At 62.2% G+C, this 115343-nt stretch carries 97 protein-coding genes and 1 tRNA gene (2 of these 98 running past the window's edge); 49 read left to right on the top strand and 49 right to left on the bottom strand.

Going from position 1 to position 115343, the window contains the following annotated elements; translation table 11 throughout:
- From Q5H92_RS10180 to asnB, 4 genes are all read right to left on the bottom strand, one after another.
- On the bottom strand, nucleotides 1-571 hold the 5' portion of the coding sequence (locus tag Q5H92_RS10180; RefSeq protein ID WP_305011409.1) for a UDP-glucuronic acid decarboxylase family protein. Its footprint begins 386 nt before the window's first position; only the first 571 of its 957 coding nucleotides appear in the window; the start codon lies at nucleotides 569-571; the stop codon falls past the left edge of the window.
- Between the two features lie 132 nt (nucleotides 572-703).
- Nucleotides 704-2047, bottom strand: a complete 1344-nt coding sequence (locus Q5H92_RS10175; RefSeq protein WP_305011408.1) for a UDP-glucose dehydrogenase family protein — start codon at nucleotides 2045-2047, stop codon at nucleotides 704-706.
- 173 nt (nucleotides 2048-2220) lie between these two features.
- The gene (locus Q5H92_RS10170) at nucleotides 2221-3789 is read right to left on the bottom strand and encodes a glycosyltransferase family protein (RefSeq protein WP_305011407.1); all 1569 of its coding nucleotides are present in this window, start codon (nucleotides 3787-3789) and stop codon (nucleotides 2221-2223) included.
- Between the two features lie 4 nt (nucleotides 3790-3793).
- Nucleotides 3794-5698: an asparagine synthase (glutamine-hydrolyzing) gene (gene asnB, locus Q5H92_RS10165; RefSeq protein WP_305011406.1), complete on the bottom strand. Its 1905-nt coding sequence runs from the start codon at nucleotides 5696-5698 to the stop codon at nucleotides 3794-3796.
- Between the two features lie 163 nt (nucleotides 5699-5861).
- Between asnB and Q5H92_RS10160 the strand changes: the two genes are divergently transcribed.
- Both Q5H92_RS10160 and Q5H92_RS10155 read left to right on the top strand, forming a co-directional pair.
- A complete protein-coding gene (locus tag Q5H92_RS10160; protein ID WP_305011405.1) occupies nucleotides 5862-6296 on the top strand; it encodes an acyl-CoA-binding protein in 435 nt (144 codons plus the stop codon).
- Between the two features lie 181 nt (nucleotides 6297-6477).
- The gene (locus Q5H92_RS10155; protein WP_305011404.1) at nucleotides 6478-8127 is read left to right on the top strand and encodes an amidase; all 1650 of its coding nucleotides are present in this window, start codon (nucleotides 6478-6480) and stop codon (nucleotides 8125-8127) included.
- A 196-nt stretch (nucleotides 8128-8323) separates the two neighbouring features.
- On the opposite strand, the gene Q5H92_RS10150 is transcribed toward Q5H92_RS10155, so the two are convergent.
- Complete coding sequence (locus Q5H92_RS10150; protein ID WP_305011403.1) at nucleotides 8324-9745, bottom strand: FAD-binding oxidoreductase; 1422 nt, start codon at nucleotides 9743-9745, stop codon at nucleotides 8324-8326.
- Between the two features lie 53 nt (nucleotides 9746-9798).
- Here Q5H92_RS10150 and Q5H92_RS10145 point away from each other — a divergent pair, with 53 nt between their 5' ends.
- From Q5H92_RS10145 to Q5H92_RS10135, 3 genes are all read left to right on the top strand, one after another.
- Complete coding sequence (locus tag Q5H92_RS10145; RefSeq protein ID WP_305011402.1) at nucleotides 9799-10425, top strand: C40 family peptidase; 627 nt, start codon at nucleotides 9799-9801, stop codon at nucleotides 10423-10425.
- A gap of 163 nt (nucleotides 10426-10588) precedes the next feature.
- Nucleotides 10589-14023, top strand: coding sequence for a TonB-dependent receptor (locus Q5H92_RS10140; protein WP_305011401.1), 3435 nt, complete (start codon nucleotides 10589-10591; stop codon nucleotides 14021-14023).
- Nucleotides 14024-14058: 35 nt separating this feature from the next.
- Complete coding sequence (locus Q5H92_RS10135) at nucleotides 14059-14601, top strand: hypothetical protein (RefSeq protein WP_305011400.1); 543 nt, start codon at nucleotides 14059-14061, stop codon at nucleotides 14599-14601.
- Between the two features lie 10 nt (nucleotides 14602-14611).
- Here Q5H92_RS10135 and Q5H92_RS10130 read toward each other — a convergent pair whose 3' ends face one another.
- The gene (locus tag Q5H92_RS10130) at nucleotides 14612-14842 is read right to left on the bottom strand and encodes a hypothetical protein (protein WP_305011399.1); all 231 of its coding nucleotides are present in this window, start codon (nucleotides 14840-14842) and stop codon (nucleotides 14612-14614) included.
- Nucleotides 14843-14868: 26 nt separating this feature from the next.
- Here Q5H92_RS10130 and Q5H92_RS10125 point away from each other — a divergent pair.
- Both Q5H92_RS10125 and Q5H92_RS10120 read left to right on the top strand, forming a co-directional pair.
- Nucleotides 14869-14942, top strand: a tRNA-Ala gene (locus Q5H92_RS10125).
- Between the two features lie 316 nt (nucleotides 14943-15258).
- Nucleotides 15259-17196, top strand: coding sequence for a peptide-N-glycosidase F-related protein (locus tag Q5H92_RS10120; RefSeq protein WP_305011398.1), 1938 nt, complete (start codon nucleotides 15259-15261; stop codon nucleotides 17194-17196).
- Between the two features lie 222 nt (nucleotides 17197-17418).
- On the opposite strand, the gene Q5H92_RS10115 is transcribed toward Q5H92_RS10120, so the two are convergent.
- The 3 genes from Q5H92_RS10115 to Q5H92_RS10105 all read right to left on the bottom strand — a co-directional run bounded on the left by Q5H92_RS10115 (nucleotide 17419) and on the right by Q5H92_RS10105 (nucleotide 22132).
- Nucleotides 17419-19920 carry a GEVED domain-containing protein gene (locus Q5H92_RS10115; protein WP_305011397.1) on the bottom strand — a complete coding sequence of 834 codons (2502 nt, stop codon included), beginning with the start codon at nucleotides 19918-19920 and terminating at the stop codon, nucleotides 17419-17421.
- 353 nt (nucleotides 19921-20273) lie between these two features.
- Entirely contained in the window at nucleotides 20274-21197 is a 924-nt protein-coding gene (gene cysK, locus Q5H92_RS10110; protein ID WP_305011396.1) for a cysteine synthase A, read from the bottom strand.
- A 101-nt stretch (nucleotides 21198-21298) separates the two neighbouring features.
- Nucleotides 21299-22132, bottom strand: coding sequence for a serine O-acetyltransferase (locus tag Q5H92_RS10105; RefSeq protein WP_305011395.1), 834 nt, complete (start codon nucleotides 22130-22132; stop codon nucleotides 21299-21301).
- Between the two features lie 172 nt (nucleotides 22133-22304).
- Here Q5H92_RS10105 and Q5H92_RS10100 point away from each other — a divergent pair, with 172 nt between their 5' ends.
- Nucleotides 22305-22646 carry a cupin domain-containing protein gene (locus tag Q5H92_RS10100; RefSeq protein ID WP_305011394.1) on the top strand — a complete coding sequence of 114 codons (342 nt, stop codon included), beginning with the start codon at nucleotides 22305-22307 and terminating at the stop codon, nucleotides 22644-22646.
- 157 nt (nucleotides 22647-22803) lie between these two features.
- Here Q5H92_RS10100 and Q5H92_RS10095 read toward each other — a convergent pair whose 3' ends face one another.
- From Q5H92_RS10095 to Q5H92_RS10070, 6 genes are all read right to left on the bottom strand, one after another.
- Complete coding sequence (locus tag Q5H92_RS10095) at nucleotides 22804-26022, bottom strand: PAS domain S-box protein (protein ID WP_305011393.1); 3219 nt, start codon at nucleotides 26020-26022, stop codon at nucleotides 22804-22806.
- Nucleotides 26023-26236: 214 nt separating this feature from the next.
- Nucleotides 26237-27052, bottom strand: a complete 816-nt coding sequence (locus Q5H92_RS10090) for a mechanosensitive ion channel family protein (RefSeq protein ID WP_305011392.1) — start codon at nucleotides 27050-27052, stop codon at nucleotides 26237-26239.
- 156 nt (nucleotides 27053-27208) lie between these two features.
- Nucleotides 27209-29251, bottom strand: a complete 2043-nt coding sequence (locus tag Q5H92_RS10085; RefSeq protein WP_305011391.1) for a peptidylprolyl isomerase — start codon at nucleotides 29249-29251, stop codon at nucleotides 27209-27211.
- A 177-nt stretch (nucleotides 29252-29428) separates the two neighbouring features.
- Nucleotides 29429-30538 (bottom strand): MJ1255/VC2487 family glycosyltransferase, encoded by a 1110-nt coding sequence (locus Q5H92_RS10080; protein ID WP_305011390.1) that lies wholly within the window; start codon nucleotides 30536-30538, stop codon nucleotides 29429-29431.
- Nucleotides 30539-30711: 173 nt separating this feature from the next.
- Nucleotides 30712-32283, bottom strand: a complete 1572-nt coding sequence (locus tag Q5H92_RS10075; RefSeq protein ID WP_305011389.1) for a T9SS type A sorting domain-containing protein — start codon at nucleotides 32281-32283, stop codon at nucleotides 30712-30714.
- Between the two features lie 128 nt (nucleotides 32284-32411).
- Nucleotides 32412-32900, bottom strand: coding sequence for a redoxin domain-containing protein (locus Q5H92_RS10070; RefSeq protein WP_305011388.1), 489 nt, complete (start codon nucleotides 32898-32900; stop codon nucleotides 32412-32414).
- 123 nt (nucleotides 32901-33023) lie between these two features.
- Here Q5H92_RS10070 and Q5H92_RS10065 point away from each other — a divergent pair, with 123 nt between their 5' ends.
- The 8 genes from Q5H92_RS10065 to Q5H92_RS10030 all read left to right on the top strand — a co-directional run bounded on the left by Q5H92_RS10065 (nucleotide 33024) and on the right by Q5H92_RS10030 (nucleotide 42747).
- The gene (locus Q5H92_RS10065) at nucleotides 33024-33947 is read left to right on the top strand and encodes a hypothetical protein (RefSeq protein WP_305011387.1); all 924 of its coding nucleotides are present in this window, start codon (nucleotides 33024-33026) and stop codon (nucleotides 33945-33947) included.
- A gap of 205 nt (nucleotides 33948-34152) precedes the next feature.
- Nucleotides 34153-34629 (top strand): nucleoside deaminase, encoded by a 477-nt coding sequence (locus Q5H92_RS10060; RefSeq protein WP_305011386.1) that lies wholly within the window; start codon nucleotides 34153-34155, stop codon nucleotides 34627-34629.
- A 156-nt stretch (nucleotides 34630-34785) separates the two neighbouring features.
- Entirely contained in the window at nucleotides 34786-36330 is a 1545-nt protein-coding gene (locus Q5H92_RS10055; protein WP_305011385.1) for an FAD binding domain-containing protein, read from the top strand.
- 47 nt (nucleotides 36331-36377) lie between these two features.
- Nucleotides 36378-36830 (top strand): DUF433 domain-containing protein, encoded by a 453-nt coding sequence (locus Q5H92_RS10050; RefSeq protein ID WP_305011384.1) that lies wholly within the window; start codon nucleotides 36378-36380, stop codon nucleotides 36828-36830.
- A 421-nt stretch (nucleotides 36831-37251) separates the two neighbouring features.
- Entirely contained in the window at nucleotides 37252-39570 is a 2319-nt protein-coding gene (locus Q5H92_RS10045; protein ID WP_305011383.1) for a xanthine dehydrogenase molybdopterin binding subunit, read from the top strand.
- Between the two features lie 22 nt (nucleotides 39571-39592).
- On the top strand, nucleotides 39593-39955 hold the full coding sequence (locus Q5H92_RS10040) for a hypothetical protein (RefSeq protein WP_305011382.1): 363 nt from the start codon (nucleotides 39593-39595) through the stop codon (nucleotides 39953-39955).
- 87 nt (nucleotides 39956-40042) lie between these two features.
- Nucleotides 40043-40525 (top strand): DUF3805 domain-containing protein, encoded by a 483-nt coding sequence (locus tag Q5H92_RS10035; protein WP_305011381.1) that lies wholly within the window; start codon nucleotides 40043-40045, stop codon nucleotides 40523-40525.
- Nucleotides 40526-40851: 326 nt separating this feature from the next.
- Nucleotides 40852-42747 (top strand): hypothetical protein, encoded by a 1896-nt coding sequence (locus Q5H92_RS10030; protein ID WP_305011380.1) that lies wholly within the window; start codon nucleotides 40852-40854, stop codon nucleotides 42745-42747.
- A 126-nt stretch (nucleotides 42748-42873) separates the two neighbouring features.
- Here the strand turns inward: Q5H92_RS10030 and Q5H92_RS10025 are convergent, their stop codons facing one another.
- Entirely contained in the window at nucleotides 42874-44502 is a 1629-nt protein-coding gene (locus tag Q5H92_RS10025; protein ID WP_305011379.1) for an amidohydrolase, read from the bottom strand.
- 223 nt (nucleotides 44503-44725) lie between these two features.
- Between Q5H92_RS10025 and Q5H92_RS10020 the strand changes: the two genes are divergently transcribed.
- The gene (locus Q5H92_RS10020; protein WP_305011378.1) at nucleotides 44726-45295 is read left to right on the top strand and encodes a hypothetical protein; all 570 of its coding nucleotides are present in this window, start codon (nucleotides 44726-44728) and stop codon (nucleotides 45293-45295) included.
- Nucleotides 45296-45520: 225 nt separating this feature from the next.
- Here the strand turns inward: Q5H92_RS10020 and Q5H92_RS10015 are convergent, their stop codons facing one another.
- From Q5H92_RS10015 to allB, 6 genes are all read right to left on the bottom strand, one after another.
- On the bottom strand, nucleotides 45521-46963 hold the full coding sequence (locus Q5H92_RS10015) for a DUF6986 family protein (RefSeq protein WP_305011377.1): 1443 nt from the start codon (nucleotides 46961-46963) through the stop codon (nucleotides 45521-45523).
- Nucleotides 46964-47073: 110 nt separating this feature from the next.
- On the bottom strand, nucleotides 47074-47412 hold the full coding sequence (gene uraH, locus Q5H92_RS10010; RefSeq protein WP_305011376.1) for a hydroxyisourate hydrolase: 339 nt from the start codon (nucleotides 47410-47412) through the stop codon (nucleotides 47074-47076).
- The gene (uraD, locus tag Q5H92_RS10005) at nucleotides 47409-47918 is read right to left on the bottom strand and encodes a 2-oxo-4-hydroxy-4-carboxy-5-ureidoimidazoline decarboxylase (RefSeq protein WP_305011375.1); all 510 of its coding nucleotides are present in this window, start codon (nucleotides 47916-47918) and stop codon (nucleotides 47409-47411) included. The genes uraH and uraD overlap by 4 nt, the downstream gene beginning before the upstream one ends.
- A 142-nt stretch (nucleotides 47919-48060) precedes the next feature.
- Nucleotides 48061-48807 (bottom strand): (S)-ureidoglycine aminohydrolase, encoded by a 747-nt coding sequence (gene allE, locus Q5H92_RS10000; RefSeq protein ID WP_305011374.1) that lies wholly within the window; start codon nucleotides 48805-48807, stop codon nucleotides 48061-48063.
- Between the two features lie 5 nt (nucleotides 48808-48812).
- Entirely contained in the window at nucleotides 48813-50066 is a 1254-nt protein-coding gene (locus tag Q5H92_RS09995) for an allantoate amidohydrolase (protein ID WP_305011373.1), read from the bottom strand.
- A gap of 4 nt (nucleotides 50067-50070) precedes the next feature.
- Nucleotides 50071-51408 (bottom strand): allantoinase AllB, encoded by a 1338-nt coding sequence (gene allB / locus Q5H92_RS09990; protein WP_305011372.1) that lies wholly within the window; start codon nucleotides 51406-51408, stop codon nucleotides 50071-50073.
- Nucleotides 51409-51641: 233 nt separating this feature from the next.
- Between allB and Q5H92_RS09985 the strand changes: the two genes are divergently transcribed.
- Both Q5H92_RS09985 and Q5H92_RS09980 read left to right on the top strand, forming a co-directional pair.
- Nucleotides 51642-53063, top strand: a complete 1422-nt coding sequence (locus tag Q5H92_RS09985) for a urate hydroxylase PuuD (protein ID WP_305011371.1) — start codon at nucleotides 51642-51644, stop codon at nucleotides 53061-53063.
- Between the two features lie 152 nt (nucleotides 53064-53215).
- Nucleotides 53216-54211, top strand: coding sequence for an XdhC family protein (locus tag Q5H92_RS09980; protein WP_305011370.1), 996 nt, complete (start codon nucleotides 53216-53218; stop codon nucleotides 54209-54211).
- Nucleotides 54212-54347: 136 nt separating this feature from the next.
- Here the strand turns inward: Q5H92_RS09980 and Q5H92_RS09975 are convergent, their stop codons facing one another.
- Entirely contained in the window at nucleotides 54348-54962 is a 615-nt protein-coding gene (locus Q5H92_RS09975; RefSeq protein WP_305011369.1) for a DUF4136 domain-containing protein, read from the bottom strand.
- Between the two features lie 214 nt (nucleotides 54963-55176).
- Here Q5H92_RS09975 and Q5H92_RS09970 point away from each other — a divergent pair, with 214 nt between their 5' ends.
- Nucleotides 55177-55773: a Uma2 family endonuclease gene (locus tag Q5H92_RS09970; RefSeq protein WP_305011368.1), complete on the top strand. Its 597-nt coding sequence runs from the start codon at nucleotides 55177-55179 to the stop codon at nucleotides 55771-55773.
- A gap of 167 nt (nucleotides 55774-55940) precedes the next feature.
- Here the strand turns inward: Q5H92_RS09970 and Q5H92_RS09965 are convergent, their stop codons facing one another.
- Both Q5H92_RS09965 and Q5H92_RS09960 read right to left on the bottom strand, forming a co-directional pair.
- A complete protein-coding gene (locus tag Q5H92_RS09965) occupies nucleotides 55941-57824 on the bottom strand; it encodes an ABC transporter ATP-binding protein (protein ID WP_305011367.1) in 1884 nt (627 codons plus the stop codon).
- Between the two features lie 399 nt (nucleotides 57825-58223).
- Nucleotides 58224-59165, bottom strand: a complete 942-nt coding sequence (locus Q5H92_RS09960) for an NmrA family NAD(P)-binding protein (protein ID WP_305011366.1) — start codon at nucleotides 59163-59165, stop codon at nucleotides 58224-58226.
- A gap of 69 nt (nucleotides 59166-59234) precedes the next feature.
- Here Q5H92_RS09960 and Q5H92_RS09955 point away from each other — a divergent pair, with 69 nt between their 5' ends.
- The 3 genes from Q5H92_RS09955 to Q5H92_RS09945 all read left to right on the top strand — a co-directional run bounded on the left by Q5H92_RS09955 (nucleotide 59235) and on the right by Q5H92_RS09945 (nucleotide 60951).
- Nucleotides 59235-59585 carry a winged helix-turn-helix transcriptional regulator gene (locus Q5H92_RS09955; RefSeq protein ID WP_305011365.1) on the top strand — a complete coding sequence of 117 codons (351 nt, stop codon included), beginning with the start codon at nucleotides 59235-59237 and terminating at the stop codon, nucleotides 59583-59585.
- A 472-nt stretch (nucleotides 59586-60057) separates the two neighbouring features.
- Complete coding sequence (locus Q5H92_RS09950) at nucleotides 60058-60423, top strand: hypothetical protein (RefSeq protein ID WP_305011364.1); 366 nt, start codon at nucleotides 60058-60060, stop codon at nucleotides 60421-60423.
- Nucleotides 60424-60720: 297 nt separating this feature from the next.
- Nucleotides 60721-60951, top strand: coding sequence for a hypothetical protein (locus Q5H92_RS09945; protein ID WP_305011363.1), 231 nt, complete (start codon nucleotides 60721-60723; stop codon nucleotides 60949-60951).
- A gap of 378 nt (nucleotides 60952-61329) precedes the next feature.
- Here Q5H92_RS09945 and Q5H92_RS09940 read toward each other — a convergent pair whose 3' ends face one another.
- Both Q5H92_RS09940 and Q5H92_RS09935 read right to left on the bottom strand, forming a co-directional pair.
- Entirely contained in the window at nucleotides 61330-61608 is a 279-nt protein-coding gene (locus Q5H92_RS09940; protein WP_305011362.1) for a DUF1294 domain-containing protein, read from the bottom strand.
- Nucleotides 61609-62042: 434 nt separating this feature from the next.
- Nucleotides 62043-62486 carry a BLUF domain-containing protein gene (locus Q5H92_RS09935; protein WP_305011361.1) on the bottom strand — a complete coding sequence of 148 codons (444 nt, stop codon included), beginning with the start codon at nucleotides 62484-62486 and terminating at the stop codon, nucleotides 62043-62045.
- Nucleotides 62487-62687: 201 nt separating this feature from the next.
- Between Q5H92_RS09935 and Q5H92_RS09930 the strand changes: the two genes are divergently transcribed.
- From Q5H92_RS09930 to Q5H92_RS09875, 12 genes are all read left to right on the top strand, one after another.
- Entirely contained in the window at nucleotides 62688-63008 is a 321-nt protein-coding gene (locus Q5H92_RS09930; RefSeq protein ID WP_305011360.1) for a hypothetical protein, read from the top strand.
- Nucleotides 63009-63231: 223 nt separating this feature from the next.
- Entirely contained in the window at nucleotides 63232-63549 is a 318-nt protein-coding gene (locus Q5H92_RS09925) for a hypothetical protein (protein ID WP_305011359.1), read from the top strand.
- Nucleotides 63550-63674: 125 nt separating this feature from the next.
- A complete protein-coding gene (locus Q5H92_RS09920; RefSeq protein WP_305011358.1) occupies nucleotides 63675-64076 on the top strand; it encodes a hypothetical protein in 402 nt (133 codons plus the stop codon).
- Nucleotides 64077-64096: 20 nt separating this feature from the next.
- Nucleotides 64097-64501, top strand: a complete 405-nt coding sequence (locus Q5H92_RS09915) for a hypothetical protein (protein ID WP_305011357.1) — start codon at nucleotides 64097-64099, stop codon at nucleotides 64499-64501.
- A 373-nt stretch (nucleotides 64502-64874) separates the two neighbouring features.
- Nucleotides 64875-65033 carry a DUF3606 domain-containing protein gene (locus tag Q5H92_RS09910; RefSeq protein WP_305011356.1) on the top strand — a complete coding sequence of 53 codons (159 nt, stop codon included), beginning with the start codon at nucleotides 64875-64877 and terminating at the stop codon, nucleotides 65031-65033.
- A gap of 310 nt (nucleotides 65034-65343) precedes the next feature.
- The gene (locus tag Q5H92_RS09905; protein WP_305011355.1) at nucleotides 65344-66066 is read left to right on the top strand and encodes a porin family protein; all 723 of its coding nucleotides are present in this window, start codon (nucleotides 65344-65346) and stop codon (nucleotides 66064-66066) included.
- A 60-nt stretch (nucleotides 66067-66126) separates the two neighbouring features.
- Complete coding sequence (locus Q5H92_RS09900; protein ID WP_305011354.1) at nucleotides 66127-67125, top strand: hypothetical protein; 999 nt, start codon at nucleotides 66127-66129, stop codon at nucleotides 67123-67125.
- Between the two features lie 170 nt (nucleotides 67126-67295).
- The gene (locus Q5H92_RS09895) at nucleotides 67296-68528 is read left to right on the top strand and encodes an MFS transporter (protein ID WP_305011353.1); all 1233 of its coding nucleotides are present in this window, start codon (nucleotides 67296-67298) and stop codon (nucleotides 68526-68528) included.
- A gap of 107 nt (nucleotides 68529-68635) precedes the next feature.
- Complete coding sequence (locus Q5H92_RS09890; protein WP_305011352.1) at nucleotides 68636-70696, top strand: DUF3858 domain-containing protein; 2061 nt, start codon at nucleotides 68636-68638, stop codon at nucleotides 70694-70696.
- 181 nt (nucleotides 70697-70877) lie between these two features.
- Nucleotides 70878-72929: a DUF3857 domain-containing protein gene (locus Q5H92_RS09885; RefSeq protein WP_305011351.1), complete on the top strand. Its 2052-nt coding sequence runs from the start codon at nucleotides 70878-70880 to the stop codon at nucleotides 72927-72929.
- A 160-nt stretch (nucleotides 72930-73089) separates the two neighbouring features.
- On the top strand, nucleotides 73090-75036 hold the full coding sequence (locus tag Q5H92_RS09880; protein ID WP_305011350.1) for a DUF3857 domain-containing transglutaminase family protein: 1947 nt from the start codon (nucleotides 73090-73092) through the stop codon (nucleotides 75034-75036).
- 38 nt (nucleotides 75037-75074) lie between these two features.
- Nucleotides 75075-75548, top strand: coding sequence for a hypothetical protein (locus Q5H92_RS09875; protein WP_305011349.1), 474 nt, complete (start codon nucleotides 75075-75077; stop codon nucleotides 75546-75548).
- A 201-nt stretch (nucleotides 75549-75749) separates the two neighbouring features.
- On the opposite strand, the gene Q5H92_RS09870 is transcribed toward Q5H92_RS09875, so the two are convergent.
- Both Q5H92_RS09870 and Q5H92_RS09865 read right to left on the bottom strand, forming a co-directional pair.
- A complete protein-coding gene (locus tag Q5H92_RS09870; RefSeq protein WP_305011348.1) occupies nucleotides 75750-77882 on the bottom strand; it encodes a ComEA family DNA-binding protein in 2133 nt (710 codons plus the stop codon).
- Nucleotides 77883-77914: 32 nt separating this feature from the next.
- A complete protein-coding gene (locus Q5H92_RS09865) occupies nucleotides 77915-78805 on the bottom strand; it encodes a hypothetical protein (RefSeq protein ID WP_305011347.1) in 891 nt (296 codons plus the stop codon).
- A gap of 145 nt (nucleotides 78806-78950) precedes the next feature.
- Between Q5H92_RS09865 and Q5H92_RS09860 the strand changes: the two genes are divergently transcribed.
- Nucleotides 78951-79685 carry a M48 family metallopeptidase gene (locus tag Q5H92_RS09860; RefSeq protein WP_305011346.1) on the top strand — a complete coding sequence of 245 codons (735 nt, stop codon included), beginning with the start codon at nucleotides 78951-78953 and terminating at the stop codon, nucleotides 79683-79685.
- A gap of 36 nt (nucleotides 79686-79721) precedes the next feature.
- Here Q5H92_RS09860 and Q5H92_RS09855 read toward each other — a convergent pair whose 3' ends face one another.
- Nucleotides 79722-80918: a DUF4357 domain-containing protein gene (locus Q5H92_RS09855; RefSeq protein WP_305011345.1), complete on the bottom strand. Its 1197-nt coding sequence runs from the start codon at nucleotides 80916-80918 to the stop codon at nucleotides 79722-79724.
- Between the two features lie 116 nt (nucleotides 80919-81034).
- Between Q5H92_RS09855 and yidD the strand changes: the two genes are divergently transcribed.
- From yidD to Q5H92_RS09840, 3 genes are all read left to right on the top strand, one after another.
- Nucleotides 81035-81256, top strand: coding sequence for a membrane protein insertion efficiency factor YidD (gene yidD, locus Q5H92_RS09850; protein WP_305011344.1), 222 nt, complete (start codon nucleotides 81035-81037; stop codon nucleotides 81254-81256).
- A gap of 46 nt (nucleotides 81257-81302) precedes the next feature.
- Nucleotides 81303-82217: a hypothetical protein gene (locus Q5H92_RS09845; protein ID WP_305011343.1), complete on the top strand. Its 915-nt coding sequence runs from the start codon at nucleotides 81303-81305 to the stop codon at nucleotides 82215-82217.
- A gap of 266 nt (nucleotides 82218-82483) precedes the next feature.
- Entirely contained in the window at nucleotides 82484-85825 is a 3342-nt protein-coding gene (locus Q5H92_RS09840) for a PAS domain-containing protein (RefSeq protein WP_305011342.1), read from the top strand.
- On the opposite strand, the gene Q5H92_RS09835 is transcribed toward Q5H92_RS09840, so the two are convergent.
- The 8 genes from Q5H92_RS09835 to Q5H92_RS09800 form a co-directional block, all read right to left on the bottom strand.
- Complete coding sequence (locus Q5H92_RS09835; protein ID WP_305011341.1) at nucleotides 85822-86574, bottom strand: LytR/AlgR family response regulator transcription factor; 753 nt, start codon at nucleotides 86572-86574, stop codon at nucleotides 85822-85824. The genes Q5H92_RS09840 and Q5H92_RS09835 overlap by 4 nt on opposite strands.
- A 294-nt stretch (nucleotides 86575-86868) precedes the next feature.
- The gene (lgt, locus tag Q5H92_RS09830; RefSeq protein WP_305011340.1) at nucleotides 86869-87861 is read right to left on the bottom strand and encodes a prolipoprotein diacylglyceryl transferase; all 993 of its coding nucleotides are present in this window, start codon (nucleotides 87859-87861) and stop codon (nucleotides 86869-86871) included.
- Between the two features lie 118 nt (nucleotides 87862-87979).
- Nucleotides 87980-88276 carry a hypothetical protein gene (locus Q5H92_RS09825; RefSeq protein WP_305011339.1) on the bottom strand — a complete coding sequence of 99 codons (297 nt, stop codon included), beginning with the start codon at nucleotides 88274-88276 and terminating at the stop codon, nucleotides 87980-87982.
- The gene (locus tag Q5H92_RS09820; RefSeq protein WP_305011338.1) at nucleotides 88269-88910 is read right to left on the bottom strand and encodes an RNA polymerase sigma factor; all 642 of its coding nucleotides are present in this window, start codon (nucleotides 88908-88910) and stop codon (nucleotides 88269-88271) included. Before Q5H92_RS09820 ends, Q5H92_RS09825 begins: the two co-directional genes overlap by 8 nt.
- A gap of 219 nt (nucleotides 88911-89129) precedes the next feature.
- The gene (gene nadE / locus Q5H92_RS09815; protein ID WP_305011337.1) at nucleotides 89130-91046 is read right to left on the bottom strand and encodes an NAD(+) synthase; all 1917 of its coding nucleotides are present in this window, start codon (nucleotides 91044-91046) and stop codon (nucleotides 89130-89132) included.
- Between the two features lie 163 nt (nucleotides 91047-91209).
- Nucleotides 91210-91935: a ribonuclease III gene (rnc, locus tag Q5H92_RS09810; protein WP_305011336.1), complete on the bottom strand. Its 726-nt coding sequence runs from the start codon at nucleotides 91933-91935 to the stop codon at nucleotides 91210-91212.
- Between the two features lie 181 nt (nucleotides 91936-92116).
- Nucleotides 92117-93367, bottom strand: coding sequence for a beta-ketoacyl-ACP synthase II (fabF, locus tag Q5H92_RS09805; protein WP_305011335.1), 1251 nt, complete (start codon nucleotides 93365-93367; stop codon nucleotides 92117-92119).
- 166 nt (nucleotides 93368-93533) lie between these two features.
- Nucleotides 93534-93770 (bottom strand): acyl carrier protein, encoded by a 237-nt coding sequence (locus Q5H92_RS09800; RefSeq protein WP_019948606.1) that lies wholly within the window; start codon nucleotides 93768-93770, stop codon nucleotides 93534-93536.
- 175 nt (nucleotides 93771-93945) lie between these two features.
- Here Q5H92_RS09800 and Q5H92_RS09795 point away from each other — a divergent pair, with 175 nt between their 5' ends.
- Nucleotides 93946-94374 carry an IPExxxVDY family protein gene (locus tag Q5H92_RS09795; RefSeq protein WP_305011334.1) on the top strand — a complete coding sequence of 143 codons (429 nt, stop codon included), beginning with the start codon at nucleotides 93946-93948 and terminating at the stop codon, nucleotides 94372-94374.
- 334 nt (nucleotides 94375-94708) lie between these two features.
- Nucleotides 94709-96148, top strand: coding sequence for a pyruvate kinase (pyk, locus tag Q5H92_RS09790; protein WP_305011333.1), 1440 nt, complete (start codon nucleotides 94709-94711; stop codon nucleotides 96146-96148).
- A gap of 73 nt (nucleotides 96149-96221) precedes the next feature.
- Here pyk and Q5H92_RS09785 read toward each other — a convergent pair whose 3' ends face one another.
- Together Q5H92_RS09785 and rpsT are read right to left on the bottom strand one after the other, a co-directional pair.
- Nucleotides 96222-97769 (bottom strand): T9SS type A sorting domain-containing protein, encoded by a 1548-nt coding sequence (locus Q5H92_RS09785; RefSeq protein ID WP_305011332.1) that lies wholly within the window; start codon nucleotides 97767-97769, stop codon nucleotides 96222-96224.
- A 172-nt stretch (nucleotides 97770-97941) separates the two neighbouring features.
- The gene (gene rpsT / locus Q5H92_RS09780) at nucleotides 97942-98193 is read right to left on the bottom strand and encodes a 30S ribosomal protein S20 (protein WP_198066977.1); all 252 of its coding nucleotides are present in this window, start codon (nucleotides 98191-98193) and stop codon (nucleotides 97942-97944) included.
- Between the two features lie 277 nt (nucleotides 98194-98470).
- Here rpsT and Q5H92_RS09775 point away from each other — a divergent pair, with 277 nt between their 5' ends.
- Nucleotides 98471-99451 carry a YheT family hydrolase gene (locus tag Q5H92_RS09775; protein ID WP_305011331.1) on the top strand — a complete coding sequence of 327 codons (981 nt, stop codon included), beginning with the start codon at nucleotides 98471-98473 and terminating at the stop codon, nucleotides 99449-99451.
- 216 nt (nucleotides 99452-99667) lie between these two features.
- On the opposite strand, the gene rsmG is transcribed toward Q5H92_RS09775, so the two are convergent.
- From rsmG to Q5H92_RS09760, 3 genes are all read right to left on the bottom strand, one after another.
- A complete protein-coding gene (rsmG, locus tag Q5H92_RS09770) occupies nucleotides 99668-100285 on the bottom strand; it encodes a 16S rRNA (guanine(527)-N(7))-methyltransferase RsmG (protein WP_305011330.1) in 618 nt (205 codons plus the stop codon).
- Between the two features lie 217 nt (nucleotides 100286-100502).
- Nucleotides 100503-101126 carry an RNA polymerase sigma factor gene (locus Q5H92_RS09765; RefSeq protein ID WP_070728736.1) on the bottom strand — a complete coding sequence of 208 codons (624 nt, stop codon included), beginning with the start codon at nucleotides 101124-101126 and terminating at the stop codon, nucleotides 100503-100505.
- The gene (locus Q5H92_RS09760; protein ID WP_305011329.1) at nucleotides 101117-102262 is read right to left on the bottom strand and encodes a glycosyltransferase; all 1146 of its coding nucleotides are present in this window, start codon (nucleotides 102260-102262) and stop codon (nucleotides 101117-101119) included. The genes Q5H92_RS09765 and Q5H92_RS09760 overlap by 10 nt, the downstream gene beginning before the upstream one ends.
- A 233-nt stretch (nucleotides 102263-102495) precedes the next feature.
- On the opposite strand from Q5H92_RS09760, the gene tgt reads away from it, so the two are divergent.
- The 3 genes from tgt (at nucleotide 102496) to Q5H92_RS09745 (ending at nucleotide 105916) form a co-directional block, all read left to right on the top strand.
- A complete protein-coding gene (tgt, locus tag Q5H92_RS09755; RefSeq protein ID WP_305011328.1) occupies nucleotides 102496-103626 on the top strand; it encodes a tRNA guanosine(34) transglycosylase Tgt in 1131 nt (376 codons plus the stop codon).
- A 125-nt stretch (nucleotides 103627-103751) separates the two neighbouring features.
- Nucleotides 103752-104831, top strand: a complete 1080-nt coding sequence (locus tag Q5H92_RS09750; RefSeq protein WP_305011327.1) for an LptF/LptG family permease — start codon at nucleotides 103752-103754, stop codon at nucleotides 104829-104831.
- 137 nt (nucleotides 104832-104968) lie between these two features.
- Nucleotides 104969-105916, top strand: coding sequence for a DMT family transporter (locus Q5H92_RS09745; protein ID WP_305011326.1), 948 nt, complete (start codon nucleotides 104969-104971; stop codon nucleotides 105914-105916).
- Here Q5H92_RS09745 and ispE read toward each other — a convergent pair.
- Entirely contained in the window at nucleotides 105913-106734 is an 822-nt protein-coding gene (ispE, locus tag Q5H92_RS09740) for a 4-(cytidine 5'-diphospho)-2-C-methyl-D-erythritol kinase (protein WP_305011325.1), read from the bottom strand. The two genes, Q5H92_RS09745 and ispE, sit on opposite strands and share 4 nt — an antisense overlap.
- Before the next feature lie 151 nt (nucleotides 106735-106885).
- On the opposite strand from ispE, the gene Q5H92_RS09735 reads away from it, so the two are divergent.
- From Q5H92_RS09735 to Q5H92_RS09720, 4 genes are all read left to right on the top strand, one after another.
- Nucleotides 106886-107527 (top strand): sugar transferase, encoded by a 642-nt coding sequence (locus Q5H92_RS09735; protein ID WP_305011324.1) that lies wholly within the window; start codon nucleotides 106886-106888, stop codon nucleotides 107525-107527.
- 9 nt (nucleotides 107528-107536) lie between these two features.
- Entirely contained in the window at nucleotides 107537-108226 is a 690-nt protein-coding gene (locus Q5H92_RS09730; protein ID WP_305011323.1) for an acetyltransferase, read from the top strand.
- Between the two features lie 135 nt (nucleotides 108227-108361).
- Nucleotides 108362-109534 carry a DegT/DnrJ/EryC1/StrS family aminotransferase gene (locus Q5H92_RS09725; protein WP_305011322.1) on the top strand — a complete coding sequence of 391 codons (1173 nt, stop codon included), beginning with the start codon at nucleotides 108362-108364 and terminating at the stop codon, nucleotides 109532-109534.
- Between the two features lie 119 nt (nucleotides 109535-109653).
- Nucleotides 109654-110241 (top strand): hypothetical protein, encoded by a 588-nt coding sequence (locus Q5H92_RS09720; RefSeq protein WP_305011321.1) that lies wholly within the window; start codon nucleotides 109654-109656, stop codon nucleotides 110239-110241.
- Between the two features lie 158 nt (nucleotides 110242-110399).
- Here the strand turns inward: Q5H92_RS09720 and Q5H92_RS09715 are convergent, their stop codons facing one another.
- From Q5H92_RS09715 to Q5H92_RS09695, 5 genes are all read right to left on the bottom strand, one after another.
- Entirely contained in the window at nucleotides 110400-111092 is a 693-nt protein-coding gene (locus tag Q5H92_RS09715; RefSeq protein ID WP_305011320.1) for a membrane-associated protein, read from the bottom strand.
- Between the two features lie 450 nt (nucleotides 111093-111542).
- Entirely contained in the window at nucleotides 111543-112292 is a 750-nt protein-coding gene (locus Q5H92_RS09710; RefSeq protein WP_305011319.1) for a fatty acid desaturase, read from the bottom strand.
- Nucleotides 112293-112446: 154 nt separating this feature from the next.
- Nucleotides 112447-113127 carry a DUF4166 domain-containing protein gene (locus tag Q5H92_RS09705; protein ID WP_305011318.1) on the bottom strand — a complete coding sequence of 227 codons (681 nt, stop codon included), beginning with the start codon at nucleotides 113125-113127 and terminating at the stop codon, nucleotides 112447-112449.
- A 15-nt stretch (nucleotides 113128-113142) separates the two neighbouring features.
- Nucleotides 113143-114108, bottom strand: coding sequence for a DoxX-like family protein (locus tag Q5H92_RS09700; RefSeq protein WP_305011317.1), 966 nt, complete (start codon nucleotides 114106-114108; stop codon nucleotides 113143-113145).
- A gap of 161 nt (nucleotides 114109-114269) precedes the next feature.
- On the bottom strand, nucleotides 114270-115343 hold the 3' portion of the coding sequence (locus Q5H92_RS09695; RefSeq protein WP_305011316.1) for a trans-sulfuration enzyme family protein. Its footprint extends 51 nt past the window's final position; the window shows 1074 of its 1125 coding nt (coding positions 52-1125); the start codon falls outside the window, past its right edge; it ends in the stop codon at nucleotides 114270-114272.

The following is a 115343-nucleotide window of genomic DNA, read 5'->3' as shown; positions in this document are numbered from 1 at the left end:
CGAGGCGCATGCGCGGGCCGTAGGTGTTGAAGATGCGGATGATGCGGGTTTCCAGGCCGTGGTGATTGTGGTAGGCCATGGTGATGGCCTCCTGGAAGCGCTTGGCCTCGTCGTAGCAGCCACGCGGGCCCACGGGGTTCACGTTGCCAAAATACTCCTCCACCTGCGGGTGAATTTCCGGGTCGCCGTACACCTCCGAGGTGCTGGCAATGAGCATGCGGGCGCCTTTCACGCGGGCCAGGCCCAGCAGGTTGTGCGTGCCGAGCGAGCCTACTTTCAGGGTTTGAATCGGAATCTTGAGGTAGTCGATGGGCGAGGCCGGCGAGGCGAAGTGCAGGATGTAGTCCAGCTTGCCGGGCACGAACACGAACTTGCTCACATCGGCTTGGTGGAACTCGAAATCGGGGCGGCCAAACAGGTGCTCAATGTTCTGGATGGAGCCTGTAATCAGGTTGTCCATGGCCACCACGTGGTAGCCTTCCTTCAGGAACCGGTCGCAGAGGTGCGAGCCCAGGAAACCAGCTCCGCCGGTGATGAGGACGCGTTTTTTTTCGGTGGTGGTATCGGTCATAAGTATGGAATTAGGCCGTCATGCTGAGCGCAGTCGAAGCATCTCTGCCGCGAAAGTAACTAGTTGCGTTGCGCGGTAGAGATGCTTCGACTGCGCTCAGCATGACGGCCTGTTATTTATGAAGTGCTGTGGTTACGCCTGAGTCGGCTCCTTGTGGTCGGTTCGCACGCCGATGCAGTGGTAGGCGAAGCCCAGGGCTTTCAACTCGCTGGCCTCGTAGATGTTGCGGCCGTCGAAAATGACTTTCTGCTTCATCAGACGGGCCACCACTTCAAAGTTTGGCGAACGGAAATCGGGCCATTCCGTCACCACCAGTAGCGCATCGGCGTCGATGAGAGCGGCAAACTCGTCCTTGGCGTAGACGATGCTGGTGCCCAGCGTGTGCTCGGCTTCCTTCATAGCCACGGGGTCGTAGGCCGTCACGGTGCAGCCGGCGGCCAGCAGCTTCTCGATGATAACCAGCGAGGGCGCCTCGCGCATGTCGTCGGTTTTGGGCTTGAAGGACAGGCCCCAAATGGCAATTTTCAGGCCCCGTAGGTCGCCGCCGAAATGGCGGCTGACCTTGTTGAAGAGTACCGATTTCTGGTCTTCGTTCACGCTTTCCACGGCTTTGAGCACCTGCATCTGATAACCGTTTTCCTCGGCCGTTTTGATGAGGGCTTTCACATCTTTGGGAAAGCAGGAGCCACCGTAACCAATGCCAGGGTAAATGAACTTGGTTCCAATGCGGGCGTCGGAGCCGATGCCCTGGCGCACTTTATTCACGTCGGCGCCCATGATTTCGCACAGGTTGGCCACGTCGTTCATGAAGCTGATTTTGGTGGCTAGCATGGAGTTAGCCGCGTACTTCGTCATCTCCGCCGACGGTATGTCCATGAAGATGATGGGGTGGCCGTTCAGTAGGAAAGGCTTGTAGAGGCGACGCATCACCTCCTCGGCGCGCTCCGACGACACGCCCACCACAATGCGGTCGGGCTTGAGGAAGTCGTCGATGGCAGCGCCTTCTTTCAGGAATTCGGGGTTGGAAGCCACATCGAACTCGATGTTGGCGCCGCGCTTTTCAAGGGCCTTTTCAATCTCGGCGCGCACCTTGGCAGCCGTGCCCACGGGCACCGTGCTTTTAGTCACGATAACGCCGTAGCTGTTCATGTTCTCGCCAATGCCGCGAGCCACGGCCAGCACGTATTTCAGGTCGGCCGAGCCGTCTTCGCCGGGAGGCGTGCCCACGGCGATAAAGGCCACATCGCAGTCCTTGATGGCTTCGCCAATGTTGGTGGAGAAGTGCAGGCGGCCTTTTTCCACGTTACGGGTCACCATCTCTTCCAGGCCCGGCTCATAAATCGGCAAAATGCCTTGGTGCAGATTGTCGATTTTCTTCTGGTCGATGTCGATGCACGTCACTTCTATGCCGACTTCGGCAAAGCACGTCCCCGTCACCAAGCCAACGTAGCCAGTGCCTACAATTGCGATTTTCATATTTTTTGGAAATGTTAACCTGCGGTCCCAGCCTGTTCGCTGCAAAATGAATTGGAGACAAATTTAGGTAATCATCAGTGACCGACTGGTAGCGGCCTGGCAAACTGTGCGCCGGCCATTGCCCCGCCCCTGCCAGCCCGCCCCGTTAAAGCACACAGGCTCTACCCCCAAAATCACTCCGCAACAACCTTAAAATCAAATTTATGGCTTTGCAATATGACCCGCTCCGCAGGGCTGTGCCCTTCGAATTGGTAGGGCATATACTTCATAAAATAGGGCGCAGAGGCAACCACCCGCACAGAATCCAAAGCCAAGGGCCGGTAACAGGCTATTGGGTAGAGGTAAGCAAAGTTCACCAGTCGGAAGCGGGGCGTGAGGCGGATGGGCTGGTTGCGAATGGCCGGGCCGAAAAGTCGATAGGTTAGCACATTGCTCTCGCACACATTGGTTTGGCTGGCAACAAGCTGGCGGCTATCCAGGATGCCGAGCTGGTAGACCACGTCGCAGGGATACTCCACGCGGCGGTAATCCCGCACAAAATGGGCAAAGCTCCCGGCCGCCACTACCAGGCCCACCGCGACCAGCCACCGGGCCCGCCGCCGCTGGCTGGCCGCCTGCAACGCCACCAAGGCCCCCAGCACGACGAAAGGGGCAAAAAAATGCAGAATACGCCCATAAAAAACCAGCTTATGCCCCACCGCTACCAGGCAAGCATAGGTCAGCCAAGCCGCAAAGGCACCCACCACCATGCTCAGTAGCTCTACTGAGATAATAGAAGAACGGGTATTCGGCTTGAAAAATGTTGGCAATGTCCACAGGCACATTACAAGCCCCGCCGTGAATAAGAGCAGTAGCCCCACGCCCAGCCAGCTTTCAACCAACCAATAATAGTGGCCGATAAAGCTGAAGCCCTCCGCGAAGCTACCCTGCGTGATGGTGCCGGCGATGTAGCGGCTGCTGGCGAAGTAAGAAGTATTGGAAACCCGGGCCGATAACTCAAAGAGCACCAGCACAGCCAGGAAGGAGCCCAATTGCACCACCAGCGGCCAAATCCGGCCCGCCCGCCCGGCTCCGGCCCGGGCGGCTAGCTGCTGCGCGGTGCCCACCAGCAACAGCAGCGCCGGCCCCATAAAGTAGCCGGGGTATACTGCGTAGCTGATGCCGCCCAGCAAGCCGACCAGCACATAGCGAAGCAGCCGGCCGCTTTCGGGTGCCGACAGCAGCACCCACAGCGCCCACAGAAAAAAGAACAGGGCGTGGTCGTAAGGCAGCAGGTGCCGCAAATACACGTTGGTATTGACCAAGCTGGAATACAGCGCCACGCCCATCAGCGCCAGCCCTACGCTAAAAAACCGACGGTAAATCTTATAGAGCAACAGGGCATTCAGGCTGATGACCAGCACATTAAATACCTGTGGGACCTGGAGCGAAGGCGGCGAATTGGGATTCAGGCCGAAGCCCAGCAGCAGCACGGCCTGCCCCAGCCCGGGAATGACGCGCCAGAGGCCATCGCCGGGCCGGGCGCCCATCGAATGGATGGCCTGTAAAAACGCCAGCCCGTGCCCGGCGCACAGTTCGCGCAAGCCCAGCATGGCCGTGATGTAGCGGCGCTCATCAATAAAGGCCATCGTGCCTTTGCCCACCAGGCTCAGCCGAACGATGGTGGCAACAAAGCCCGCAAGCAGGGCCCACCGCTGCGACCGGCTCAGCCGCTGCCACCAGTGCCGCAGGCGCGCTAGCACCGCCTTAGGCCATGTACTGCTTCCACCAGGTCTGGAACACGATGAGGCCCCAGATGCGGGCGTGCACATCGCCGGGGCTACGCGAGAAGAGCTGCGTTTTCAGGGCCCGAATGGCGTCCACGTCGAAAATTCCCTGGGCTTCGATGAAATCGTCGCGCAGCAAGTCGTTTTCGATGAGGTTGCGCAGTTCGCCGCGCATCCACTTCAGCAGGGGCACTTCGAAGCCGTGCTTGGGCCGGTCGTAGAGCTCGGCGGGCAGCTCAGAGCGGAAGGCGTCCTGCACGATGCGCTTTTTCATATTCGCATCCACTTTGCTGCTCACGGGGAGCGAAAAAGCGAAGTTGACCACTTTGTAGTCGAGGAAAGGCGTGCGCACTTCCAGCGAATTGGCCATGCTCATCAGGTCTACCTTAGTGAGCATGTCGTAGGGCAGCACCAGCTTCATGTCCGTGAGCAGCACCTCGTTGAGGTCGCCGTCGGAATGCAGGTCTTCCAGAATGTCTTTACGGCGCTTGGCAGCGGCTTTCTTGCCCACCTTGCGGCGGCTGGCGGCGCTGAGCAGGTCGCGGGCATCGGCGGCCGAGGCGAAGCTGGCCCAGTCCAAGTATCGGTCTTTCACGCCGGCCGTCATGCCGCGCGAGAAGCGCTGCAGCTGCCGCACGCGGTTGCCAAAGAACGAGTTACGCGACTTGGGCAGGGCGTCCCACACGAAGCCCAGAGCCGTCACGGCCTCGGCCTTCACACCGCCCTGGCGCACCTTGAACTCGCCCATGTGCTTGTTATAGCCGCCGAACATCTCGTCGGCGCCGTCGCCGCTCAGGGCCACGGTCACCTTCTGGCGGGTGCGCTGGCTGAGGATGTACACGGCCAGGGCCGAGGAGTCGGCAAACGGCTCGTCGAGGTAGTCCAGCATGCTGTGGATGTGCTCGTAGAGGTCGTCGTTGGTGAGCGAGAAAACCGTGTGGTTGGTTTTGTGGCGCTCGGCCACGAGGTTGGCGTACTTGGTTTCGTCGAAGAAGGGTTCGTCTTTGAAACCGATGCTGAACGTGTTGAGGTGCGGGGTATGACGGGCGGCCAGCGCGGTGATGACGCTAGAGTCGATACCGCCGCTGAGGAAGGCGCCGAGGGGCACGTCGGCCACGAGGCGGCGCTGCACGGCGCCGTCCATCAATTCTACCAGTTTGTGCTGTTGCTGCTCGTAGCTGAGCTTGTTTTTGGCGACTTTCTTGGGGTCGTAGGGGATTTTATACCAGGCCTTGCCCACCACTTTCCCACCCTTGATGTAGAGGTAGTGGCCGGGCAGCAGCTTTTTCACGCCCTTGAAAATGCTGGCCGGGCCGGGGATGTAGTTGAACTGCAGATACTGGCTCAGGGCCACGTAGTCGAGCTTGCGGGGCACGCCCAGCGCCATCATCGACTTCATTTCCGAAGCGAAAAACAGCTTGTCTTCGTCGCGGTAAATGAGCAGGGGCTTTACGCCGAAACGGTCGCGGGCAATGAGCAGGGAATTTTCCTCCTTATCATAAATCGCGAAGCCGAAGAAGCCGTTGAGCTTCTTGATGAAGCTGCGGCCTTCGGTGATGTAGAGCTGGAGGATGACCTCGGTATCAGTCTGTGAGTGGAACTTACAGCCGCGCTTGAGAAGCTTTTCGCGCAGCTCGCGGTAGTTGAAGATTTCGCCGTTGAACACGATGGTGTAGCGGCCCGACTCGTCGGTCATCGGCTGGTTGCCGTCGGCCGAAAGGTCGAGGATGGCCAGGCGCCGGAAGCCCAGCCCGCACTGGTCGTACACGAAATGCCCCTCCGAATCGGGGCCGCGGCGAATGATGGCGTCGGTCGACGCCTGCAGGTTCGCCAGCGACTGGCGCCCCGTCTCAGTAAAGGCAAATACTCCGGTTATTCCACACATAGTCGGCCGCAAAAGTACGACCCCGCAACCTAAAGGTCCGCAGGGGGGTATTGTCTGAACCGCGGATTCGTCGGATTAATCGGATTTCGGGGACGATTTTCCCGGTCAGGTGCCCGGCCCGCAAGCATCTGCTACTGTACTTTTCTTTTCAACCCCAACTCCTATGGACCTTAATGCGCAATTTCAGGCCGCGGCCGATAAAATAAACAACCTGCCCGGCGACGAAGCCGCCAAGCACATGACGGAGTTCTACGGCCTCTATAAGCAGGCCACCGAGGGCGACGTGAACATGCAGCCCGGCGAAGTGGATGCCAACTCGGCCGACAAAGCCAGCGGCCCCGCTGGTCTCTCGCAGGCCCAGTGGGACTCGTGGAACCAGTTTAAAGGTGTGTCGGAAGAGGAAGCCAAACGCCGCTACGTGGCCAAAGCCAACGAGGTAACCGGCAGCGCAAACACGGCTACGGAGGCCAGTGAAGTCCCCACCGACCGCCAGACCGGCGCGCCCAGCACCACCGACCACGGTGGGCTGCGCGGCGACATCAAGGCCGGTGCGCCCTACGGTGGCGAGGACAAGCTGAAGGACCAGCAAGCGAAGTAATTCGCCGCTGCGATATGCAATACCTATATAAAAGGCCGGCTCCCGAAAGAGAGCCGGCCTTTTATATGCGGTGAGGCTTTGGCCAAGACTTATGAGAGGGCAGGCAGTTGGCGGGCCGTATCATTGCCTGGTTAACCAACCATCTTCCCTCCTACTGCTCCTTCGCTCACTATTTATATCCATGGACCGTCGTCTTTTTCTGAATCAGGGCACGCGGGTGGCCCTTACCACCGCCCTGCTGCCCGCCGTGGCCTGCCAGACGACCACCGATAAGCCTGCTGCTGCTACTGAGACACCGGCAACGGAACCAACGTCCGGCTCTGGTGGCATTGCGGCGTTTGAGTTGGATGAGCTGACCGTGGCTGACCTGTTGGACCGCATGGCCAAAGGCACCGAAACCGCCCGCAGTCTGAGCGAGAAATACCTGGCCCGCATCAAGTCCCTGAATGAGGCCGGCCCGATGCTGCGCGCCGTCATCGAAACCAACCCCGATGCCCTCAGCATTGCCGATGCCTTGGACAAGGAGCGCAAGGCGGGGAAGCTTCATGGGCCGCTGCACGGCATTCCGGTGCTGATAAAGGACAACATTGACAGCGGCGACCAGATGATGACTACGGCCGGGGCGTCGGCACTCATCGGGAACAAGGCGAAGCAGGATGCTTTTATCGTGCAAAAGCTGCGGGCCGCCGGGGCCGTGCTGCTGGGCAAAACAAACTTGAGCGAGTGGGCCAATTTCCGCTCCTCGCACTCGGTGAGCGGCTGGAGCAGCCGGGGCCGCCAAAGCCGCAACCCCTACGTGCTTGACCGCAGCACCAGCGGCAGCAGTTCCGGCTCGGGCGCGGCGGTGGCGGCCAATCTGTGCGCCGTGGCCATTGGAACCGAAACGGACGGCTCGGTGGTGTCGCCGGCTTCGTGCAACGGGCTGGTGGGCCTCAAGCCCACGGTGGGGCTGCTAAGCCGCAGCGGCATCATCCCCATTTCGAGCACGCAGGACACAGCCGGCCCCATGGCCCGCACCGTGCGCGACGCCGCCCTGCTGCTGGCCGCGCTGCAAGGCTCTGACCCAGCTGATGTGGCCAAGCTGCCCATTCCGGCCACGCAGCCCACCGACTACACGTCTTTCCTGAAAGCCGATGCGCTGAAAGGCCAGCGCCTGGGCGTGGAAAAGACGCACCTGAATGCGTCGCCCAAAGTGGCCGCGCTACTACGCGAAGCGGTAGCCGCGCTCAAAGCCCAGGGTGCTACAGTGGTTGAAATCGAACTGAATAAGCTGATAAACCCGCTGGGCGAGGCTGAATTCGACGTGCTGCTGTATGAATTCAAGAACGGCGTGAACAAGTACCTGGCCGGCGCGGGCGCAGCGGTGAAAAACCTAGCCGATGTCATTGCCTACAACAAAGCCCACGCCGCCGAGGCCATGCCCATTTTCGAGCAAGAAACCCTGATTCGGGCCGAAGCCACCGATGGGCTGGGCAATTCCAAATACAAGGCCGCCGTGCAGAAAACCGTAACAGGCGCCCGCCAGGCCATCGACTCGCTACTGAAAGCCAACCAGCTCACAGCCATCATTGGCGTGACGACCGGGCCGGCCTGGTGCATCGACTGGGCGAACGGTGACTACTCCACGGGCGTGGACTTTTCCTCTCCGGCGGCCATGGCGGGCTACCCGCACCTCACCGTGCCCATGGGGCAGGTACTAGGGCTGCCGGTGGGCTTGTCGTTTGTGGGCTCGGCGTATGAGGAAGGGCGCTTGCTGGGGCTGGGCTATGCGTACGAGCAGGCCACGCACAAGCGGGCAGCCCCGAAATTTTTACCCACGGTGCAGGTGTAAATAAGCTTTCATTGCGAGGACGAAGCCCGTAGCAACCGGAGGACAGCGTAGCTAATCTGTCCTGTCAAAACCAGACACGCCCTTCTACCAGAAAGCCCCGGCACTGCGCAGTGCCGGGGCTTTGTCACATTAGTAGGTTAGTCGCTGAGAACAGGACGGATTGCCACGGCCTGCGGCCTCACAATGACGGGCGGAGCTAGAAAATCTTGCCTGGATTCAGAATCCCATGCGGGTCGAACACGTTTTTGATGCCGCGCATCAGGTTCAGGTTGGCCTCTTTCAGGGCGATGCCGATATAGCCTTTCTGGACAAGCCCGATGCCGTGTTCGCCCGAGATGGTACCGCCCAGCTTCACGCACAACTCGAAGATTTCGGAAATGGGCTGGCGCAGGCCCACGTTCCACATTTCGTCGTCCAACTCGCCGCGAATGATGTTGACGTGCAGGTTGCCGTCGCCGGCGTGGCCGTAGCACACGCTCTTGAAGCCGTAGCGCGTCCCGATTTCCTTCACGCCTTTGAGCAGCGTGGGCAGCTCGGCGCGAGGCACTACGGTGTCTTCCTCTTTATATACGGAGTTGTAGCGCACCGAATTGCCGATGTTTCGGCGAATCTTCCACAGGTCATCTTTCTGCCCGGCAGTGTCGGCCAGCAGAATTTCGCCCACATCGTACTTCTCCAGCACACCATATACCTGCTCGGCTTCCTTATATAGCTCGTCCAGGTCCTGCCCATCGAGTTCGATGAGCAGGTGGGCTTTGATGTCTTCGGGCAGCGTGAGCGGAATTTTCAGGTAATCGGAGGACCAGGCAATGGCTTCGCGCTCCATAAACTCCATACCCGACGGGATGATACCGGCCCGGAACACGGCGGAAACCGCGTCGGCGGCCTCTTCTTCCTTGCGGAAGGGCACAAGCATCAAGATATTGTGCTTCGGGAACGGCAGCAGGCGGAACACCACTTTGGTAATGATGCCCAGCGTGCCCTCCGAGCCCACCATGAGCTGGGTGAGGTTGTAGCCGGTGGAGTTTTTGAGGGTGTTGGCGGCTGTCCAGATGATGTCGCCGTTGGGCAGCACCACCTGCAGGTTCAGCACGTAGTCCTTTGTGGTGCCGTATTTCACGGCTTTGGGGCCGCCGCTGCTGTGGGCCAGGTTGCCGCCCAGCGAGCAGCTGCCTTTGCTGGCCGGGTCGGGCGGGTAGAACAGGCCCACTTCCTTCACCGCGTTCTGAAACACCTCGTTCACCACGCCGGGCTCCACGGTGGCCTGCAGGTTGCGCTCGTCAATCTGCAGGATTTTGTTGAGCCGCTCGGTGCTCAGCACCACGCCGTGGTGGATGGGCAGCGCGCCGCCGCTCAGGCCGGTGCCGGCGCCGCGGGGCGTCACCGGCAGGCGGTGCTCGTGGCAGAGGCGCATGATGTCGCCGATTTCCTCGGCCGAGCCGGGGCGCAGCACCACGTCGGGCGCGAAGTGGAAGTCTTCGGTGTGGTCGCGGCCGTAGTCGGCGTAGGCGTCGGCGGTGGCGGCGGCTTCGGCGCGCTGGGCCGTGAGCACGTGCGCGGGCCCAACGATGGCCTCGAAGGCAACCAATAATTCGGGGGTCAAAACGTTAAATTCCATGAGCGGCAAAACGGTAAAGGCCGCGCAAACTATCTTTGCGGCCGATGGGGAGGGTGACAACGAAGATACTACCGCTACTGCTGCTGGCTTTGGTCTTGCTGGCCGGCTGCCACCGCAAGCTCAACTACCGCGACGGCCAGTACCGCTCGGCCCGCGAAATGGTGCGGCTGAAGAAAGGTGGGCGCGTGGCCCCCGCCCGCCCCGGCGGCAAAGTGAAAGCCGTGGGCGCCACGCCCAGCGGCGGCAAAACCAAGGTGGTGGTGAAGCGCGCGGCCCGCATGGGCAGCGCCACCGGTACCCTAGCCTCGGTCATCGACGTGGCCCGCTCCTACCAGGGTACCCCTTACCTCTACGGCGGCACCACGCGCCTGGGCCTCGACTGCTCGGGGCTGTTACAGCTCTCGTTCGGCGCGGCCGGCATCGTCATTCCCCGCTCATCCAACGAGCAGGCGGTATGGGGCGAGCCCGTGAAATCGACCGACCTGCAGCCGGGTGATTTGATTTTTTTTGGGGCCGCGCCCGGCAGCCGCACCATTACCCACGTGGGCATGGTGACGGTGGCCGACGACGAAGGGGTTGATTTTATTCACGCCTCGACGTCGCTGGGGGTCGTGGAAAACAGTTTGGAGTCTGATTATTACCTCAGCCGCTTTATTCGGGCCGTGCGGCCTCGTTTGTAATATTCCGCCGTTACCTTTGTGTTGTAACGGTTCGGCATGTCCTTTCTAAATAATGGTAAAACTCCCGTAATATTGGCTCTTTCAGCCCGGTTGTACCTTTGCCTTTGAATTCTGTTCTCACTTTCGTCTCACTAGTCCCACTGTTTCACCAACCCTTTTTTGTATGAATAATTTACGATTACGCCACTTTTTCCTGCTGGCGCTGATGCTCCTCGGCGCCCACGCCGGCTGGAGCCAAGGCGCCACCACGGCGGCCATGAGCGGCCTGATTAGCGACAAAACGGGTGCAGGCCTGCCCGGCGCCACGGTGATTGCCGTGCACACGCCCACCAACACCCAGTACGTGGCTCCGACGAACGCCGACGGCCGCTTCAACATCCAGAACATGCGGGTGGGCGGGCCTTATACCGTGAAAGTGACGTTCGTGGGCTACAAGGATTTGGTGCGCGAAGGGCTGTTCCTGAGCCTGGGCCAGAACCAGCGCTTCGACCAGCAGCTGAGCGACGCCAGCACCGAACTGGCCGAAGTGACCGTGAGCGGCCGTCGCGACCCGGTGATTAACGCCGGCCGCACCGGCGCGGCTACCACCGTGCAACGCGAGCAAATCGAGCGCTTGCCGTCGTTGAGCCGCTCGTTTGCCGACTTCACCCGCCTCACGCCCCAGGCCAGCGGCACCGGCAACAACAGCTTCGGTGGCCGGAATGGCAACTTCAACAACATCACCATTGACGGGGCCATCTTCAACAACTCCTTCGGCCTGAGCGGCACGGTGGGTGGCCAGGCCAACGCCCAGCCCATCTCGCTGGACGCCGTGCAGGAAATTCAGGTAAACCTGGCGCCTTACGATGTGCGTCAGGGCTCGTTTACGGGGGCTGGCATCAACGCCGTGACCCGCTCGGGCACGAACGATATTTCGGCTTCGATTTACGGCTTCCGCCGCTCCAGCAGCTTGGTGGGCAGCAAAGTGCGTGACCTGGACCAGAAATTCCCCGACTTCTCGCTGACCCAGCTGGGTGCCCGCGTGGGTGGTCCCATCATCAAAGACAAGCTGTTCTACTTCGTGAGCGTGGAAGGCGAGCGCCGCGACGACCCGCCTGGCACCTACGTGGCCAACCGCGAAGGCCTGCCCATTCCGAGCCCGACGAGCACCACGTCGTCGGCCAGCGCCCGCGAACTGGACGTGCTGTCGAACTTCCTGCAAACCCAGTACAACTACAGCACCGGCCCCTACGAAGGCTACAAGCTGGCCCAGAACTCGGACAAGATTACGGCCAAGCTGGACTGGAACATCAACTCGCGCAACACTTTCTCCATCAAGTATAACTACCTGAAATCGTACCGCGACGTATCGCCTTCGGGCTCGGGCTCGCCCACGGTAACGGGTGGCCGCTCGATGTCGACCAACACGCTGCCCTACCAGGCCGCGTACTACCGCATCAACAACAACCTCAATTCGTTCATTGCCGAATTGAACTCCAACTTTGGCAACGGCATCTCGAACCAGCTGCAGGCCGGCTTCACCGCGCAGCGCGACTTCCGTTCCTCGCTCGGCGGCTCGCCTTTTCCGTTCGTTGACATTCTGTATAATGCCAACGGCCCCGGCGCGGTTAACAACGAATTCACGTCGTTTGGCTACGAGCTGTTCTCGCCCATCAACATCCTGAACTCGGACATCTACCAGCTGTCGGACAACATCAGCAAAACCATCGGTAACCACTCGCTCACGCTGGGTACTTACAACGAATACTATAAGTTCCAGAACGGCTTTGCCCCCGACTTGTACGGCCGCTACCGCTTCAACTCGCTGACCGACTTCTACGCGTCGGCCGGTTACGACTACAACCCTGCTACCCTGGCCCTCACGGCCCGCACAGGCGGGGCCCTGGCCTCGGCCACCAACAACTACACGGTGCGCTACCCCCTCAACATCGACAACGGCAACCCCGGCCTGGGCTTCCCGCTGGCCGAAACCAAAGCCGCGCAGCTGGGCTTCTACGCCCAGGACGAATGGAACGCGATGACCAACCTGAAAGTAACGGCCGGCCTGCGTATTGACGTGCCGATTATCCTCAGCGACCTGCAGCGCAACAACGACGCCGCCAACATCAGCTTCCGCGGCGGCTATCAGATTCTGACCGACCAGGTGCAAAAGACGTCGGTGATGTGGTCGCCTCGCATCGGCTTCAACTGGGACGTGAACAACGACGGCAAAACGCAGCTGCGCGGCGGTACCGGCATCTTCACCGGCCGCGTGCCTTTCGTGTGGATTTCGAACCAGGCCAGCAACAACGGTTTGCTGGGCGGTGTGTACAGCGCTGGTGGCGTGGCCTTCAATCCTACGCCGGGTGCCCTGCCCGCTTCGGCCAACATCAACCAGACTACTCTGCCGGCTACCTATAACCTGGCCGTGACCGACCACGACTTCAAATTCCCGCAAGTGTGGCGCACCAACATCGGCATTGACCAGCGCCTGCCCGGCGACGTGGTGCTGACTCTGGACGCTATTTTCACGAAAGACATCAACGCGGTGTACTTCGACAACGTGAACCTGCGCGACCCGCTGACGAACGCCAAAGGCGCCGACACCCGCCAGATTTACCGCGAGCCCACCGCCCTGAACCGCACCACGGCCGCTCCCCGCCTGTCGGACTACCAGGTGAGTTCCAAAATCGTGTCGAACGACGGTGCCATCGTAATGCGCAACACCAACAAGGGCTATTCCTATACCCTCACGGCGCAGCTGCAGAAGTCGTTCAACAACGGCGTTGCCGCCAGCCTGGGCTACACCTACTCCGACTCGCGCGACGTGGCCATCGGCGGCTCGACGCCGTTCTCGCTGTGGTCGGCCCGTCCCATCTCGGGCGACCCCAACGCCAACACGCTGGGCTACTCGGACTTCCTACGCCAGCACCGCGTTATCGCCTCGCTCTCGTACCGCAAAGAGTACATCGGTCATTTGGCCACCACCATTTCGGGCTTCCTCGATTTGGGCCCCAACGGCCGCTTCTCGTACGTGTACAACGGCGACATGAACGGCGATGGCGTGAACACCAACGACCTGATGTACATCCCGCGCAGCCGCGGCGAAATCAACCTGACCAACCTGACGCTGTTCAGCGGCACGGCCCAGCAGACCATTTACACGGCCGACCAGCAGTGGACCGACCTCGACAACTACATCAACCAGGACGACTACCTGAGCAAGCACCGCGGCGAGATTGCCGAGCGCAACGGCGCCGTGCTGCCCTGGGTTGGTTTCGTGGATGCCCGCTTGTTGCAAGATGTGTTCACCAACATCGGCAAAAACCGCAACTCGCTGCAGTTCAGCCTTGATGTGTTCAACATCGGCAACCTCATCAACCGCAACTGGGGCGTGGCCCAAACGCAGCAGCGCAACTCGCCGCTGTCGTTCGTAGACTACGACCAGACCTCCGGCCAGCCGCGTTTCAACTTCAACCCCATCGTGAACTCGCGCACGGTATTCCCCGACGGTTCGACCACCACCAGCGTGCAAACGCTGAACACGACGAACCGTTACGTGACCACGGAAGCCTCGCGCTACCGCATTCAGCTGGGCCTGCGTTACACCTTCAACTAAGGTTGTCGCCTTCACTCCGTAACTAATCCATGCATATGAAACAGTTATTTTTTGCTATCCTGGCGGGCCTCACCCTGGCTTCCTGCTCGGAAATCAGCACCGACCCGGCCCCAGCCCGCGTCACCCGGACGGCCCAAACGGTGACGGTGACCTACAACCTAACTAGCAGCACCATCGCCAGCGATACGTTGCTACAAGGTGCTCAGATAGATGTGTACACCCTGAAGCCGACCACCAATGCCGACGGTACGCTCACCTACCCGGCTATTACGGCGAGCACCGCGCCGGTTTTCACCACCACTGCCATCACCACTACAGCACAAACCTTCACGGTGGCAACGGGCCTGACGGTGGCCGAGAACACGCCCAACCTAGGCATCCGCGTGGTGTTGCGCAGCAGCAATCGCCCGGGCCGCCGCACCAATTCGCAGCGCCTCACGGCAGCAGTGGTTATCAATGGCACCAGCCGGGCCACTTTCAACCACCAAGGCACCAACTTTAGCCGGACGGCCGCTGTGCCGAGCGTGGGGTACTTCTCCACCACCGGCGATGCCAACGTGGCTGGATACGTTTACTAAGCTGCCTATACTATTGAGTATTCTGGTTTGAATGCTCAGCCGTCAAACGCCCGCTGTTGGTTAACAGCGGGCGTTTTTCTTTGCTCAGCTCCGCCGTCTCTCCTAAAAATTCCGGGCAAGTCAACTGCTGGCTATTTTTTAGTAACTGACTCCATGGCGTTTGCGCCAAACTGAGAAAAAAATCAAACGCGAAATTTGGCAAACCACGAATTGGCTGTACTTTTGTCGAACCAAAGCGCAATAGGCACGGCGGTAACAACCAAATCAGGGGGATTAGCTCAGCTGGCTAGAGCGCTTGCATGGCATGCAAGAGGTCATCGGTTCGACTCCGATATTCTCCACTGATACACCCACAAACAGGCAGTTGCGACTTCGGTGGCGGCTGCCTGTTTTGTTTTCGGGGCATAGTGATTTGGCCACCAGAGCCGGAGGTTGAGATGAAAAATATGGCTCAGGGCTGAATTAAAAATAGTAGCAGAAAACGGGCTGAATTGTTGACAGCTTGCAGCCAAAGCCGGCCTGGGAAAGCGAAGCTCGTAAGCATCCTTGCTCATTGGGGCACGGGCGGGCGCCGGACGCAGCACATGGGCCGCTTGTTAGAATAGGCCAGTAGCACTTTTCGGTTTTATATTGAGCAGGAAATCAACCTACTGCTCAATGCTAAAACAATTACGTATTCTGGTATTGCTCCTCCTGGCGGGCCTGGCTCTGTCGGAACGGGCCCAAGCGGCGCCGGGCGACACTACCCGCGTCACCATCTTCAATCAACGCAAGCTCACGCACTACGGCTTTTACGACACCACGGCGGTGATGCCAGCCGCCGGGCGGCGCTACCGCAAGGTGCTGATGCACTACATTCTGGGGCGCTACGCCTGCGCGCCGGGCTCGCAGTACTGCGGCTCCTGGGACTACACTACGCGCCTGATTCTGCGCCCGCCGGCCCACGACAGCGTGGAAATGGTGCGCATCATGACGCCCTACGCCACCGACTGGCTGACCCGCAACAAAACCCACGACTACGTGGTGGACGTGACCGACTACGCGCCCCTGTTGGTGGGCAGCCCCGGCATGCGCTTCGACTACCAAGGCTACTCCTGGGGCTTCACGGTAACGGTGCAGTTGGAGTTTATTGAAGGCACGCCGCCGCAGGACCCCATCGATGTGCGCAACGTGTATGACGGCACGTTTGCCTACGGCCGCACCTCCGACCCCATCGAGAGCCACCTGCCCGCCCGCCCGCTGGTAGCTCCTTCGGCCGGCACCATTGCCCTGAAAAGCCTGATTTCGGGCCACGGCTCCGACCCGGCGGGCTGCGCCGAATTCTGCCGCCGCTACTACCAGCTGTTTATCAATAACCAATGGACCAGCACCACTTCGCTGTGGCGCGACGACTGCGGCAAAAACGAGGTGTACCCGCAAACCGGTACTTGGGTGTATGACCGCGGCAACTGGTGCCCCGGCGCGGTGGTGCGGCGCATTGTGCAGCCGCTGAACGGCCTGACCACGCCCGGCCAGCCGTTCACCCTCGATATGAACATGCAGCCATACACGGCCTCGAACCAGACGTCGGCCTCGGCCCAGTACATCTGGAGCAGCCAGCTGGTGACGTCGGGCGCAATCAATTTCCAGACCGATGCCTCGCTCGACGAAATCATCGCGCCGAACTCGAACGAGAACTACGTGCGCGAAAACCCCATTTGCGGTGGGCCACAAGTGCGACTGCGCAACCTAGGCAGCAACCGCCTCACGGCCGCGACCATTGCCTACCGCGTGAAAGGCCGCGGCCCCACCCAGACTTACAACTGGACCGGCGACCTGGCCTACGGCCGCGACACGCTGGTGGTGCTGCCGCCCCTGAGCACGCTCATGAACAACACCACCGGCGGCCGCTTCCAGGCCTGGACGGCCAGGCCTAACGGCAGCCGCGACCAGAACGCCTACAACGACACGCTGACCACGCGCTTCTCGCCGTCTATCCAACTGCCCGGCTCCATCACGGTGAGCATGACGACCAACAACGCCCGCAACGGCCTCTACAACGAAACCAGCTGGCAGATTGTCGACGTGGCCGGCAACGTGGTGGGCCAGCGGGTGAACGCAGCCGCCAGCACCACCTACAACGACAACGTGCGACTGGCGCCGGGCTGCTACTCGCTGCGCCTGACCGATACCGGCTGCGACGGCTTTTCGTGGTGGGCTTCGCCGGCCACGGTGGGCACCATGCGCATCCTGAACTCGGCCGGCAGCGCGCTGAACATCATCAACGGCGACTTTGGCTGCGAGTACACGCTCAATTTCCAAGTGGCCGGTCCGGTGTCGGGCGTGGCCAGCCAGAAGCTGCTGAGCGCCCTGGACGTGTACCCCAACCCCAGCCACGATGGCCGCTTCACCTTCGACCTCAACCTGCCTACCACCCAGGATGTGCAGCTGCGCGTAGTGGATGCCCTAGGCCGCCGCGTGTGGGCCCGCACCCTGCCGCAGGTGAAAGCCACCGTGCAGCAACTCGCCCTCGACGGCGTGGCCCCCGGCGTGTACGCCCTCGAAGTGCGCCTGGCCGATGGCTCCACCCTGAACCGCCGCCTGGTGATTGACTAGGTTTTAGTTACTAATAACCGAGGCCGTCATGCCGAGCGCAGCGCAGCATCTTTACCTCAGTAGTAATTGATTGCATTGCGCGGTAAAGATGCTTCGCTGCGCTCTGCATGACGTTCTTTTTACTCGCTATAAATACCAACTCTCCTTTCCTTACCCTTACACCTTGAATGCAAAAAGCCCCCGCAGCGTGCTGCGGGGGCTTTTTGTTGCCCAACGGGGCGGCTATTGCTTGCTCACCTTGATGGTGCTGCTGCAGTGCTCGTCTTGGTAACGGACCAGGTAGATGCCAGCGGCCAGGCGGCTCAGGTCGAAGCGGGCCGTTTGGCTGGTGATGGACTGGGTTTGGAGCACGCGGCCGGTGAGGTCGGTCAGGCTGATTTGGGCGTGGGGGCTGGTGGCGGCCACCGTCACGGTGAGGGCATTGGTGGCGGGGTTGGGGAAGGCGCTCAGGGCTACTTCCTGCTGGCCGGGGCGGGTGGCGGTGATAACGCTCAGGTTCACGAAATAGTCCTCGGCTTCGCCGTAATCGGACTGCGACGCGCCACAGGCCTGGGTGGCCAGCGGCAGCAAGTCGTCGCCGCCGCGAATGCGCATTTTGGTCTGGCCAAACAAGGCGGTGCCAGGTACCGTCACCAGAATAGAAGCACTGCCATTGGAGCCGGCATTGGTACCGCTCGTAAAGTATTCGCTGGCCTCAAAAATGCCATTTCGGTTAAAATCAACCCAAATGGCGCTGTACTGGAAGTTTTCAGCGCCAAAGGTGAGCGTTACCGGGTTTGGATAGCCGATGAATAGCTGCGGAATGGCCAGTGTGGCGGGCTGCTGGGTGCTGTAGTCCTGATAATACGGGGCCACGTTGCCCAGCGCGCCCGTATTGTTGCTGAACGAGCCGATGCTCACGCTGCGGATGATGTCGGTGTTGCCGCCGCTCACGTAAGTAGGCGTGCAATAGCACTGCGTGAACGGGGCCACCGTCACGCTCACCGGGGCCGACACGGCCGTGGCGCTGCTGGCCGCGCAGGTGATTTGCAGGCGGTAGTCGGTAGCGGCCGCGAGGCTGGCCACGGTGAAGGGCACAGTGGTGGCGCCGCTGATATTGGTGAACGTATTGGCACCGGCCGGGCTGCTCTGCCACTGGTAGCTCAGGCCCGTGGCGCCGGTGGAGTAGCCACTGGCGCGCAAGGTGAAGGCCGTGGCCGGGCACACCGCCGTGGTGGAAGCCGTGGCCGTGCCGCCGGTGGGCGTGCCGGCGCAGGCCACGGGCGCCACAATGGTGACCACATAGTCTTCCACCTCGCCAAAGTAATTGTTGAAGCAGGCCTGGTTGCCCACCACGCCGCCGTTGTTGGAGCGCACCCGCAGGCGCGTGGGCCCGGTGAGGGCCGTGGCCGGAATGGTGACGTTGGCGGTCAGGCTCAGGTTGAGGGCCGCGAAGCCGGTGGCCGGTCCGGTGCCGATGAGGGTGTACTCGCTGGCCTCGAAGGTGCCGCTGTGGTCGTAGTCAATCCAGATGCCGGCGGCGCTGCTGGCGGCATTCACCCGCAAATCGAGGGTGACGGGGTAAGTGGTGCCCTGGCTGAGGGTAGTGGTCAGGGCCGTGTTGGCGGTGTAGCTGGTGTAGCCGCCGGGGCTGCAGGTGGTGCCGGTGTTGCCTAGCGAGGCCAGGGTCACACCCCGAATCCACTCGTTGGTGCAGTTGCCACCGGTGGGTGTGCAGTAGCAGTTCAGAAAAGAATTCTGGGGCACGTTCACGAGCGGCGACGTGGACGAGAGGTTGCTGCCCGAGCAGGTAACCACCACGCGGTAGTCGGTGGCGGCCGTCTGGCTGGCCACGGTGTAGGGCACGGTGGTGGCGCCGCTGATGTTCGTAAACGTATTGGCGCCGGCCGGGCTGCTCTGCCACTGGTAGCTCACGCCCGAGCCGGAAGAGGCCCCGGTGAGGTTCAGCGTGAAGCTGTTGTTGGTACAGGCGCTGGCGGTGCTGGCGGTGGGTACTCCGGCGGCCGGCGTGCCGCTGCATACCGAATTAATGGTGATGCCCATGATGTTGAGCACACCCGTGGTTGAGGTTTTGGCGAAGCCCACGCTCTGCACCAGCTTGCCGAAGTTGGCCGGCGCGAGGGTAAGCAGCAGCTGGTAGAGGCGCGGGTTAGCGGCGTTATTTTCGCGGTTTTCGACGCCGCGCTGCACCCGGCCCAAGCCCAGGATGGCGTAATTGGCCCCGCCGTACCAGTCTAATACCGTCTGGCTGGCAAACACTTGCGTGGTGCCATCGGTAAACGTCACGGTGATGTTGACCGTGCTGGCGCCGCTGCCCGACGTGGCCAGCACGTACACCTCGCCCGCCGACTGCGGCGTGGCCAATGTGAGCGTGCCCGACCCCGTGCCGGTGCCGGTGGGCGTGGCCGGCATCCGCAGCGAGTTGTTGCCGGTATAGGGCGCCAACTGGTAGGTCAGGCCCGCGGTGGCGGCACTGCTGATGAGGCCGTTGTTGGGCAGAAACGACGTGCCCGTGGGGTTGTAGTCCTGCGCCATGAAGACGTAGTTGCTGTCATCGACGCCTACCGTGGTCGAGTTCGTGGACAAGCCCGTGCCGTTGGCCACCACATCGGCGGTGAAGCCCGTGAGGGACACGGGCACGTAGGCCGCCTGCGCCCGCGGGGCCGCGCCCAAACCCAGCACACAGAGCGCCAACTTCAATAATGGAGTAAATTTTAGTTTCATTCGATGAAGGTTAAATCCTTCTAAATGTATTGCTAAAATTGACTGGCGTGCTGTAACTGGCTTAGAAAATTTTCTATTTAATTAAATTTTAAATTCGGGTTTTATTATTTGAAACGCCTTTTACTGCAACATCTTACCTTTTTAGAAGCTGCAACTATTTTTTTGGCAAAAACGACTTTGCTTCAGCAGAAGCTATTTGATACCCAAACCCTTTTCTGCCCCGTGCCAACGCCATAGCGGCACACGCTTCGCCGAAATTTCAAGGCGCAAAAAAGCCGGGCTGAGCAGCCACCGCTAACGGCGACCACCCAGCCCGGCCCGGCAATGCATACTTGCGCTACGTTGCCGCGCGCCTACACAAACAAGCCTTCTACCGACAGGTACCGCTCGCCGGTATCGTAGCAGAAGGTGAGCACGCGGCTGCCCTGCGGCATGTCGGACAGCTTTTTGGCAATGGCCGCCAGCGACGCCCCCGACGACACGCCCACGAACAGCCCTTCCTCGCGGGCGGCGCGGCGCGTCATCTCATACGCCTCCTGCTGGCTCACCGTGATGGCGCCGTCCAGCACGTTCACGTGCAGGTTGTCGGGGATGAAGCCCGCGCCGATACCCTGAATGGGGTGCGGCCCCGGCGCCCCGCCGCTGATAACGGGCGAGGCCTCGGGCTCCACGGCGAAGGTTTTCATACCCGGGAAGTGGGGCTTGAGCACCTCCGTCACGGCTGTGATGTGGCCGCCGGTGCCTACCCCGGTGATGTGAAAGTCAAAACCCTCGGGGGCGTCGCGCAGGATTTCCTGGGCCGTGGTTTCGGCGTGAATTTTCGGGTTGGCGGGGTTTGAAAACTGCATGGGCAGCCAGGCGCCGGGCGTGTTGGCCACTATTTCCTGGGCTTTTTCAATGGCGCCCTTCATGCCTTTTTCGCGGGGCGTGAGCTCCAGGTTGGCGCCGTAGGCGGCCATCAGGCGGCGGCGCTCGATGCTCATGCTCTCGGGCATCACCAGCGTGAGCTTGTAGCCCTTCACGGCGGCCACCAGGGCCAGGCCCACGCCGGTGTTGCCGGAAGTGGGCTCCACAATCAGGCTGTCTTTGGTAAGCAGGCCGTCGCGCTCGGCCTGCTCAATCATGCTCAGGGCAATGCGGTCTTTGATAGAGCCGCCGGGGTTGGCCCGCTCCAGCTTCACCCACACCTCCACGTCGGGGCGCACGGTGGCAAATATTCGGTTGAGGCGCACCAGTGGCGTATTGCCAATGGTATCGAGAATGGTATTGGCTTTCATATGGTGAAGTGATATGGTGTTTGGGTATTTGTGGTGTGAACTCAGCGAGTCCGCGCATCGGTCGTTCAAAAACGCGCGGACTCGCAGAGTCCACGCTACAATCAAATGGAAAAAACCAGTTCCGCCGCCGGGTCCACGCTGCGGGAGATGTTGATGTGGGCGCGGTGGTACACGCGGGAGTGCGAGGGTACGCTCTCGGTGAGCCACACGTTGCCGCCGATGACGCTGTGCGCGCCCACTACCGTGCTGCCGCCCAGGATGGTAGCTCCGGCGTAAATTACCACATGGTCTTCGATGGTGGGGTGGCGCTTCTGGCCCTGCAGGCCCTTGGTCACGCTCATGGCGCCCAGCGTCACGCCCTGGTATATCTGCACGTTGGCCCCGATAATGGCCGTTTCGCCGATGACGAGGCCCGTGCCGTGGTCGATGCAGAAGGCCGGGCCGATGTGCGCGCCGGGGTGGATGTCGACGCCCGTGCGCTGGTGGGCGTGCTCGCTCAGCAGGCGCGGCAGGCGGGGCAGCCCGCGCTGGTGCAGGGCGTGGGCAATGCGGTAGAGCGCCGTGGCATAGAAACCGGGGTAGGAACCGATAATTTCGCCCAGCCCCTGAGCGGCCGGGTCGCTGGCGAAAATGGCGGTGGCGTCGCGTAGCAGGGCGGCGCGCAGGGCCGGCAGCTGGGCCGTAAACTCATCGGCCAGCTCGGTGGCGGGGGCCGGCAGGGCCGGCACCTTGGCCAGCAGCACAGCCAGCTCGGAGCGGAAGTGGTAGAGCTCGGCGGCTACGACGTCGGCGTTGGGCAGGGGCCGCTCGGCCCGGTACGGAAACAACAGGCCCAACAGGCCATCGGCCAGGGCGCAGAAGGCGGCCCCGGGCAGGGCATCGGGCACGGCAGCATGGGCCTGGGCCAGCTCGACAGCGAAAGATTCGGGAAGCACGGAAACAGAAAAAAGGAAGGTGATGAACCGGGGGACTTAACCAAGCGGGCCGGCGAAGGTTTTCGGCCGGCCGCAGCAACGGCGCAGCAGCTTCGGCCGTTACGGAAAAGGCCGGCGGCCTCCGCGGCTCCCGGCCAAAAGATACTCCTCCCCTTTCTTAATCCAACACCTCATGGCCGATACCACCATCATCAAAGTAGATTCTCACCACTCGCCCAAAGGCCCCGACGGCGAAAAATACCTGGCCTCGGGCAAGCACGTAGCCATGCGCATGTGGGAAAACGAGCAGCCCGGCGAAGCCAAAGCCCCCGCCACGCGCCCTTACGAAACCGTAGGCTACGTGCTCAGCGGCCGCGCCGAATTCCACCTGGCCGGCCAAATGGTGCTGCTCGAGCCCGGCAACTCCTGGGTGGTGCCCCAGGGCGCCGAGCACACCTACAAAATCCTCGAAACCTTCACGGCTGTGGAAGCCACCTCGCCCCCGGCGCAGGTGCACGGGCGGGATACGGAATAGGTTGGCTCAGAACAAACCAGCTACAAGAAGAACGTCATGCTGAGCGCAGCCGAAGCATCTCTACCGCGCCACTAATTATTTAGTATTGCGGTAGAGATGCTTCGGCTGCGCTCAGCATGATGTTCTTTTTTATTCGTTTACTCCCTCTCTAACGGCCCTATTCCTCCCCCACCCCCACCGCCTGCTGCCGGCGCGGGCCCAGCACCCAGTCGTACACCATTTTCACGAGCGTGGCTTCTTGGAAGGGCTTGGTGATGTAGTCGTTCATGCCCACGGCGAGGCACTTTTCGCGCTCGCCCTGAATGGCGTTGGCCGTGAGGGCGATGATGGGCAAGGCCGGCCCCAGCGCCTCCCGGATGAGCAGAGTGGCCTCGTAGCCGTTCATTACGGGCATTTGTACATCCATCAGCACCAGGTCGAAGGGTTGGGCGCAGGCCAGGGCCACGGCTATTTCGCCGTTGTATGCTTCGGTCACTTCCAGCTCGGCATTGCCGAGGAATACCGACGCCAGCATACGGTTGAACACGTTGTCTTCGACCAGCAGCACCCGCTTGCCGCGCAGGGCGTGCCGCAGGCCGGTGGTGTCGGCGCCCGGCTTCTGGGGCACGTCGTGGGCGGTGCCCACGGGCAGGCGCAGCACAAAGCGGCTGGTGGTGCCGTGGTTTTTCCGGCTTTCGATGTGCAGCTCGCCGCCCAGCAGCTCCACCAGCTTCCGGCTGATGCCCAGCCCCAGCCCCGTGCCGCCAAACTGCCGCGTCACCGACGAATCTTCCTGGCTGAACTCTTCGAACACCTGCGCCAGGTACTCGGCATCGATGCCAATGCCGGTGTCCTGCACCGTGAATTCGACTATGGCCTCGCCGGTGGGCGTGTGCCCCCGCAGCGCGCAGGAAATATGCACGGTGCCGCGCTCGGTGAATTTTACGGAGTTGCCGGCCAGGTTGAGCAGCACCTGGGTGATGCGGTAGGGGTCGCCGAGCAGCACGGCGGGCATGGCAGGGTCGCAGTTCGTCACGAAATCCAAGCCTTTTTCGGCGGCCTTGTAGTGCAAGGTTTGCTCCACCTGCGCGCACACCCCGCACACGCTGAAGCCAATCTTCTCGACGGCCAAACGCCCGGCTTCGATTTTCGATAAATCCAGGATGTCGTTGATGATGACCAGCAGGTTTTCGGCCGAGGCCGTGATGGCGTGCAGGTAGCGGGCCTGCGCAGTGCTGAGCTCGGTGTTGGCCAGCAGCTGGCTCATGCCCAGGATGGCGTTCATGGGCGTGCGGATTTCGTGGCTCATGTTGGCCAGGAAATCCTGCTTGGCGCGGGTGCTGATTTCGGCCAGGCCCTTGGCTTCGCGCAGGTTGGTTTCGAGGTGTTTCTGGGGCGTCACGTCGAGGTAGATGCCAATGGAGCCCACCAGCTGCTGGTCGTCGTCGTAGAGCGGGGCGCCGCTCACGAGCAGCCATTTCACCTCGCCGTTTTTAGTGGTCACGGCTATTTCGTAGGAGTCGGCAATGCCCTTCTGACGCATTTCGAGCTTGCTTTCCACCAGCTCCAGGTCGTCGCCGGAGAGCAGCAGCGGCGAGAGCTTGCGGCCCCGCAGCTCGTCGGTGCAGTAGCCCGTCATGTCGCAGAAGCTCTGGTTGGCGTAGAGCAGGTGGTCGTCCAAATCGGCCTCTACCAAGCCCAGCGACATGTTTTCGATGATGCCGCGGTACTTCTCCTCGCGGCGCTTGAGGTCTTCCTCGGCGTGGGCGCGGGCCGTGATGTCCTCATACTTCCACAGGTGGCCGATGTAGCGGTGCTGGTCGAAAATCGGGGCAAAGTCGCGCTGCAGCACGCGGCCGTCGCGCAGCTTCAGCACATCGCCCACCACCGGCCGGCGGCGGCGCAGCAGAGCCGTGATGCGCGCCACGTACTGGTTGGGGTGTTGCACCAGGTCGCGGGCGCCCTCAGCCAGCGCGGCCCCCTGCTGCCCCGCCAGCTCCTGCGGGGGCGCGGGCACCTTCAGCAGGTGGCCAAACGCCTGATTGGCGAGCACAATATGCCGGTTTTCATCTTCCAGCACCACCCCTTCGTGGAAATTGGCAATGACGGCCGTCAGGCGCAGATTGGAAGCATCGAGGGCTTCGCGGGCCTTTTTCAGCTCCGAAATATCGGTGTGCACGCCCGTGAAAAGCAGCGGTTCGCCGTTGGGCGCGCGCGCGGTGATGAGCGCCCGGCTCAGCAGCCATTTGTAGCTGCCGTCCTTGCAGCGCATCCGAAATTCGACGGCCATCATCGGGGCTTTGCCGCGCAGGTAGGCCCAGGCGCTGCGCTGGGCCGGCTCCAGGTCGTCGGGGTGCATGTGGGTCAGCCAGCTGCTATACTCGTTCGGAAATTCCTCTTCGGTGTAGCCGCCGAGCATGGCCCGGTAGTCGGCCGAGTAAAAAACGGCGTTCGAGCGCATGTCCCGCTCCCAGATGCCGTCGCCGAAGCCTTCGATGGCCAGGTGCCAGCGCAACTCCCTTTCGCGCAGGGCCAGCTGGGCTTGTTTCAGGGGCGTGATATCCTGTAAAATTCCGGTGTAGATGACGCCGCGCTCATCCACACCAGTCACGCTGGAACTGGCTTGCAGGTAGCGCAGGGGCTGGCCCGGCACCACCACCCGGCCCTCGAAGGCCCACGGCAGCCGGGCGCTGGTAGCGTCGGCCATCGACTGCAGGAAACCGGCCCGGTCGTCGGGGTGAATGAACTCCGGCATGCGCTCGACTTCATCCCGCCGAAGCCCGAATATTTCCAGCAGCTTGGGGCTGACGTAGTTGAACTGAAAGCTGCCGTCCAGGTTTTTGCGCCATTCGTAGAGCACGCCGGGCACGTTTTCGGCCAGGGCCCGAAACCGGTTTTCGCTCTCGGCCAAGTTGGACCGGGCTTCCTTCCACTCCGAAATATCTTCCAGCAAGCCGGCCATCACCACCTCGCCCCGCTCGTTATGGATGGGCTGCACCTTCACCCGTATCCAGCAGGCGGTGGCCCTGGGGTGGGGGCTTTGGATTTCGTAGTTGAATGGCAGCCGGGCCCGCAGGCTTTCTTCGATGTATTTAAGGGTCTTCTCGTCGTCGAGGCCCGGGCGCAGAAACGTGGCCGGGTACCGCCCCAGCACCTCTTGCGGCTCGAAGCCGCACAGGGTAGAAAACCCCTTGCTCACCCACGTCACGCGGCCTTCGCTATCGGTGAGCACCACGGCGGTGTACATTTCCTGCATCAGCTGCAGCAGCTCCTGCTGGTTGGGCAGAACCGGGGAGGCCGGGCCGGCTGGCACCGGCGCCTGGGCCAGGGCCGCCCGCAGCACCGCGTTTTCGGCCTGCTGCTGGGCCAGCGCGTGTTCTAGCTCTGCTCGGGTCATGGGCATGGGCACTGTGGCGGGTGGGCACTCAAAAACAACTGCTATTTTCCGACGCCCCCGGCGCCCCGGCCGGGCCACTGTTGCGAAGCCCTGACCAATTCAAGAATATAAATGCAAGCAAAATACGGGCGCGGGCGCGAAGCAGATGCTACCAATAAGCTTCTACTACAGATACTTGACTTAATCAGCCCCTAATTTTGACCTAGGGTTGAGGTTAATTGGGCAGGTTGCGCACGTAGCTGTGCTGCACCGGCACCGGGCTGCCCACGCCCTGCCGGGCCAGCCCCTGCTGAATCTGCTCGATGAGCCGGGCCTGGGTGCCACCGTTGTGGCCGGCCGCCGTGTAGGCCCGGAAGGCCACCGTCATGCCGCCGGGCTTGAGGCCCGTGACGACCACCTGCGGCGCGGGCGCGGGCAGCACCTGCTCGTCGGCCTGCATGAGGGGCACGGCCCAGCCGCGCAGCTCTTCCAGTTGGGTACTGTTGTCTACTTCGGCCAGAATCTCCACCAGCGCCTTGTTCTGAGCCGTTTTGTTGATGATGACGTTGTTCGACGTCGCGCCGTTGGGCAGGATGATGGTATCACCTTGGCCCGTGACGAGGATGGTGTTAAAAATCTGAATTTCCTTCACCTCACCCGATTTGCCCTGCGACTCGATGGTATCGCCCACCACGTAGGGCTTGAAAATCAGAATCAGGACCCCGCCCGCGAAGTTGGCCAGCGTACCCTGCAAGGCCAAGCCTACCGCCAAACCCGCCGCCCCCAGAATGGCCACAAACGACGTCGTCTCAAAGCCCACCATGCCCGCCACCGTAATCAGCAGCAGCACTTTGAGCACAATGTTGACCAGGCTGGTCAGAAACGAGGCCAGCGACACATCGAGCCGCGTGGTGGCCGCCGCAATCAGCCGGCTGGCCCAGCCAATGAGCCACCAGCCCACCACCAGCGCCACCCCGGCCATGAGCACGCGCGGCAGGTAAAGAATAACAAGCGTCTGGAGCTGCTGGGCGTAGGTAGCGACTTGGTTCATAGTGGAGGGCAGTGAGTAGTGAGTAGTGAGTAGTGAGTAAAAAGAACGTCATGCCGAGCGCAGCGAAGCATCTTTACTGCAATAGTAAACCCCAACGACTGGATTACTATTGCAGTAAAGATGCTTCGCTGCGCTCGGCATGACGTTTTGGATTCGTTACAACGACGGCAACACCACCAGCTCCACACCCAGAATCTGGTCGCCGATGTCGAGCTTGTGCACCACGTCCATACCGCCCACCACCTGGGCAAAAATGGGGTAACGGCCGTCGAGGTGCGGCGTGGGCGTGTGGGTGATGAAAAACTGGCAGCTCTCGGTATCCTTGCCGGCCGAGGCCAGGCCCACGCTGCCCTCCTGGTAGCGCAGGTCGCCGAACTCAGAGCGCAGGTTGTAGGGGGCGCTGCCGTTGCCGTCGCCGCGCGGGTCGCCGCCCTGGGCCACGAAATTGGGCACCACGCGGTGGAAATACAGGTTGTCGTAGAAATGCTCGTTGAGCAGCGCTACGAAGCTGGCCACCGCGCCGGGCGCCTCGTTGGGCTTCAGTTCAAGCAAAATGATGCCCTTGCTGGTAACTAGTCGCACCTGCTGGCCCACCGGCACGGCCTGCACCACCGCCCAGTCGATGGGGTGCTGCGCGGCCGTGGCCACGGGCGAGGGCGTAGGCTGGGCTTTTTTCTCCAGCTTGTCCAACGCCTGCTGCAAGCCCTGCCAGGCCTCAATTTCGCGGGGCAGGCGCAATTTGGCCTGGGCTTGGCGCAGGGCCGCGAGGTCGGCCGGCTGGGGCTCGGGGAAAAGCTTGGGGTCGGCGTAGGCTTCGGCGGCGGTGCCGAGCTGGGCCACGTCTCCCTCGAATAAAGCCTGACGCATGGCGGCGGCAAAATCCACCTGTTTAGCAGTCGGAAAATCGGCATTGCGGCGCATGGTCAGCAATGCGGCCGTTGCGCCCCCGGCCACTACTGGCACTTGGTGCGGGGCAAATGCCTGTATCCGAACAAAATCAAATGCCGCCGGGGCTTCGCTCATTGCTTGAAGCAAAAAGGAACGTTCGTACACATCCGTTGCCGCATCAAAACGCTTCTGCAGCGTTTCGACCAGGCTGGGCCGGGCCGCCGGACTGGCGTGGCGCACGGCCGCCTGCAGCAAAGCCGCCCGCACGCGCGGCGAAGCCTGCTTGTTACCATCGGCCAGGGCAGCCAGCGCCGCACCGTTTTCCCCTTTGGCGTGAGCCAACAGCCACTCAGCGGCCGTGAGGGCCACGGCCGACTGGTCGCGGTTGAGCGCCGTGAACACGGCCTTGCGGCTGTCCGCATAGGTTTCAGGCCCGAATGGCAAGGCCCGAATGGCACTCAGCCGCACCCGATAATCCGCATCTTTAGTAGCCAGGCGGACCAGCACTGTCGCCGGGCTCACAGCGGCCGGCGCCGGAGTTGCCGCGCCACCAGCGGGCGCCGCTGAGCTAAGCGCCACGATTCTGCCCAGTGTGGCCGCCGCCGCCGCACGAACGGCATACGACCGGTCTTTCTGTGCAACTCGCACCAGCGTGGCCCCGGCCAGCCGCTGCAAATCCGTATCGTAGCCGCGGGTGCGCGAAAGGCCCACCACAGCCGCCAACCGGCCCCGCGCCGGCAGCTTGGGCGAGTTCAGCACCGCCACTATGCGCCGGATGCTTTCCGGGGAAGCGAGGCCGCGCAGAGCGGCGCGGCTCAGGCCCCAGGCCAGGGCGGCGGTCCGGGCGGTGTCGTTCAGAGTTTCGACGCGCCAGAGCTCGGGCAGGCTGCGGCGCGTGACGGTGCGGCCCAGCGCCTCGTGCACGTAGCGGCGCACCACGGGGTCATTTTCCTTCAGCACACGCACGCGCAGGGTATCCACGGCCGTGCTGTCGCCAATCTGACCCAAGGCGTAGGCGGCGGCGCGGCGCACCGTGGGGTCGGCGTCGCGCAGCAGCGGCAGCAGGCCGGGCACGGCCGCCGGCGCCTGCACCGAGGCGAAAGCCAGGGCCGCTTCGCGGCGGTAAGTGGGGCTGGAACTGCTCAGGAAAGGCAGCAGTGCGGGCGTGTTGCGCTCGTCCTGGGCCGTGCCGATTTGGCGCATGGTGGCGTCGTGGTACTTGTTGGCGAGGTCGGTGCTAGCGCGGGGCGTGCGGGCACAGGCAGCCGCCAGCAACAGCAGCGGCCAGTAGCGAAAGGAGCGGTTGGGCATGCGGTAAATGTAGCAGGGAGAGCTTTGCTCTTTAGTTAAGAGTTAAGAACGCCTGTCATCCTGAGCGCAGCGAAGGACCTTATAACCACAGAACGAATGGAATCTCAACCGATGCAAACGTGATAAGGTCCTTCGCTGCGCTCAGGATGACAGGCGTTCTTAACTCTTATACTGATACTACTCGCCGCCCCAGGAAGCTTCCTGCTCCGCCGGTTCGGCCGGCAGGTGGCGGCTGCCGATTTCCTTCAGCTCTTCATTGAGGCGGGCGAATAGCACCTCGTTGCCCTGCTGCTGGTAGCCGGCCAGGGCTTTTTCGAAATCAGGCAGACCATACAAAAACGCCCGCAGGTTGTCGGCCGTGATGGTTTCAAAGTGGCGGCCGTAGCCCATTTTCTCCACTTCGGCGGCATTCAGCCACTGCTCAAATTGGGCCGGAATGGGAATGGCGCAAATGGGCTTGTGCAGAAACACCGCCTCCGAAATCAGCGAAAAGCCGCCGTTGGTGACCACGGCGCGGGCGCTGGCCAGGTCGGCAATGAAGCCGGCTTCGGAAAAGGCGCAGAGCTGCACGTTGCCGTGGCTTTCCTGCTTGTTGAAGCCGTAGACGCGGAATTCCTGGTCGGGCAGCTGCTGGAGCAGGGGCACCAGGTTTTGCTGCGTGGTGGCCGACTGGTACACCAGCACGTGGTTGCCATTGGAAGGCTTGACGGCCAGAATTTCGGGCCGGATGATGGGCGGCACCAGCGTGGTGCGCTCCTTCTGCAGCGGCAGGTCGAAGAAAGTGGTGACGAAGTAGTGGCGGCTGTGCGGCAGCTTGGCCCGCACGATGCTCTTAGCCAGGTTGTAGTTGCCGCGCTCGGCCTTGGGCACCGCCACGTTCAGCTTGGCCCGGCTGATAATCTGCATATTATCAATGCTGACCACGGGCAGCCGGTGCATCCTGGCAAAGAGGTAGGTGAAGGATTCAAAATCCGACACCACCACCTCGGGCTCGAAATCACACAGCAGCTCGCGGTACTTGGCGAAGTTGATGCGCAGGTCCTCCGGCGCGGTGCGCAGCGTGAGGGCGACTGTCCGCAGCTTGCTCACCGCCAAGCCATTGTAAGCCAAATGGAAACCCCGGATTTCGTGCACGCGGCCCGGGAAGGCGGCCGCCAGCATCTTGTAGGCGCGGCTGCTGCTCACCACGCACACTTGGTGCCCCTGCGCCAGGAGGTGACCAATAACGACTTTGCTGCGAGTAGCGTGGCCCAGGCCCTCACCGGGCACTCCGTATAGGATGTTCATTCTTTTGAATGAGGAAATGGAAGGAGGAATGAAAAGTAAAAGAACGTTATGCTGAGCGAAGTCGAAGCATCTCTACCGCGCAACTAATCCAATCGATAGGAATTACTGCTGCGGTAGAGATGCTTCGACTTCGCTCAGCATAACGTTCTGTTTTTTCTCAATAAGTCCCTCCCCTACTTCACCACCAGCTTTTCATTGCGCGTCCCCTCGTTCGATTCCAGCCGCACGAAGTAGATGCCGGCTCTTACCTCATCCAGCGGCAGGGGCAGCTGCTGCGGGCCAGCGGGGTACACTTTTTCGCGCGTCAGCACCCGCAGCACGCGGCCCGTGGCGTCGAGCAGCGACACGGTGACGGGGCCGGGCTTGCCCAGTTGAAAGCTGACGGCTGAGCTGCCGCTGCCGGGGTTTGGAAACACGGCCATTTGCACGGTGCCGGGGGTGGTGGCCACGCCGGGCAGGGTGCTGAGCACGATGTTTTCGTCGCCGGCCTGGTAGGGCAGCAGCTCGAAGTAGGTGAGCAGCATCTCGGCGGTGGTGCTTTCGCCCCAAGTCACTTGCCGGGGTGGGGTATTGGGGTTGCGCGGGTTGTTGGTGGTGTTGTCGTAGGTGGCGTCGGCCATGAGGCGCGAGCCGGCCGGCACGCGCTGCAGGCTGGTGAAGCGGTAGTTGCCCTGCCAGCGGAAATCCCAATCGTTGATTTTCACCAGCCGGATGGTGTCGCCGTTGGGCTTCACGGCCCACACCTTCCAGCTTTTGCTGAGGTAATGCGCGTGCGGCGACACGCTGAGTACCGTCACGTCGGCCGGCGCGGTGAGCTGGGCGTGGAAGGTTTTCACCTGGTTGGCCGGAATCACGAACGGGCCGTTGGTAAGGATGTTGGGCGATACCACGGGCACCGTTTGCACGAAGCGGGTGACGGGCTGGCGGGCAAAAAAGATATTGACCACCGACGAGTCGGTTTGCGTCACGAAGTTGGGGCCGTAGTGCACCTGCAGCAGCAGCGACGCCCGGCGGTAGAGCTTCTTGCCCATGCCCGTGGGGTAGAAGCGCGCCTGCATGCCCGGCACCCAGGCTGCAAACACGCTTTCGAGGGGGTTGAAGCCGAAGCCGCCAAACTGCGTGTAGCCGTAGCCGGGGTCGGCCGCGTCGAGGGCCTGGGCCTGCTGCGTGGTATCCATCCCGATGATGCAGTGGTGCACGATGCGCTTGTTGCCGGCCCGGAACTCAATGGCCGCGATGTCGCGGTCGGCGGGCAGGTTCACGGGCAGCACGAAAATGCGGTACATGTCCTGGCCGTTGCCCTGGTGCGTGAATTTCTGGGCCATCGGAATCACGAGGTCGGGCGTGCCCAGCTGCGAGCCGCTGGGGAACGTGGGCACCGGTGGCGTCTGGGCGGGGTTGCCCTGCGGCATGCCGTTATCCACCCAATCCCGGATTTGCTGGATTTCGGTGTTGGTGAGCGTGTTTTCGTCGAGGTAGTGGCGGTAGTTGGCGTCGGGTTTCCACGGCGGCATGTACTTGGTACCCGTCACATATTTCACCATCAGCCCGTGGCTGGCCACCTCGGCATAAGTAGTGAGCGGAAACGGCGCCACCTCGCCCGTGCGGTGGCAGGGCGTGCAGTGCTGGTACACCAGCGGCGCAATGTGCTGGCTGAATGTGACCTGAGCGCCTGTCTGGGCTTGGGCAGCGGGGGCGGCCAGCAGGACGGTGAGCAGGAAACTGAGGGAGAAGAGGTGTTTCATATTTCTTGGCATCTTAGAACGTCATGCTGAGCGCAGTCGAAGCATCTCTACCGCAGCAGTAATCAAAATTAGTATTGCGGTAGAGATGCTTCGACTGCGCTCAGCATGACCACCTTTGTATTCCAAATCTACTCAATAAAACAGCCCACCGGCTCGGTGCGCGGCACGGCCACCGGGCGGCCCGCCACCACATCGGCCAGGGCATCGGCCAACTCGTGGTGGCGCGTGGTGGGGCGGTGCTGGCCGAGGCCGGCATACGCATCATTCAGGCGGCCCTGGTAGAGGGTGGTGCGGCCATCGGGGCCCAGCAGCACGGCTTCGGGGGTGACGCGGGCGTGCAGCTTTTTGGTGAGCTGGTGGCCGGCATCGGCCTGCAGCGGGAAGGGAATCTGGTAGGTTTTGGCGAAGGCGGCCAGGGCGGCCGGCGTGGCATCGGCCGCCGGAAACACGCCCACGAACCGGATGCCCTGCGCCGCGTATTGCCCGTGCAAGTCGCGCAGCGGCAGCGTGGCCGCTTGGCTGATGGGGCAGGTATCGGCCAGAAAAACGTACACCGTGGCCCGCGGCCCCGCCACCAGGACGCTTAAGTAACTGAGCAACAAGTAAAGCAGGGGCATACGCGAAGATACGGCGGCCGGCCGTTAGACTCAAGTCCCGGAAAGACAACGGCCCGACGCCCCGGGTTCCGGCTTTTTCGGCCTGATTTTCGTTTTTAGCGCGTTCCCGCTAATATGCCTTCTATGAAAACCTCTTTTCCCCTCGCTCCTGCGGGGTTACTCGCCGCCTCGGCGCTGCTGCTGGCCACTTCCTGCACCGCCCCGCGCGCCATCGTGGCCACCGGCAAAGTCACGCCGCAGGGCGAGTTCCGGGTGGGCTACAACCAGGGCTTCAACGTGGCCACGGCTTCCATCAGCAAAGCGGGCGCGGCCGTGAAGGAAGCGGCCGCCCAGGCCATCACGCAGCAAAAGGTCGACTACACCGACGCCACCACCCAGCTGCAGGCCGCCGCCCTGGCCTACGTCCTCGACCCGGTGCAGCCCACCGCCGACCTGAACGTGCGCTACGGCATCGTGCCGCGACTCGATGCCGGCTATAAATACGCCTTCGGCTCGCACGTTTTCGATGCCGCGTACCAGCTGCTGGGCCCCACCGGCACGCCCGAAAACCCCGGCGCCGGCGCCACCACCGGCACCACCTACGCCAGCATCGGCCTGCAGTTCGCCACCCAGCGCGCCAAGCTGCCCAGCCTGGCGTTTCTCTCGGATATCAATTCGCTGCTGAACTTCCGGGCTACCCGCAACGACCTGCTCATCCCGCTCACGTTCAGTAATTCGTTCGGGCCGGAGGAGGAAATTGGGGCCATCAGCTACGGCCTGGTGTATGCCCACAGCTGGGTGAGCTACGGCTTCGCGCCCACAAAACTTTACAACGGCTCGGTGCAGGTGCCGGAGCTGCCGCTGCAGTCGCGCAACTTCTCCTCCTTCGGCGGCTTTCTCAACCTCAAGCTTGGCTACCGCTATTTCTACGTCATTCCGGCCGTGTCACTCTTCTACCAGAACTACGGTGATTACGCCCTGCTCAACGGCCAAAGCACCTCGCTGAGCGGCGTGACGGTGGTGCCCTCACTAGGCTTCCAGCTGCGCATTCCCAATTTCACAAATTAGCCGACGCACGGCGCCAAACACCGGCCGGGGCGGTACCACGACTTTCTGAGCGTGGCACCGTCCCGGCTTTTTTGGGGTTGAGGACATGAGAATAGCTCGGCGTGCTGTTGACAGCCGCGCACTGCGAGTCTGGCATTCTGTGCCTTTCTTTGTTGCCCGTTTTTCAAAACTTTAGGCCTCGTCCTTCATTCCACTTTCCCACCCTATGGAAGCTCCCAACCCCGAATTCATGCGCGAAGCCATTCGCCTGTCCATTGAGAAAATGCAGGCCGGGCACGGCGGCCCCTTCGGCGCGGTGGTGGTGAAGGACGGCCAAATCATTGCCCGCGGCTTCAACCAGGTCACCACCACCCACGACCCTACCTGCCACGCCGAGGTCGACGCCATCCGCAAAGCCTGCCAGGAGCTCGGCACCTTCCAGCTCGACGGCTGCGACCTTTACACCAGCTGCGAGCCCTGCCCGATGTGCCTCGGGGCCATCTACTGGGCCCGCCCGCGCCGGGTGTTCTACGGCAACACCAAGGCCGATGCCGCCGCCATCGGCTTCGACGACCAGTTCATCTACGAAGAGCTGGACCAGCCCATGGAAAACCGTAAATTGCCCATGACGCAACTGCTGCGCGACGAGGCCCTGGCCGGTTTCCGCGCCTGGACGGAACTGGAAGGCAAGACGGAGTATTAAGGAGTTGGCAGCTTTAAAAGAGCTAGATAACGGCGGTCATGCTGAGCGAAGCCGAAGCATCTCTACCGCAGCAGCAATTCATTATATTTTGAGTTAGTTACGCGGTAGAGATGCTTCGGCTTCGCTCAGCATGACGTTCTTATTGATTCCAAATTCATGATTGAATTCTATCTCAACGACCAGCCCATTCGCACCAGCGAGGCCCCGGCCAGCGCTTTGCTCGATTTCGTGCGCTACCACGAGCAGCTAAAGGGCACCAAAATCGGCTGCCGGGAGGGCGACTGCGGCGCCTGCACCGTGCTGGTGGGCGAGCTGGCCCTCGACGGCCAGACCGTGAACTACCAGAGCATGACCAGCTGCCTCACGCCGCTGGGCAACGCCCACGGCAAGCACATTGTCACGGTGGAAGGCATCAACGCGGCCGGCAACCAGCTCACGCCCGTGCAAAAGGCCATTGTGGACGAAGGCGGCTCGCAGTGCGGCTTCTGCACCGTGGGCTTCGTGATGTCGCTCACCGGCCACAGCCTGAGCAGCGCGCCGGCCACCGAAAAAAGCACCATCGCGGCCATCGACGGCAATATCTGCCGCTGCACCGGCTACAAGTCGTTAGAGCGCGCCGCCGCCAAACTTACCGCCGAGTTGGGGCAGCGCCCGACGGAAAATGCGCTAGCCTGGCTCAGCGAAAAGCAGTTTGTGCCCAGTTATTTTGCTGAAATTCCCGCCAAGTTGGCGAAGCTTCGTCCTGATGAAGCCAACGCAACTGAAGCTTCTTCAGCAGCCATAGCAGCTTCTGCCACAGCCCATGCCAACGGCGGCAGCCAGGTTTCGACTTCGCCCAACGGCCACGCCCAAAACCAAAACGACCACGGGCATTCCACCCCGGTTCCTTTCAAGCACGCCCTGCTTGGCGGCGGCACCGATTTGCTGGTGCAACGCCTCGAAGAGTTGCGCGAGCAGCCGGGCGTGCGGCTGATTTTCGACCAGCCCGGCCGGCGCGGCATCCGCCACGAAACCACCGGCCGCGTGGTGCTGGGCGCCGCCACCACCGCCAGCCAGCTGCTCGAATCGGACCTGATGCGCGGCCTCCTGCCCAACCTGCCGCAGTACCTGAAGCTGGTGAGCAGCACGCCCATCCGCAACATGGGCACGGTGGCCGGCAACTTCATCAACGGCTCGCCCATCGGGGACCTCACCATCATGTTCCTGGCCCTGGGCGCGTCCATCACGTTGCTCGACGCGGCCGGCGCCACCCGCGAGCTGGCCCTGCCCGACCTCTACCTCGGCTACAAAAAACTGGCGAAGGCCGCTGACGAGCAGGTTATCGAAATTAGCTTCCCCGCCCCGCTGGCCGGCGACTTCTTCCACTTCGAGAAAGTATCCAAGCGCACCCACCTCGACATTGCCAGCGTAAATTCTGCCGCCTGGCTGCGGGTCGAAAACGGCGTCATCCAGGCGACTCGCGTGTCGGCTGGTGGCGTGGGGCCAGTGCCGCTGTACCTAGCCCGCACCAGCGAGTTTCTGGCGGGCCGCGAGTTGACCGCCGAAACCGTGAGCGCCGCCAACGAGGTGATGCAGGCCGAAATCAGCCCGATTTCGGACGTGCGCGGTACCAGCGACTACAAGCGGCTCTTGCTGCGGCAGCTGCTGTGGGCGCATTTCCTGCAGTTTGCGCCGGAGCTGGCGGTGGATGAATTGATTTAGGTTTTAGAGGCGGTGCCCTCCGCGTCAACCTCATCATGCCTCAAGCAATGACTTCCCTTTTCCCCGAAATAGTTTGCACAGAAGACACGCTATGGGGTTCGCCCAGAGTCGATGGCCGACGGCTGGCGGTGGGAGATGTGGTCAGCATCGTGCATGACTCGCTGCATCATGCGCTTGATGGTCACCAATTAACGCTGCCGCAGATTAAACAGGCGCTGAGCTACTGTGCTACACTCCAATGCAAGAATGATAAGCCGCTGGTGTTCTGCCATAATTGTTCGTTGCGAAGCGAGCAGGAAGGCCCATTAGACACATCAGATTTAGAAGAAGTTATTAGCGAAAATTCCGTTTTTGTGAAGGGCGAAAAATTTATGTTTTTCGGGTCGATGGAAGATTTGCTAAAAGATTATCGTGGTTGTGACTGGTGGATGATAGCCACCGATTTATTAATTGATTTGAGAAATGAATTGCCCAACGAGTCAACCCCGAAACTCTCATGAACCGCCTTGCCATTCACCGCTTTTTGTGGGGCGAATCACGGTTCTTTAAAAGAGGGAGCAAGGCCCTGCTCGCTGTGGCTCTGCTGGCTGCCATAGCTTGGTGGCTTCTTCCACTTTCTGTTACTTATCATGCAGAAGTCAGTCGTGGAAATGTTTTAAGACAACGGTTAGATAGCTATTTCAGGTAACATCACACGCTACCTGATGATAATGATTGGTTACAGCTTCAACAAATAGGCTTCACCAGCCAAGAGATAGAAAAGGCTTACCCCGAATACCATAAACTCGACGACGACGCCTATGAATTGCTATTTGTGAAGGGTTTTGATGGCCCTTATCTGACGTGGAATTCGTGGGAGCGCAAATGGAAAAAGGGCTTCGCAACACTTCCGGCCCGCTAAATTTTGATTGCCTAGATACTATGAACCACCTCGACCCCAACCGCCACGTGCGCGGCGAATCGCAGTACCTCGACGACGTGCCCGTGCAGCAAGGCACCCTGTACGCGGCCGTGTTTGAAAGCCCGCTGGCCCACGGCGTGCTCCGCAGCCTCGATTTCAGCGCCGCGCTGACGGCACCCGGCGTGGCCCGGGTGCTCACGGCGGCCGACATTCCCGGCGAGAACCAGATTGGCGGTATCGTGCCCGATGAGCCGCTGCTGGCCGAGGGGCACGTGCATTTCCGGGGGCAGCCGGTGGCGCTGGTGCTGGCCCGCACCGAGGCGCAGGCCCACGCCGCCCTCAAGCTCATCAAAGTCGAAATCGACCCGCTGCCCATCATCACCGACCCGCGGGTGGCGGCGGGCGAGGGCGAGTTCATCGTGCCGCCGCGCACCTTCAAAATCGGCGACTCCGAGGCAGCTTGGGCTTCTTGCGCGCACGTGTTTGAGGGCGTGGCCGAGAGCGGCGGGCAGGAGCATTTGTACATCGAAACGCAGGGCGCCTACGCCTTCCCCACCGAGATGGGCGGCGTGCGCATGATTTCCTCTACGCAGGGGCCGACGGCCGTGCAGCGCCACACGGCCGTGGTGCTGGGCCTGGGCATGCACCAGGTGGAAGTGGACGTGACGCGCTTGGGCGGCGGTTTCGGGGGCAAGGAAGACCAGGCCACGCCCTGGGGCGCGCTGGCCGCGCTGGGCGCCTTTATCACCAAAAAGCCGGTGAAGCTGGTGCTCGACCGCATGGCCGACATGCGCATGACCGGCAAGCGCCACCCCTACTCGTCCGATTTCAAAATTGGCTTCGATAAGGACCTGAAAATCGTGGCTTACGAAGTCACCTTCTACCAGAACGCGGGGGCGGCGGCCGACCTCTCGCCGGCCGTGATGGAGCGCACGCTCTTCCACGCCACCAACGCCTATTTCGTGCCCAACGTGACGGCCACGGCCTTTTCGTGCCGGACAAACTTACCGCCCAACACGGCCTTCCGGGGCTTCGGCGGGCCGCAGGGTATGTTCGTGATAGAGTCGGCCCTGGCCAAGGCGGCCGAGGAATTGGGCGTGCCGGCTTTCGAGATTCAGCGGAAGAATTTGCTGCGCGAGGGCGACCTGTTCTCGTACCGGCAGGCGGCCGAAATGTGCCACGCCGAGCAGGCCTGGGACACGGCCGCCCGCGAGTTCGACCTGCCCGGCCTGCGGGCCGAAGTCGAGCAGTTCAACCAAACCCATAAGCTGAAGAAGAAGGGTTTCGCGGTGATGCCCATCTGCTTCGGCATCAGCTTCACCAAAACGCCCATGAACCAGACGCGGGCGCTGGTGCACATCTACTCCGACGGCTCGGTGGGCATCAGCACGGGCGCGGTGGAGATGGGCCAGGGCGTGAACACGAAAATCGCGCAGGTGGCGGCCCGCACGCTGGGCATCTCGATTTCGCGCATCAAAATCGAAACCACCAACACCACCCGCGTGGCCAACACCTCGCCCAGCGCCGCCAGCGCCACCGCCGACCTCAACGGCAAAGCCACTGAAATGGCCTGCGCTGCCCTGCGGAAGCGGCTGCTGGAGCACGCCAGCACCGAGTACACGCTCAATTACGAGGGCCTCGAAATCCAGGACGAGCAGGTGCTGGCCGCCGGCGTGCCCGCCGATACCACCTGGGAGAAGCTGGTGTCGTCGGCCTTCTGGAAGCGCGTGGCTCTGACCGAAAACGCCCACTACGCCACCCCCGACCTGCATTTCGACGCCACCGTGAACCAGGGCCACCCCTTCGCCTACCACGTGTACGGCACGGCCCTCACCAGCGTAACGGTGGACTGCCTGCGCGGCACCTACACCGTGGATGCCCTGCGCATTGCCCACGATTTCGGCCAGAGCTTCAACGAAGTCATCGACCGGGGCCAGATTGAGGGCGGCGCGGTGCAGGGCATCGGCTGGATGACCATGGAAGAAGTGGCCTACAACGCCGAGGGCCGCCTGCTCAGCAACTCGCTCAACAGCTACAAAATCCCCGACATCTACGCCGCCCCCCAGGTGCTCGACGTGCATTTCCTCGACACGCCGGGCCACCCCAAGGCCATCCTGCGCTCCAAGGCCGTGGGCGAGCCGCCGCTCATGTACGGCATCGGCACCTATTTCGCCCTGCGCGACGCGGTGCGGGCCTTCCAGGGACACACGGCGCTGCCATTTTCCGCGCCGATGACGCCGGAAAAGGTGCTGGTGAGCTTGTACCCGGAGTTTGCTAACGGCCAAACCTCACCCCCGGCCCCTCTCCAAAAGAGAGGGGAGCCTGTTCCGCAACAGTAGCTACTTCTGCGGCCAAAGTGTCATGAGAAGAAAAGACATCTTTCCTGCCCCGCGCCTGGATACGGTGCTCACGGCAACCTTGCTTAAGGAAGCTCACCGACGTTTTGAGCACAGCCGCAACGAAGGCCATTGGCTACGCACTGACGAGCGTGTTTTTGCAGAGTATCTCGTTCCGGACAGATTTTATTATCTGATTCAAGAACACCCATCTCATGTTTTTCTGAATCGCAGCTACGAAACTAATGGGCTTGATTTACAGAAATTCATTGATAATCAAGTTGAGTTAGATGGCGAAGTTGGGCTAGATATTTGGGTTCTGCCCTTTCTCGAAGAATGGTTAATTGGATGTAATCACGACAACGATATTTTCGCCAGCAGTAAATAGCGGAATGTGTTAGCCGTAGACATTGTGATAAATTTCTGAAAAACGATAGATGCATTAATAGCTTTTGGCTTCGACAAGATATCCACGATGTTAAAGCGTACAATTCTACCAGCATTTTACTTCCTCGTTGCAGCTACACTTACAAACTGTTCCAATTTGCAAAAGACGCAACAATTTGAACCAGACAATAAGTGGTTCAAGCTAATTTATCCAGCATCTTGGCAAGTAGAATCCGAAGACGGTATCTACACCTTCACAGAGGCACACGACCCAAGCTGGGCATTCCAAATATCCGCGTACCGAGCTATGCACGACACAATACCAGATTTTAGCATTAGTGAGGAATTGCAGTTCGCCATTGAAAGTCATCCTACAGCGAAAATAATTTCTTTACCAAATCGAAAAGCTGTTTACTATACTGAACGCAAAGGCTCTTCTTTGCTGCAAATCTGGATAATTGGCGGAAAAAGGTGCAAAGCTTTTTGCAGTTATACAGCCGATGCGCCAGCGCCAAGAAGCGCGAATTCTAACGCTTCTCAACAAGCAGTTAATTCAATGGAAATTCAGTAAACATGAATAACAGAAAGAGGCTGAAGCTTCCGTAGCTTCAGCCTCTTTCTGTTTCTACCGCAGTTCAGGCTTTGGGGAAGGAGTTGGGCAGCGCGGACTTCCCGGCGCCGGCCGCCAGTTTCCTTCGCTACGCCTATGACGCTGGGAAAAGTAGCGGTGAGTTTGTGCCCGAAAAGCGCGGCAAGCAAGAAACCAGGCTTAACGGTTTCTGTTGCAGACGGCTTGGAGATGGCCGTTTGAAATTTAGCCGGGTGGCTGTGCTAAATTGCTGGAGCTTTTCCAATCGCGCCAATTTTCTTGGTGCGAGGATGTTACAGCTTCATAATATGCGGCATTGCTACACGCTTTTTACGGTTGGGCTGGGTCTACTCCTGAACCTCTCGGCTTGCTCCACAGACACCAAATCGGAAACCCGCGCCAGCCGCCAGCAACAGCCGGCTTCTGCGGCTGATACGGCAATAATTGATTCTAATACCGACCCCAAACACCAGCAGAGTGCCAACGCTGGTGATGCGCCGGACACCGAAACCGGCCGCTTGCGCAATACGGTATTGGCGCCAGCGCCGGAGCCGGCGGCCGACCCGGCGCTGGTGGTTTCGGCGCGGGCCCGCCGGAAGCTGGCCCACCTGATGCGCCGGCAGGAGCGCGCCGCTGCCAAGGCTGCTTTGGCCACATCGGCCGCCGCCACACCGGCTGAAACGGCACCGGCCACGGCAGCGCCGGCCACCACCACCGGCGCGCTACCCGCCGGTAACCTTGGGGCCACACCTGCCGCCCCCGCCGATGGCCCCAAAGCGGCCCAGGTTTTCCGGATTCGGCCCGACCGCGACACCGTGCTCTACGGCGCCGAAGGTACCGTGATGCGGGTGCCGGCGGGCACCTTCGTGCAGGACAATGTTCGCCAGGGCGGTGCGTCCGACGGCTTGGTGGAAATCCGGCTGCGCGAGTTTTATTCGATGGCCGACATTCTGCTGGAGCGCCTGAGCACCATGGCCGGCCCCAGGCTGCTCGAAACCGGCGGCATGGTGCAGCTGAGCGCGGCCACCGCCGACGGCCGGGAGTGCAAGCTCAAGCCCGGCAGCGAGTTCGAACTGGGCTTCCCGGCCATCCGGCCCATCGACGGCATGCAGCTCTACAACGGCCGGAACACTGCCACGCACGGCCTCAACTGGAAGCTGGCGCCCCGGAGTGAAGCCACGAAGTCGCCCAAACGCTTTATTAGCTGGCAATACTGGAAAAAGCCCCGCATCAAGGGTGGCTACGCGGTGGCCCGCCATCGCCTGAGCAAATCCATTGACTACGACGCGACTACGGCCATGCGCCTCAACGGCTACCAGGCGCCCGGGCAGCTACGCCGGGAGCTGCGCCGCGACCACAAACGCGTGCCGGTGGTGGGCCGGGTGAACGCCAGTTTCGAACTATCGGAAACCGGCCAGTTGAATGACGTGTATTTCCGCAAGTCCGGCCTCCCGGCCGATTCGGCGCTGCAAGCAGCCGTGGTGCAGGCCTTGCGCCGCCTGAAAGTCAGCCCCGCCTCCCACGGCGTGCGCAACAACCGCCGGGCCACCCGCAGCCTGATGAAGGTGGACGTGCGCTTCACCGCCGACCGCCGCGTGCTGGTCGACCACCTGCGCTGGGACCAGGCCACCACCATCGCCCTCTTCCGGGCCGACGAGGAGCGCAAGGCCACCGGCAGAGGCCGCCTCACGAACACCCAGCTACAGGCCGCCCCATTGGAAGCCGTGACGGGCGAGCTGTTCAAGAGGCGCACCAGCAACAAACGCTACTCGCTCGGCACTTACTTGCGCGACCAGCTGAATTACACCAAAGAACTGGCCGTGTTTCCTGTGAAAGCCGCGGTAGGCTCCAACGGATTGGGATGGTACAACTGCGACCGTCCCGTGCCCCCACCCGGCGATATTACCAAGCTTGCATTGGTACGCCTGGGCTTGGAACAGCCCTCCATTTACCCGGCCGACGTGAGCCTGGTGCTCCGGGACAGACGTTCCGTGCTACGTGGCAATGCCAGCGGCGAGCGGGTGATGTTTGAGCAGTTGGTGAGCAACTCGGCTGGCACCCTGATTGCCATTCGCCGCGAGCAAGGCCAGCTGTACCTGGGCCTGCGCGACGTGGTGGTGAGCCAGCGCGTGGAGCCGCCGCTGGAGTTCCGGCCCGTTACCGTAGAGGAACTGCGGGCGGCCGTGGCCCGGTTTGATTTATAGCGTAGCCTGTTCGATTAAACGTCATACAAAGCACAAAAGGCCGTCATGCTGCGCTGCGCGCTGTATGACGGCCTTTTGTGCTGGCTGGATAAGATTCTAAACTGAACTCTGCAGCGTCCATCACGGCTACTTTTTTTCATATACCACCTTCCCGCCCACCATCGTCAGCTCGCTCACCGTGCCGGGCAGGGCGGGCGGTGGCACCGTGAAAATATCCTGCGACAGTACCGCTAAATCGGCCAGCTTGCCGGGCGCCAAGGTGCCTTTTTGCTGCTCCTGAAACTCGGCGTAGGCGGCGCCGACGGTGTAGGCGCGCACGGCTTGCTCGCGGGTCAGGGCCTCTTTGGGGTCGGCCAGGGTGGTGGCGAACAAGATGTTGAGGAAGGGATTCATCGGCCCATCGGAGCCTAGCGCGAAGGGCACCCCGCTTTCCAGCAGCGAGCGGAAGGAAGCGTGCAGGCCAGCCGGCGCACCGTGTTGCGGGTCGAGGGCGGCGTTGATGAAGTGTGAAGGATTTTGCACGACGACCACGCCCAGGGCTTTAGCGCGGGGCTGCAGGTCGGCGGCCACACCGTCGCCGTGCTCGAAGCGCACGCGCTTGACGCGCCAGGTGGTATCGGCGGCCAACTGGCTCATGAGGCGCAGTACCAGGCTGGCGGCGCTGTCGCCGGAAATGTGCAGCATCAGCGGCTGCGGGCTGCTAAGGGCCGTGCGCAGCAGCTGGCGCACGGTATCGACCGGGAAGTTGAGGCGGCCGTACCAGCCCGGGCGGCCCGCGTAAGCGTGACGCATCAGCGCGCCACCTTCGAGCGGTGTGGCATCGAGGATGTATTTCACGCCCTCGACCCGGGCCAGCGGGGCGGGCGCTTTGTTGACATTCGCCCATTCGCGGCGGTTGATGCCGTAAGGGCTCGTCATCGGAAACGGGATGATGCGCTGGCGGATGGGCAGCGCGGCGGCCTGCACCACGCGCAGGGTTTGGGCGGGCGGCAGCGCATCGGCCATGCTTTGCACGCTGGTGATGCCCAGGCGCACAGCCGCCGCGCCATAGCCCCGCAACAGGCGCGTCCAGACGGAATCGGGCTGCTGGCCGTGCAGGGCGCGGCGCGGGGCCCAATCGGCGTACTCCGTGAGCAGGCCGTTGAGTTGGTGCACATCGGGCAGCCGGCCTAATGTGCCGCCCAGCGGGGCCACGTCGGCGTCTTCCAGTTGCAGGCGCCGCAGCGCGGCGGAGTTCACCAGGCTGCCGTGGCCCCAGGGTGTGCGCAGCAGCACCGGGTGCCTAGGCGCGACGCGGTCCAAATCGGCCCGCCGCAGCTGCGGGTCCTGCAGCGCCTGCAGGCCCACTTCGCCTTCCAGCCACGTGCCGGCGGGCAGCCGGTCGGCCAGCGCCGCGAGCGTGTCGAGCACCTGCGCCGGGCTGGGGCCCGCAATCATTGCGGCCTTGGGAAAATCGAAGAAATGGCCCAGCGGATGGCCGGGCGGCAGGTGCGTGTGGGCATCGTTGAAGCCCGGCACCACGGTGCGGCCATTCAGGGCAATGCGGCGCGTGTGGGGGCCGGCCAGCCGGGCTATTTCGGCGGTGGTGCCCACGGCCACAATTCGCTCGCCACGCACGGCCAGAGCCTGCACATAGGGCCGGGCGAGGTCGGCGGTGAAGATTTTGCCGCCGGTGAGGACGAGGTCGGGGGCCAACGTTTGGGCGGTGGCGGGGCGCAGCAGCAGCAATAGCGCAGCGGTAAGCAGGGTTCGCATCAGCGAGCAGAAATGAACATTTTCTTTCCAGAGCCGTCGTTATTCAACTTCGGCCCCGAAAAGTAAGGCAAATCCGCTGAATATACCATAAATTATATTTTATATCAATTTTACAGCAGACTCAGACGCACGAGAGATTCAGCAGTATTTCCGGCTGCGGCGGCGCAACCATTGGTCTGGGCCGCCGGTCAAGCCCGCACACCTGCATTTCATCTGCTTGTATATGTTCCGATTCCGCTTTTTCGCTGCCCTGCTGGGCGGGCTTGCACTCGCCGCATGCAGCAAAGACAATGCTTCGCCCGATGGTACGCCGCGCTGCAGCAGGTACGTGGCCGGCGATGTAGCCATTGGTCCCCAGGCTGCCACAGAAGCTGCGCAGGTGTTTCAGCTAGCCAATTCACAGGGGTTCAGCATCAGCAAAATGCACGGTTTCACCTACGTGTCGGGCTTACCGGCCGACAGCTTAGCTTACGTGAAACGCGTGCTCTTGAACAAGCCCTACCTGAATGCGCAGGGCTTTACCGGCGGCAATGCCTCTGTATACGCCGGCGACCGTAAAATCCACGTCGTCGATTCCCAATTTGACATGACCCCGGCCAATCAGGCCGACTGGCTCCAGACGCTGCAAACCCTTCAGCTAACCGACGAAGCCGGCGCCCGCTGCCAAAGCTGCAAGAGCGTCATGCTCAAAGTACCCACCGGCTCGGAGCAGCACTGGGTGACGGAACTGGCCAAGAACCCGCTCCTCCGGTGGGCCGAGCTGAACTGTTACTCTCAGATTGTGCTGCACTGATGCATTGGCGGCGAACTGCTGCACATAGTAAAAGCCGGGGCTGCTGAAACCTAAGTTTCGGCAGCCCCGGCTTCATGCAAACACTCAAGGAGTAGTAATCCTATTAAAAGAACGTCATGCTGAGCTTGTCGAAGCATCTCTACTGCTTTGTTGCAAAGGTTTAAACAAAGCGGTAGAGATGCTTCGGCAAGCTCAGCATGACGTTCCAGGGTAATTTTCGAACTTCTAAGCCACTCCCGCTTTGGCGCGGCGGCCCTGTAAAATGCGGAAGAACGAGCGGGTTTGCACCTCTTCCAGGGTGAGGCCGGTGGCGAGGATTTCCTCTTCCGAAATGGCGCCGCAGTTCAGGGCTTTGAGGAAGAAGTTGAGCAGGCCCTGGCCGGTGGCGGCGTCGTCGAAAATGTCGCCGGTGAGGGTGGAGATGGCGGCGCGCTCCACGAAGGTTTTCAGGCGAAACACCGCGTCGTCGTAGCTGCTGAGGAAGAAATTGTAGGTGGCGGCGTAGCGCATCGGCAGCTGCGCGGGGTTCAAATCCCAGCCCTGGTAGAAGCCGTTGATGAGCGAGTGCGTGCTGTGGTGGTAGGCCTGGCGCCAGGCATTGTGCACGCTCTCGCGGTTTTCGCGCAGCTGGGCGAAGGTCAGGTTGTCGCCGCGGTGCGGGCCGATGGGCATCACGTTGGTGGCCCCATCGGAGAGGAAAATACCGGTGCCACCTAGCGCCACTTTGGTCATGTGGTGGGCGAAGTCGTTCACCGGATGGCCCATGGTCTGATACTTGGCCGTGATGCCGCAGCTCGCGGTGTAGTCGTAGGTGCCGAAGTGGGCCGCCACGCAGCGCCCCTCGCTGGCCCGGATGATGCGCATGAGCGGGTTGCGCCCCTCCTCGTCCATGATAATCTGGGTGGCCTCCACCATCGTCTCCATTTTGAGGGTGCCGGGAGCCAGGCTGTTGGCCTGCTCCAGCAGTTCAAACAGGCGCACCATGGTGGTCATCTGCTCCGGGATAGTCACTTTGGGCAGCATTACCACGAAATTATCGGGCAGCTTGCCGCCGGTTTCGGCCAGCAGCGTGGTCAGGAAGATGTCGAGCGTGCGCACGCCGCGCTGCTTCAAATCCTCGGTGAAGGGCTTGATGCGAATGCCGATAAAGGGCGAGAGCGTGCCCTGCTGCATGCCTTTAGCCACTTCCCTGGCGGCGCGCACGGCGGTTTCGTCTTCCTCCGCATCGGGCCGGTTGCCGAAGCCGTCTTCAAAATCAACGCGGAAGTCTTCCACGGCCTCGCGCTTCAGCTTCGCCACAATCTTATTATAGACCGAGTAGGCCAGCCAGGCGGGCTCCTGCTTGCGGTCCTCGGGGCTCATGGCGTCAAGTTTGGCCGTCAGGGCCGCCACGTCGGCTTCGAGATGCGGCAGGTGCTCGTGGTTTTTGAACTGCAACGCGCGGGCCAGCTCCACGAAGTTGGGGGCGTAGGTGAGCAGGTTGTTGAGGGCGATTTCGCCCATCTTCACGCAGGTATCGGCCTTAAAGAGGTTAGCGCCGCCGTACACCGTGTGCACGGGCTGGCGGTCGGGCCGGTCGCCGGGGTAGGTATGCTGGAACTTGATATTGGCCACGCCGAGCTGGTCGAGCAGGGCGGCTTTGTCGGATTCTGGTAAGCTGAGTTTCATGGTGGGAATTAGAGATGTAGCGCGAAGCTCCAGCTTCGCGTATCGTTGAACGGTAATCGTTGTAATGGCGCGGCCGAAACGCGAAGCTGGAGCTTCGCGCTACATCGTTCTCACGACCCGCGGTAGGTCGAATATCCGAACGGATTCAGCAGCAGCGGCACGTGGTAATGCGCGTTTTCGGCCACGTTGAACACGATTTCCACGAAGGGGTAGAAATTCGCTGTGCCGTCCTGCGCGAAATATTCCTGGGTGTAGAATTTCATTTTATATACGCCTAATTCCACCTGCTTTTCTTTCGGCAATAAATCGGGAATCCGGCCGTCGGCGTTGGTTTTGCCGCGCGCAATTTCCTGCCAGTCATCCCCTACTTGCTGCAGTAGCGCGATGCTAACATTCGCGGCCGGCTTACCCTTAGTGGTGTCGAGAATGTGTGTGGTAATCTGACTCATGCGGCAAGCAGTTTTTCGAGGCGAAGGCGGGTGATTTTGTTCTGCTCGCCGGCGGCGATGAGGATTTCGTCGGCGGGGTCGTTGGTGAGGCGGGCTTGCAGCAGGGCCAGCATTTCGTCGGCCGTTTTACCGGTGGCGCACACGATGAAGATGTAGCCAAACTTGCGCTCGTAGTTTTCATTGCCCGTAGCTAAAGCCTCTAAGGTTTCCTGCGATGCCTGTTTTACCGAGGCCTGTTCACCCTCGGCCCAGGTGCTGGTGCTGGCGAATTTGGCGCGCAATGCTTCCACATCGCCGCCGATTTTGGGGTGGTGGGTGAAGGCTTCGCGCCAGTCGGCTTCGCTCAATTTATTCCACGCGGTATTGGCCTCGTCCATCAGCGTTTCGGCATCGGACACGGGGAAGGCAGCAAGCATATCTTCCACCCACGCGGTCGAGCCGCAGCATTTTTGCAGGGCTTCGGCGAGGGCGGGTTTGGGCAGGCGGTTGAGTTCTTCTAGGGTCATCTTTGATTTCTAAAGGACGTCATGCAGAGCGCAGCGAAGCATCTCGCGTGCTTCAACTAAACCACTGTATTGCTTGAGCACGCGAGATGCTTCGCTGCACTCTGCATGACGTTCGTTCATGCGCGGACTCGCAGAGTCCACGCTACCGCACCGTCGGAAACCGGTTCACGTTCTTGTAGTAGATGTACACTGACGGCTCCTGGCCCATGGCCGTGGCCCACTGCTGGCAATAGGGTGCCATCCAGATGGAATCGCCTTTTTTCACCGGGTACCAGCACTGGTCGAGCATGTAAATGGCCTGGCCTTCGAGGTACATCAGGCCGTGTTCCATGATGTGGGTTTCCACCATCGGCAGGTTGCCGCCGAGGCCGTAGGTGAAGATGTTCACGGCCATGTCGAAGCCCGGCTCGTTCGGCAGCAGCTCCTGGATGCGCAGGGCCTCGTCGTTCATATACACGGGCGCTTTGCTATAGTCCCGCTCGCCCCAGAACACGCCCGGCGTGGCGTGGCCCGCCAGCGGCTCGTATACTTTATGGAAGGTTAGAAGCTGCGTCCCGGCCTCGGGCTGGCTGAATTCATAAGACTGGCCGACGGGCACATACACGTACTCGCCCACTTTCAGCGCGCGGGTTTCGCTGCCCACGTTGGCCGTGCAGCCGCCCTGCACCACGTAGAAGAAAATCTGCGAAGCCTCGGTTTCACCCTTGACATGGCCGGCTTCGGTGAGGGTGATGAGCGTCTGGCAGAGGCGGGCGCCCATCTGCTCGTTGATGATGACGTTAGTGGTGCAGCCGGTCCAGCCGGGCACGTTGCTGTTGATGTAGCCGTCGGGGGCAATGATGGCGTGATTGCGCTTCACAACGGAGCGCGTCAGGGCGGACATTTCCATAGTAATTATCGGGCGAGATTTTGGGTGCGGAGAAGAGTCATAAACTGGTCGGCCACGGCGATGGCAGCGGCCAAATCCGCCAGTTCTACATTCTCCAGCGGATTGTGACTGATGCCTTTGTAGCAGCGAATAAATAGCATGGTGGCCGGGGCCACGAAGGAAACGGGCACGGCATCGTGGCCCGCGCCGCTCACCAGCTCGACAGTCTCGTGGCCGCTGGCGGCAATGGCCTGGGCCAGCAGCCTGTTCAGGCCGGCGTCGCAGGCGACGGGGGCAGTTTTTTGCACCAGGTTCCAGGCCAGGGCCACGTTGCGGTGCAGGGCCGAGGCTTCGGCGTGGCCGCGCAGGAAGTCGTAGGCCTGGGCGAGCTGCTGCTCGTCGGGGCTGCGCAGGTCGAGGCTGCAGGTTACTTCGCCGGGGATGACGTTGCTGGCCGAATGACTAATGGCCAGCTTGCCCACCGTGGCCACCAAGCCGCGGCCGTGCACCTGGGCAAACTGCTCGACCGTGAGCACAAACTCAGCGGCGGCGCAGAGGGCGTCCTGGCGCATGTTCATGGGCACGGTGCCAGCGTGGCCGGCCATGCCCCGGAAGATGAGCTCCACGCGCTGCTGGCCGGCGATGGCCGTTACCAGCGCCACCGGCACGTGGCGCTCCCAAAGCACCGGGCCCTGCTCAATGTGCATCTCGAAGTAACCCAGCCAATCGGCGGCCGGAATGGCATCCAGCGTAAGCTGCGAGGCATCGCCGCCCATGGCCACTAGGGCTTGGTCGAGGGAGATGCTGGCGGCGTCGCAGCGGCCCAGCAGGGCGTGGTCGAAGGCGCCGGTCACCACCTTGCTGCCCAGATAGGTGGTGTGGAAGCGCACGCCTTCTTCGTCGCTGAAGGCAATCAGCTCGATATGGAAAGGCAATTCGGCTTGCTGCGCCAGCAGGTTTTCCAGCAAATCGAGCCCCATGAGCACGCCCAGCGGGCCGTCGAATTTGCCGGCATTAACAACGGTATCGATGTGCGAGGCCAGCACGAAGGTTTTGGCATCGGGGTTCGGGCTTTCCAGCCGGGCGCGCAGGTTGCCGATGCCGTCGACGCGGGTGGGCAGGCCGGCGGCTTCGAGCCAGCTTCGCACCAGGGCGCGGCCTTCGAGGAAGGCGGGCGTGCCGAAGGTGCGCGTCACGCCGTCCGCGTCTTCGCTGATGGCGGCCAATTGCTGAATGCGCTGCATGATTCGCTCAGCGCGCGCGGTGTAGTCCTGCTGCATTCCGCTACCGGGTTAAAAATTCGCCGTGGCTGAGGCGAAGGAAATTCGGGCGCTGGAAAACCTGTTCGCCTCGGAGAAAAGTTAATTCAATGACACCCGCCAATTCCTGGCAAATGTAAGGGGATACTTTGTGTTTGTGCAGAATCATCTCCTCGCTCACCTCAAAGGTCTGTTCGGGGTCAAGCACGATTAAATCGGCGTCGAAGCCGGGCGCAATCCGGCCTTTGCGCTGGCTTTGGCCGGCCAGTTTTGCGGGGTTTTCGCTCAGCCATTTTACAATATCCAGCAGGCTGGCACCGCGCCGACGGGCAGCCGTCCACAGCACCGGCAGGGCCAGTTGCAATGAGGCAATGCCACCCCAGGCGGTGGTGAAGTCGCCGCTTTCCATTTGCTTGAGGTCGGGCGGCGCGGGCGAGTGGTCGGTGGCAACGAAGTCGATGATGCCGGCCTCCAACGCGGCCCACAGCTGGTTGTTGTTGGCCTTTTCGCGGATGGGCGGCGCGCATTTGAACTGCGTCTGGCCGTCGGCAATGTCCTCGGCATTAAAGTAGAGGTAGTGCTGGCCGGTTTCCACCGTCAGCGGCAGTCCTTTGGCTTTGGCAGCCGCAATGGGCGCGATGGAATCGGCCGATGATAAATGCACAATGTGGACCCAGCAATTGAACTCCTCGCACAGGCGAATCATCATGGCAATGGCCTCATCCTCCCACTTTTTAGGACGCGAAGCCAGGTAGCTTGGGTACGAGCGGTGGTCGTTCTGCTTCCACGCATCATCGTCTTCCGATAACTCGCAGTGCACCAGCAACGGCAACTTATATCGCGCCAGAATCGGCATCACCCGCCGCAAATCGTCTTCCGTCGCGTTCGGGAAATCATCAATCCCGGAGTGCGTCAGAAACGCCTTGAAGCCGAGCACTCCTGCTGCAATCAGAGGCTCAATCTCGTCGGCATTGCCCGGCACCACGCCGCCCCAGAAGCCCACGTTACAGTGCAGCTGGCCCTGCGTGGCGGCGCGCTTTATTTCCAGATTCGCCACCGAGGTGGTGACGGGCGCCGAATTCAGCGGCATGTCGACCATTGAGGTGAGGCCACCGGCCAGCGCGGCGCGGGTTGCCGTGTCGAAGCCTTCCCAGTCGGTGCGGCCGGGCTCGTTGATGTGTACGTGCGGGTCAATTACGCCGGGCAGGATGGCGTGGGTGCCTACGTCGATGAGCGTGGCGCCGGCTACGTCGGCATCGTGCGGCAGCAGGGCGCTGATGCGGCCGTTTTCGACAAGGATGGTGGCGGCGCGCTCGCCCTCGGGCGTGATGACGCGCTGGCTGCGCAAAGCAAGTGTTGACATGGGTAGGGAATTTGGCGCTAAATTGGGGGCTTTTTCCCGGTTTAATTAAATTGGCAAGAGCAGAATTTGAACGAGTGAAGAACGTCATGCCGAGCGCAACGAAGCATCTTGCCTGCCACCGCTAATCCATGATGCTTTCACGATTGAATTAGTGACAGCGGGCAAGATGCTTCGCTGCGCTCGGCATGACGTTCTGATTTCTTCTCACTGACACACCGCTCCCTCCGTTACACATGCTCCAATACGTTACCCTCTTTACCCTGATTATCACCTTCCTACTCCTGCTGGGCGTCATCTTCGCCCTGCAGCGCGTGGCCAAAACGCGGCCCGGCGGCGGCGCCGTGGGCGAAGGTGGCTCCACCCTCGAAGGCTATTCCTACGCGCTGATTCTGCTGGCCGTTATCGCGGCGGTGGGCATTGCCTACGTGCTGGCGCGCGACTCGCCCTGGTCGGGCCACATCATGGAATGGCTCAACATTGTGGTGCGCCTCATGCACATCACCTTCGGCATCGCTTGGATTGGGGCCTCGTTCTACTTCGTGTTCCTCGAAAACGCCCTCAACCGCACCGACAACGTGCGCGAAGAGCTGGCCGGCAACCTCTGGGCCGTACACGGCGGCGGCTTTTATTACCTGGAGAAATATAAGTCAGCCCCCAAGCAAATCCCTAAGAGCCTGCACTGGTTTAAGTACGAGGCCTATTTCACCTGGCTGTCGGGGTTTAGCCTGCTGTTCGTGGTGTATTATTTCAATGCCAGCTCCATGCTGATTGACCCGCGCGTGCTCGACATATCGCCGCTGGCGGGCGTGGGCATCGGGGTGGGCTCGTTCGTGGCGGCCTGGCTGCTGTACGATGGCCTGTGCCGCACCGAGTTCGTGCGCAGCCCGTGGTTCAAGGTGGTGGGGTTCATTCTGGCCACGGGGTTTGCGTTTTTCTACGCCCAGGTATTCAGTGCGCGGGCAGCCTACATCCACTTCGGGGCCATGCTGGGCACGCTCATGGTGGGCAACGTGTTTTTCACCATCATCCCGGCCCAGAAAGCCATGGTAAAGGCCGCCACTGAAGGCACCCCGCTTGACCCCACACTGGGCAAAAACGCCCTGGCCCGCTCGCTGCACAACAACTACTTCACGCTGCCCGTCCTGTTTGTGATGGTCAGCAACCACTTCCCCAGCACCTTCGGGCACTCCTACCCGTGGGCTATTCTGGCAGCCATCACGCTGGGCACGGCCGGCGTGAAGCACTGGCTGAACCTGCGCGAAAAGCACCAGACCGATACGGCCGTGTGGGTGCTGCCCGCCGCCGTGGGCGTGCTGCTGGCCGTGGTATTCGTGACGGCCCCGCCCGCCCAATCGGGCGGCACGGCCGGCGCGGCTTCGGCCTGCACCCAGCAGGTGAGCATGAGCCAGGTGAACATGATTGTGCAGAAGCGCTGCATCCAGTGCCACTCCGCCCACCCCACCGACGACGTATTTAAGTCGCCGCCCAACGGCGTGGTGTACGACACACCCGAGGACATCATTCGCCTGAAAGACAAAATCATGCAGCGCGTGGTGGTGACGAAAACCATGCCCCAGAACAACAAAACCCAGATTACCCAGGAAGAGCGGGACCTCATTGCCTGCTGGATTAACCAGGGCGCGCAGAATAAATAGCCGATGCCAATAACTGGCTGAACGTCATGCTGAGCGCAGTCGAAGCATCTCGCGTGTGGCAGTAATACTTTTATTCAACGATTGAATTAGTGGTGGCAAGCGACATGCTTCGGCTGCGCTCAGCATGACGTCCGTTTCAAACCCCTCCTTCCATGCCCTCCTCTCCCCGCGACCTTCCCGTTTGGGCCCTCGCAGCGGCTAGCCTGCAGGCCGGCACGCCGGTGGCGCTGCTGTGCGTGCTGCGCAGCGAGGGCAGCAGCCCCGGCCGCCAGGGCTTCAAAATGACCGTGACGGCCAACACCGTGGCCGGCTCCATCGGCGGGGGCATCATGGAGCACAAGTGGGTGGAACTGGCCCGCCAACGCTTGTACGACACCGTGGCCGAGCCGCTGCTACGGCCCCAGATACACCGCCGCGAGGCGCCGGCCGACCGCTCCGGCATGATGTGTTCGGGTGAGCAGGAAGTGCTGCTGTGGCCGCTGGCAGTAGCTGATTTAGCCACGGTGGAGACCATCGTAAATACCCTGCGCACGAATGCGGGCGGCTACCTGGAGCTGAGCCCAGTGGCTGACCTGCGGCTGGTGACGGCAACAGCAGAAGCAGCCGTCGTAGCTTCAGAAACGCCGTTTTACCACTACCATCCCGGCCCGGCGTGGCGCTACCGCGAGCGGCTGGGCTTCCGCGACCAGCTCACCATTGTGGGCGGTGGGCATGTGAGCCTGGCCCTCTCGAACGTGGCGGCGGCGCTGGATTTTGAGCTCACCGTGCTCGACGACCGCCCCGAACTTCCTACGTTCGAGAACAACCACGCGGCCCACCATCGCCACGTCATCAACTACGAAAACGTGGCCGCCGCCGTGCCCGCCAGCCCGCACCGCTACGTGGTGGTGATGACCGTGGGCTACCGCACCGATGCCGTAGTGCTGCGCCACCTGCTGCGCCGTTCCTACCGCTACCTGGGCGTGATGGGCAGCGTGGCCAAAGTGGCTGAGTTGCGGCGCGGGCTGCGGGAAGACGGTTTTTCGGCCGAAGAAATTGCGTGGCTGCGCGGCCCCATCGGCCTGCCCATTCACAGCCAGACGCCGGAGGAAATTGCCATCAGCATTGCGGCGGAACTGATTCTGGTGCGGCGGAGCAGTGAGCTATAGGAATGTCATGTCGAGCGCAGCCGAGACATCTCGCGTGCTACCACTAATCCCGTCGACTGGATTACTACCACACGCGAGATGTCTCGGCTGCGCTCGACATGACGTCCCTTCATTCCCTATCAAGCCGTAGGCCTTCTTACCGCTCTGTGCCGTTGCCGCCGGTGGGGCTCACGTTGCCGTTGGCGAATTCTTCGGTGAAGACGCGGTAGCGGTCGAGAATGGAGCGCACGGAGCGTTTGAGCACGATTTCGCCCATGGGGCCTTCGGGTACGGTTACGCCCGAGGCGTAGCCGTTCCACACGGCGCGGTTGGTTTTCACGTCGATAAGCGTGACGAGGAGCGTGCCTTCGGCGAGGAGGAGGCGCACGGGCTGGTAGCCCTGGCGGTCTTCCTTAGGGGTTTCGTCGTTTTCCTCGATGTTGCGCTTAATCCACTGGCTGAGGTCTTCCTGCTGGAAGCCGTGGAAGTTCATGTCGCCCTCGTACACGCGGAAATTCACCAGCATGTCGGGGCGGCGAGTGGCTTTGCGGTAGCCCTGGGCCATAAAGCGCTGCTGAATGGCTTCGCGCAGCGTTTGGCCCAGGCGGCTGCTGTCGGAGGTGAGGCCCGTACCGGTCACGAAATCGTAGGTGCGGTAGTGGCGGAAATTGCCGCGGTAGCTGTAGTCCGAATCCACGCGGGCTTCGCGGGTAGTCATGCAGCTCGTGAAGCCCAGGGCGGCCAGCAACAGTAGCGTAATCGTAGGTTTCATATGTCAAATGATAATCGGGTTAAGGACTACCAATGTACGAAACCTAAGGCACTTAGCGGCTGGAACAAGGGTGATAAAATTATGATTTTTTCAACGAATCGGCTTTATTTCAATCGTAGCCGCATCTAGGGCCTGCAATCAGGTGCCTCCCCCGGTATCAACCGGCTGCCAAAGAAGCATTTTCTTCCCTGCCCCGCCGCTATCTTTGGTTGATATGGGGCAGCCGCGTCGCTACACCACCGAAGAGTATTTTGCTTTGGAAACGCAGAGCGACCTGCGCCACGAGTTTTTTGAGGGCGAAGTATTCGCGATGGCGGGCGAGAGCATTGCCCACAATACCATTGCCTTAAACGTGGCGATGGGCTGCCGCCAAGCTCTACGCGGCAAGCGGTGCCGGGTACAGATGGAGGGCATCCAACTGGCCGTGGAAGCCAACCGCCACTACACCTACCCCGACATTGTGGTGAGCTGCGACCCGCAGGACCAACAGGAAAGCCGACGCCTGCACCACCCGCTGCTCATCGTGGAAGTGCTTTCGCCCTCCACCGAAGCCTACGACCGGGGCCTGAAATTTAATCAGTACAAGAAGCTCCCATCGCTGCGGCACTACCTGCTGGTTTCGCAAAAAACCTGGCTGGTGGAGTGGTATCAGCTGAGCGAGCACGGCGTATGGGGCCACACTGCTTTGGCCGAGATGGAAGATGACATCGTTATTTCTGAGTTGAACCTGACGATGACGCTCGTGCAGATTTACGAGGAAGCGGGCCTGGCCCCGATGCAAGCGGGCTTTGTGGCTGAGGAAGCGGAGTAGCATTTAAAGAGTAGCATTTAAGGCGTGCGGACAGCTTTTCCAGACCGTCATGCAGAGCGCAGCGAAGCATCTCGCGTGGGGTAGTAATTTCTTCGTTCAACGATTGGATTACTACCCCACGCGAGATGCTTCGCTGCGCTCTGCATGACGGTCAGAGACACTATTTCCTATCGGTACCCCGCTGCCTGCAAGGCGAACAGCTCTGCATAGCGCCCCCCTTTGCCCAGCAGCTCTTCGTGCGAGCCGATTTCCACGAACTGCCCGTTTTCGATGACCAGAATGCGGTCGGCCATGCGGACGGTGCTGAAGCGGTGGCTGATGAGGACGGCGGTTTTGCCCTGAGTGAGCTCCTTGAAGCGCTGGAAAACTTCGTACTCGGCGCGGGCGTCTAGTGCTGCCGTGGGCTCGTCGAGGATGAGGAGCTGGGCGTCGCGCATGTAGGCGCGGCCGAGGGCGATTTTCTGCCACTCGCCGCCGCTCAGGTCCACGCCGCCGTTGAAGCGACGGCCAATCATTTGGTCATAGCCGTGGGGGAGCTTGGCTATGACGGTATCGGCGAGGCTCTGGTGGGCGGCGGTTTCGATGCGGGGCTGGTTCTGGCGCTCTTCTATGCGGCCCACGGCGAGGTTCTGGCCGGCGGGGAGCTGGAAGCGCACAAAATCCTGGAAGATGACGCCGATTTCCTGGCGCAGCTCGGCGGGGTCGTACTCGCGCAAATCGTGGCCATCGAGCAGAATTCGGCCCTCGGTGGGGTCGTAGAGGCGGGCCAGGAGCTTGACGAGGGTGGTTTTACCGGCACCGTTTTCGCCCACCAAGGCCAGCTTTTCGCCCGCTTTTAGGGTGAAGCTGAGGTTGCGAATGGCCCATTTTGTACCATTCTTGTACTGAAAACCGACGTTCTCAAACTCAAAACCCTGCTGAATGGGCCGGGGAAAGGGAATGGGCCGCTCGCCGTAGAGCGGCTGGGTGACGATGCGCGGCCGCAGCGCAAAGAAGTCGAAGAAATCCTGCAGATACAAGGCGCCGTCGGCCACGGAGCTGAAGCGGCTGAGGATGCCTTCGAGCAGGGCGCGCAGGCGGGCGAAGGAGCCGGCCAGGAAGGTGAGCTGGCCGAGCGAGATGCTGCCGGCCGCGGTGCGGGCGATGATGTAGACGTAGGCGCCGTAGTAGCCGGCGGCGCCGATGGCGGCGAAGAGCGTGCCCCAGCCGGCGCGGCGCAGCACGAGGGATTTGTTTTGGCGGTAGAAGTCGTCGGAGAGGGTGCGGAAGCGGCCGATGAGGAAATCGGAGAGGCCGAAAATCTTGACTTCCTTGGCGGTTTCGTCGGAGGCGCCGGTTTGGCGGAGGTAGTCGAGCTCGCGGCGCTCGGGCGTCCAGGAGTGCGAGAGGGAGTAGCTGCGCTCGTTGAAGTGCGACTCGCCGAGGAAGGCGGGCACCACGGCCAGCAGCAGCAGGCCCAGCAGCCAAGGCTGGAAGGCCACGAGGCCGCCGGCGAGCAGCACGAGGGTGATGAAATCCTGGCCCTGGCTGAGCACCTGGCTCATGAGCACGGTGCGGGAGAGGGTTTGGCGGCGGGCGCGCTCGAGCTTGTCGTAGAAGGTGCTGTCTTCGAACTGGTCGAGGTCGAGGCGGGCGGCGTGCTCCATGAGGCGGATGGAGGACTGGTTGGCGAAGAGGTCGCCGAGCAGCGAGTCGAGCAGGGCCACGCCGCGGCCCAGGGCATCGGCGAGCAGCACGAGGCCGAACTCGAGGCCCACGAGGGTGAGCACGGGCGTGAGCTGGCGCGCGGCGGCGGGCAGCTTGGTGAGGGCCACCACGTCGTCGATAATCAGGCGGCCGACGTAGAGCGTGGCCAGCGGCAGAAACGCGCGCAGCAGGCGCAGCACGAGGTTGGCGGAGGCCAGCGCGGGGCTGGTGGCCCAGATGAGTTTCAGGAAGGCGGGCAGGTGGCGCAGGGCCGATACCCGCTCGCGCACGCTCACGGCGGGCTTTTCGGGGCCGCGCCCGGCGTTGGGGTTCTTGGCGGAGATGGATTTCAGGAAGTCAAACATTGCCGGGGCGTGGGCAAGGTTGGGGCCGGGTTTGGGGGGCAGCCGTTTTGGCAGGGGGAGGATTTGTAGTGTGCGCTACAGCCACGCGCCTGCTTAATGCACGCCAAAAAATCTTCAACACACAGACGTTTATTGGAGACACTGGCGTTTACGAAACTTATGCCCTCATGACATTTCGTAAACGTTGATTCGTAGACGAGTTTCTTGGACTCTTTCGTATTACAGTAGCTTGCGGGCACTTGGTAGCGGGCCGTAACTGGTGGTTTGCTGAAAGTAGGGTCGTACTAAAAGGCGGTCATGCTTCGCTTATGCGCTGCATGACCGCCTTTTTGGATTGAGAGTGCGCCGATAGGCGGCTGTAGGTGACTGACGCCCAGGACCCCACCGGTTGACCGTTGCTTATGCTAAGTCCGCATGTCGTGCTTGCAGAAACGCTTTGTGGCTCTCCAGAAAGGATTTCAGCGACTCGGGTTGGATGCCGTAGCCGGCGGCCTGTTGGGGGTCAATTTTATAGCCTTCCACGTTCTGCCAGAGGTATGGTTCGATGCCCCAGTTAAATAAGCCGCTGGCGAGGGCTTCTTCCTCGGTTTGGCTGAAAACCTCGAAGTGTTTGCCGGTCACGGCAGACAGCGCCGCGGCCACCTCGGCCATCGTGAGTTTATCCCCCACGAGCGACAGTTCCTGGTGGTTGAATTTCTCCGGCTGGGCAAAGGCCTCGGCGGCAAAGCGGCCGATGTCCTGCGCCGTTAACCAGTCCACTGTGGTGTCTGGGGCGATGGGCGTAATGAACTTGCCCATGGCCATGGTGGGGAACATGACGGCGTCCCGGGGCGGGAGCAGATTCTCCATCAAATACGGCGGTTTCAGGATGGTCCAGTACGGGAAGCCCGCGGCTTTCACGGCGTCGATGGCGGCGGTTTTTTCCTGCCAATACAGCGGCTCCCAGCGGCCGCTGTCCCAGTCCACGAAGTTTTCCTGCTCCCCGGCCCGTGCCACGGAAGTGTGCACGACCTGCTGCACGCCTGCCGCCTTGGCTGCTGCCACCAGATTTTGAGCGTGCCGCGTTTCCTCCCCCTGGTTGCCGGGGTGAGTACCCATTTGCACGGAGAAAACCCCGGTCGCTCCCTGCGCCGCCTTGGTCAACCCTTCCAGGTCATCAAAGGTGGTTTCGAACAGCTCGACATTTTGGGCCGCCAAGGCCTGGGCCGCTTCGCTGTTCTTATCGCGTACAATCGCCCGGATGGCAAAATTGCCTTTCGCTAATAAGGCCGTAACGGCAGCCCCGCCCTGGAGGCCGGCGGCCCCCGCTACCAGGATGATGGGTTTCTGAATCTGGTCCATTTTCGTCTGTTAATTTTTTTGCAAATTTACCCCGTGCCTGGTATGCAAAAGATGCCAGTTACCTAAAGGATGCCAGATATACAACCGGATAACGCGGCCATTGCGCAGCAGATACGCCACCTGCAGGATACCCTGTACGTGGTCAACGGAAAATGGAAGCTGCCCATCCTGGTGGCCGTCCACCAGGGCAACAGCCGATTCCGCGACATTCAGCGGAGCGTGCAGGGCATCACCACCAAAGTCTTGTCCACCGAACTCAAGGCACTAGAGCAGAACAAGCTGGTGGTGCGGCGGGTGTATGACACGTCGCCCCCCGCCGTGGAGTACACGACGTCACCCTATTGCGAAACCCTGCAAACCATGATTTTGGAAATGATTGCGTGGGGCAAAAACCACCACGACCAACTTCGGGAGAAGTGATAGGTGGCCCGGTGCGCTGTTTGCTGAAACGGTGATTTTTCTAAAAAAAAGACATTCCAATTACTCCCCAAAGAAGCTCCCGCTGGCGCAAGTCTGCGAGGGGGCATCATTCATGTAATGGAGTAGCTTAAGAAGCCCCAGCCCCACCAGCGGCGGGGGCTTTTGGCGGTTCCGGCGGGCAGTATTTCCACTAAAGCCACATGGCAGTGGGTGGTGTCGGTAGGCTTGCCTTTCCGCCTGGTTGTCATCCGCTAGAAATGCCGGACTTATCCTATTCAGAATGCCCCTCTTGAAAAGTTCACACCCGTTAGCTTTGCGCGGCCCCTTCCCCTTGTATGCCATGCTCGCGCTGCCCTTACCCACCGTCTTATTCGTCCTGCTCGCAACCGGGGCAAAGCCGCCCGCTTGCTTAGGGCAGCGGCGCCCGGCGAAAACAGAAATTGACAACGACCCTTTCGTGAACTTGTCGTACATGAAGCACATACCTTTTGTGCACCAGTACAAGCCCGTATTACGGAGCCGGCAGCAAATCACCAACCGCTTCGATTCCGCGCAACGCGATTACCTGCTCACCTATCAGGTCGGTGCCAACCAGTTTGTGTTCTATCAAACCCCTGAAAAAACGTTTATCCGCTCGTTCACTTGTTCTACTCCCCGCATCACGCTCGCCTACGGCGTGCGGGTGGGCATGAGCCAAGCCGCTTTTGAGCGGGTGTTCCACCGAACTATTGCCGGCACCGTCGTAACCGTGGGGGATACCGAGGGCTTTGAGGTGTACACGTTCACTTTCCGCCAGCACACACTCGCCCGCATCGACCTCGAGTGTGAGATGGACTAATCCGGTGTTGGCAGGTGCTTAACCCGCAAGCAGCCCCAGCCCCGCCAGCGGCGGGGGCTGCTTGCGGTGCCGGCCGGGGCAGGGGCGTTAGCTGGCTGGCGCAAGGGAAGTGCGCGCCCGGCCGCGCGGCGAAGGAGCACCAACTAGCAGCTTAAATCACCGTTTAGCTGAACGCCAGTTCTGCCAAGCTGACCAACCAAGTGGACACGGCCACCCAAGCCCGGGTGCTGGCCTATTTTCTTTTCTATCTTAGCCCGCCGGAAGGACTCACCTTTCTGCTTTTGCCAACCCCGCCCTATGTCCCTGCTCCAGTTCTACGCCCATTTGTTGTTCCGGGCGGCCGCGCTGCTCACGGCGGGGCTCGCCTTGGTCTGCCTCGCGGTTATTAACGTTCTGGGTGGGGCCCTGCCGGGCGTAGAACTGAACGAACTGGTAGCTCGCGCAGCGACGGCGTTGCACCGCGACGCCTGCCGACTGCTGGCTTCGGTCCGGGCCCGCAAACCCCTGGAGTCCGGCGACGCCGGGTAAGGCCCGGGGATTGCCTCCCTCGAAAAGCCGCTGCACCTGCAGGGTCGTAGCGGCTTTTTGGTGGGTATTTGGTTTCATACAACCCCAAAAGGAGACGCTGGAGCCCGTTTATTTCTAGGAAAGAGCTTGTTAGCTTCCCCGTAGAGGCCAGAGCGAAGGTAGCATTCGTGCGACCAGTCGGCTGACATATTCCTCGGTTTCCTAAACTGCTCCAACCCCTCGGCAAAAGGCACCCAATAGCCCGCCGCAGCCCCGACAGCGTCTCAGAAACCCAGCTACGCCCCAACGTTTCCCCAGCAGCCCCAGCCCCGCCAGCGGCTGGGGCTTCTTGCGGTTCTGGGCGGCGCAAGCCTCGAACGCAGCAACCGGTCGGTTCAATTAAAACAATGACGGCAAATAGGGCCACGCGAAACAGAGCGCCGCGCCTTGCAGCAGCGTCAGCAGCAGGGTGACGCTCCAGAAAGCGGCTTTGCGGTTTTTATGGTGCAGCAGCAAAATGGCGGCCCACGCGCCGGGTGCCGCGCCCGGCAGCGTGGCGAGGTGCAGCGTCTTTTCGGCAATGCGACGCTGGCCCCGTTGGGCTTTGCGCTTATCGAGGAAGAAGAGCAGGAAACACAGCAGGTTGAGAAACAACAGGCAACTCAGGAGGATGGTCATAGGGCGGAGTTTCGGCCGGGGTAGCGGCGGCGCGGGGCTGCACCGGTTGAGCAGGAGCCAAAAGAGCCGATGAAGACGAGCTACCTGTGGCTTGGCTGGCGGAAGGTGGCCCCGGCGGGGCCGCAAGGTAGGGCGCGGCGTTCAAGGGAAAGGTAGAGTATCTGACCGAATCCCCCGCTTTACCAGTAGATGAAGATTCTTCGCGTCGCAGTCCGCCAGGCCACGCTGCCGGCTTGAACGCCGGCCCCGCTGGCTACGCACAAAAGCCCCGGCGGCTCACGCGACCGGGGCTTTGTGTCGGCACTACGCGCCGGCGGGTTGGGCTTGGGATTGATGCAGGACCGGAAGGGGGAAACTGCCGGTCCGACCGGTTGCCGCCAAAACGTAATCGATGGTGCTTCGGCCGGTCGGACCGCCACCGGGGCGGCCGATTGCTACGAGGGCTTTGTGCTTTTGTCGTGCGTTGAGGGCAGCACAAATTGCCGGGCCATTTCCAGCAGCAGGGCATCGGCGCCGCTGAGGCCGGGCACCTGCAGGCGCAGGTTTTCGGGGCTGACATAGCCCGCCAGGCTCGCAAACTGTTCGGCCGGCACCGCCTGGAAGGCCATCGACCAATCGGCGAAGCTGCGCTGGTTCACGGCTTTGTCGGCCATTTTAATCAGCCCCGTGTGGCGGGAGTCTTTGGCAATATGTTCGTAGAGGGGCCCGAGGACTTGCTCGTCGCCCTCCATCACTTGCAGAAACTGTTGGGCGCCGTACACCAGCAAGCCCGTTACCCCGCGCTCTTCGTTGGCGTGCCGGGCCTGCGCCAGCAGCGTGGCCAGCTCGTCATCGGTCATGGCCCTGGTGGCCTGGCTCATATAAATGATGTGGTGCATGAACAAATATAATCCTTTGAAATAAACGTTGCACAGCTTCCGGGCCGCGTTTGCGACGCGTCCCGGCGCAACAAATCGAAAACCAAGAAAGCTCCTTTCGGCCGAGGATTTCCCGGGTTTTCGGCCAGTGGAAGGCCCGCCCCCGCAAGCGGCACCCCGGCCGCGGCCAACGGTGGTCGCGGCCCGGCCGTAGGCTTGGGCATGGAAGAACGCATGCTCATGGCCGCCTGCCTGGCGCACATCAGGCGGGCCGGTGGCTCGCTGGAAAAGGACTGGTCCATTGCCCAGATTGCCCAACGCGGCGCCCACGAGGTGCTGAAGAAATACCAGGCCCACGCCCATCTGCCCGATAATCTGACCGAAGCCGCCTTTGCAGCCAGCGAAGACCTGCGCACGCCGCCCCCAGCGGCAGGGCTCGACTGGCCGGCCACGCAGGCCCAAGCCGCCCGGGTGCTGCCCGTGGTGATGCGCCTGCTCTACGTGCTGGGCACGCTGCCCGCCGCCGATGAGCAAAAGAGATAAGCGGCGCCAACCGAACGCAAGGCGGGGCTTACGCTTCGCGCCAGGGCATCTAACACGCCGCCCACGCCAAAATGATGCACGTCAAAAACCCAGAATTTATGGAACGAAAAATATATTTCAATTAACCCCGGCCGGGCAAAGCAACTTGGTATAATTATGTAAGAAGGGGTAGCATCCTGCCACGCAGGGCACTTTGTTTCACGCTTTTTCCCGCTTTTATGCCATGTGCCCTCCCCTCTCGTGCTGCCACCAGCGGCTAGTTCAGCCGCTGCCTACCCAGCTTTATTACCTGGTGCGCCTGCTGCTCACCCACAATTCCGACGAGCTGCTGGCCGACCAGCACGAGCCCGTGAAACAACGCCTGGAGCAGCTCTGGGGCCGGGTGCAGCACTCGGTGCAGTGCCGCTGCCGGGTGTCGGCCGGACGCGCCATTGAGCTCACCGAATGCCTCGTGGCCTGCCTGCTGCGCGAGGAGTGCTGCCGCCGCTCGCTGCGGCGGGCGGTGCCGCTGCACGAGGCCCTGGGGCCGGTACTCACCTGAGGCTGTAGCGGCGCGCGGCCGGAGAGTTGGCGCGGTCCGGCGCCGGCAAAAGTCCGTTTTTGGCGAAGCCGTTTTCCGGTTTTCTTTGTGGCTGCTTTTCTTGCTCATTCAATCCGCTGCCGCGCATGGAGAAGGTATTCGCCTCCCCCCACATCAACATTTACCTGCACTCCGGGCCGGTGCCCGTGCTGGAGTTGGTATGGCTGGACTTTGCCAACAGCGACGAGCTGCGCGCGGCGCTGCTTGAAGGGCTGCGCCTGGGCCGGCAGCACAACATCAAGGCCTGGCTGGCCGACAACCGCCTGCTGCGGGCCATTCGCCCCAAGGATTTTGAGTGGATGGGGCCGGCCATCATCACGCCGCTGCACGAGCTGGGCGTGCGCCACATTGCGGTGGTCGAGTCGCAGGATGCCATCAACCGCTTTGGTGTCAATGCGTTCATGGCCTCGGTCATTCCTAACACCCGCATTACCTCGCAAAATTTCTCCACCATCGAGGCGGCCCGGGTCTGGGCGCTTCAGGCGTAGAATTTCTAGTTTTGCTGCCCATGGAAGCTGCCCTCGCTTTTCCGTTTCTCAACGTGTACCTCCACCCCGGCCCCGAGCCCGTGCTGGAAACGCAGTGGCTGGGCTTTGCCACCGGGGCCGAGTTTCGCGCCTCGGTGGCGCAGGCCCTGGAGCTGGGCCGCGAGCACCACGTCCGGGGCTGGATTGCCGACGACCGGCGGCTGGGCGCCGTGCGCCCGCGCGACCTGCAATGGACCCACGACGAAGTGCTGCTGGCCTTCGACCGCATGGGCCTGCGCCGGCTGGCGCTGCTTGAATCGGAAGACGCGCTCAACCGCCTCACCATCGACTCGATGTACCAGCGCGCGCTGGAAACCGTTTCGTTCGAGCTGCGGCGCTTCACCGACATTGAGGCGGCCCGCGCCTGGGCCGCCGGCCGGGCGTAGCCGCCCGCGCTTCCCGGCCCTTACAACTTGTATCGAAAGCGGCCCGGGCGGCTATTGCTTCGTTTTCCGAATCCCAAGTGTGGGCCGTCGTTCCGGCCTAATCAACCGCTAGTCCGGCGGCCGAATACGGGCCAGCGGCGGGCAACTACTGGGGCGTATCCAGTAGCTTCCGGCACCGGAGCCTCTTGACCCGGCTGCGAGGCGTTTGCTTCTGCCTGGTACTGCCGGCCGCCCCGGCCGGGCAGCAGCTGCGGCAGCGAAAAGCTATTTTGCTTGCCGAATGCGCGCCCGGCCAGCTGGCGAGCCGCGCCCCGCACGTGGCGGCCCTACCTTTGCCTCGTCTCTTTTTAATCCTTAAAACTCTACCTTCCCCTTGCGCCCGCCCGCCGACCCCGCTCGCATCAACGTCCAGTCCACCATCGATGTGAACTACTGGTGCCAAACCCTGAATTGCACCGAAACCCGGCTGCGCAACGCCGTGCTGGCCGTGGGCCCGCTCGCGGCCGATGTGCAGGCCTACCTGAACCGCTAAAAACAACGGAAACCGCGGCGCAGCGGGTGCCGCTGCTTCCGTGCGCCCTATCAGAGTACCGGGGCAGCATAGGAAGCCGATTTTTTTGCTGATTGCCGAACCGCACGCAACAAGTGCTGCTGTTGCTATTGACGCGGTGCTTTGGGCCGGGCTGCTCGCCACGCGGCGCGTGCTGGGGCTGATGCTTCTTTTAGTATTGGGCCTGAGGTGTATAATTGAGCGCCGTGCGCGATTGTCTCAGCCGCCTGAAGCAATTATTGCGGCGGCGTAGCGTCCAGAAATCCGGCCATTTTATCTTCCTTTTTACCCAATGCGAAGCCTTTCTTTCCTGCCGCTGGCCGGCGCCTTCCTGCTGCTCGCCGCCCCGGCCCGGGCCCAAACCTCGTTCAGCATCGGCCCGCGCGTGGGGCTGAACCTGGCCACTTACCATTATTCCGAAAAGCCCATCCTCGGCACCATTGGCTACCGCGCCGGCGTGGAGGCCGGAGTGGCCGCCACCGTGGGCAGGGAGCATTTCGCGCTGCAGGCCGCCGTGCTTTATTCTCAAAAAGGATTCATCCAGCGCTATACCGTTGACTTACGCACGGCGAATAACCTCCCCCTGGGCACCGCTGATATTGAGTACCGCAACCGGCTTAATTACCTGACCATCCCCCTTTCCCTGGCCTACACCCAGGGCAGCGACGGCCAGGGCGCCCAGGTTTTTGCCGGCCCTTACCTCGGCGTGCTCCTGAGCGGCCGCTACGAATCCGTCGAGACGCTCCAGGGTGGCGGTGAGTCGACAACCCGCGCGGGGGACATTACCCCCATCAGCAAAACCGCCCCCGATTTGGCCGCCTACACCCAGCGCTTCGACGCCGGGCTGCAAGCGGGCCTGGGCTACCGCTACCGGGCCCTGCTGCTCCAGGTCAACTACAGCCTGGGCCTGCGCTCCCTGGCCGCCAGCTATTCCTACAACGGGGTGCCCGTGAGCAACCCGGCCTACTACAACCGGGCTTTTCAGGGCTCGCTCACCTACCTGTTTGGTAAATAGTAGCTTGCCCGTTCAACGCACGCCCCCAACCCAGCCATTTCTACCCCTTTTCCTTGCCCGATGAGACTACCCCTACTCCTGCTGCTCGCGCTTCCACTGCCCGCCGTGGCGCAATACACCACCGGCTTCAGCAACATCAACCCCAGCGGGAACAACTCGATGCGGCAGTTTTCCAACGGGGTAAACCAGGCAAACGCTATTTTTCAACGCCAGGTAGCCGAGAATCGGATGGCGCGTACCTATGGCCGGCCCCAACCGCTGACGGCGGCGCAGCTGCAGGAGCGGGCGGCGCAAGAGCAGCAGCTGCGGGAAAAGAAGGTGGCCCTGCACCGCGCCGCCGAGCAGCATGCCCTCGACGGCCTGGCCGATTATGCCCACTACCAGGACAGCCTGCGCCGCGCCCACCCGGCCGCCACGCCGCAGCTGGCAGCCGCCCAGGAGCAGGCCGATGCTCAGGAACTCGCCCGGGTGAAGGTGAAAAACTACCGCGACATCTTTCTGCCCGGCCAGGTGCTCTACGCCGAGCAGGCCCGCCTGCTCTCGCCCAGCGGGGTGCTGGCCTGGGAAACCGTTAACCAAGCGCTGCTGGATGACGCTTGGTGGCAAAAGCAGGAACCGGCGCAGGTGCCGGGGCAGCTCACCGCCTACCGCGCCACCCTGGTCGCACTCACCACCGACCTGCTGGGCTTCGACCCGGCCACGGCCCCCAAGCCCGTGCGTGCCCTCTCCCTCGACGCCCTGGAAGCCATGCGGGCCAACGGCCCCTTCGACCCCCAAGTGGCCGACCAGTACATGCAGCAGGCCGCCCGGGCCGAGAAAATGGCAACCAGCACGCGGCTGGTTGGCGCCGTCAATGAGTTCAATCGGTTGGTTAGTGAAACAACGGCTAACGCGCAGCCGAACCCGCAGCAGCTGCGCAACGCCGTCAAATCTGCCCTGCGCACTGTTAACAAAGAGATGGAACGCTACGAGCTTGAAATGGCCGAGTCCGAGATGCTCAAGCATGCGCAGGCAACGGTTGATAAGTATGCGACTGCGTACCTGCCAGCAAAAAAATAGGTTGTGGGCAAGCGACGCGACGGACACCGGCCAGCTCCGAAGCAACCGCCACAGCCACCGGGCCCGGGGCCGCTAATGGCTCAACAAATCGGCTTGCAGCCAGCAGTAGAAACCCGGTTTCAGCAGCTCCCGCCCCCAACCCAACTTCTGCCCGACCTTTGCGGCTTCTTATGGCCGCTTCCTCTCCCCGCACCTACACCATCGGCTTCTGGCTGATGTGCCTGTCGTCGTTCCTGTTTTTTGCCAGCTTCAACCTGCTGCTGCCCGAGCTGCCCGAGCACCTCTCGCGGCTGGGCGGCGGCGAGTACAAGGGCTTCATCATTGCCTTGTTTACGCTCACGGCGGCCATTTCAAGGCCGTTTTCAGGCAAGCTGGCCGATACCGTGGGGCGCATTCCGGTGATGGTGCTGGGGTCGTTGGTGTGCGTGGTGTGCGGGCTGGTGTATCCGTGGGCGCTCACGGTGGGCAGCTTCCTGGGGCTGCGGCTGCTGCACGGTTTCAGCACGGGTTTCAAGCCCACGGGCACGGCCGCGTTCGTGGCCGACATTGTGCCCGCTGAGAAGCGCGGCGAGGCCATGGGCCTGCTGGGCATGACGGGCAGCCTGGGCATGGCCATCGGGCCGTGGCTGGGCACGCTGGTGGCCGAGCATTTTTCCCTCAACACCATGTTTTACTGCTCGGCGGGCATGGCGCTGCTCTCGGTACTGGTGCAAGGTTCCCTCACCGAAACCCTGCCGCTGGCGCAGCGGCGGCGGTTCAGCTTCGGGCTGCTGAAGCTGGACTGGCGGCAGGAGGTGCTGGAGCCCCGCGTGTTTGCCCCGGCACTGGTCACCATCCTGTGTTTGTTCCCGTTCGGGGCGGTGCTCACCGTCATTCCCGACCAAAGCAAGGTGCTGGGGCTGCCCAGCAAGGGTCTGTTCTACATCTACTACACGGTGGCGGCGCTGGTGGTGCGGCTGCTGGCCGGTAAGGCCTCCGACACCTACGGCCGGGTGCCGGTGCTGCGGTGGTCGGCGGGCGTGCTGGCGGTGGGGCTGGCGCTGCTGGCGTGGGCGCCGTCGGTGCCGGTGTTTTTGCTGGGGGCCGTCGTATTTGGCATTGGCACGGGCCTGAACTCGCCCACGCTCTACGCCTGGACCATCGACCTGAGCCTGCCCGAGCGGCGCGGCCGGGGCGTAGCCACCATGTACATCGCCCTCGAAGTGGGCATCGGCATCGGGGCGCTGCTGGCCGGCTGGATATTTGCCAACCAGCCCGGTCGTCTGCCCTACGTGCACGGCCTGAGCCTGGTATGCGTGCTCACGGCCGTGGTTTATTTGCTTAGCATCAAAGACACCGGCCCCATCACCACTTTAAAACCTTCGGAATCAGGGCCGGAGCCAGCGGCGGAGGAAGTGGTGTAATGTCATAATTTGGCGGCCAAAAAGAATGCGTGAATAGTTGATGAAGTTCAAATAGATTCTTCTATTTTTAGGGTTTCAAAGACTGTCTACTCCATTCTTTTTTGCTGATGGCAACATCTTTACTGTTTCGCCGGCTGCTCCTTATTGGGACAGCCAGCGGCCTGGGGGCCGGCACCGCTTTCGCGCAGCCCGAGCCCGTCAAATTTGGCCAGATTGACAAGGCTGACCTTACGGCTGCGCCGTTTGTGGGCGACAGTGCGGCCACGGCGGTGGTTCTCTGCGACTTCGGCCGCTCGCGCATGGAAGGCCACGGCGCCGGCCTGCAAGTAGTGTTCGAGCGCGTGACGCGCATCAAGATTCTGCGGAAGGCGGGGTTTGAAAATGCCACCGTTGAGATTCCGCTCTACCACCGCAACGAGGACCAGGAAAAGGTGTCGAACCTGCGCGGCTTCACCTACAACCTGGTGAACGGCGCAGTAGAAAAAACCAAGCTGGAAAGTACCGGCGCTTTTCTGGAGAAACTGACGCCGACCACCAACATCCAGAAATTCACGCTGCCCAACGTGCGCGAGGGCTCCGTGATTGAGTACGCCTACACGCTGCGCTCGGACTTTCTGTTCAACTTCCAGGACTGGACGTTTCAGCGCGATATTCCGGTGCGCTGGAGCGAGTACCGGGTGAGTATTCCGGCGTTTTACAAATACAAGATTATCTACCAGGGCAACCAGCCCTTCGACGTGAATGTGGCCAAAACCGGCGTCACCGGCCTCACGCTCGATAACAAAGTGCCCTCGGGCGGCGGCTTGGCGGCCGGCACTTCCACCGGCACCATGAACGTGACGGCGCCCACCGAGGAACACCAGTGGGCGCTGAAAAACCTGCGCGCGTTTCGGGAAGAGCCCTTCATGACCACGTTTCGGGACTACGTGCCGCGCCTCGACTTCGAGCTCATGGGCGAGCAGTGGAACGACAACGAATACCACGACCTGAGCGGCACCTGGGCCACCAACAACGCCACCCTGCTGGCCGACGACGACTTTGGTGGCCGCCTGGGCCGCTCGGGCCCGCTCCGGGAGCAAGCCCTGGCCCTGACCACCAAGTACCCCACCGTGGTGGAGCGCACCGCCGCCGTGCGCCAGCTGGTGATGGCCGCCATGCGCTACAACGGCCAGAACCGCTGCTACGCCCAGGAGCCCCTGCGCAAGGCCTACGACGCCCGCCAGGGCAGCGCGGCCGACGTGAACCTGCTGCTCATCGCGGCCCTGCGCGAGGCCGGCATTGAGGCCCACCCGCTGCTGCTGAGCACCCGCGACCACGGCCGCGTGAACAAGGAGTTTCTGATGCTCGAACGCTTCAACTACGTGGTGGCCGTGGTGCCGCTGGCCGACGGCAAAGACCTGCTGGTGGACGCCACCGAGCCGCTGCTGCCCTGCGGCGTGCTGCCCGAGCGCTGCCTCAACGGCGCCGGCCGCCTCATTGCCAAAAAGGAAACCGATGGCCGCTGGATTGACCTGGTGCCCAGCCAGCGCCAGGTGCGCTTCCAGCAAATCAACCTGACGCTGGATGCCCAGGGCGGCCTCAGCGGCCAGGTGCACGACGAGCGCGGCGGCTACGCGGCCGTGGATGCCCGCGCCGCGCTGGCCAGCCTGGGCGAGAAGAAATACCTGGCCGGCCTGCTGGCGCGCCACGAGGGCTGGACCGTGCCCAAGCTGACCGTGGGCCAGGCCGAAACCGTGGACAAGCCCCTCACGCTGGACTACGAATTCCGCCAGCCGGCCGCCGACAATGCCCCCACCGGCCCCCTCTATCTGAGCCCGCTGAGCGAGTTTGGCCCCGGCCAAAACCCATTCCGGCACGAAGACCGCAGCTTTGCCGTGGACTTCGGCATGCCGCAGGAAGAAACCGTGATGGTGACCCTGACGCTGCCCGCCGGCTACGAGTTGGCCAGCCTACCCAAGCCCGCCGTGGTGGACATGCCCGAGCAGGGCGGCCGCTTCCTCTACAGCGTGGCGGCCACGGCGCCGGGCGTGGTGCAGCTCACCAGCCGCCTCAGCCTGCGCAAGCCCGTGTACGCGGCGGCCGAATACGCCAGCCTGCGCGAGCTCTACCGCCAGTTGATGGCGCATCAGGCCGAAAAGCTCGTCATTCAGAAGAAGGCGGGCGGGTAGTGCGTCGAACGATGTAGGGACGGGGCCTGCCCCCGCCCGTCGTTGAACGATTTCGTCGCACTGGCGCAAACAGCCGGGCGGGGGCAAGCCCCGCCCCTACGGCCTGGCTCCGCGCCTTGTCGGGGCATTTACAGCAGCTTTTCAATCTTTTTAACAGCATACTACCTAAGTTCCCCGTTGCATGAAACAACCTTTACGCCTCCCGGCGGCACTGGCTGCGGTGCTGTTCAGCGCCCTGTCCGCCCACGCCCAAATCGAACCCATTAAGTTCGGAAAAATTGACCCCAAAGACCTCACAGCTGCGCCGTTTGTGGGCGACAGCGCGGCGGCGGCCGTGGTGCTCTGCGACTATGGCAAAACCAGCATTCAGTACGTCGCCAACGATTTTCAGCTGATTTCCGAGCGCGTCACGCGCATCAAAATCCTCAAGAAGGCGGGCTTTGAAAATGCCACTGTGCAGGTGCCCCTCTACCACCACGATACGCGCGCGGAAAAGATTACGGGCCTGCGCGGCACCACCTACAACCTGGTGGGTGGGAAGGCCGTGCCCACCAAGCTCGATGCCGGCAACATCTTTCTGGAAGAGCTGACGCCCAACGTGCGCGTGCGCAAGTTCACACTGCCCGACGTGCGCGAGGGCTCCGTGGTGGAGTACACCTACACCGTGACATCGGACTTCTTTTTCAACTTTCAGGACTGGACGTTTCAGCGCGACATTCCGGTGCGCTGGAGCGAGTTTCGGGCCAGCATTCCGGAGTATTTTCACTACAAGATGCTGATGCAGGGCTACCATGGCCTGGCCGTGCAAACCGAGAACGAAGCGGCAGCACAGTACGCCATTCACACGGCAGGCGGCTTCACGGGCAATGGCCTGAACACTACTCACGAATCGGCCAACACCGATGTGGTGACGAGCCGCGTCACGAATTACCATTGGGCCATGAAAGACGTGCCGGCCTTCCGCGACGAGCCCTACATGACCACCTCAGACGACTACGTGGACCGCATCAGCTTCCAGCTGGCGGGCCTGAAGTTTCCCGACCAGCCCTACCAGAACGTGGCCGGCAATTGGGCCAAAATCGACATGGAGCTGCTGAGCAGCGACAATTTTGGCGGGCAGCTGGGCCACGCCGGCTTCCTCAAAGAACAGCTGAAAGCCCTGGTCATTAAATACCCCGAAGTAGCCACCCGCACCGCCGCCGTGCGCCACCTGGTGATGAGCGCCGTGCGCTACGACGGCGCCAATGGCTACTACAGCTCCGGCCCGCTGCGCAGGGCTTTCGACGCCCACCACGGCAACGCCGCCGATGTGAACCTGCTGCTCATTGCGGCCCTGCGCGAGGCCGAGATTCCGGCCAACCCATTGCTGCTGAGCACCCGCGACCATGGCCGGGTGAACGAGTCGCAGCCCCTGCTCGACCGCTTCAACTACGTGGCCGCCCACGTGGGCCTGGCAGATGGCAAAGACCTGCTGGTGGACGCCACCGAGCCGCTGCTGCCCTGCGGCGTGCTACCCGAGCGCTGCCTCAACGGGGCCGGCCGCCTTATCATGAAGAATTCGGCCGAGGGCCGATGGATTTCGCTGGCCACCAACCATCGCTACATCCACTACCAGCAAATCAACCTGACGCTGGACGCGCAGGGCGCCCTCAGCGGCAAAGTGCACGAGGAGCGCGGCGGCTACGCGGCCGTGGATGCCCGCCGGGAGCTGGCCAGCCTGGGCGAGAAGAAATACGCCAGCGAGTTGGCCCGCCCCCACAGCAGTTGGACAATGCCCAAGTTTGCCGTGGCCGAGCGCGACAACGTGGACAAGCCCTTAGCACTGGACTACGAGTTTACCCAAGCGGCGGAAAACAGTGCGGCGGTGGGCACCTTCTACTTGAGCCCGCTGCGCGAATTCATCAGCGAGCAAAACCCCTTCCGGCACGACGACCGCCTGTTTCCGGTCGATTTCGGGGCGCCCAAGGAGGACACCCGCATGATAACCCTGACGCTGCCCGCCGGCTACGAGCTGGCCGAAATGCCCAAACCCACGGTGATGGACCTGCCCGATGGTGGCGGCCGCTTCCTGTTCAGCGTGGCGGCGGTATCGCCGGGCGTGGTGCAGCTCACCAGCCGCCTCAACCTGCGCAAGCCCTCCTACGCCGCCGCCGAGTACGCCAACCTGCGCGAGTTCTATCGCCTGATGCTGGAGAAGCAGGGCGAAAAGCTGGTGATTAAGAAGAAGGCGTAGTTTTTTGTAGAGCAGGCAAAAAGAGAAGGAAACCGTCATGCAGAGCGCAGCGAAGCATCTCGCTTGTGACAGTAATTAGCTGAAGCACGCGAGATGCTTCGCTGCGCTCTGCATGACGTTCTGGCTTCGACATTTCCCTATCCGTTTATCATCACTACCTATGAAAGCCTTACTCCCCCTTCTCGCCGCCCTGCCACTCAGCAGCTTTCTGCTGCTGCCAGCCGCTCCGGCGCCTAAATATGCAGTGGACGACATTCCGGCGGCTTTGCGCGAGGGGGCCCACGCCGTGCTGCGGGCCGATGATGAAGTGGTGGCCGTGAAGTCGGCTGGGCGGGTGGTGCGCACCGTGCACCGTGTGGTGACGGTGCTCGACCCGGCCGGCGACGACTTCGGCCGCCATGCCGTGAGCTACGATGCACTGAACACCCTGGGCTACCTACGCGGCGCCGTGTACGACGCCGATGGCCGCCTGCTGCACCAGCTACGCGCATCCGAAATCCACGACCAGGGCGTGGGCGATGCGGGCGGCAACTTCATGACCGACGTACGCATCCGCTACGCCGACCTGCGCCAGCCCCAGGTGCCCTACACGGTGGAATTTGATTACGAAGTGGCCTCGGACAATGCCCTGTTTTACCCCGACTGGCAGCCGCAGGACGAAGAAGGCCTGGCCGTGCAAAACGCCACCTTCAAGGTGACGACCCCGGCCGCCCTGCCCCTGCGCTACCAGGAGCGGCAGTTGCCCAAAGGCACCGCCGTGGCGCGCAGCACCGCCGGCAGCTTGGAAACCTACCAATGGCAGCTGGCCAACCTGCCCGCGGTGGAGGAAGAAGACGCCGCCCCGCCCCTGGCCCACACCACGCCCGCCGTGGTGCTGGCCCCCGGCACCTTTGAGGTGCAGGGCCACAAGGGCACCTCTGCCACCTGGCAGGGCCTGGGCCAATGGAGCTACGAACTGAACGCCGGCCGCGACGTGCTGCCGCCCGCCACCATCGCCAAGGTGCAGGCCCTGGTGAAGGACGCGCCCGACGCCCGCACCAAAGCCCGGCGCGTGTACGAGATGCTACAGGGCAGCACCCGCTACATCTCGGTGCAGCTGGGCCTGGGTGGCTGGCAAACCTTCCCGGCCAGTTCGGTGGCCAACAACGGCTACGGCGACTGCAAAGCCCTGAGCAACTACACCACGGCCCTGCTGGCCGCCGCTGGCGTGCCTGCCTACGTGGCCTTGGTGGGCGCCGGCGCCGGCCGCCCCGACCTGCGCGCTGACTTCCCCAGCTCGCAGTTCAACCACGTTGTGGTGTGCGTGCCGCTCACCCAGGCCGGCCGGCCCGATACCCTGTGGCTGGAATGCACCAGCCAGACCGAAGCCTTCGGCTACATGGGCAGCTTCACCGGCAACCGCCACGCGCTGCTCATTACGCCCCAGGGCGGCCAGCTGGTGGCCACGCCCCGTTACGGCGCCGCCGAAAACCGCCAGGAACGCCGCCTCGACTTGTTTCTGGACGACAAGGGCGGGGCCACGGCCACGGCCCGCACCCTACGCACCGGCCTGGAGCAAGACCTGTATGCGCAACTGATGCACGAGTTGGGCCCGACGGACCAGAAGAAATACATCACCGACCACCTCCGGCTACCCACCTTCACCCTCACCCGGTTCAGCCTGGCCGCGGTGCCCACCAAAGCGGCGCCCGGCGTGGTCGAAACCCTGAGTCTGGCACTGCCGGGCTTCGCGGCGCCCAGCGGCAAGCGCGTGTTCATCGCGCCCAACCTGCTGAGCCGCCTGCCCGCGCTGCCCGCCCAGGTGGGCGAGCGCCAGACGCCGGTGTGGCTGTCCGACGCCTGCGTGCACGCCGACACCGTGCGCCTGCACCTGCCCGCCACCTTCAAGCCCGAAAACCTGCCCGCGCCGGTACAGCTTAGCACAGCCTATGGCAGCTACTCCAGCCAGTACGCAACCCTGCCCGATGGCACCATTCAGTACGTGCGCCGCCTTGAAATGAAGCGCGGCCAGCTCCCGGCCACCGCCTACGCCGGCTACCTCGATTTTCGCCGCAAAATCAGCGCCGCCGATAAGGCTCAGGTGGTCTTATTGATGACGGAGAGCTGAGTATCTTCGCCGGCCCGGTCCATCCCCCGGTTCCCTTTATGTTGAAACATCTGCTTTTCCTCGGCGCGCTGCTCAGCCTGGCCACCGCCGCCACCGCCCAAACCCAGCCCGCCGCGCCCGGCACAGAACAGTCGTACATCACGGTGAAGCGGGAGCGGCGGGGCGTAAACGACATTAACCCCGACCAGGAAGCCGAGCGAAAAGCTTCCCAGCTAACCGGACAGCTCGCCCTCAGCCCCGAGCAAACGGTGCGGGTGCGGGCCGCCGCCCTGATAGAGTCGCAGGAACGGCTGGCGCTGCTCAAAAAGCACAACGCCCAAACCAACCACGACACCCTGCAGGAAGAAGGCCGGGCCATCAGCAATAAGTTTGAGGAACAGTTGAAGGCCATCCTCACTCCGGAGCAATACGAGCGCCGGCTGATGATTCAGGAGCGGTTTCGCAAGATTCGGGAGCAGGCCGATGCGGCCGGGAAGACCGACGGTCAACCGGTGCCCGTCACGCGGCCATAGTTTGGTGTTGTGATTTTAGAATAAATAAAAAGCCCCGGCTCTGTGCAGAGCCGGGGCTTTCTGGTTGGGCTGGGTAGAAGAGCGTCATGCAGCGCGCAACGAAGCATCTTGCGTGCTGTCACTAATCTTGACGATTGATTTACTACCACACGCGAGATGCTTCGCTGCGCTCTGCATGACGCTCTACTTCTTTATCCGACTTTAAAACTTCACCCGCAGTTGCGCTTTCACCTCGTTGCGAAGCGAGCCTTGGATGGTTTCGAGGCCGCTGCCGATGGTGCCCTGGTGGCGGTAGCGGGTTTCGGCGTAGCGCAGCCAGAGCGTCATGGCGCGGTTGAGGCGGATTTCGGCGATGCCGTAGACGCGGGTGCCCTGGCCGTAGAGGGCGGGGATGGACACGGCCAGCAGCACGTCCTGCTCATACACGTACTGGCGGGTGTCGTAGTCGTCAGCATCGAAGAGGGAGTAGCGGGCCGTGAGCTTGAGGCTGCGGTTGAGCTGGTAGCTCACGTCCTGGGCCAGGGCGTAGCCGCTGCGCCAGGCCAGGTTGGTGTCGTCGCGCAGGCGCGAGGTTTGCAGGCGGGTGCGCAGGCTGAGCGCCGTGCTGATGTCGGTGTTGTAATACACCAGCAGGCTTTGGCGGAGCTGCTCGCCGGGCAGGGGCAGCACGCGGTTGGCGGCCAGGTTGAGGAGGTCGGCGGTGGCCAGGTCACGGGGTTTGAGGCGCTGGCGGGCCTGCACATAGAGCAGGCTGGTTTTGGTGGGCGAGTAGGCTACGCGCACCAGGGCGTCGTGGCCGTCGGTGGGGGCGCTGGCCCGGTAGCGCAGCCATGGGAAGCGGAACTGGTCGTAGTAGGCCGATATTTCCCACTGCGCGATGGGCCGCACCTTCAGGCCGAGGTAGACGCCGGTTTCATTAATGTTGCGCGTGTTTTCGCTGAAGGCGTTGCCGTAGAGGGTGTGGAAGTTGGCGTCGTAGTGGCGCACCAGCAGGGCGGCATCCACCTGCGGGCCGAGGCTGGCGAGCAGGCCGTTCACGGTGCCCAGGCCGCCGCCGGTGCTGCGCGCCGTTTCGCCGAAGAGCAGGAAATTGCGGTACACGTAGCTGTAGTTCAGGCTGAGCGCCAGGTTGTCCTTGCCGCTGAACTCGAAGCGGTTGTAAGGCTCGGGACGCTTGAGCAGGGCCGTGCCGTAGTGCGTGAACACGCCCGTGGCCCCAATGGCCAGGTTGCCGTCGCGGCTGGTGTAGGTAGCGTTGCCGCCCCCAATGGTTTCCTGCAGCTGGTGGCGGTTGGCCAGCTCCGAGGCTGTGCGGTGGAAGCCGGTGTAGAGCAGCCCTGAAGTAAACTCATCAAATTGCGCCAAAGAATCCTGGCTTTGCTGCAAGTTGGCATCCACGTTTTTGTGCGACACAAATGCCGTGGCCTGCACCGTGGGCGCCACCTGCACCGTGGCCGCGCCGCCCCGGAAAAACGTGTTTTCGAGCAATGACGAATATGCCCGCACGCCCAGCGACGAGCGCCGCAGCGTCGTAATTGTCTCGGCCCCCTTGCCCACCCCCAGGCCCGACGACAGCAGGAGCCCCTGCCCAAACTGCAGCTGGTAGTCGCCCAGTGCCAGGGTTTTCAGCCGGCCCCGCTCCTGAATCACGAAGTGCGCCGACACATAATCGGCCCCAAACTGCCCGTTCTTGGGGTTCCAAATAAGCTGCTCGCCGGCGTCTTTCTCCATCGAAAAGCCCAGGCTGAAGTCCTTAGTGTGGCTCACGCGGTAGCGAATGAGCATCTTGTCGGCCGAGCCGAGGTAGCGCGTGGTGGGCTGGCCCTGGTAGATGGTGGGCGGCGTGTAGCCCTGGCGCTGCTGCAGCACCCGCTCGTAGCGCAGGTAGAGGGCATTATTGTCTTCTTTGGCAATGCGCTGCCACAGCGTGCCGCGGCTACGGTTGGCGTTGCTGCTTTGCACGCTCACGAAGGGCAGAATGCGGTTGATGGTGCGCAGGTCGTAGCCCTCAATGCTCTGCAGCTCATACACGCTCAGCAGGTCGCCGTTGGCCTTGCGGTGGTTGAGCAGCGTGGTTATCTGGTTTTCGTTGAGCAGCAGCAGCGCCCGCAGCTCCTCGCGGGTGGCGGTATTGAGGTTGATGGGCGTCTGGTAATACTGCAGCAGCGTTTCGTAGAGGTCCTCGTACGGCACTTGGTCCGACTGGATTTCGGCGAAAAGCTCCTGCGTGAGACGGTCCAAATCCGGCGGGCGGCGGATATAATCCTGGGCTTTCAGCGAATGACTGAGTAACAAGGCACCGCCGGCCACCAGCCCGGCCAGGCAGTTTCGCATTCTCCCCGAAACGGTTAAGCGTAGATATTTTCTCATTGCTTGCCGCCCCACGACTTACTAATACTCAGGTGCTGGCTAAAACCCAGCGCCTGCTGAAACGCCGCCGCGTAGTCAATCTGAAACGTGCCGGCCGCCACGCCAATGCCCGCGCTGGCCTGCTCCGTGAGCGTGGCCAGCCCCAGGCGGGCGGCCAGCACCGGCACCGGCCGGTATTCGAGCCCCGCCTTGAAGTTGGCGTCGCGCTCCACGTCTTTTTCGGTTTCGACCACCAGCAGCACCTGCGAGGTGGGCCGGTAGGCCAGACCGGCTTTGAGGATGGTGGGCACCCGCTCGTCCTGGTAGCTGGCCAGCTTTGTTTGGCCCAGGTTGTAGAGCGAGGCGCCGAAGGTGAGGCGGTTGGGCAAAATTTCAATCTGCCCGCCCAGCGTGCCCAGCACCACGCGCCGGCTGCCCAGCCCCTCGATGCTTACCTGTAGCATGTCGACGCGGGCGCCGAGGCTGATTTGGCCGAAGCGGTAACCGTAGCCGGCGCCCACGCGGGTTTCGTTGTAGAGCGCGCCGCCGAAGCGCTGGGCCTCGAAAGCCACCACGCCGTGGCGGGCCCAGGTGCGGGCAACCGGCGTCACCACCTGGGGGGCGGCCATGCCATCGGTGGGCGTGCCCGCGTTTGGCTGGCGGCCCAACGGTAGGGCCACCGTGAGGGCGCCCACGTTCAGGGCCGAGCTGAAATAGCGGTTTTCGGCGTAGAAACCCACGCTGGGCGTCTTAATCTCGCTGATGCCGGCCACGTTGTTGCCCATGCTCCACACCTCGCCGGCCAGCGCCACCGAGGCGTTGCTGAGGCCGGCCGCGCGAGCGCCGCGCACGCCCGGGCCGTTGCCCTGCGCCGCCGCCGGCAGCCAGCCCGAGCAAGCCAAAAACACACCAATAATTGAAAGATACCGGGGTAAACATTGTTGCATGCTGGGAAGGTAGCACCCGGCGGCAATTGGTTGGGCCTGCTTCCGAAATTATTTTGGCCGGCGGCGCGGTTATCCGTTCCGGCGCCCTTGCCGAACTTGCCGCCTTATGCCCCGCTCTTTCTCTGCCGCGCCCCGCCGCGAAATCCTGCTTTACCGCAACCAAACGCTCCACTACACCCTGGTTTTCCGCTCGCGTCGCACGATAGGGTTCGCTGTGCGGCCTGATGGAAGTGTGCACATCAGCGCGCCCGCCGGCACCTCGCCCGAGTGGGTAGCCCAGCAAGTACTGCGCAAAGCCGACTGGATTCTCAAGCACCAGGAAACCTTTGCCGCCCGCCCGGCGCCCCCGCCCAGCCGCCGCTACGAGGCCGGCAGCCCACATTTCTACCAAGGCCAGCCCTACGCCCTGCGCTTCATCGAAGCCCGGCAGCCCAGCGTGGCGCTGGAAGGCCATGAACTGGTGCTTAGCAGCCCAGCCCCCCCCACCGAAGCGCAAGCCGAAGCGCTGCTCCACGCCTGGTACGCCCGCCAGGCCAGACCGCTCTTCGCCGAGTCGCTGGCCCGGGTATGGCCGCGCTTCGCCGAGTTCAACCTTACTCGCCCCACCCTCGCGGTGCGCCAGATGCGCACGCGCTGGGGCAGCTGCACGCCGCGCACGGCCCGCATTCGCCTCTCGCCGGAGCTGGTGCGCGCCCGCCCCGAGTGCCTCGACTACGTGCTGCTGCACGAGTGCTGCCACCTGCTGGTGGGCGACCATTCCAAGGCCTTCTACGACCTGCAAACGCGACTATTGCCCGACTGGGAACGGTGGAAAGCGGAGCTGAATGCGCTGCCGAAGTAACCGGTGCTCGGTTGGTCACCCCAAAAACAGCGGTTATTATTCGGGCCTGCTGGTAAAATCGCGCACCTGCTTGCCGCTGGCATGCTTCCAGGCCAACTGCCCATTTACGGAACGGGCTACAACTACTTCGGCCGCCCGGTTAGCAGAGGAAAACAGCCAGTCGACCGCAAAAACCAATTGCCCGTCGCGCAACTGCAGCACGCCGTCGTCGGCCAGCTTTTGCCGGGCTGCAAGGCCACCCGCCGACAGGCTGGCCGCCGCCGTAGCGGCCACCACCGAACCAGCCGTTACGCGCAGGCTGCCATCTGCTTGCAAATAGGCGGTGGCGTGTGCAGTGCCTTGCTTCAATGCGAACGGTTCCCCTATTGGAGTTGGTACGGGCTCCGCGGCATGCGCCGAGCTAACAGCCGCTTTTCCAGGCACTGGTGTCGCGGCGGCAACGGGTTGTTTTGAGGGCTTTTCCACCAGGGCGGAAGACTTGGGGGGAGCCGTAGTCGGCTTATTATTCGGCCGGCGCGCAATACCCGCGGCAATCGGTTCTGCGATGGTTTCCAGCGCAGTGCCCATCAAAAAAGCCTGGGCTTCCGCGGGCGTTACTATCAGTACTTTGGCGGCCAGTAGCTGCACCATGGCCTCGGGCAAGGACGGGAACGGCGGCAGCGACACCAGTTTCTGGGCATCGGGCAATACGTCCTGCATGGCCCGCTCCTTTTTACCCAGCATCAGATAGGCCTCGGCTTTTTGGCGGGCCGAGTGGTTCTCGATGTTTTCGCGCAGCAGGAAAGTCTCTAGGTAGCCGGCAATTTCCTCCAGGCCGTCTTGCTGCAAATCGAACTTACAGAACAGCTTGTCTTTGAACTCGCCGCTGGTAAAGGAGAAGTAGAACCGCCAGTGCCGGCCGTCGGTGATGATGGTGAACAGGGCCGTATGGTCGCGGTTGTAGTCGCGCAGCTGCCGCTCCACCGCCGGCAGGTCGGCCGCGAAATTGCCCACGCCTTTGCACTCGATGAAAATAGCCGTAGCGTCAAATCCGTGGGTAAACAGCGCCATATCGACCCGCGTATTGTCCTCCTTTTTGGTGGCTTTAAACTCCGTAAAAACCTCAGTCGGGTTCCAGATGTCCCAGCCCAGCGCCTGCACAAGGCGCGCTACCAGCGACAGGCGCACGTGCTCCTCGTTCTTGTACTGCTTGCCCAGCAGGCGCTGGCGAATGTCCAGTAATATTTCGTGCATCGGGCCGAATTCAGCGCATGAATAATTTGTAAAGTAAAGCGCATTGCCGCACGTTGGCACCGTCCAGATTTTCGTCCCGGCCTCGCCCTGCCGGTTATCTCCCTTACTTTCACCGCATGTCCCGCCTGTTCCGCGCCCTCTTCCTCGGCCTCGTCTGGTTCTACCAGCGCTTCATCTCGCCACTCACGGCGCCGAGTTGCCGCTACGTGCCCACCTGCTCGGTGTATGCCGCCGAGGCCATTACGAAGTATGGGCCGTGGCGCGGCGGGCGCCTGGCGTTGCGGCGCATTGCCAGTTGCCACCCCTGGGGCGGCCACGGCTACGACCCCGTACCCTAGGCCGATGCCTGCGTATACGAGGAGCTCATCATCTGAATTTCGTTCGATGCGCTTGACCTCCCTCCTGCCGGCCGCGCTGGCCATGTTGCTCACCACCGCCTCCTGCTCGCAGGCCCAATCCGATACCGCCGACAAGGGCGGCAAGAAATCTAAAAGCGCCAAAAGTTCTGGCAAAGGTGGCGACCGCCGCAAAGACAAAAACGCCGCTTCCGAAATCCATGGCCTCGTCAAAGTAGGTTCGCTCCGGGGCGTGGTGCCCGAAAGCTCCGGCTTGGCCGCGGCCCCCACGGCGGGCCAATATTATAGCTTCGGCGACGACGGCAACCGGCCCATTCTCTACGAAATCACGGACAAGGGCGAAGGCGTGGGCAAGCTCGACGTGCCCGCCGACAACGTCGACTGGGAGAGCCTGAGCCGCGACGGCCAAGGCAACTACTACATCGGCAACTGCGGCAACAACGAAAGCACCCGCCGCGACCTGAGCATCTACAAGTTCCGGCCCGATGCGCCCGCCAAAGTGGGCACCATCGCCTTCCACTACCCCGACCAGACCGAGTTTCCGCCCAAGAAAAAACAGCGCAACTTCGACTGTGAAGCCAGCCTCTGGCACGACGGCCGGGTCTGGCTTTTCACCAAAGACCGGGGCCAGTCCAGCACCAGCAACGTGTACTCGGTGCCCGACCAGCCCGGCGACTACACGGCCAAAAAAATAACGTCGTTGGCCATTCCCGGCCAGGTGACCGACGCCGCCCTGCGCGCCGACGGCCGCCGCCTGGTGCTGCTGGGCCGCGGCGAGCTGTTCATTCTCGACGGCAATTCGTGGGCGGAAATCCTGAAAGCCACGCCCCGCCAGGTAGCCCTCACCGGCGCCGGCCAAACCGAAGGCGCCGTGTTCAAAGACGACAACACGCTGCTCATCAGCACCGAGCAGGGCGGGCTGTTTGAGTATACACTGCCGTAAGGCTTGGAAGAAACGTACACGGCAACGGGCCTGAGCAGTTGATGCTTTGGCCCGTTTTCAGCTTTTGCGGGATGGTTCCGGCCAGCCGGGGCGGCGCTTCGGCCAGTAAAACAGGCCCTTGGCCCTGATTGCAGCATCGGTTCGGCACCATTGGACCAATATTGCTGCTTAAAGCGGCTGTGCCACTCCTCCCCGACCCGTTGATTCCACTTCTCCCCTCTGCGCCACCGGCTGTTGCGCCCGACAGTTCTGAACCAGCTCGGCAGTTGGCCTTGCTACTCGATTTGTTGCCCGAGGGCGTCGTCCTGTTCGGGGCCGACGGGTGCGTAGACGCCGTTAATCGTCGCTTTTTCGCGCTCTACAATCTGCCCGATGCCCCGGCCGACTGGCTGGGCCGGCCCGGCGCCGAGCTGCGCGCCCGCGTGCAAGCCCAGGTGCTCCACCCCGCCGAATTTGCCGCCCGCGGCAAGGCGCTGCCGCTGGCCGGCGCGGGCATTGGAAGCGAAGTGCTGGCCCTGCGCGACGGCCGCTTTCTGGCCGGCAACATGGTGGCCGCGCCGGCCGGCGTGGGCGCGCCGGGCCAGTGGCTGCTGTGCCTGCACGACGTGACCGAGCAGCACCGGCTGGCCCTCGAAAAAGAGTCGCTGGCCCGCATTCCGCAGCAAAACCCCAACCCTGTGCTGCGCCTCGCCGCCTCGGGGCAGCAGGTGTATGCCAACGAGGCCGCCCGCGCGCTGGGCCTGAGCCTGGCGCGCCCCGAGCGGGTGCGCGTGCAGCGGCAGTTGCAGGCCCTGGCGTGCCAGGCGCTGGGCGCGGGCACCGCGGCGCAGCAGGCCGACATTTCGTTTGGCGAGCGGTTTTTCACGGTGCGCGTGGTGCCCTTTGCCGCCGATGGCTACGTGAACCTCTACCTCACCGAAACCACGGCTCGCGTGCTGGCCGAAGCCCAGGTGCGGGAGCAGAAACAGTTCTACGAAAGCATTCTCAACGAGCTGCCGGCCGAAATTTTTGTGGTTGACCCCGAGTACCGCTACCGCTACGTGAACCCGGCCGCCGTGCCCGAGCCGGAGCTGCGCCAGTGGATGCTGGGCCGCACCAACACCGAATACAACGCTCGGCGCGGCCACCCCACGGCCGTGGCCCAGCAGCGCCAGTCGCGCCTGCAAGCCGTGCTCAGCGGCCGCCAGCGCCACGAATGGCTCGAAAGCCTCGGCGATGAGGCGCCGCGCCACATATTGCGCCGCCTGCAGCCCGTGCCCGAGGCCGGCGGCGCCGTACGCCTGGTCATCGGCTACGGCCTCGATGTGACAGAGCAGGAAACCACGCGCCAGCAGTTGCGCGAGCAGCAGGAATTCACCCGCAGCATTCTCGATGCCAGCCCGAGCGTGATTTACCTGCGCAACGCCCAGCACGACATCATTTTTGAAAACGCCGCCATGCAGGCCATCCGCGACGTGACGCGCCACCTCACCGGCGAGGCCCTGCCCCCCGACAGCGTGGAGGCCCGCGAGGTAACCCAGCTGGCCGCCAACGACCGCGCCGTGCTGGCCACCGGCCAGGAGCTGACCATCGAGGAAACCCTCACCCAGCGCGACGGCGTGCCGCGCGTGTTCCAAACCGTGAAGCGGCCCCTGGCGCGGCCCGACGGCACCGTGCACGTGCTGGGCGTGAGCACCGACATCACCGCCCTGAAACAGACCCAGCGTACGCTGGAGCACAGCGAAAAGCAGTACCGCGACCTGATGCACTACGCCCAGGCCCTGATTTGCACCCACGCCCTCGACGGCACGGTGCTCACGGCCAACCCCGCGCTTGGCGAGCTCCTCAACTGCGCGGTGGAGGTCCTCATTGGCAGCAACGTGGCCGACGTGATGCCGCCCGAAGACCATGCGGCCTATGCCGAATACCTGCAGCGCATTGCCGCTGAGCAGCAGGCCTCCGGCGTGCAGCGGGTGCGCCCGCACGGCAGCCGGGAGCTGCGCTACCTGCTCTACCGCAACTTTCTGGTGAACGAGCCCGGCCAGCCGGCCTACGTCATCGCCCACTCGCACGACATCACGGAGCGCATTCAGGCCGAGCACGAGATGAAGCGCGCCAAGGAAGCCGCCGAATCGGCCGCGCGGGCCAAGGAGAACTTCCTGGCTAACATGAGCCACGAAATCCGCACACCGCTCAATGGCGTGCTGGGCATGGCCCGGCAGCTGGGCAAAACCCGCCTCGACGCCCATCAGCAGGAACTGCTGCGCGTCATCAACACCTCCGGCCAGCACTTGCTGGGCGTCATCAACGACGTGCTGGACATGGCCAAGATTTCGGCCGGCAAGCTCAATTTCGAGCAGGTAGCCTTCAACCTGTTCGACTCCATGAGCCAGGCGCTGCGCCCCAGCCAGTTGCAGGCGCAGGAAAAAGGCTTGTCCTTTTGCAACCAGCTGACCGAGGCGCACTTGCCCCCGGCCTGGGTGGTGGGCGACCCCTACCGGCTCAACCAGATTCTGCTCAACCTGATTAGCAACGCCATCAAGTTCACCAAGCGGGGCAGCATCGGCGTGGCGGCGCGCCCGGTGGCCGAAACCGCTACCCACCTCACCGTCGAATTCCGCGTCACCGACACGGGCATCGGCATTCCGGCCGACCGGCAGGCCCAGATGTTCGAGGGCTTCACCCAGGCCTATGCCGACACCACCCGCCACTTCGGCGGCACGGGCCTGGGCCTGAGCATCAGCCGGGCGCTGGTGGAGCAGCTGGGCGGCACCCTCAGCGTGGAAAGCGCGCCGGGCGTGGGCAGCACCTTTGCCTTCACCCTTACACTGCCCACTGCCGAGGCGGCCCACAAGCCCGCCCCGGGGCAGGCCAACGTCAACACTGGCTCCCTGGCGGGCCTGCGGGCCTTGCTGGTCGAAGACAACGAAATCAACCGCGAAGTAGCCCGCTTCATGCTCGAAGAATGGGGCGTCATTCTCGAAGAAGCCGTGGACGGCGAGCAGGGCCTGCGCATGCTTTCGGAGCACGACTACGATGTGGCCCTGATGGACATCCAGATGCCTCTTCTGAGCGGCGTGGAAGTGACCCAGGCCGTGCGCCTGCACCCCAACCCTGTACGCGCCCAGATTCCCATTCTGGCCCTCACAGCCAATGCTTTCCGCGAAGACAACGAGCGCTACCGTGCCGCCGGCATGAACGACACCCTGGCCAAGCCCTTCGACGAGCACGAGCTCTACACCAAGCTCGAAGCCCTGCGCAATACGCCCCGCGGCGCGGCGCCCTACAACCTGGCCAAGCTGCGCACCATGGCCCACGGCCGCGAGGCCTTCGTGACGAAAATCATCCGCTCCTTCCTCGCCAACACGCCCGCCAGCCTGGCGCAGCTGCAGGAAGCCGCCGCCGCCGGCCAGTGGGACCGGGTGGCCGAAACCACGCACCACATCAAGCCCAGCCTGGAAATGATGGGCGTGACCGGCGTGGCCGCCCTCGTGGCCGTGCTCGAAAAAGTACCCGGCCCGTCCCAATCCGCCGCCGAGCGGCCCGCCATGGTGGCGCAGCTGGTGGCCCTGGTGGCGCGGGCCCTGGCCGCCGTGCCAAGCGAATTGCCGGCCGAAACGCCGGGCTAAAACTCCTTCAGCTGGCGCTGAAAGCCTTCCTGGTACGATTTACCCACGGGCACTTCCACCTTGGCAAACTGCACGATGTGGTCTTCGACTGCCTCGATGCGCCGCATGTTGATGATGTAGGAACGGTGCACCCGCACGAAGCGCGGGGATGGCAGCCGCTCTTCGATGCGCCGCAGGGTGCTGTACACGATGAGCTTCTGCTTGTCGAGCACCAGCACGCAGTAGTCCGACAGGGCTTCGATGTAGAGAATATCGTCGAGCCGGACCTGCACCAGCTTCTTGTTCACTTTCACGAACAAAAACTCGTTTTCGGTGGCCGAAGCCGCCAGGCTGGCTTGGGGCTTAGTGGCAGCCGGAGCGGCCTGGCGGCCCTTCACCACCCGCTGCACAGCCTGCAGGAAGCGCGGCAGCTCCACGGGCTTCACCACGTAGTCGCTCACGCTCAGGTCGAAGGCATCCACGGCGTAGTCGCGGTGCGAGGTCACGAGCACAATGTCGGGCGGGGGCACGGGCAGGATGCGCACCAAATCGAGGCCCGTGAGCTGGGGCATTTCGATGTCGAGAAACAAGATATCGGCCTGCCCGCCCTGCGTGAAGAAGTTCAGGCAGTCGAGGCCGTTGGCAAACGAGGCCACCAGCTCCAGCTGCGGCGTGAGCTCGATGAGGTGCTCAAGGTTGAGGCGGTTCATCTCGTTGTCGTCGACAACCAGACAGGTGAGCGGAGCGGAAAGCAGCATCGGCAGGGGCATCAAGAGCAGTTAAGCAGCCGCGCCATTAGCAAGCGCCACTGCCCGGGTGAGCATCGACCGTGCACGGCCTCACCTGTCTTTGATGAGAATTTACCGCATGCCGAATGAGGGCAAGCTATATCCCCTCAGGCTCTTAAGAAATGCTTATTCGCTTAACCCGATTGTGCGAGCGTTGAACCAGCTCCCGGCCGCGCCGAATAAAACGCTACAGGCAGGCGCTTCAAAAACTACCGCCACTTATGCATTTCTTTATCAACAAATTACCTGCGCATTATACAACCTGCTTCAAGCACTTTAGCGTGCGGTGGGCGGCAACGCCGCCGCTTCTTTTTCTTCCAAATCGCGCGGGGCGTAGCCGTAAGGGTTTTCAGGGTCTTTGCCCGCCCGCCACAGAACCCAGATGCCGATGAAAATCAGCGGAATGCTCAGTAGTTGGCCCTGGTTGAAGAGGTGGCCGTCTTCGAACTTCACCTGGTTTTCCTTGAGGTATTCGCCCAGGAAGCGCTGCGTGAACAGCAGCACTACAAACAGCCCGAACAGCTGCCCGCGCGGGGTGCGCTCCTTGGTGCGGTTCCACATCGAGTAGAGCAGCGCGAGCAGGAAGATGCAGAACAGCGCCTCGTAAATCTGGGTGGGGTGGCGCGGCACGGCCATCAGCGTGTCGGCCGTGGTGGGCTGGCCGGCGGCGTGCAGCGGGTAGGCATACGTACCGTTGGTCTGCGCCACACGGTCGACCAGCACCGCGCCGCTAGGCAGCGGGCTGGTGGCGGGCAGCAGGTGCTCCGTGTCGCGCGGGAAGGTGAAGGCCCACGGCACGTTCGTGGGCTTGCCCACAATCTCGGAGTTCATCAAATTGCCGGTGCGGATGCAGGCGCCGCCCAGCGCCACCACAATCACAATGCGGTCGAGTACCCACAGATAATCGAACTTGTTGTTGCGGGCAAACAGCCAGCAGGCCAGCAAGATGCCGATGGTAGCGCCGTGGCTGGCCAGCCCACCCTGCCAGATTTTAAACACCACCAGCGGGTCGGCCATCAGCGCCTCAAAGTCATAAAACAGCATGTGGCCCAGCCGCGCGCCCACGATGGTGCCGATGAGCATGTAGATGGTAATCACGTCGACCCACTGCGGCGACACCCGCTCTGAGCGGTAGATGTGCGTGAGGATGAACGTGCCCACCACGAAGGGCAGCATGAAAAACAGCCCGTACCAGCGCAGCGTGACCGGCCCGAGGTGGGCAATGATGGGGTTGATGTTCCAGTAAATGGCGGCGAAGAAAGGCGACATGCGGGGCAAAAATGTGATAGGTGGTCAAAGGTACTCCGCCCTCGGGCTCATTGCCCGGCGGAGGAAGGCACGCCCCGCCCGGACATCCGGCCCGGGCAGCGCAAGAAACCGGACGCCCCTAGCGCGCCGGCAAATGCGGCGCCTGGTAGCTGGCCGGACCAGTGGCCGCCGCGCCTCCCGCCGCGCAATCGCCGGACAAACTCAGCACCAAGGCGCCCAGCAGGGCCGCAAAGGCCGGCCGGCGCAGCCAGTCGGGCAACAGTGGCCTCGCCGTCGATGCTTCGGCGTCGACGAGGCGGGCCTGCACCCGGCCGTAGAAAAACGGCCGGGGCCGGGCCTGGGATTGGCGGGGAAGCTGGCGGAGCAAGGCATCCAAGGCCTCATCAGCAACGGAGCGGAGGTCGGGCTTAGTCATGGCGAAAATGCGGTTGCAGGCGTGTACGAAGGGTTTTGCGGGCCCGGAACAAGAGCGACTCCACGGCAGGCACGGTGGTATTGAGCACGGCAGCGATTTGTTCGTAGCTCAGCTCCTGCTCGTGGCGCAGCGTGAAGGCCACCTGCTGCTGGTCGGGCAAGCGGGCAATGTGCTCCAGCAGCAGGCCCAGCTGCTGCTGCCCCTCCAGCAGCGCCAACGGGTGCGCATGGGTGGGCGCTTCGTGCAGCACTTCATTGCCGAAACCCAACAGGCTGGTGAAGTAGGCAAAGCGCTTTTTGGCGCGGGCGCGCCGCAGGTTTTTCAACGCCCGCGACGTGGCCAGGCGGTAGAGCCAGGTGCTGAGCCCGGCCTCGCCCCGGAACCGGCTAATGGTCTGGTGAACCTCCACAAACACTTCCTGCGCCACATCCTCGGCCTCTTCCGGCGAGCGGAGCAGCGACAGTACCACCCGGTAAATACGGTCCTGGTATCGCTCCACCAGCGTGCGAAAAGCAGCCTCGCTGCCTTGCTGCAGTTGCGCCACCAGCTCAGCCTCGGCCGCTACGGCCGGGTCCATCAAACAGGGGCCAACCGGTGGCTCATCAACCAAAAACAACGGGATTGCGCAAGCCACAGAAAAGAAAACAAAAGGGTCGGCGAAAGGCTGGGCCAGTATTGACCGAGCCGGAGCTACAAGGCAATAGGTCCCATTCGGCGGCCAACCTTGCGCGGGTTTGCTATTTTATTTCCATTAATTCGAAATGAGGCCTGAATAGGTACCCCGAAGCGGTGCTTCGGCCGGCGTCTGGGTTGCTTGCTCAACGCGAACCGAAGCACCTCTTCGGGGTACATTTTACAGCCCCGCCAGCTCCTCGGCAAAGCCGCCGCTGAGAATGGGAAAGCGCAGCCAGGAGCGTGGGTCCACGTTGTAGTCATCGAGGTGGAAGCTGGGCGCGTACCGCTCGCGCTTCCACTGGTTGCGGCTCCAAAGGCTGTAGAAGCGGCGCACGTAGGTTTTCAGCTGCTCGGTGTCGAAGCCCGTGCCTTCGCCTTCCAGCATGGCCAGCACCTGTTTGGGGCTGAGGCGGTCGTAGAACGCCAAGCGCTCGATGCGGTTGAGCAGGGTGTAGGGCATGAGGTCGCGCTCGTCGGTTTGCTTGTCTTCGAGCGGGCGCAGCTCGGCGGTGGGCTGCAGGGCGTTCACGTGGCGCAGGGCAGTATAGCCCAGCTCGGTTTCGGCCCAGCGCAGCCATTTTTTCACGAAGTCCTTGTCGACGCCCGCAATGGGCGAGATGCTGCCGGCCGTGTCGCCGTCCATGGTGCAGTAGCCCACACTGGCTTCGGAGCGGTTGGAAGTGGTGATGAGCAGGCAATTCTGCACGTTGGCCAGCAGCCAGATGGCGGGGGCCCGCACCCGCGCCTGAATGTTTTGCAGGGCCAAATCGTCGGTTTTCCAAGTCAGCTCCCGGCCCAGCGCGCCCTGGATTTTACCCACGTACCCGGTTACCTCCTCGTCAATCGTCCAGCGATAGAAGCGGGCGCCAATGCTGTCAGCCAGCTCTTTGGCCGAGTTGAAGGTGTCGTCCGAGGAATTAACGGTGCCCTGGTAAGCGCAAGTAAGCAGCTGCTGCACAAGCTGCTGGTTGGTATTCAGGGTCCTTTCAGGTGCCGGCTTTTCCACCACCTGCGCGGCTTTGCCGCCGGCGCCCTCCTGAGTCACCACCGTTTCGCTGGCCACCGGGAAGCAGCCGCTACGCCGCTTGAACTCCTCCAGCCCCAACTCCTCCACGCCCAGCCGCACCATCTCAGCCACGCCCACGGCGCAGAAACAGGAATCCGCCCCGCCGCTCAAGCTCAGCACGAAACCCCGGCTGCGCGCCTTGCGCAGGTAGTCGAACAGCGCCAGGCTCATGGCCTGGTTTAGTTCCTTGTACTCATCAGGCGCGGGCAACGGCGCGATTTCGACCGCCGGCTCCTGCGGCGTCGTGAAATCCACGTCCACCCATTCCAAATCCACTTCCTTGAAGCTCAGCAACTGGTTGCGCTTCAGCAAATGGCCGTTGCGCGCCACCAATATTTCACCATCAAAAATGATTCGGCCGGCCTCGTTGCCCAGCAAGTTGGCGTACAGATACGTGCAATCAAACGTGCGCGAGGCCTTCATCACCAGTTGGTAGCGCACGTCGGTTTTGCTCATCGCAAAGTGGCTGGCCGATGGGTTCACAATCAAGTCGACCTTGCCCGTGAGCCGGCAGGCCGGCCGCACATTATCGGCCCGCCAGGCATCCTCGCATATCTCGAAGCCGAAGCGTACGCCCTCGTGCTCAAAAATCAGGTCACCCAGCGGCCACGTCTCCCCTTCCAAGGTCACGGTCGTTTGCTCGCCCGCCACCCAGGGCGCGAAGAAGCGTGTCTCGTAATGCACCCCGTCATTGGCCAGAAACTGCTTGGCCGCGAAGCCCAGAATCTGCCCATCGCGCAGCACCGCCGCCGTGTTATAGGTGCAGTGATTGAGCCGTACCGGCAGCCCCACTACCACGCAAACGCCGTCCGTCCAGGGCCGCACGGCCTGCAGGTGCGCCAGCGCCGACTCCGGCATCCAGTCGCTCAGAAACAAGTCTTCGCAGGCATAGCCGGTCAGGCACAGTTCAGGCAAACACAGCAGTTGCACGCCCGATGCTTTAGCCTGCTCAATGGCCGTCCGAATGTTGCGAAGGTTGTTTTCCCAGTCAATGGGAATCTGATTGAGGGCGGCTCCGGCAATACGCATATTATTAAACAACTGGGGTTAGTCAATTCAGATTACACAAGCCCCAACGGGGCGAGTTGTTGGCAAAAACCTATGCTATCGAACAAAAAAGCCCCGGCGGGGCGACACTCAGCAACTGAATGTCTTCCCTCCGAGGCTCTTGCAGTCAACATGCTGAGAAACTTTAAGCCACGCCCAGCTCCGTCAGGGCCCGCTCGGCGGCTAGCTGCTCGGCCTGCTTCTTGCTCAGGCCCATGCCGGTGGCCACGATTTCCTCATCCAGCAGCACATTGGCCGTGAACTCCATCATGCCGCCCGGCCGGGCCTCGCCGGTGATATCGTAGCGCAGGGTTTTGCCCTCGCGCTGCGCCCATTCCACCAGCTTGCTCTTGAAATTGGCCGTGGTCGTCGTGAGCGTGTGCACATCCACAAAGCCCTTCACGAGGCGCGTAAGGATGAATTTCCGGGCCGACTGGTAGCCCAAATCCAGGTACACGGCCCCGACCAGCGCCTCCAGCGCGTTGCCGTTCACCGAGCGCGAGCGGGCGGCGCGGCCCTGCGCGGTGTCCAGTTGTACCAGCTTATCAAGGCCCAGCTTGAGGGCGATGTTGTTCAGGCTTTCGCGGTTCACGATGCGCGAGCGTACCTCCGTCAGAAAGCCCTCTTGCTCGTAAGGGTATTTTTTAAACAGGTACTCCGCCACCACCGTGCCCAGCACGGCATCGCCAAGAAACTCCAGCCGCTCATTCGTCTGGTGGCGGCCGATGGCGGGCTGCTGCCGCACCGCCGAGGAATGCGTGAACGCCAGCCGATACAGCTTGGCGTTTTTGGGCCGCTGGCCCGTCACGGTCGCTACGGCCTGACGAAACGACTTATCAGAAGCAAAAAGACGGGAAACGAAACCGAGCAAGGGAAAGAAAATTTAGATTCTGGTAGAAAGGAAACGACAAAAAAGAACGTCATGCTGAGCGAAGCCGAAGCATCTCTACTGCAATACTAACTCAATCGAAAGGATTAGTTGCGCAGTAGAGATGCTTCGGCTTCGCTCAGCATGACGTTCTGAGTGCCTCTTGTTGACCCAAAAGTCAAGCCTACAGTTTACGGAAAATCACCGACGTGTTGTGGCCGCCAAACCCAAAAGTGTTGCTCATGGCCACGCGCACGTCGCGTTCCTGCGCCGTGTTCGGCGTGAAGTTCAGCGCCTGGTTGATTTCCGGGTCGGGCGTGTGCAGGTTGATGGTGGGCGGCACCAGGCCGTGTTGCATGGCCATGATGCAGGCCACCGCCTCAATACCGCCGGCGCCGCCCAGCAGGTGGCCGGTCATGCTTTTGGTCGAGGAGATGTTCAGCTTCTCGGCGTGCGCGCCGAATACTTTCTCAATGGCCTTGATTTCGGCGCCGTCGCCCAGCGGCGTGCTCGTGCCGTGCGTGTTGATGTAATCCACTTCCTCGGGCTGAATGCCGGCGTCGCGCAGGGCGTTTTTCATCACCAGCACCACGCCTTCGCCACTCGGGTCGGGCGCGGTGATGTGGTAAGCGTCCGACGACATGCCGCCGCCAATCAGCTCGCAGTAAATTTTAGCGCCGCGCGCCTTGGCGTGCTCGTACTCTTCGAGCACCAGCGCGCCGGCGCCCTCGCCCAGCACAAAGCCGTCGCGGTCCTTGTCATAAGGGCGCGAGGCCGAGGCCGGGTCGTCGTTGCGCTCGCTCATGGCCTTGAGGGCGTTGAAGCCGCCCACGCCCGATTCGGTGATGGCTGCTTCGGAACCGCCCGTCACCACGGCGTCGGCCAGGCCGAGGCGGATGTTGTTGAAGGCCGCGATGATGGCGTCGTTCGACGAGGCGCAGGCCGACGTGGTCACGAAATTCGGCCCGCGGAAGCCGTTTTTGATGCTGATATTGCCCGACGAGGAATCGGCAATCATGCGCGGAATGAAGAACGGCGAATAGCGGGGGGTACCGTCGCCGCGCTCAAACTGGAAGCATTCTTCCTGCAGCGATTTCAGGCCGCCGATGCCGGAGCCCCAGATTACGCCCACCCGGTCCTTGTCCACGCCGCTTTCGAGTAGGCCCGAATCGGCAATGGCTTCGTCGGAGGCAATCACCGCGAACTGCGTGAACAAGTCCATTTTGCGGTGCTCCTTGCGGTCGAAGTACGTGTCGGGATTGTAGTCCTTGACTTCGCAGGCAAAGCGGGTTTTGAACTTGGCTGGGTCGAAGCGCGTGATGGTAGCGGCGCCGCTGGTGCCCGTGCGCAGGCCTTCCCAGTAGGCTGGGGCGGTGTTGCCCAGGGGCGTGATGGCCCCGAGGCCGGTAACGACAACCCGTCGGATGGACGTCATACAGAGCAAGCGCCACTGGCGCGAATGATGAGGCGGGATAAAACAGCAAAACCGGCCGGCGGCGGGCCGGCCGGTATGCGCAGTATGGGGGTCATACCGCGCGAAACAGGAAATCAGCGTAAAGGCTACAACTCAAATTTCGCGCTTCGCGGGGATGAAAGGAAGACTACTTAGCGTGCTCTTCGAGGTAGCTGATGGCTTGGCCCACGGTGCCGATGTTTTCGGCCTGGTCGTCGGGGATGCTCACGTTGAACTCCTTTTCGAACTCCATGATGAGCTCAACGGTATCCAGCGAGTCAGCACCCAGGTCGTTGGTAAAGCTTGCTTCGGGGGTCACCTCCGAGGCTTCAACGCCCAGTTTATCAATAATAATGGCCTTTACTTTTTCTGCGATTTCAGACATCTCCGTGGGGGGTTTAAGGAAAACTATGGCACAAAGTAACGAGAGAATTTTCATCTAACCCACGGACGCGCTTTTCATTTCGGGGTACAACATTATGGCCGCGCGGCTGGCAAGCGGCCCCGGCAGGCCGTAGCTTTGCCCTGCCCGCCCCGCGGGTGCCCTTTTTGCGGCTCCTATGAAGACCTTCACCCTCGACGTTGACTACGAGTGCGACTTTGCCCTGTTCGGGCTGGTGAGCAGCACCCGCGACTATACCCTGGCCTGGAACCTGAACCGGGCCCTGCGCCTGCGCCTCATCAAGCAGCCCGAGCTGCTATTGAACCTGCTCAGCCGCGGCCGGCTGGTGTTTACGCACTACCTGCACGCCACCGAGGCGCTCACGTTCCGGCTGCTGCGCAACCGCTCGGTAGCCCCTTCCAACCTCAAAAAGCCCTTCCTGGCGCCCGACATCAAGGAATACGACTACCTGCTGGCCGTGAGCAACGGCACCGGCGCCTTGGCCGATGAGGCGCTGCTGCAACAGCTCGCCGCCCTTGATGCGGTGCAGTACGTCTGCCAGTTCGACCCCAATACGCTTAAGTATAAGGAGAATCTGATTTTGTGAGTTTGCTTCAGAACGACGTAGGGGCGGGGCTTGCCCCCGCCCGGTCGTTGAACAGAATCGTTGATGCGGAGCGAATAGCCGGGCGGGGGCAAGCCCCGCCCCTACGTCGTGCTGGAGTGACCCGGGCCGCATTGGGCAATCGTTTTCACAAGATTCCCGCTCATCAATAGGCATTTCAATTTAATTCAACGACTTTTGCCCTGGCAGGCCCCTGGCTTAACCCCTACACGGCCTGCTTTCGCTTTATCTCATTCGATTTTGCCTTCGGCAAAACGTCCTCTCCCCGATTTGAGGAGGGGAGTTTTTTTGTACTGCTAGTTCCAACGACTCCCGCATGGAAAATCAACCCGTTTTCAACAAGACTAAAATTGTGGCCACCGTGGGCCCGGCATCGAATACCTACGAGCGCCTTGGCGTGCTCATGCGCGAAGGCGTCGATGTATTTCGCCTTAACTTTTCGCACGGCTCCTATGAGGACCACCTCTCCGTTATTAACACGGTGCGACGGTTGAACAAGGACATGAAAACGTCGGTGGGCTTGCTGCAGGACTTGCAGGGGCCTAAGATTCGTCTGGGCGAAGTAGAAGGCGGTGGCGTCGAAATCAAAGCCGGCGACAAGTTGAAGCTGGTGTGCGGCGAGAAGGAAATCAGCACGGCCACGCGCCTAAGTACGATTTACCTGGGTCTGGCGCGCGACGTGAAGGCCGGCGACATGATTCTGATTGACGACGGCAAAATTGAGCTGAAAGTATTGGCCACCGACCGCGATAAGGAAGTGGACGTGGAAGTGGTGTACGGCGGCCTTGTGAAGCCCCGCAAGGGCATCAACCTCCCTGACTCGGAAGTGTCGGCCCCGAGCATGACCGAAAAGGACATCGAGGACCTGCAGTTTGGCCTGGAGCACGACGTGGACTGGGTGGCGCTGAGCTTCGCCCGCAAGGCCGACGACATCCGCTTCATCAAGAACCTGATTGCGCAATCGGGCAAAACCACCCGCGTGGTGGCCAAAATTGAGACGCCCGACGGCCTGCGCAACATCGACGAAATCATCGCCATCACCGATGCCATCATGGTGGCCCGCGGCGACCTCGGCGTGGAGGTAAAGATGGAGGAGGTGCCGATGGCGCAGAAAATGATTATTGCCAAGTGCAACGCCGCCGGCAAGCCCGTCATCGTGGCCACCCAGATGATGGAATCGATGATTACGGCACCCCGCCCCACCCGCGCCGAAACCAGCGACGTGGCCAATGCCGTGCTCGACGGCGCTGACGCCGTGATGCTTTCGGCCGAAACCGCCGTGGGTGCCTACCCGGCCGAGGTGATTCGCTCGATGGTGGGCACCATCTTGAGCGTGGAAAGCCGCAGCCCGCAACTCTTCCACCGCTGGTGGCCCATCGACCCCACCGGCCCCAACTTCATGGCCGACAGCGTACTTTCGGCCTCCTGCCACCTGGCCAAAAACACGGGTTCGAAAGCCATTACCGGCATGACGCACCACGGCTACACGGCCTTCCAGCTGGCCAAGTACCGCCCCAAAGCCAACATCTTCATCTTCACCGATAACCGCCCCCTGCTCACGGTGCTGAGCCTGGTGTGGGGCGTGCGCAGCTTCTACTACGACCGCCTGGTGAGCACCGACAGCACGGTGGCCGACATCCGCTACGTCCTCACCACCACCGGCCACCTCGAAGCCGGTGATATTTTCATTAACACCGGCTCGATGCCCATTCAGGACAAAGGCAAAGCCAACATGGTGAAAGTGAGCATAGCGTAAAGCATTGTCAAAATAGATTGATACAAAAAAGCCCCCCGCAGTTAATACTGCGGGGGCTTTTTTGTGCGAAGCTTTATTCGTGGGTCAGCTTCCAAGTTGCTGAGTTACCGTCGCTGCCACTCAAGTGCAGCAGGTAGAGGCCGGCCGGCTGCCCGGCCAGCGGCACGGTCAGCGTGGTTTGGCCGGCGGTCACGAGCGTTTGCCACACGGGGCGGCCCAGCGCATCGGTCAGGCGCAGGGCCTGGCCGGCGCGAGCGGGCTGGGCCAGGGTGAGCGTGGCGGCCTCGGCAGCGGGGTTGGGGTGCAGCGTGGCCAGCTCGGCGGCTTGGGCAGCGCGGGTGGGCAGCAAGCTTCTGAAGCTCAAAGGCGAGCCACATATGGTGACAGCTCCGTTGATGGTTCTGCGGGAATATATCAAGCCGTACCACCCTTCCATGGTGGTGGTACTAGCAGGCGCAAAGCTGTATTGCCAGGCCGCGTAATCAAGGCCGGTACGGTAAATGGGAATGGCCGGGCTTGAGGGGTTTTGAACGTAGTGAGGATAATAGCTGATGCGGTTTGCGATTGAGCTACACCCCCCACCGCCAGCGGTGCCGATGGGCATTCCAACCAGCAAGGTGGGGTAGCTACCAGTTCCAATAACCACGTATTCGCCAGTCAGCAGGCGCAACGCCCCCAGTTGCATCGTAGCGCCCCCGGGCTGCCACTGATTACCCGAAAGAGCTATTGCCCAATGGTTTATCGTAATTGGCGAATAATATAAGTAGGCCGGTGTAGAACAGGGCCCCGCGTAACCGAAGCTTTCGTTTCGACGCTGCTCCTGATAAGTAATAATCAAACTGTCAGCGGTCAGGCGGCGCGACACGATGCGGCGCAATATCTTATTGTCGTAGCATCGAATGGCCCGCACGATGTCGTCCTCGTCGTACCCGAACTCGTCGCCGGGCTGCACGTCGAACAGCCGCACGGGGTTGTAGAGCGACTGCGCGAAGCTGGCTGGGAGCAGGGCCTGCTCCATTTGGCTGCCCGTAGCTCCCCCCAGCCACTGCGGCCCGGCCAACAGGCCGTAGCGCCGGCTAAGCCGAACGGTGGCGGTGGCGCCGGCAGTGTTGATGTTGATAACCGACACCGTGTCCTGCACGCCGGGACTCAGGGTTTCCCAGCTGCGGCTGGCTAGCGTGGCCGTTCGGAGCGGCTGGCTACTGGCAATCCAGGTGCTGCCCACTGCTGCCCGCGGAAACAGTTCCAGGCTCACGGCTGTTTGTACATTGGCTTGGGCCAGGGCCTCTAATGTGTAGCTGGCTTGGCCCGGCCGCCAGCGCATCAGCGCGCCAAACAGATTATTGCGGCTTTTTAGCGAACCTCCCGTAGGATATGCGGTAGCGGTAGACGTACGCAAGCGCTGGTTGAAGGCGTAAACGGAATCGCCATTCGCTGTGGCATACACAGAATCGACGCGTAGTGTGTGTGCGAGGTTATTGGGTACGCTCAACACTTCGCGGTAAGCATAAATCAGGCCCGGCCGAAACGGCCGCCAGGCTTGCTGGGCGCGGGCACCAAAGCCCGTCATTAGTAAGACTACGGCCAGTAAAGGCCGCAGGCAGCGGTAAGCGTGTTTCATGTGGGTAGCGGTGGCGTGGAATGATGCTGTAAGGTACCGAATCCGACCGACTTACCAAGCGCCACCAGCTAAACGCAAGAAGCCCTGCTCGATACCGAGCAGGGCTTCTGTGATGAGCGGAAGACCAGACCTTGGGGCGGCGCAGTCTGGCCTTCCTAGACTCGTAGTCGCACTAGAGCGCGTTAACGAGTTTTGTCAGCTTGCTTTTGTTGTTAGCAGCTTTGTTTTTGTGGATGATGTTCTTCTTGGCCAGACGGTCCAGCATCGAAGACACCTTCTTCAGCAGCTCCTGGGCGGCCGTTTTGTCGGTCGTCGTACGGAGCTTTTTGATAGCCGTGCGGGTGGATTTGTGCTGGTAACGGTTCAACACGCGCTTGGCTTCGTTGCTGCGGATGCGTTTGAGGGCCGACTTATGGTTTGCCATGAGCAGGAAATATATAGGAGCGTTATGCTTGAGTTCTGTGTTTGGGAGGGCAAAGGTACGAATCCGTCTGACAAATTCAAACCCTGCCAGCAAAATTCTTGAGTGAAAGCTGATTCAGCCTAACGGCAACAGACCAAAATCATTTTAAAGCTTGTTTAAGCTCATGTCAATTTCACTTTGGCACCCCTAAATTAGTATGCATGCCGATTAAGTTCGAACTTTACTTCTTATTCAGTCCTACCCAGCGCGCCATTTAGCCCACTTATTTATCCGCGCCATGCCGCTCGTTGCTCAGCCTCACTATCAGCCGCCGTTCTATTTGTTTAACGGCCATTTGCAGACCATTGTGCCCAGCTTGTGGCGCACCGTGCCCGACGTGGCCTACCAGCGCGAGCGCCTGGAGTTGCCCGACGGTGACTTCTTGGACCTGGACTGGAGCCGCCTGCCCGGGATGCGCCCTACCGACGGCTTGGCCATTGTGTCGCACGGCCTCGAAGGCGATGCCTCCCGGCCCTACGTGCGCGGCATGGTGCGCGCCCTCAACCGCGCCGGCCTCGACGCCCTGGCGTGGAACTACCGCAGCTGCGGCGGCGAAATGAACCGCCTGCTCCGCTCCTACCACCTCGGCGACACCGAGGATTTGGACACCGTGCTGCGCCACGCGTTGGCCACCGGCCGCTACCAACGCGCCTACCTGCTGGGCTTCTCAGCTGGCGGCAACGTGACGCTGAAATACCTAGGCGAAGACGCCAGCCGCGTGCCGGCTGAGGTGCAGCGGGCCGCCGTGTTTTCAGTACCGACGGATTTGCGGGCCAGTTCGATACACATCGGGCGGCCTCAAAACCAAGTTTACATGCGGCGTTTTCTGAAATCGTTGCGCCAGAAAATCCGCGACAAAGCAGCCTTGCTGCCCGGCGAGGTTGACTTGGAAGGGCTGGAACAACTGCGCAACTTCCCGCAGTTCGATGACAAATACACGGCTCCCATGCACGGCTTCGACTCGGCCGATGCCTATTACCAATACGCCAGCTCCGGCCGCTACTTAAGTGGCATCCGGGTGCCCACGCTGCTGGTGAACGCGCAGAACGACCCGTTTCTACCGGCTTCCTGCTTCCCGCGGGTGGTGGCGGCACAGTCGCCCTTCGTGTTTCTGGAAACTCCAGCCGATGGCGGGCACGTGGGCTTCGCTGAGAGCAACGGGGAGTACTACTCGGAGCGGCGGGCGGTGGAATTTCTAACGGCGGAGGTGCCGGCGTAGGAATCGCCTGTCATTGCGAGGCCGCAGGCCGTTGCAAACGAAGTTCAGCGTAGCCAATCTTTCCTGTTAAAACCAGACACTACCTTTTACCAGAAAGCCCCGGCACTGCGCAGTGCCGGGGCTTTTCACGTTTTAGGGCTTTATCACATCAGTAGGTTTGTCGCTGAGAACAGGACGGATTGCCACGGCCTGCGGCCTCGCAATGACAGGCAAAAACTATTTGGCGGGCACGAAAACCACTTTTTTGGTTTCGAAAAACTCCTCCTTAAAGAAATCACTCAAATCTGTGACCTTCGCCTTCAAACCGGATTCGGCAATTTCCTCGGCCAGGTCGCCGCCTTTTAAATAATATAAGCCTGAGCCGGGCTGGCCCTGGGGCTTGAAGCGGTGGGCAATCCAGGGGTGGAAGGTGGCGAGGCGGGCAACTGCGCGGCTCACCACGTAGTCGTACTTGGTGCGGAGCTGCTCGGCGCGGGTTTGCTCGGCAGTCACATTATTCAGGCCGAGGGCGGCGGTCATGAACTGCACGGCGCGGATTTTCTTGCCGATGCTGTCGACGAGGTGAAAATGCACCTCCGGGAACATAATGGCCAGCGGCAGGCCGGGCAGGCCGCCGCCGGTGCCCACGTCGAGCACGGCGCTGCCTTTGGGGAACTGAATGACCTTGGCAATGCCCAGCGAATGCAGCACGTGGCGCTCCACAAAATTGTCCATGTCGGTGCGCGACACGAGGTTGATGGCTTCGTTGGTGGCCCGAAACTCGGTTTCGAGCTGCTGGAAAAGCTGGAGCTGCTGGGGCGTGAGCGCGGGGAAGTAGTGCTGCAAAAGATTCATGGTTGCAAAGGTGCACGGTGCGCGCCGTTTGCACCGACGGGGCGAACACCAGCACGTCATGCAGAGCGCAGCGAAGCATCTTTACCGCTTCGCCTGAACGATTAAGTTAGCATTGAGGTAGAGATGCTTCGACTTCGCTCAGCATGACGTTCCATCTTTTATCGGCCAACCCAAACCCCACAAAAAAGCCCCGACTCACATCGGGGCTTTTTCAAAATTAAATAATCTGCTTGGTGTGCTTCACCATGTCATAGAGCAGCTCGCGGGCGCGGTGCAGCTGGGCTTTCACGGTGCCGAGGGGGGCTTTGAGCTCGGTGGCAATTTCTTCGTAGCTGAGCTCGTCGAAATAACGCAAACTCACGAGGCGCTGGTACTTATCGGGCAGGCGCGACACGACGTGGCGCATGATTTCGATTTTCTGGTTGCGCACGGCGTGCTCGGCCGGGTTCAGGTCGTTGTCGCGGAAATCAATGGTGATTTCGTCGCCGTTGTCGACCTTGATGGCCGAGTCAATCGACATGGTTTTGATTTTATTCTTGCGAATAAAGTCGATGCAGTTGTTGGTGGCAATGCGGAACAGCCAGGTGCTGAACGCATACTCCGGGTTGAACTTGTGCAGGTTGCGGAAGGCTTTGGCGAAGGCTTCGATGGTGAGGTCTTCGGCGTCGTCCTGGTTGCGCACCATCTTGAGCACCACGTGGTACACGGGCTTCTTGTAGATGTGCATCAGCTCGGCGTAAGCCTTTTCGTCGCCGTGGTCCACGGCGGCGCGAATCAGCTTGAAGTCGTGCTTGGCTTTGGCTGAAAACTGCTTTTGAATGTCTTGGTTGTTTACTTCCATCGAAGGGTGCGGTTGAGGAACAGCGAGATTCCTAGGGCCAGGTACTGAAAAAAATAAACCACGTCGAGCACCGGCAGGAGCCCGACGATTACGGGCTGCTCAAGCCGGCGGCTGAGACGGGCATACACGGCACTCACAAACAAAGTTCGGAGGACCCATACCACCGTCAAAGGTACCCAATTGTTTGGCGAAAAAACTAGCACGGCGTTAGTCAAATAGAACAACATATTGGCCAGCACGAAGGTGCCAATTCTTAAACGGTCGGCCAGCCGGTAGGCCCGGCCGGCGGAGAGGTGGCGGCGCTTCTGGCTCCACCAGGCGCGCCAGGTGGGCGCGGGTTCGCTCAAGGTGTGGGCGGGCGGGTCGGCCACCACGGTGATGCGCTGGCGGTAGCGCACGGCGTCCTGCACCATGAGGTCATCGTCGCCAGAGAGCAGGCGCATGTGCGAGGCAAAGCCCTTGGTGGTGTTGAAGCAGGCGCGGGTGTAGGCCAGGTTGCGGCCCACGCCCATGTAGGGCCAGCCGCGCCAGGCAAAGCTGAGGTACTGCGCGGCGGTGAGCAACGTCTCGTAGCGGATGAGCTGGTTGAGGAAGCCGGGCATTTCGGCGTAGGCCGAGAAGCCCAGCACCACATCGGCCCCGCTGCCGTGCGCGAAGCCACGCTGCATGAGGCGCAGCCACTGGTTGGTGGCCGGAATGCAGTCGGCGTCGGTGAAGAGCAGGCGGGCGAAGCGGGTGGTTTTGATGCCGAGGGTGAGGGCGTATTTCTTGGGGCCGAAGCCACGGGGCGTGCGGGCCACGCTCACGAGGCGCACTTTTTCGTGGTAATACTGCGCCAGCTGCTGGGCATATAAGTAGGTATCATCGTCGCTGCGGTCGTCGATGAGGACGATTTCGAAGCCGGCCGGGTAGTCCTGCTGGAGCAGCAGCGGCAGCAGACGGCGCAGGTTGTCGAGTTCGTTGTGGGCACAGACCACGATGGAAACGGGTTCCGTGTCCGGGCCGGGGGCGTCGGCGGGGGCTTCGAGAGGGCGGCGGGCGAAGGGCCAGAAGAAATAGGCGGCGTAAATGAGCTGCACTACCACGCACGCCAGCAGCAGCCAGAAAAACGGGGAAGTGGGTATGGGTATCGGCAAGGGAACGGCGGCGTGAATGGACTTGCAAAAGTACGGGACGCCGGGCGGCCGGGGTATCTTTGCGGGAAGCAAGGGCTCCAGCCCGTCATGCTGAGCGCAGCCGAAGCATCTCGCTCGGGTTAGTAACTCAATCGTGAAAACGGTCTTGATTACTTCGGCACGCGAGATGCTTCGGCTGCGCTCAGCATGACGTTCTTTTTTTCGCTCTGCTGCGCGCCCGTCTCCCCTCCCGCATGACCTTCGACCTTCTCGCCCAGGATTCCGCCACCAAAGCCCGCGCCGGCCGCCTCGAAACGGCCCACGGCACCATTGAAACGCCCATTTTCATGCCCGTGGGCACGGCCGGTACCGTGAAGGCGGTATCGCAGCAAACGCTGAAAACCGACATCAACGCCCAGATTATCCTTGGCAATACCTACCACCTCTACCTGCGGCCGGGGCTCGATGTGCTGAAGGCGGCCGGCGGCCTGCATAAGTTCAACGGCTGGGACCGGCCGATTCTGACGGACTCGGGCGGCTACCAGGTATACTCGCTGAGCAACACCCGGAAGATTAAGGAAGAGGGCGTGAAATTCCGCTCGCACGTGGACGGGAGCCAGCACTTGTTCTCGCCGGAGGGCGTGATGGACATTCAGCGCGTCATCGGGGCCGACATCATTATGGCCTTCGACGAGTGCACGCCCTGGCCCTGCGAATACGACTACGCCGCCCGCTCGCTCGACATGACGCACCGCTGGCTGAAGCGCTGCATCCAGCGCTTCGACAGCACCGAGGGCCTTTATGGCTACGAGCAGAACCTGTTTCCGATTGTGCAGGGCAGCACGTTCCGGGATTTGCGCATCAAATCGGCCGAGTTTATCGCGGCGCAGGGCCGCGCCGGCAATGCCATTGGCGGGCTGAGCGTGGGCGAACCAGCCGAACTGATGTACGAGATGACCGAGCTGGTGTGCGACATCCTACCAAAGGACAAGCCACGCTACCTGATGGGCGTGGGCACACCGGCCAACATCCTGGAAAACATTGCCCTGGGCGTGGACATGTTCGACTGCGTGATGCCGACCCGCAACGCCCGCAATGGTATGCTCTTCACCACGCAGGGCATCGTCAACATCACCAACAAGAAGTGGGAAATGGACTTTTCGCCCCTCGACCCCGAACTCGGCGGGCACGCCAGCACGTTCTATTCGCGTTCGTATGTGCGCCACCTGTTTCAATGCAAGGAGATGCTGGGCCCGCAAATCGCCTCGGCCCAGAACTTGGCCTTTTATCTGTGGCTGGTGAAGGAGGCCCGCAAGGAAATCCTCGCCGGCACGTTTGGCCCCTGGAAAGAGCGCATGGTGAAGCAGGTGATGACACGGCTGTAGGTTTATCAGAACGTCATGCTGAGCGCAGCCGAAGCATCTCTACCGCGCAACGCAATTAATTACTTCGGCACGCGAGATGCTTCGGCTGCGCTCAGCATGACCGCCGGATTATAAATTCGTTAAAAATGAATATCCTCGACAAATACATCATTAAGAAATTTCTGACCGCGTTTTTCTTCTCGGTGGTGATTCTCGTGTCGGTGATTTGCGTCATTGATTTCACGGAGAAAAACGACGACTTTATTCAGCATAATTTGTCGATGGGGCAAATTATTTTCGGCTATTACATTTATCTGTTTCCCTATTTCGCCAATCTGCTTTCGCCGATTACCATTTTTATTGCCGTCGTTTTTGTGACGGCGCAGCTGGCGGCGCGCACCGAGATTGTGGCCATTCTGGCTAGCGGGGTGAGTTTTAAGCGGCTGATGCTGCCGTACGCCATTGGCGGCAGTGTGGTGGGGCTGCTTATTTTCGGGCTGATTGGCTGGGTGCTGCCGGTGGGCAGCAAGTCGCGCGTGGCGTTTGAGCGAGCTTATATCAAGCTGCCGTACCGGTTTCAGGGGCGCAACGTGCATTTCAAGGAGGGGCCGCGCACCTACGTGTTCATGGAAAGCTATGACAACACGAACAACATCGGCTTCCGCTTTGCTTTTGAAACCATTGATGGGACCGTGCTGCGTCGGCGAATGACGGCCGACGCCATCAACTGGGACTCGACGAAGCGCATGTGGCACTTGTCGCCGCAGCTGGTGCGCACCTTCCGCGGCCCGCAGGACGAAACCCTGCAAACCATCCCGGCCCGCGACACCACCCTGAACCTCTACCCGAAGGACTTCGCCAGCAACTACAAAATTGCCGAAACCCTCACCCTGCCGGAACTCAATGCCTTCATTCGCACCAAGATTGAGCGCGGAGCCGACGACACCCAGATTTACCTGAGCGACAAGTACGAGCGGTATTCCTACCCCTTCGCCATTGTGGTGCTCACCCTGATTGGGGTGACGCTGAGCGCCCGGAAGTCGCGGGCCGGCGTGGGCGGGCAGATTGCGCTGGGCTTCGTGCTGGCCTTCGTGTTCATCATTTTCGTGATGCTAAGCCGCAACTTGGCGCAGGTGGGCAGCCTTTCGCCGCTGGTAGCGGCCTGGGTGCCCACCACGGTGTTCAGCGTGATTGGGCTGGCGCTGTACCGGTTTGTGCCAAAGTAGCGGGTAGTGGACTGGTGGGATGGTAGGCGGTCATGCAGAGCGCAGCGAAGCATCTTTACCGCGCAACGCGATTATTTACCACTGAGGTAAAGATGCTTCGCTGCGCTCTGCATGACGTTCTGACTATTTAATCATCCATGCTTCGCGACTACCTCAAGCTCCATTTCATTGTGCTCCTGTGGGGCTTCACGGCCATCTTGGGCAAGCTGCTGACGCTGCCGTCGGTAGAACTGGTGTTTTGGCGCACGCTGCTGGCGGCCGTGGGACTGGCTGTGCTGCTGGGGGCGCGGCAGATGGCCTGGCGCATTCCGGCGGGCCAGGTGCTACGGCTGCTGGCGGTGGGCGCGCTGGTGGCCACGCACTGGATTACCTTTTTTCTAGCGGCGCGGCTCTCGTCGGTGAGCGTGTGTCTGGCCGGGCTGGCCACGCTGGCTTTGTGGACGTCGCTGCTGGAGCCGCTGCTGCTCTGGCGCCGGGTGCGCGGCTACGAGGTGGGGCTGGGGCTGATTACGATGGTGGGCCTGTACCTAGTGAGCCAGGCCGAGCTTGACCAGTTGCTCGGCTTGGGCGTGGCGGTGCTCTCGGCGGGCTTGTCGGCGCTGTTCAGCGTGCTGAACTCCAAGCTGATTAAGCAGCACCCGCCGCTGCGGCTCACGTTTTACGAGATGCTAGGGGCCTGTTTGAGCATCGCGCTGTTTTTCCCGATTTACAGCCATTACTTCACACAGGACCGGGGCCTGCAGCTGGCCTGGCACGGCCTGGATTGGCTCTGGCTGGGTTTGCTGGCGGGTGTGTGCACGGTGTACGCCTTCTCCACGTCGGTGGAACTGATGAAGCGCCTCTCCCCTTTCGCTGTGAACCTGACCATCAACCTGGAGCCGGTTTATGGCATTTCGATGGCCGCGGCTATCTATTGGCTACATGTCAAAGGCCTGCTCCACGCGCCGCAGTTCAACGGGGAGCGCATGAGCACGGGCTTTTACATTGGTACGCTGCTCATCGTGCTTAGCGTGCTCATTCACCCGTTGGTGGCCCGGCTGATGAAGGACAAGGAGCCGGATTTGGAGCCGGCCGTGCCGGTTTAGAGCACGCCCCACCACACCGCGTACTCTGCCGACCACGCAACCGCTGCCGGCTCCCCCTTTTCCCAGAGCCCGTACACGGCCGAGCCCGAACCGGACAAGCTGGCATAAGTAGCGCCAGCATCGTAGAGCTGATTCTTAATATCAGCCAGCACCGGATGCGCGGGCGTCAGGGCCGTTTCGAAGTCGTTGCTGACGGTTTCGCGCCAGGTACTCATGGGTTGGGCTAGGGCCTCGCGCAAGGGAAACTTAGGCGGCTGTGGCACGATGCGGGCGTATGCTTCGGCCGTGCTGATGTGCAGATTGGGATACACCACCACGCAGGCGGTGCCTTTCAAATTCAAGTTAATTTCTTCGAACACATCGCCTTTCTCCACGGCCAGCACGGGCTGGTTGCAAATGAAAAAGGCACAGTCGGAGCCCAGGCGGCGGGCATAGCTTTCCAATGCTTCAGGCGAAAGACTCAGGCCGAATAAGTCATTGGCCGCCTTCAGGGCAAAGGCAGCATCGGCCGAGCCGCCACCCAGGCCGGCTCCAATGGGCACGATTTTGTGCAGGTAGAGCTGCGCAGGCGGCAGCTGCGGAAAATCGGCCTGCAGCAGCTCGTATGCCCGTACGCAGAGGTTGGTGGCCGGGTCACCGGGGATGGGGTGGCCGGTGAGGGTGATGTGGGTGGGCTGGCCGGGCGCGGCGGGCAGCATTTCGAGCGCATCCGTCCATGGCAGGGGTATGAACACCGATTCGAGGCTGTGGAAGCCGTCGGGCCGGCGCTGGGTGACGTAAAGGCCGAGGTTGAGCTTGGCGTTGGGGAAAACGAGCATGGCGTGCGATAAGAACAGGACTTGGCACAAAAGAACGTCATGCAGAGCGCAGCGAAGCATCTTTACTGCGCAATGCAACTATTTACTATAGCGGCGAAGATGCTTCGCTGCGCTCAGCCTGACGACCTTTGTCGTCCCGTTTAATTCGCTCGTGCCCGTACCCGCTTCCTTCTACGTTCGCTACGGCAAGCGCTGGCTTGATGTGGCCATCAGCCTGCCCTTGCTGCTGCTCACGCTGCCGCTGCTGGCGGGCGCGGCGGCGCTGGCGGCGGCCCAGAACCGTGGGCATTGGCTGTTCCGGCAGGTGCGGCCGGGCTGGCACGGGCGGCTGTTCACGCTCTACAAGCTGCAAACCATGACCGACGCGCGCGATACCGTCGGCCAGCTCCTGCCCGACGCCGCGCGCCTGCCCGCCCTGGGCCGCTGGCTGCGCGCCACCTCGCTCGATGAACTGCCCCAGCTCTGGAACATTGTGCGTGGCGACCTTAGCCTAGTGGGCCCGCGCCCGCTGCTGCCCGCGTACCTGCCACTATACTCGCCCACCCAGGCCCGGCGGCATGAGGTGCGGCCCGGCCTCACGGGCTGGGCGCAGGTGAACGGCCGCAACGCCATTAGTTGGGAAGAAAAATTCGCCTTCGACGTATGGTACGTCGACCACCTGAGCTGGCGGCTGGATATGGCCATTTTGTGGCGCACCGCCGGGTGCGTGCTGCGCGGCAGCGGCGTGGCCGCGCCCGGCCAAGCCACCACCACGGCCTTTCGGGGCACGCCGCCCCCACCCGTTTCTCCGTAGATGATGCCTATGACTACCTTGTTTTTCTCAGAATACGAAGCCGGCGAAACCGGCTCCCCGCTCGTCATTTTCGGGGCGGGCGGACTGGGCCGCGAGGTGCTGCTGCTGCTGCGGCAGCTCAACGCCCGGCACCCCACCTGGGACGTGCGCGGCTTCTACGATGACCAGCCGCCCACCACGCCCACCGTGGCCGGCCTGCCCTACCTCGGCACCGCCGCCGACCTCAACGCCACCGCCGAGCCACTGGCCGTGGCCGTGGCCGTGGGCAGCTCCGCCAGCCGAGCCGCGGTGGTGGGTTGCCTCACCTCCGATAAATTGACGTTTCCAACGTTGGTGCACCCCCAGGTGGAACCGGATGCCGACCAGCGCATCACGCTGGGCGAGGGCTGCATCGTCCAGCAGGGCTGCCTCCTGACGTGCGATATTTCGCTGGGCCGCTTCGTGCTGCTCAACCTGGGCTGCACCGTGGGCCACGATGCCGAGCTGGCTGATTTTTGCTCCCTGATGCCGCACGCCAACGTGAGCGGCGCGGTGCGGCTGGGCGCTGGCTGCTACCTGGGCACCAACGCCACGGTCATTCAAGGGGTGACGGTGGGCGCAGGCAGCACGGTGGGCGCCGGGGCCGTGGTGGTGCGCGACTTGCCGGCCGGCGTGACGGCGGTAGGCGTGCCGGCAAGGGCCATTAATAGCGAACTGTAACTAATTAGCCCGTCATGTCGAGCTTGCCGAGACCTCTCGCGTGTGGCAGTAACTCAATTGATTGGATTACTTCGGCACGCGAGAGGTCTCGGCAAGCTCGACATGACGTTCTTTATTCTTCATTAAGCAAAGCGCATGCGCAGCCAGGACTACGACCGTCTTTACCTTTCTCCGCCTCACCTCGGCCGGCACGAGCTCAACTACGTGCACAAGGCCATTGAGGACAACTGGGTGGCGCCCGCTGGGCCCAACCTGGCCGGGTTTGAGGCGGATATCTGCGCGGCGGTGGGCGTGCCGTATTGCGTGGCGCTGAGTTCGGGCACGGCGGCTATTCACCTGGGGCTGATTTTGCTGGGCGTGGGGCCGGGCGATGAGGTGCTGTGCCCGTCGTTCACCTTCGTGGCCACGGCCAACCCCGTGGTGTACCTGGGCGCTACGCCGGTGTTCATCGACAGCGAGCTCAACACTTGGAACCTCTGCCCCGAGCGTCTGCGCGAGGCCATTACGGACCGCATTGCCAAGGGGAAAAAGCCCAAAGCCCTTATTCTGGTGCATCTCTACGGCATGCCCGCGAAGCTGCCCGAAATCCTGGCCCTGGCACAGGAATTTGATATTCCAATTCTCGAAGACGCTGCCGAGGCCTTGGGCTCGGAGTGGCAGCAGCAGCCGCTGGGAGGCTTTGGGCGGGTGGGCGTGTTCTCGTTTAATGGCAACAAGATTCTAACCACTAGCGGCGGCGGCGCCCTCGTCACCTACGACCGCGCCCTGGCCGAGCGGGCCCGCTTCCTGGCCACCCAGGCCAAGGACGACGCGCCCCACTACCAGCACTCGCAGCTGGGCTATAACTACCGCCTGAGCAATATCCTGGCCGGCATCGGCCGCGGCCAGATGGAACTGCTGGACGAGCGGGTGAAGCGCCGCCGACAGATTTTTGATTGGTACCGCGAGCACCTCGCCGGCCTGCCGGGCATCACGGTGGCCCCGGCGCCCGAGCCGGCCGGCAGCCGCTCCAACCGCTGGCTCACCACAATCTTAATAAATCCCGCCGACCCAGCCGCCGACGCCCAGCCCGCTCCCGCCGTCACGCCCGAAACCCTGCGCCTGCACCTCGAAACGCGCAACATCGAGAGCCGGCCGCTTTGGAAACCCCTGCACCTGCAGCCGCTCTTCGCCAACGCGCCCGTGTACGGCGGCGCGGTGTGCGCCGACCTATTTGCCCGCGGCCTGTGCCTGCCCAGCGGCACGGCCATGACCGACGCCGACCTGCACCGCGTGAAAGAGGCCCTCACGGAAGCACTATCGGCCTAAGCAGCGTATTGCTGGGGCTTTCGGTGGGCAATTGGCCCGATTCGTGCCTTGCGGTGGGCACCGGGCTGCACCGTTCCGGCACCTTTTGCCGTTAAAGGCCCATCCATCCTTTTTATCCCATGAAAAATTCGCCCGTTTTTGCGCTGCTCCTGGCGTTGCCCCTGGCTGCCGCCGCGCAAACCACGCCCACCACGAGCCCCGCCAAAACCACCACGACCACGACGCCCGCCCCGGCTGGCACTCAGCAGCAGACCGAGGTGGTTGAAGAACTCGACCCAGCCACCGGCAAGGTCATCCGGCGCACCACGCGCACCGTCAACGTGCCCGTGGGCACCACCCCATCGACCACCACCACGACCCGGCCCAGCACTACTACCACGGCGAGCGACTTACCGGCTTCGCCGGCCTCCGATGCGCAGGTAACCGCGTTTCTGCGGAAGAAAACCACCGTTTCCACCCTCAGCACCAGCGGCCTGCTAGATGCTTACAGTCGCCTCATGGACCGCGTGCACAACGACCGTTCGGGCTGGAAACCGGCCGACTGGGCTCTTGCCGCCAACGTCATGAGCGCCCTCAACGCCCGCTACGACCAGCTCCGCAGCAGCTTCTCCTTCGATGACAAGGTGAACATCCGCGCCCAGCAGGCCGAATTCCAGACCCTGCGCACCGCCCGCCAGCTCTCCGACCAAGTGTCGGACAAGCTGTAGCGCAAGGCAGCCCACCCCAAAAGACCAGCCCCCTTCGCCCAATTAGCGGCGATGGGGGCTGCCTCTTTCGGGGGCTAGCCAAACTTTGTAACCCCAGTTGCGGATTACCGAATCCAAGCCCCGCTGGGGCTCTCGTTCTACACCGCAACTTGGGTTAGCTAGTGCGCCAGCGCAACGGGCGTCACGTTCCGGCTTTCGGCTACTGGCTGCGCCGGGCGCTTTTGCCCATACAGCCGGCGCAGCAGCAGGTGCGAGGGCACGTAGAACACAGCCAGCAGTCCGGTCATCCAGGCCAGCAGGTAGAGCGGGGCGGGCAGCCATGTTTGGGGGTGGGCGTCGTCGAAACCGAACACGTAGTTGATGTTGACCGGGATTTTAGGGTCGGGCAGCACGGTGCCGGCGGGCGGCAGAAAGAAATAGGCCACCAGGCACAGACTCCAGCCCAGGGCCGTCCAGGCCAGCAGGGCGCGGCGGTCGTAGCCCAGGCGCTTCACCAGAAAGATGAGCAGAAACGGCAGCCAGCCGTGGAAGAACGACAGCCCGCGTAGAAATAGCGAACGGTTGGCATCGAACATGTAGCCTGTGAGGCCCACGAGATGCACATGAAACAGCTCGCCCAGGAAATCGGCGCACCACAGCACCTGCGGCACCAGAATGCCCACGGCCGCCATGGAGGCCGGCAGCGGGTGCTCGGTCCAGAGTGCGATGAAGCTCAGCAGCAGGGCCACGTCGCAGAAATACAGAAAGTTGGTGGGCCCGTAGTCGTGGTAGTACACCGGCACCATCACGGCCAGAAAAGCACTAACGACCAATTTGAGGGCCAATGGCAATCGGGGCGAAGCAGCATCCATAAGAGGCGTGGGGAAAGGTGAGGCGGTTGGGGCCGGCCGCGTTGCCAGCCACTAGAACCGTCACAAAGGAATGGACCCACCCAAGCCCTGGCAATCTAAAAACGCTCCTTATCCGACTTGGCAATTCCACCATTACTCACCCCAGCTCACTTTATACCAGCTACATACGCTCAATGAATCAGACTTTTGAACCCGCACATTGAACTGTCTATTCTTGCCACGCGGTTGCCAAACAAGCCCGCAGCTAACACTATCGGTTGTGCTAAGGCAGTTGCAGAAACGATGTAGGAGCGGGGCTTGCCCCTGCCTGGTCATTGAACGGCATCGTTGAAATGGCGCCAGCGCCCGGGCGGGGGCAAGCCCCACTCCTACCTCCATTCAAGACCCGGTATCGGCGTCTTTTCGCTTTAATAGCCGCAAGCCCCGCCCCTACCCTCATTCAAAACCGCTCTAATGGTGGTGGTGCTCCTCCTCGGGCGGCGGCGGCAGCTCGGCGGCGGCGCGGTAGAGCAGCGCGGTGGGCACGCGCGGGTAGTGGTGGTGCAGATGGTGAAAGGCAAACGAGGCCGTGATGGGCGTCCAGGCCTGGGCCAGCGCGGCGGCCGTGCGCGCCGCCGGGTTGCGCGACGACACATGGTGCGGCACATACGACGCCCAGATGGGCATCGTCGCGCTCATCACAAAAGCCACGCCCCAATACACCAGCCCCACCACTGAGCCCGTGGCCCAATACAAGACCACAAACGCGACCAGCAGCGCCAGCGTCAGCCCGGTTTCGATGAGCTGAATGCGGCGCGTGTTGGGCGCGATTCGCAACGACTCGCGGCGCAGCATAAGCGTGTGCCAGGGCCCCTGCCACAGCACCCGCGAGAAGCTCCAGGTGGCGGGCGCACCCTCCGGGTCAGCCTCAGTGAGGCAGCGGCCGTGGTGGCGCAGGTGCGTCACCTGCAGGCCGTGGCCGCTTTTCAGAATGAGCAGGCCGGCCAGGGTGAGCACCCGCTCGTTGGTGGGCTTGGCTAGGCCCAGGGAATTGTGCATGGCGTCGTGCATCATCACGAAGGCCGCCAGGCACACCACGGCGGCCAGCGGCACGGCCAGCCACCACCAGCCGGCCAGCGCCAAGCCCACATACAGCGCCAGCAGCACCCAGGGCCGGGCCAGCTCAACACGCCGCTGAGCGGGAGTGAGTTCGAGTTTCATGTGGAAGGGACTTAGGAGTTAAGCAAAAAGAACGTCATGCCGAGCGCAGCCGAGGCATATCGCGTGCAGAAGTAATTAAAATCGCCAAATATCAAGTTAGTTGTGGCATGCGAGATGCCTCGGCTACGCTCGGCATGACGTTCTAATTACGCCCTCACTCCCGCGCCTCATACCGCAGCGGCAGCGCATACGCCGGTATCTGCGCCGGCGCCACCTCGCGCCAAGTGGACTGAAACGAGCCATTGTAGCCAAACAGCTTACCGATAACCGGATTGCGCACCACCACCTCGATGCGGTAGCAGCCGGCCGCGTCGTCGTACCACTCCTCCACATCGGCCAGCGCGGCCAACAGGCCCGGCAGCCGAAACGCCAGCCGCCCCGCCCGAAAGCGCTGGGCCCCCGAGCGCAGCCGCAACCCGCCGCGCGCCGTCACGGCCATGTCGATGTCCACAGCCACGTGCTGGTGCGTGCCCAGGTAATCGACGATGGATTGCCGGGCAGCGCTGCGTATCATCGTAGCATCGAAGCAGCGGGTGTGTTTCGGGAAATGAAAGCGCCGAATCCAGGTCACGGTTTCGCGGCCCAGCGGGTCGGTATAGGCGTAGTTTTCGATGCGAAACGGCACGTTGGCGCCCGTTTCGGGGAAGGTGATTTGGCGCGAAAGGCCCGCCCGCAAAAACGGTTGCGTGAAAAACGGTCCGTGCCATACTCGCTCCATCACGCCCTCGCCCACAAACGCCCGGTGGTCGGCGCTGCTGAACCCCAGCCGCTCCTGAATGCGCGGGTGCAGCTTCGCGAAGTCGGCCCCTAGCTGCTGCTGATAGATGGAAGTCATGGATTCTGAGGGAGGTTAGGCGACGGCCGCGGGCGCTTCCTGCGGCACTTTAGCAGCCGGCCGGGCGCCCTCGGGCGGCTGGCGCAGGCAGCGCGCGGCGCTAGGCACCAGCTCCGTGGGAATGGCCAGGGCCACCGCCGCCAGCGCCATCAGGGCCAGATTGAGGGTGAGCGGATTGAAAGGCGCCTCAAACACCGCCGGCTGGCTAAACAGCGCGCCCGCGCCCAGCACCAGCAGGCCCAGCATGTTCAGCCAGTACACCGGCCGCAGCTTGTCCATCGGCAGCACCCAGAACAACAGTCCGAACAGAATTTCTCCCACGCCCACGGCCGCCGCCACCCCGTGCGCCGTCCCCACCGAAAAGCCCGCGCCCTGCAAAATGCCCAGCTCGCCGGTATCGGGGTAGAGCAGCTTGGGCACCACGCCCTGGTATATCCACACAAAGCCCAATGTGAACCGCACCAGCGCCATTATCAGCCCCAGGGCCCGCGACACTGCCGGTCGCTGCCCCTGCTCCAGCCACAACCGCAGGCTGTCGAAGCCCCAGGCCGTGGCCCAGCCGATGAGCGGCCGAAACGCCAGCCGGTCAAGCCACGCGCCGGCCGCGCCAAAGCGCGTCTGATAGTCATAGCGCGTGAAAAACCGCAGACCGTCGTCGGTCGGCACGTGTTTCCAGAACCCCGCGCCTTCCCGAATAAGCGACACCGCCTCATCGGACCAGAACTTGAGGACCGACGTGCGCTCCCCGTTCTTCTCCCGGGTGCCCAGGCTCTCGCCGCAGCCCGCTACGCCCAGCCCAAAGCCAATGCGCGTGGCATACAGAAACTGCTGCGGCTCGGCGTCCGAGGCGCGCGGCAGGTACTCAATCTCGGTAAAGCGCAAGTCCCATTGCTGATGCAGCTCGGGCTGCTGGGTGTGGGCCCACAGCTGCTCCATGGGGCAGCGGATGCGGCTTTCTACGTAAATCGAGGGCCTCTTCATTGGTCTTATGAAGGTAGGCAGGAAACGTTGGATTTGAGCGTTGAACAGCGTAGAGACGCATACTTGCGTCTCGTCGTTGAACGACCGGACCCGCACCATTCAATCATCATTCATCCTACTTCACTCGTCATCGTTCAACGACAAGACGCAAGGATGCGTCTCTACTCCAGCGCCTGCGCCAAATCGGCCAGCAGTTCCTCCACTGGCTCAATGCCAATGCTCAGCCGCACCAGCCCCACAGTAATGCCCAGTTCGGCCCGCTGCGCATCCGTGAGTGCCCGGTGCGAGGTATAGAGCGGGTGCGAACACGACGAATCGACGCCCGCCAGCGAGGGCGCGAACGGAAACCGCTGGCTGCGCTGCATAAACCGGTTCACCGCCGCCGCGTCATCCGCCAGCCGCATCGACATCATGCCGCCAAATAGCCCGCGGCCCTGCACCGTGGCCAGCGCGTGCTGCGGGTGCGCCAGCAGGCCCGGATAGTAAACTGCCTCTACAGCCGGGTGCCGCTCCAAAAACTCCGCAATGAGCTGGGCATTCTGGCTGTGCGCTGCCACACGCAGGCGCATGGTTTTGAGTCCGCGTACGCTCAGCCAGCTTTCCATGGGGCTAAGCGTGAGGCCGAAAATCGTACCGATTTGCTTCAGGCGGGCCACGTCTTCGGGCATGGCAGCCACCACAGCGCCGGCCGTCACGTCGGAGTGGCCAGCTAAGTATTTGGTCACGCTGTGCAGCACCAGGTCGGCCCCAAAGGCCAGCGGCTTGGTGAGCACGGGCGTGGCAAAGGTGTTATCAACCACCAATTTGATGCCGTGGCGGTGGCACTCATCAGCAGCGGCGCGTAGGTCCACCACGCGCAGCAGCGGGTTGCTCATCGTTTCGCAGAGCAGCAGCCGGGTGGTGGCTTGCACGTGCGCCTGCAGGTCGTATAGCTCCTCAAACGGCACGTAGCTCACCGTAATGCCCAGCCGCGACAACTCCAGGTTCAGCAGCGCCGCCGAGCCGCCGTAGATGTCTGCCGCGCACAGCACATGGTCGCCGGCCTGGCAGTAGGTCATCAGGGCCGCGAAAATGGCGGCCATGCCTGAGCCCGTGGCCACGGCACCCGCGCCGCCTTCCCAGTGGTTCACGGCCGCGGCCAGCTCGTCGGAGTTGGGGTTGCCGTTGCGCGAGTACAGGTAGCGGCTGCCGGGCTCGTCGAAGTACTGCTGCACGGCGTCCAGGTCTTCAAATTT

Source organism: Hymenobacter mellowenesis, assembly GCF_030581005.1.
GTDB lineage: Bacteria > Bacteroidota > Bacteroidia > Cytophagales > Hymenobacteraceae > Hymenobacter > Hymenobacter mellowenesis.
The sequence above is the reverse complement of the archived record's forward strand: the minus strand, read 5'-3'. Positions and strand labels throughout refer to the sequence as shown.

Coding starts and splice junctions, on each gene's coding strand:
- Q5H92_RS10175 (WP_305011408.1), bottom strand. CDS start 2,047: ATGAAAATCGCAATTGTAGGCACTGGCTACGTTGGCTTGGTGACGGGG.
- asnB (WP_305011406.1), bottom strand. CDS start 5,698: ATGTGTGGAATAACCGGAGTATTTGCCTTTACTGAGACGGGGCGCCAG.
- Q5H92_RS10160 (WP_305011405.1), top strand. CDS start 5,862: ATGGACCTTAATGCGCAATTTCAGGCCGCGGCCGATAAAATAAACAAC.
- Q5H92_RS10155 (WP_305011404.1), top strand. CDS start 6,478: ATGGACCGTCGTCTTTTTCTGAATCAGGGCACGCGGGTGGCCCTTACC.
- Q5H92_RS10150 (WP_305011403.1), bottom strand. CDS start 9,745: ATGGAATTTAACGTTTTGACCCCCGAATTATTGGTTGCCTTCGAGGCC.
- Q5H92_RS10140 (WP_305011401.1), top strand. CDS start 10,589: ATGAATAATTTACGATTACGCCACTTTTTCCTGCTGGCGCTGATGCTC.
- Q5H92_RS10135 (WP_305011400.1), top strand. CDS start 14,059: ATGAAACAGTTATTTTTTGCTATCCTGGCGGGCCTCACCCTGGCTTCC.
- Q5H92_RS10120 (WP_305011398.1), top strand. CDS start 15,259: ATGCTAAAACAATTACGTATTCTGGTATTGCTCCTCCTGGCGGGCCTG.
- Q5H92_RS10115 (WP_305011397.1), bottom strand. CDS start 19,920: ATGAAACTAAAATTTACTCCATTATTGAAGTTGGCGCTCTGTGTGCTG.
- cysK (WP_305011396.1), bottom strand. CDS start 21,197: ATGAAAGCCAATACCATTCTCGATACCATTGGCAATACGCCACTGGTG.
- Q5H92_RS10100 (WP_305011394.1), top strand. CDS start 22,305: ATGGCCGATACCACCATCATCAAAGTAGATTCTCACCACTCGCCCAAA.
- Q5H92_RS10095 (WP_305011393.1), bottom strand. CDS start 26,022: ATGACCCGAGCAGAGCTAGAACACGCGCTGGCCCAGCAGCAGGCCGAA.
- Q5H92_RS10090 (WP_305011392.1), bottom strand. CDS start 27,052: ATGAACCAAGTCGCTACCTACGCCCAGCAGCTCCAGACGCTTGTTATT.
- Q5H92_RS10085 (WP_305011391.1), bottom strand. CDS start 29,251: ATGCCCAACCGCTCCTTTCGCTACTGGCCGCTGCTGTTGCTGGCGGCT.
- Q5H92_RS10080 (WP_305011390.1), bottom strand. CDS start 30,538: ATGAACATCCTATACGGAGTGCCCGGTGAGGGCCTGGGCCACGCTACT.
- Q5H92_RS10075 (WP_305011389.1), bottom strand. CDS start 32,283: ATGAAACACCTCTTCTCCCTCAGTTTCCTGCTCACCGTCCTGCTGGCC.
- Q5H92_RS10070 (WP_305011388.1), bottom strand. CDS start 32,900: ATGCCCCTGCTTTACTTGTTGCTCAGTTACTTAAGCGTCCTGGTGGCG.
- Q5H92_RS10065 (WP_305011387.1), top strand. CDS start 33,024: ATGAAAACCTCTTTTCCCCTCGCTCCTGCGGGGTTACTCGCCGCCTCG.
- Q5H92_RS10060 (WP_305011386.1), top strand. CDS start 34,153: ATGGAAGCTCCCAACCCCGAATTCATGCGCGAAGCCATTCGCCTGTCC.
- Q5H92_RS10055 (WP_305011385.1), top strand. CDS start 34,786: ATGATTGAATTCTATCTCAACGACCAGCCCATTCGCACCAGCGAGGCC.
- Q5H92_RS10050 (WP_305011384.1), top strand. CDS start 36,378: ATGACTTCCCTTTTCCCCGAAATAGTTTGCACAGAAGACACGCTATGG.
- Q5H92_RS10045 (WP_305011383.1), top strand. CDS start 37,252: ATGAACCACCTCGACCCCAACCGCCACGTGCGCGGCGAATCGCAGTAC.
- Q5H92_RS10040 (WP_305011382.1), top strand. CDS start 39,593: ATGAGAAGAAAAGACATCTTTCCTGCCCCGCGCCTGGATACGGTGCTC.
- Q5H92_RS10035 (WP_305011381.1), top strand. CDS start 40,043: ATGTTAAAGCGTACAATTCTACCAGCATTTTACTTCCTCGTTGCAGCT.
- Q5H92_RS10030 (WP_305011380.1), top strand. CDS start 40,852: ATGCGGCATTGCTACACGCTTTTTACGGTTGGGCTGGGTCTACTCCTG.
- Q5H92_RS10025 (WP_305011379.1), bottom strand. CDS start 44,502: ATGCGAACCCTGCTTACCGCTGCGCTATTGCTGCTGCTGCGCCCCGCC.
- Q5H92_RS10020 (WP_305011378.1), top strand. CDS start 44,726: ATGTTCCGATTCCGCTTTTTCGCTGCCCTGCTGGGCGGGCTTGCACTC.
- Q5H92_RS10015 (WP_305011377.1), bottom strand. CDS start 46,963: ATGAAACTCAGCTTACCAGAATCCGACAAAGCCGCCCTGCTCGACCAG.
- uraH (WP_305011376.1), bottom strand. CDS start 47,412: ATGAGTCAGATTACCACACACATTCTCGACACCACTAAGGGTAAGCCG.
- uraD (WP_305011375.1), bottom strand. CDS start 47,918: ATGACCCTAGAAGAACTCAACCGCCTGCCCAAACCCGCCCTCGCCGAA.
- allE (WP_305011374.1), bottom strand. CDS start 48,807: ATGGAAATGTCCGCCCTGACGCGCTCCGTTGTGAAGCGCAATCACGCC.
- Q5H92_RS09995 (WP_305011373.1), bottom strand. CDS start 50,066: ATGCAGCAGGACTACACCGCGCGCGCTGAGCGAATCATGCAGCGCATT.
- allB (WP_305011372.1), bottom strand. CDS start 51,408: ATGTCAACACTTGCTTTGCGCAGCCAGCGCGTCATCACGCCCGAGGGC.
- Q5H92_RS09985 (WP_305011371.1), top strand. CDS start 51,642: ATGCTCCAATACGTTACCCTCTTTACCCTGATTATCACCTTCCTACTC.
- Q5H92_RS09980 (WP_305011370.1), top strand. CDS start 53,216: ATGCCCTCCTCTCCCCGCGACCTTCCCGTTTGGGCCCTCGCAGCGGCT.
- Q5H92_RS09975 (WP_305011369.1), bottom strand. CDS start 54,962: ATGAAACCTACGATTACGCTACTGTTGCTGGCCGCCCTGGGCTTCACG.
- Q5H92_RS09970 (WP_305011368.1), top strand. CDS start 55,177: ATGGGGCAGCCGCGTCGCTACACCACCGAAGAGTATTTTGCTTTGGAA.
- Q5H92_RS09965 (WP_305011367.1), bottom strand. CDS start 57,824: ATGTTTGACTTCCTGAAATCCATCTCCGCCAAGAACCCCAACGCCGGG.
- Q5H92_RS09960 (WP_305011366.1), bottom strand. CDS start 59,165: ATGGACCAGATTCAGAAACCCATCATCCTGGTAGCGGGGGCCGCCGGC.
- Q5H92_RS09955 (WP_305011365.1), top strand. CDS start 59,235: ATGCCAGATATACAACCGGATAACGCGGCCATTGCGCAGCAGATACGC.
- Q5H92_RS09950 (WP_305011364.1), top strand. CDS start 60,058: ATGAAGCACATACCTTTTGTGCACCAGTACAAGCCCGTATTACGGAGC.
- Q5H92_RS09945 (WP_305011363.1), top strand. CDS start 60,721: ATGTCCCTGCTCCAGTTCTACGCCCATTTGTTGTTCCGGGCGGCCGCG.
- Q5H92_RS09940 (WP_305011362.1), bottom strand. CDS start 61,608: ATGACCATCCTCCTGAGTTGCCTGTTGTTTCTCAACCTGCTGTGTTTC.
- Q5H92_RS09935 (WP_305011361.1), bottom strand. CDS start 62,486: ATGCACCACATCATTTATATGAGCCAGGCCACCAGGGCCATGACCGAT.
- Q5H92_RS09930 (WP_305011360.1), top strand. CDS start 62,688: ATGGAAGAACGCATGCTCATGGCCGCCTGCCTGGCGCACATCAGGCGG.
- Q5H92_RS09925 (WP_305011359.1), top strand. CDS start 63,232: ATGTGCCCTCCCCTCTCGTGCTGCCACCAGCGGCTAGTTCAGCCGCTG.
- Q5H92_RS09920 (WP_305011358.1), top strand. CDS start 63,675: ATGGAGAAGGTATTCGCCTCCCCCCACATCAACATTTACCTGCACTCC.
- Q5H92_RS09915 (WP_305011357.1), top strand. CDS start 64,097: ATGGAAGCTGCCCTCGCTTTTCCGTTTCTCAACGTGTACCTCCACCCC.
- Q5H92_RS09905 (WP_305011355.1), top strand. CDS start 65,344: ATGCGAAGCCTTTCTTTCCTGCCGCTGGCCGGCGCCTTCCTGCTGCTC.
- Q5H92_RS09900 (WP_305011354.1), top strand. CDS start 66,127: ATGAGACTACCCCTACTCCTGCTGCTCGCGCTTCCACTGCCCGCCGTG.
- Q5H92_RS09895 (WP_305011353.1), top strand. CDS start 67,296: ATGGCCGCTTCCTCTCCCCGCACCTACACCATCGGCTTCTGGCTGATG.
- Q5H92_RS09890 (WP_305011352.1), top strand. CDS start 68,636: ATGGCAACATCTTTACTGTTTCGCCGGCTGCTCCTTATTGGGACAGCC.
- Q5H92_RS09885 (WP_305011351.1), top strand. CDS start 70,878: ATGAAACAACCTTTACGCCTCCCGGCGGCACTGGCTGCGGTGCTGTTC.
- Q5H92_RS09880 (WP_305011350.1), top strand. CDS start 73,090: ATGAAAGCCTTACTCCCCCTTCTCGCCGCCCTGCCACTCAGCAGCTTT.
- Q5H92_RS09875 (WP_305011349.1), top strand. CDS start 75,075: ATGTTGAAACATCTGCTTTTCCTCGGCGCGCTGCTCAGCCTGGCCACC.
- Q5H92_RS09870 (WP_305011348.1), bottom strand. CDS start 77,882: ATGCGAAACTGCCTGGCCGGGCTGGTGGCCGGCGGTGCCTTGTTACTC.
- Q5H92_RS09860 (WP_305011346.1), top strand. CDS start 78,951: ATGCCCCGCTCTTTCTCTGCCGCGCCCCGCCGCGAAATCCTGCTTTAC.
- Q5H92_RS09855 (WP_305011345.1), bottom strand. CDS start 80,918: ATGCACGAAATATTACTGGACATTCGCCAGCGCCTGCTGGGCAAGCAG.
- yidD (WP_305011344.1), top strand. CDS start 81,035: ATGTCCCGCCTGTTCCGCGCCCTCTTCCTCGGCCTCGTCTGGTTCTAC.
- Q5H92_RS09845 (WP_305011343.1), top strand. CDS start 81,303: ATGCGCTTGACCTCCCTCCTGCCGGCCGCGCTGGCCATGTTGCTCACC.
- Q5H92_RS09835 (WP_305011341.1), bottom strand. CDS start 86,574: ATGCCCCTGCCGATGCTGCTTTCCGCTCCGCTCACCTGTCTGGTTGTC.
- lgt (WP_305011340.1), bottom strand. CDS start 87,861: ATGTCGCCTTTCTTCGCCGCCATTTACTGGAACATCAACCCCATCATT.
- Q5H92_RS09825 (WP_305011339.1), bottom strand. CDS start 88,276: ATGACTAAGCCCGACCTCCGCTCCGTTGCTGATGAGGCCTTGGATGCC.
- nadE (WP_305011337.1), bottom strand. CDS start 91,046: ATGCGTATTGCCGGAGCCGCCCTCAATCAGATTCCCATTGACTGGGAA.
- fabF (WP_305011335.1), bottom strand. CDS start 93,367: ATGACGTCCATCCGACGGGTTGTCGTTACCGGCCTCGGGGCCATCACG.
- Q5H92_RS09800 (WP_019948606.1), bottom strand. CDS start 93,770: ATGTCTGAAATCGCAGAAAAAGTAAAGGCCATTATTATTGATAAACTG.
- Q5H92_RS09795 (WP_305011334.1), top strand. CDS start 93,946: ATGAAGACCTTCACCCTCGACGTTGACTACGAGTGCGACTTTGCCCTG.
- pyk (WP_305011333.1), top strand. CDS start 94,709: ATGGAAAATCAACCCGTTTTCAACAAGACTAAAATTGTGGCCACCGTG.
- Q5H92_RS09785 (WP_305011332.1), bottom strand. CDS start 97,769: ATGAAACACGCTTACCGCTGCCTGCGGCCTTTACTGGCCGTAGTCTTA.
- rpsT (WP_198066977.1), bottom strand. CDS start 98,193: ATGGCAAACCATAAGTCGGCCCTCAAACGCATCCGCAGCAACGAAGCC.
- Q5H92_RS09775 (WP_305011331.1), top strand. CDS start 98,471: ATGCCGCTCGTTGCTCAGCCTCACTATCAGCCGCCGTTCTATTTGTTT.
- rsmG (WP_305011330.1), bottom strand. CDS start 100,285: ATGAATCTTTTGCAGCACTACTTCCCCGCGCTCACGCCCCAGCAGCTC.
- Q5H92_RS09765 (WP_070728736.1), bottom strand. CDS start 101,126: ATGGAAGTAAACAACCAAGACATTCAAAAGCAGTTTTCAGCCAAAGCC.
- tgt (WP_305011328.1), top strand. CDS start 102,496: ATGACCTTCGACCTTCTCGCCCAGGATTCCGCCACCAAAGCCCGCGCC.
- Q5H92_RS09750 (WP_305011327.1), top strand. CDS start 103,752: ATGAATATCCTCGACAAATACATCATTAAGAAATTTCTGACCGCGTTT.
- Q5H92_RS09745 (WP_305011326.1), top strand. CDS start 104,969: ATGCTTCGCGACTACCTCAAGCTCCATTTCATTGTGCTCCTGTGGGGC.
- ispE (WP_305011325.1), bottom strand. CDS start 106,734: ATGCTCGTTTTCCCCAACGCCAAGCTCAACCTCGGCCTTTACGTCACC.
- Q5H92_RS09730 (WP_305011323.1), top strand. CDS start 107,537: ATGACTACCTTGTTTTTCTCAGAATACGAAGCCGGCGAAACCGGCTCC.
- Q5H92_RS09725 (WP_305011322.1), top strand. CDS start 108,362: ATGCGCAGCCAGGACTACGACCGTCTTTACCTTTCTCCGCCTCACCTC.
- Q5H92_RS09720 (WP_305011321.1), top strand. CDS start 109,654: ATGAAAAATTCGCCCGTTTTTGCGCTGCTCCTGGCGTTGCCCCTGGCT.
- Q5H92_RS09715 (WP_305011320.1), bottom strand. CDS start 111,092: ATGGATGCTGCTTCGCCCCGATTGCCATTGGCCCTCAAATTGGTCGTT.
- Q5H92_RS09710 (WP_305011319.1), bottom strand. CDS start 112,292: ATGAAACTCGAACTCACTCCCGCTCAGCGGCGTGTTGAGCTGGCCCGG.
- Q5H92_RS09705 (WP_305011318.1), bottom strand. CDS start 113,127: ATGACTTCCATCTATCAGCAGCAGCTAGGGGCCGACTTCGCGAAGCTG.
- Q5H92_RS09700 (WP_305011317.1), bottom strand. CDS start 114,108: ATGAAGAGGCCCTCGATTTACGTAGAAAGCCGCATCCGCTGCCCCATG.